Here is a 114895-nt window from a genome sequence, read left to right as displayed (position 1 = left end):
AACTAGAATATGTTACTGCAACATCCCTGTTGTTATCTAAAAATCTGCAGATATCACTTTCACCAAAAATCAAAATATTCTTAATTAAGTAGTTATACTTTTCAATTAATTTGTTCATCTTGTCTCTGGATCCACTCTCAAGAACGCCAGTGAGGTTTACATTAGTAAAAAAAATATAATTATTAGGTGCTTTAAAACCTTTTTTTAATCTTTCTTCAAATCCTTTCATCTCTTTTTCAAATTGTGACTTTACCCAAAGATAATCGTTATCATTATCTGTTTTATTTTTGAATTTGGCTTGTATTATCCAGTAACCACTCCATCTATTAGTATCACTAGGAAATCTACATTCGCCATCAAAAGTTGCTTCTCTACCTCCGTCAGGACCATCACCAAAAATAATAGAACCATTTCCAAATATAGATTTCGTTAATGATTGAATCATATGCTCAAAGTCCCTTGAGTTGAAGCGTATAAATGAGTAGTCTGACATCTTCTTTCCCCCTATTTTTTCATATCCAAAATTCTGCAAAAATCAATCCTTTTAATGATATAGTTCCCCGTGAGGGGGTTAATGGCGAAATAGGACGGTCATGTAACATTCCAACATAAACATCAAGGTGCAATTCAAAAAAAATTAATAACCTTGACTACGCAACTTTTACGTTATCTCTAGCAATAAGAGCCTAACGAGGATAACCTCTTTTATGGTTGCCCTCATTAAGCTCTATAGAAATTAATTGGTTTCATTAAAATATTGACTAATCAAAGTAAATAGTAAAGGTTGTTCTTCAATTTCTCTGCCCGCATAATTTTGAGCAATTAGAAATTTAATATGGTGATCGTCTAAGAAATTGAATAGTGGTTTTTTATCTTCATACTTAATTAGTTCTAGGGGTTCAAGAATAGAATCCCTCTCGTTTTTAATTCTAGAATATGTTGAACCTTCTTTATAACTAAATTTATTAAATAGCTCTAATAAACTTGTATCATTATTTTTCTTGATAACCTCTTTTATTGATTCATAATACTTTTTAGGATTTAAACAATCCTCCATCTCAGTAGAATAATAAAATCCACTTTTCTTCACTGACATTAGTTTCAATTGGCCGTCTCGTTCAGGTTGTATTCTAGCTAGTCTCAACTTACCTTTCACTTCACTGTTTATTTCAAGATCATAAACAACATCATCTGTATCAATTAGACATAGTATTTTGCTATTAACAGCTTTTTTTTCATCTTTTTCTTGAAAAGGAGTATACAAATATTTATATAACTTTATAACATTGCTACATCCACCAACACAAAGTATCTTCAAATTTGCTATAGATGACGATAAATAATGACTTAAGTAAAGTTTATCATCACTGCCCTCACAAATTATCCAATTTGTATTTTCTGATCTCATTGAACTTAAAATTGCTGACGTCAGATCAAAGTAACTCTTCATTTGTACATCCTCAGGTAATGATCCTCTTTTTTCGAAATAATTATTTAGGTCATATGTACTAATGTTAATTTTGCTATCTGATTTCAACTCAATATAATTTAAATTCCCGGTTGTAGTGAACGGTAAGGAACCATACCAATGGCTTGTTAGGATTAACTGAACATTTTCTTGGACAAGACTCTGTAATCTCTCGAACTGTTTAAACGCTTTTGATATATGCAGTGAGCTCTCTGGTTCATCAATAGCTAATATAGTTTTTCTTTTACTACTTCTTGATGTATTTTTTAAAAAGGCTGTGGCAATATCAATTAAAGCTATTCTTTGTTCACCCGAACTTAGCTCATGTATCTCTTTTTTATCCTTTTTCAAAGTTCTTATCGAAAAGTAAGCTTCTAATATTCTATTTCTTACATCCGATGGTCTTAAATTTTTCTTGTACCCCTGTTCTACTTTATATGCATAGCTTTCATCAATTCTACTGATGGTCTCATTGATTTTGTTCATATACTCATCAAGGCTTGAATTTAAGTAGTCAATTAAGCTTATGGTGCGATTACCTTTAGGTATATTCCTCTCATCCAAAATTTTATCAATGTCTTCTAGGATGTCCGTGCTCATTAATGCTTGCATCTCTTTATTCTCAATTTTAATAATCTCACTAGTAATTGACTCTATCGGAATGTAAATATATGTAAAATATCTCCTTATTTCATTGATTATATCAATATCCTTAAAATATAAATTGTGACTCTTTAGTTTTTTGCTAATATCGTCATCAAATGTACTAAAGTATACTTCGCTTTTTCCTTGGTATTCTAACCCCAACAAGAAAAATAAGTAATCATCTGCACCATATCTATGTTTTAATTCATCCCTAATTTGAAAAAATTTTTTAAACTCTTCATTGTTCTTAAGATTGGAATTAGCTTCTTCTGTTACGGTCCAAAAATAATGACTAATTAAATCCAGTTTGTGATATACAGTACTATCTATATTGCCTTGTATATCACTTTTTTTTATTAAAAACACTGGAGCTATATATGTTTCATCAGCTTTTGTTCCCTTAGTTCTGTTCCAATCGGTGCTATTAAAGAAGGTATTTAAGCTCTCAAGTACCGAACTTTTACCTACTGCGTTATTTCCAATAAATAATGAAAAGGGGGTCTCGTAGTCATCACAAATAGGGACAAAGTATAATCCTTGGTATATTTTATAGTGCCTGCAGAGTAATCCAACTATCAAATTAAACACGCCCCTCTGGTAATACCTACTAGTCTCTATATTTCCTCTCTATTCGACATAATACATTATAATCCTCCAAGGCAAACAGATTCTGTTATAAAAAGTAACTCCAATTTGCGTCATTTGTGATACGGTTCTCCGTATCACTCTAACGGCGAAAAATTATATCGTTATACAACAAAACAATCTGACTGCTAACAAAAAACCGCTTATTTCAAGCGGCTCGGTACGATTTGCTTGTTTTGAATCACATCAACCGCTCAACATTATTTAAAGGTTGTATTTTGATGTCGTAGTCAACATTAATCTTCATGTTTCCCCAATATTTCAACCATTGCTTTTCCGTAATTTCTTTAGAAAACGGCTTAAGCGAATGTGTCCCGACTTCTAAGGGGTCCACTTTCAACCGTTGCATTCTTTTTAATAAATCTGATGTCTGTTCCTCCAGATAACCCTCAATCTCTTGAATTACATGTTGCAATTGTTCCTCACTTTGAATCTCCTTTTCTCCTTGGTATTCCTCAATTCTTCCGTTCAATCCCACGTGTAAAGACAAGGATGAATAGTCCCTGGATAGTTTCATGCGAACATCGGATCGAACACGCCCTAAACTGACAGATAACTTTGGAATGGCCAAGACTTTTAGGAAATGATCGTTGCCCAGAAGTTGGAAGATTTCGTCTTCCACATTTTGAATGAACATTACTTCTTTATCCTTTCGGAAGAAGGCTGTCCCTACGTAATTGAAATTGTTTTTATCCGATTGAAAAACCGGCAGGATCGGATCCTCAAGTGGGGAGTATAACTTCTTCATAAATTGATGAATATTGACGATGCTCATTTCACCTTGGTTATGATCCTCGTAATGCTTTAACATCCGATAAAGAAAATAATCTTGGTTCTCTTGCTTCGTCAATTGATTATTTATGTATTCATCGAAATTGCCTCTGACAATCAACAAATAGACACGCATTGAAATATCGGGATCAACAAGTATCGTATTGACCAGTTTTTCAATGTCCCCTTTTTTTGCCAGTTCCTCATTAATTAATACCATTCGCAGCTGCCCCTGCTTTAGTTCCCGATTATAAATTAAATTAAACTCCTTGCCTCCCTGTTTTAAAAGATCGACTTCCTTGGTGAGAAGACGTTTCTTTTCTTGGATGAGCGGCGGTACTAATGTGCTGATTTTAAACTTTCCTTCCGTCCCCTTGTCAACCGACCAGAAAACTACCGGAGCGATCTCTTCGATCATATTGTTCTCGACATATGGAGAAGAACAGCCGGCCATCCACATAAGGCAAGCAATCGCCAATAAACTATAGTGCTTGTAGGGTACCATGCTACATACTCTCCTTTCGTTTCACTGCAGTGAAAAGGATCGTAGGAACAAGTAGATAAAGGAATGCGCCAATCCAGATTTGAATGTTTAGTAACATCTTTTGACCCGGAACGGTTTGCCATAACCAATGATTCATGAAGATGATGCTTATCAAAATAACAAACCAGCTGGACAATAATCCGATCCGGGTCGTTTGTTCGTTCATTTTCCTCATAAAGATTCTTCCGGCTCCATAAAAACACAACAAAAGAATCGAGATATCAAACACATAAGTAAACATATGGAAAGAAATAAGGATATAATCGATTCGTTCTAAACCACCCGTTTGAATATAGCTTCCCATATATACTAACGGAAAATTGATCTTGCTCAAGTAGTGAGAACCGTAAAACAATACCGAGGCAATGAACAAAAATGAATATTCCATGATCGACAGCATGTTTCCAATGACCAGATATTTCATTATTTTTTTATTGGAGCTTAACCATGGAACCATAAAGGCCAAATATACCGGACCGGAAAGTGCCGACCAAATAAACAGCAAACCGCGCCATGATTGTTCTGACCATTCGGTGGGTATGAGAGGATACAAATCGCGGTAATTTGCAATCGGCGGAAAGAAAAAAGGAATAAACATGATTACGATCCAAACCCCGCCAAGAAAGGCGATGACAACAAAACGCAATGTTTTCTCCATTCCATGTGAAGCCACAAATAAGCTGATCAAAAGAATCATTAGGATCAGCCAATTCTTATTCATTGATGGATAAATAAAACTATGGAGCATTTCAACGTACCCCAGTGTGATGATAGAAATTTTTGGCAATAGTATCAGAAACCCAAGTATCGCGAAAATTTGAACCGTCCGTTTCCCGAAGAGCTGTACAAATCCTTGATATCCTTTCGCTGCATAACGGGAAGTAAACCATTTAGAAAGCATCATCAAATTCAGTTGAGACAGCAGCCCCATGACGATAATTCCCCAAACCATATACGAATGAACCAGAAAAGTTGGCATTATTAAAATAAAATAATGCATTTGTGTGCGGTTCACCAATAAAAGGAAGTAGATGCCGCCAAGGGTGGAAGTTCGATTGTACAAGGATAAGCTCTTCACTTCTTCATCTCCTGCCGCCATTTCCGTAGTGGTTTTAGGTAATCTGGACGCGTTCTCATCCATATTAAAGGGCCGCGGATAAAGAGATCTATCCATTCCTTCCCATAAAAAGGGGCAACCGGCGCAAAATAGGGTTGTCCTAATGACGTTAATCCATGGAGATGTGCAAGTATCCCGATCAGCCCGATCACGATTCCCGGCAAGCCAAGAAACGATGCCAGGATAAGAAGGGACACTTGCATCAGCACCATGGATTTTGTCATTTGATAATTGGGAACTAAAAAGAAAGCAATAGCGGATATACCCATCAGAACAATTAATATTTTACTTGCAAAGCCTGCCTCTACAGCCGCTTGTCCAATGACGATACCCCCGATAACTCCTAACGTTTGACTCGTTTTGGTCGGCATTCGCAAACTTGCTTCTTTGATGATTTCCAGCGTTACAATCATGGATAAACCCTCCACAAACGGAGTAAAGGGCAATTTACTTCTCGATTCCAATAATACGAACAGAATCGGAAGCGGAACCATTTGGTAATGAAACGTCGTTAACGCAACATAAAAAGGAATCAACGCCAAAGAAACAATAAAACTTCCGTACCGGATTAAACGTAAAAAACTGGCTACCGTCCAACGAAGGAAGTAGTCTTCCGGCGATTGGAATAAATGAAAAAAAGTAATGGGCGCCAGTAAGGCAAACGGTGAATTGGAGACTAACAGCGTCAGCTTTCCCTCACCTAAAGCATAGGCGCAGGCATCCGGCCGATCCGTTTGTAGAAACTGCGGAAAGACCGTATGATGATGATCTTCCATAAAAGCTGCGAGCTGCGAGGAGTCTAAAAATTGATCGAAATTCACACTCTCAATCTTTTTTCTCGCATAGGAAATAAATTTCGGATTCGTTAATCCGTCTATGTACAGCAACACAACTTTCGTTTTACTCAGTGAACCGACAGTGAAGCTTTCCGACTTTAATGTCGTTATAGGCAAGCGCCTGCGCAACATGGTAATGTTTTTATCGATTTGTTCGCTGAAGCTGTCTTTCGCTCCATAGATAACCGTTTCCGTTTGAGAAGATTCAACTGCCCGACCCAAGGTAGTTTCCAACTGAACACCTAACCATTGATCGTTGACGGAATCGTTTAGAAGAATAAACCCTTGCATTATTTTTTGTTGAGCTTCTTCGATCGATGTCACTTCCGAAACTTTGGCATTGGTTATGCATGAAGAAAGCGAATTGCCGGCACATCGATGAAGCGGCTGAATAATCGCCTCGTTTAAGCGCTCATGATCGATTAACGTTTTTATGTATAAAAGATGGACTGAAGCATGGGTACCCATTCTGAGCTCCACGACTTCGGCGTCATCCATATGATTTAATTTCTGTTTTAATTCATCAAGCCATGTGGGCAATTGATAACTTTTCATTTGTGGGTCGTATTTTTCAACCATAGTCTTCTCCATCATTTAAAGTAATCAAAATCCTTTGGTTTTATCTTGCTCTGTAATCCAAAAAAAATTCATACGACCAGCAATTTTGTATTTCAAACCGCATAACATTCGAGATATGGTTTGAATCAATTAAACAACAACACTATATGTGGCCTAAGGGAGTCTAAGTATGAAAGAAGTTGTCGATGGATCCGGGATCTGAGGTTAGCGAAGGCATCTAGGGTTCCCTCCCCCTGCTGCGGGGAAGAGCTTAGTATCATTGGCAGCCGCGAGCGGAAGCTTGCAGGCGAAGGCGGGGAGCGCCGCTTGCTCGTGATTCGCCGCCTGCGTTGTACGCAGTGCCGGAAGATCCCATCGAGAGATGCTCGAGGTAGTTTGTTTTTTACTCAACTTCAAGATGGATGCGCAGAGTCCCAGCGAATCGTCTTTGGTCCATCGGTATCGCGGCATTTGCGATCATTGTCACAAAACAAAAACCACCAATCGACTGCTCAATGGGAACGAATTAAGATCGGTTGAGGTAAGTATACCAAGTCCAACGGATTCAACAACTCAACCCTGGTACTGGGAAGGAAACGTCCAGAGCAAAGTCGTAAATTATCTAGTATTAAACGGTCACACGATTCGCAGCGTCGCGGATACAGCTTCCCGCACAACTGGCAAAGACATCATCGCTTCTATAGACGATAATGAGTTATGGATAAGCGTGAAGGGATACCCTGAAAAAAGCCATCACGTTCAAGCACGTCACTGGTTCTCTGGAGCACTGTTTGACCTCATTCTTTACCATGGAGAGAATCCAGAGGTACGGCTTGGCATTGCTCTGCCTGACGGTTTCACGACTTATGGGAACTTAGTCCCTCGTATAAAATGGCTAAAAGAATCCATGCCATTTCGAATCTATTGGATAAAAGACTCCGGAGCAGTCCGGGAGGAATAACCATTCAATACAAAGGACCATACCCCTAAAGAAAGGTGATCTTGGATGCCGAATATGAACTGGGCTGTACTTAATTCATTACAACTCGGAAAATACGCTGAATACTTTGCCAAGATGGAGTTTGCATCTTATGGACTTGAGGTATTTTCATCAGAGGTTGACGATCGAGGAATAGACTTCATAGTAAAGGACAAAATGGGACGCTTTTCGGAAATTCAGGTCAAATCGTTAAGAGGATCTGGATATGTTTTTGCACAAAAGAGCAAATTTAATATCAGCAATTCAAACTTGTACATGGCACTTCTAATCTTCAAAGAAGGCACCATGCCTGATTTCTTTTTAATACCTTCCGAAGCTTGGAAGGCACCTAACGAGGTTTTCGTAGACCGAAACTATGACAAACCCGGACAAACAAGTAAGCCTGAATACGGGGTTAACATTTCACAGAAAAATTACGACATCTTGGAGATTTTCAAATTTGAAGAGTCCATTAAAGACTTTCTGCTGGCCCCGCCAGTTTCCGAAAGTTTTTGAGGAGGCCACGCCCCTGACACGTCGAAATAACCCATACGAGGCCACCTGCCGAGCGATCTTGCCCTCAGGTGGCCCATCTCCCATCCTGCCCCTCGGGGGCAACTTTCCGCGCCCAGCAAGCGGTTAATGCGAAAAATTTCGCCTCACTTATGATACGGTTCCCCGCTCTTCACTTACTGGTAAAGCAGCCTGTGCAAAGCCATCATCTTCCGAGAACCAGAAGATGATGTTTTTAATGCTCTTACGGTCGGCTTCGACATGAATCTCCCTTATCAATGCCCGAAGTAGTGCTCGTTTCTCTTCATTTGTCGCTTCACCAAATAGATTCTCAAAGTTTGTCAGGGCTTCTATTATGATTTTTTTATTTATAAACACCGTACTTCTGATTTTTTCTAATTCGCGTTCAATATAAGAAATGGCTTGTTCCGCCTCACTAATATGACCTTCAAGAGTTTCAGCTAAACGGTCGTAACGTTCAGCTTTAATTTTTCCAGAGTAATAATCATCATCCTGCTTTTTTTGTCTGTCCAACAACTTCTTCAATTCAACCCTTTGGACATTTAAATCCTTCTCCAATTGAGCCGTACTATAGATCTCTTCAAGCGTGAGTCGATCTACAATCCCATCAATTATTTCTTCAGAGTCCAACATGGTTCGAATAAATTTGATTACTTGCTCCTCAACAAGCTCTTTGATAACTAAATTTGAACCACATACAGTTTTGCCTTTAGCATGATAGTTCTGACACATATAGTACAAATGATATCCGGAACCGTCTCTTTTCTTTTTTTTGCTCATTACAGTTCCTGCTCCACACGAAGGACAACGTAGTATTCCGGATAAAATAAATTCACCTTTAAAATTACTTTTACTAACTGTTGCCTCACTATTGATTTTATTTACAAGTAGGACCTTTCCCCAAAGGTCCCTGTCAATGATGGCATCATGAGTACCATCTACTTTTGCAGGTTCGGTCTTTCCGCTTCTTCGTTTATTATTCCAATCCCGTTGCTTACCCCAAGTTATATTTCCTATATATTTCTCATTCTCTAAGATAGTTTTTACTGCATTAATACTAAAACTCCCACTTGGTTTTAAAGCTGTTCCTTTTGTCTTTTTGCCCTTAGCGTTTAGGGTTCTAGCTATATACTTATATCCTTTTCCCAATGCTCGAAGTTCGAAGATCTCCCTTACAATTTCAGCTTCTTCTTTATTTACTATAAGCTCACCATTAAATGAATCATATCCTAACATCATACCGCCGTTCCATTTCCCTTCACGTGCGCGCTTGTCCATCCCTTTTTTGACTCTGGATATAATGAGCCGACGCTCATACTCAGCAAATGTACCCAATAGACTTATAAACATTTTCCCCGTTTCCGTTGAACTGTCAATGTCACATGTACTGATAAGTAGTTTTTTGCCTCGTGGGTGGAGCTCTTTTTCAACTAAAGTTAATACATCTAAGTTGTTACGCGATATTCGATCAACTGCGACTGCCAGTACAATATCAAACTTGTCCTCTCTAAGATCCCTTAGTAACTGCTGCATTCGTGGTCTGTTAAAATCCTTTCCAGAATATCCACCATCATCGTAGATGTCGTAAATTTGATACTCCTTTGATTCACAATATCCCTTTAATATTTCCTCTTGTGCAGCTAAAGAGAAACCTTCTCGCTTTTGTTCCTCAGTCGATACTCTTAGATACAACGCAGCTCTATTTTTATTCATTACAATGACCTCCAAATTGAATTCTAATTTTATTGTCCTCTATTACCCTCTATAAACCGCCGGCAGGCTATCAGATGATAACCTGCCGTGGGATTGAACTAGAATGTATTCAGTTTGTGTCCGTCATTTTATGGACAGCATATTTTCTTATTAAATCAGCAAGAACGCAAACCAATTCTTGCTTTTTCATTTCTTCAACTGTAGGTTTAACAATACTATTTTCAAGGCAATCTGTTCCTTTTTTAATCGAGTTCATATTACAATACTCCTTATAAATAAACCGCATCCTTGCGGCGTTATTTCCAATTTTGGTAATCCTATTCTTAACAAGGCACCTTGTAGCATTACTATTTTTAGACCATAGATTTATAATTGGATAACCATCTGTACTCTTTTATGCTAGTCTCAAATTCCCCAAATAGCTGACAATCAGGGTACTGGTCGTAAAGTCCTCTAGAAGAATAGGGTTCCTCTACTATATCAATTAAGGTAACCTCAAAATTCTCTAGTAGTTGATACACAAGATAAAGCTTTCTCGGTTTCCCTTTTGGTGTGGGTTTTGTATGGAGTTGAATTGCATAATACATTAAAATCAGTCCTTTAGATTATTACCACTTCCATGTGGTTATTTTTTTAAAAGTATTTATAGGATGTTTGTGTCAATTAAAGCCTGATTCCCGTCAATGTCATCTAATCTATTGTTAGCTTGTTCAATGTAATCTCTGTTTGTTTCAAATGTAACGAATGAACGATTGGTCAAAGTAGCTGCAACGCACTCGGTTCCACTCCCGCAAAAAGGTACCAAAATCGTGTCCCCTTCGTTTGAGTGTAGCTTAATTAACTTGGTTGTCATTTCAAGCGGCTTCTGACAAGGGAACTTTCCGTGTTTTTTCTCTCTTGGGGGTGTGAGGGACGATTCAAATACGTTTGATATATTTTTACCGCCATTAATGTGTTTTGCATAGTCCAGGTTATATTTATACTTATTCGTTTTATGACCCCAAATAATAAACTCTGTGGCGTAGGTGGGGTTGGTCCCCAAAAAGCTTGGTGGAGGGTTTAGCTTTCTCCAGACGTACTGCATTTTTATCCTGAATCCTATCTCTTTCATTAAATAGCCCGTGAGGAATATACTATGATGAGTCCCATAGACCAATATTGAACCATCTGGTTTAAGTGTTCTATAACACTCAACCAACCATTTTTCAGTAAAGCCATGAAAGTTCTCTATGTTATCCCAAGGTTCATCTATAGCCTTGTACCCATTCTTTAAATTTACCTTTGCCCCTAACCTTCCTATATTATATGGGGGGTCGGAGACGTTAAAATCCACGCTATTGTCAGGCAGCAGTTTCATACCTTGGATACAATCAATTTGATATATACGGTTAGTTTGGAGACTTCCTAGTATTTTTCCCATTGTCAAAATCCTTTCTATTCTTATATAAAGTACCCCCACGCTAAATATGCGCAGGGGATTAGTTGTCTTTAACTGCTAATAGCTCATGGTGTTGTCGATACCTGATAAGCAACTTTGCAACAATTACACTTCTCTAAATGCCTCGAATAACAGTCATCACAGAATACACCCGAAACCTGATTTGGACACTCCTCAATATTATTTTCTTCATAAGAAGAGATAAGCTGATTACAGGAATCGCAAGTGTCTATACTCCCCCAAAAAATCTTGTGGTTAAATACCTGCTTTAACGTTAGATTGCTCCCTGTCTCTGCGACATATATCTTTTGCTCTTTTGGTGTCAAATCAAAAAGGGTAAATGCAAGATGCAGTAAGATAAAATCAACAAATCTCTTGTAATTGGGTGTATATAGGGAATCCCTAATTGATTGATGATGAAGTAAATCTAGGAAGCTATAGGAATCTAGCGTAGTCGTAAATGAGATATTGTAACCTTTGATTGGGCTAAATCTTTTTTTATCAATCTTTCTCTCAACAATTTTGTACTTGTTATTGCCTTTGTTTATTTGTGTTTTACTAAGTTGGAAAGCTTGGTTTGTTTCACAACATTGAAAATCGACTGATTCTATGCATGATGCCGCAACTAGTAAATATGCCACTTGCATTGAGTAAAGGGTAAATCCTGTTATTCTAAGTTTTTTGTTTTCAATTTCTTCAATCTCAATGTCTCCACCATTAAGCAACATGTTGTACCAAAAAACACCAGAAATTCGATTCTTTACTTCGCTAAAGTTCTTCATTTTCATTTCCTCCATTTATAATAATTTCTCATTTGGATTAGCCGCCCTTGGTTGGGCAGCTATCTTCGCTCCTGCGGCTCCCTGTCTTTTTTAACAGATCACTGCTATCCCGTATTTCTCGGTATTGTCCGCTACCCGCAGTCACTTACTTTCGGTTCCTCGCCGACACACTAGAAGGAAGATAGGAGCACGTTACTTAGGCAATACATGCCTAAGCAACTCTTATCGGTGCCCCACACCGTCAAGATTGGAAACCAACCTTGATTTTCGATATTGAGTTATCAATGTGCGAGTCGCAGTTCCAGCTCAAGACAAAAAGAGCGGGAGTTCTGCTCGAATCACAGAACTCCCGCTCTACAAAATAGAGCTATGAATTCTTATGCCCCGATACAGAAGCAACATGCAGTAAGCCATTTGCTTTTAGAATTCCATTAAAGGAATTGGGCAGACTTCGCCCCTAAAAGCAGGTTTATGAATTGAGACATTCAACTCAATTCTGTTCATTATGGCTTTACCACACTTTTGCTTGACCCTCATTGAGGGCTTCTGTATCGCCCGCACACCTGATGTGTGCAAGCATAAGAATTAATAGCTCGCGTGTGTTATTTATGTTGTATGACGTTTCTCGATGGACATTCCTCCTTTTAGCTGGAAAACCACCACATTGGGGTGGATTTCCAATGTAACACGTCGTATAACATCTTGTCTATAGCTTTTTAAAAATATTTTTACAGCTTTTCATTTAGTCCTAAACAAGAGATTTTTCTAAAGGCTTGACTGAAGCAACCGGTTGTCCTAGGATGGTCCCCAATAAGACTTTAGTAAGGGGTGTCAAAAATGGCAGGGATAATAACCTTCATATCGCCATATTTCCTTATAGGCTATGGAATACTAATCTTAGTGGTGACAACGATTTATCAAATTTATGAAAGACAGAAACTACGTTTTATTTTCAACTATCCTGATCATGAACTAACTCGTTTGTACGTAACCAACCATCCAAAACTCATTTACAAACTGCATTTGAAGTATGGGGCACGTCTCACAGAGAGGCACTCTAACTTAATCTCCTTGAAAAATGATTCGGAGTGATTGATGTGGAAAATGGCAATAACTACTCAGCGGATCTTAGACAATACGTCGTAGTCTATACTCATAGAGGTACCAACATCTGTACATTAAGTTCTGCCTCTCCTGCTGATGGTGATCAGTTGGGCTACATTATTGATCATCAACATTTCCATCGATGTTATTACAACCACGTTGAGAGTGCAGTTAGAGCAATCGATTGGTACATTGATAATCTTATGTGTTGAACTAATTTTTTGTAGGTATCGGTAGTTTTTTATTAATTAGCGACCATTTTTTATTTGTTATTGTCTGTTTATCTTTTATTTGCAGATCGATTCTTTAATTGTTCAAGTGTTACTATTCAACAGGAGACATATTTATTATAAGGGAGTATCCTTACAAACCTTCATTATTTGAAACCAATCAGCTCCAATAGATTTATCGCAGCGGATATATCTTTTACTTTGGATACTAATATCAAATACTACCTGTCTAACCGATATAACTTATTTATAGGAGAACTTATGAGGGTGGCACATGAAATGAAAATTGGCTTCTATACGAGAGGTAATAGTATAGAACGAGAAATCCAACTTTCCCATTTAGTCGCTTATGCCGTGATTAGAAAAATCAGTCCTGAAGAAATCGTTTATTACGAAGATGACCCCACTGATTTTCGGTCACTGATTTTTTTAATTCGATATCCCATTATCAAGACACTGGTGCTGATTGATCTAAATCAAAACATAAGACTTAACAATGAAGGTTCTGATTTATTGTCACTGATTAATCAATTGTATAAGATAGAAATTATTGACCTTTCTAAAGTTTGATTTTCCCCTTTATTAATTCCCAAATGGAAACGCCCTAATGTCATAAAGATATCAGGGCGACTATCGTATTGTTAAACCTTATAATCTTGGATTGTTGCTTCTTTGAGGACTATATTTGAATACCTCAATTCAGTAAAACAGTAGTACCAAGCCATTGTAATCGCGTCTGAAACATCAGGTGTTATTCCCTCGGGATTACCTAACTTATCCTTAATGTATTGAAAAACCGATAGCTTATCTCCTTTGTTCAAATTAAATGCAGCTTTTGCCCAATTGGTCCTGTAGGTTGATACGTGTATTGGAGGTTCAAATTGTAATTTGCGATTCCAGCAATAATACTCAATAAAAAACTGCAAGGCAGATAATTTCTTGAAGGTTGCTACATTTCGATTTGATTGCAACTGGATTTGCTCGTAGATTACATGAGTAATTTTCTGCTCAATCACCATTTTATCGAATAATGCCTCTAGCGAAAAAATCCTTGTTAAATATGGTTCCCTTGCATTCAACTTGATTGTCCCATACTGCTTTAGATTAATCTGACTTTTTTTTAACTCCCAGATTGCATAACCAGTTTTGGTGATAGATTGATCTAGACTAAATAATATCATTAATAATTCCTCCTTTAATTATCGCCTCCTCTTATGGTTAGTCCCTTATTACAATGTTGTCTTTTTTATGTATTAGTCGATTTAGTTAGGTTCATACTTACCTATTAGAAATAGATGAACTCATAGTCAGACCCACTGTAGGTATGTGAAATAATTTCATTGCATTTTAGTTCAGTCATTCTGTACTTTTCTTCCTTATCCCGCATTAACTCCTCATTTTTCGCCTTACTTAACAAACCACTTAAATAGCTCCCCCACCGACCGTCTGCATCTCCTATAAGGACACCATTTTCATCCCTTTTGTACTTTCCGAGTTCCTCTTTCAAAACTTCATATTTGCTTTTTGATGCTGAATTTAGTTTGTTCTCCAGGTCCGTAATTTGGTGTTGAAGCCTCTTCTCTCTCTTTTGCTCCATACTGTCTTCCTTTATAATCTTGTCATACTGAAGTCCGTACTCTGACATGTGAAATCTTGCCGTAACAGATTTATAGTTGTATCTTATTCTTTTGTTTAGCTCTGATAAACTTGTAGGCAAATTGTACGCCATCTTCATAAACGTATCCTGAATCCAGTAGTTCCCCCCGCAGGTATATTGCAAAATAGCTTTAAACTGGCTCATTATCTGCTGCTGCCCTATTGAGCTACTTAAAGTGCCTCCACATCGTGTAGCAAGCCAACAGTATTGGCGCAATAATAATGCATCGATTTTTTCCTGAGATGTATGCCTAAATTGGTAAATCTTAAAAGTACGAATACTATTGTTCTCATAATCGATATCATGCCACTTTACTTCATTCTTCTCATTCGATAATTTATTTATCTTATACTCTATACTTCTTAGGTCCCCTATAAACTTGTCTCTACGGGTATTGAAAAAGCTTGGAAACTGTACAGATTCCCAATCTATTTGTTCAAATACCAATGGAATCTGAATGGTTGTCTTTTTTGCTTTAATTACTTTTCTTCCTTGAAGAAAGCGATGTCCATCGCAAAACTCGAATCCAACCTTAGCAAGTTCCCCCCATACAGTTAAACCGTTTCGCTTATCTGTGCGTTTTCTAAAGGAGGATGCATCTTTATACCCTAGATCCCTCGCCAAATCCAGTTTTCTTATATCGAGGTTAAACTTGTCCTCTGTAATTTCAGTTACATCCGAAGTTAAGTTAGAGATAAACCAATACAACATATCCCCCACCCGAAATGCTTCTTTACTCAGGGTGAAGAAATAGGCAAATTTAAAATATTCGTGTGCTAATCGAATTCGCTCATTTACTTGAAACAACATGTTCTTTATCACATCCGTAAAATATATATTCCACCTGATCAAATGGTGAAATCATTATATATTCGTATCTACCAAAGTCAAATTTGAGCGTGCTGATTTCCACGCCTAATATTCAATATTTCATAAAACCGGACCTTGAACCGCGTAAGAAATGCTAGTTACGGCTTCAGGGGACCTCTTGGATTCTGGTCCGCTGCGGTCCCATTCAAGCGTGCCTATTGTCACGTCTATTATTCAATATTTCATAAAACCCAAAGCTTCAGCTGTTTAAACAATGATTATTTGGTCCTTCAATATCATTTGGATCTGGACAGCTGTGGTCCCCCATACAAGCGTGCCTATTGTCACGTCTATTATTCAATACTTCATAAAACCCAAGCTGCAGCTGCTTAAGCGATGATTACTGGGTCCTTCAATAGCATTTGGGTCTGGACAGCTGCGGTCCCCTATACAAGCGTGCCTATTGTCACGTCTATTATTCAATATTTCATAAAACCCAAGCTGCAGCTGCTTAAGCAATTGATTACTGGGTCCTTCAATAGCATTTGGATCTGGACAGCTGCGGTCCCCTATACAAGCGTGCCTATTGTCACGCCTATTATTCAATATTTTATAAAACCCAAGCTTTAGCTGCATAAATAAAGATTTTAAAAAGACCCTTCTTGCATCTAAATGAATATTTCAGCACGGCAGAGCCAGTTTGTTAACCATAAAGAGCCACGCTCACAGAAAAGAGAGCCACCAGATTGGTGGCTCTCCCGCCTTCTATTTATTGAACTTTTGCCACCGTTAGTTTATGGAAACGGCAAAACAACTCACCTTTGGCGAGCTTTTTTTATATATGCATTTCGAGCCTCTGTCTAAAACAAATCTGGTCTTCTTTGTTTAAAGTAATATGGACGATCTTCTATAAAATCAACCGCTTTATAGTCACTTAAAACCTCAGTTGTCCTATCTTCAAATCGTTCATTTTCTTTGCCGTTAAAGCTTTTGCCTGTAGTGATTTTCGTTATCTCGATAGTCCCAAAGGATACACTCATTTCTATTTGATGACTATTTTTTCCGTAACCACTGTATGGTTGATATGTATGACTTATACCATCAAATTCTCCTGCTTTAAGGGCAGCTAAAACCTCTTCTCTTTTCATTTGACCGTTCCCTTCTGCGACCAATTTATCCTATTTCCCTTATTTTAACACCTAAGTATCCAATTCCTCTACAAACTTTTTTCATGATAATAATCCGAATGTTTAACACAAATTAGCCACTACTCTTTAACTAACCTTCCGTAGTTTAGTCCTGTTCTGACTCCTATCATGTGTGACACACAACTGGTCAGATAATTATTATTGCCTGTTCAGTTTTTTGATTATTTTTAATTTAATGCTAGAATTCAGCGTTACTCGACTTATAAAGTGAGGGTTAAACTCGCCAGGTTATGTTGAAAGGAGTTGTTTGAATATGAATGCGGAACTCTTTGATTTATTTAGGGAGCATATGGAACTTCAAGACAAAAGCAGCAAAACGATTAAAAGTTATAGAAGTGCTTTGGTGGATTTTGATAAGTGGTTGTTTGATGTGAAAGAAATTACGGATTTGCGAATTGTCGCTTTTAGAGAAATAAAAAATTACCGCGAATTTCTGATTAACAAATACTCCCCCGCGTCTGTAAATCAAAAGCTTATCGCCATTAAACAGTTTTATAAATTTCTAACTGAACGCAAAATTATCAGTACCGATCCGAGTGAAACAATTAAAATACAAAAAATAAGTGACAATATCAAATCACAATATTTAACCCGTTCTGAAGAACTCGCAATTATGAATCGTGCAAAGTTAATGGGGAAGAGAGAATACTGCATCATCATGATTTTATTGAAACTTGGTCTTAGACCAAGTGAGGTTTCGTCACTGAGACTAAATTGCGTCCATCTTAGTGGGGACCCTACCCTAATCATTAAAAACAGCAAGCGCAGTAAATCGAGGTTTTTACCTATTCCGCCGGATACCGTTCAGGCTATTAAAGATTGGCTAATTATTCGGAATCAATCAACAAAGATCTATCACCAACGAAGTGAATACCTTTTTACTTCGCAAAGAGCGGAAAGAATGGGAGAACGTGCAATTCAGAGGGTTGTGGAGAAAATCGCTTCGAAGGAGAATATAAGGCTCTATTGTACGAGGTTGAGGTCTTCTTTCGCCAACGATTTACTTCAAGAAGCAAAGATCCCAATCAGTATCCTTTCAAATCTGATGGGACACGAAAATATTAGTACAACAGGCAGATATCTGACTGCAAGCGAGCATGACGTTAGGAAATATGTAAATAAGATCAGTGAGTTATAACAAATTAACTGAGAGGGCTGGTGGGAATGTTTTGTACAATCAATAAAATACAGCAGCAAGTAGAAAAACGAGAGATATTTCGCGGTGATTTATTTATGTGTAACCTACCTAACGAAAGCGGCTCTATTCAAGCAAATTATCGCCCCGTCGTAGTGCTGCAGAACAATACGGGAAATCACTTTGCGACAACCACAATAGTTGCTCCGTTATCGAAAAAAGGAAAGAACCTCCCTACCCATGTTAGACTTGAAAAGGGAGTAGGCGGGCTTTTATATTCATCTTACATTCTTTGCGAACAGATACGTACAATAAACCAATGTTGGCTTGATAAGTACGTTGGTACAATCGATGTTAAATCACCGGAGTTTAACGCAATATATACAGCAGTGCTGGTAAGTTTAGGCTTCGTACAGCCTCAGAATACCTTTGTAACGATTTAAGTGAAACATGAAGAGCCACCAAACTTATATTGGTGGCTTTTCACTTTATTCAACTTAACTAAATGTATTTATCAAGCCGGATTGTACCCTCGTTTTCAAAATCACGCATAAGTACCTCAATCCCGCCATCGGCATAACTTTCAATTTCTTTAAGAAGTTCGTCCGCATTAGTTGGCTCGCACTTCATTAGTACAATACCTTTTGCGACCTCGAGGTTATTCTTATCAATGTTTCCCACGTTGCAGATATCGTCAGTCTTACTGCCCTCACTTCTTTTGTCTTCCTTAACTCCTACAAGGCAGGCATAAGTAAATAATTGATGCATATGGTCAATTATCTTCTGATCCTTCATTCTTCTATAAAAATGAATGTATTTAGTGCCAACCTTCCTCATTTCGTTTAATTGGTAAATCTCACTCATACGGTATTCAGCTCCTCCACACGGGCAATTCTGGTCTTATTCCATGTCAGGTCTGATTGGTCCTCTAAATAGTAAGCACGGCTTACATATGGTTCAATCATTCTCCGATACTCCGCACCTAGGTCGGCTCCAGTAACCATAAAAATCACCTGTTTTCCGAAGTTAGGCAAATAACTAACTACACGTTCCCTATGCTCCTCAGAAAACAGACCTACAGGGTTATCAATAATGACTGGTGCAACTGCGTTCGTTGATTTGTTGATGCCGGCAATGTATGAGAGGCTAATAATCTTAGATTGACCTGTACTAGGATTCAACGATCTTCCGCGCTCAATTCTATACAATGACCCGTCTGATTGCTCCAAAAGCAGCTCGTAAGTGTCACTGAGCTTAAGCGACTTATATTTATTTCTTTTGTTTGTCAATTGAAGGAAGATGTGACTTGAATTATTTTCTACCTCTTTGCGTTTCTCTTCAATTAGAGTATCTTGGTATTCAACAAGTGCATTATAAACACTGCGACAATAAACCAGTTTCTTCTCGGCTTCATCTTTTTCTCTACTAACATTGTGCTTGGCTATCTTTTTCTCAAGTTCAGTCAGTTCTGATCTCTTAATATCCCGATTTACTTCGTAGGTGATCTTTTTCTTTTCGACTTCTTTGTTCTTTTCCTCCAGACGAGCAATTTCCTCAGCAAGCCTTTGGACAGCAGCCTCATTATAGTTGCCAACATCTGAACGAAGTTCAATTTCCCGAGCCTCTAGTTCATTAAGTTCTCGGTTAATACGCACCTTATTTTTGCAAAGCTCATCATATGCAACCTTTGCTCTCTCACTATGGTTTGAAAAAATATCTACACCTTGTATTGCTCGTTTCCTCTCCGATTTCCGTTGCCATTCTAAGTCTTTTTCAGCAAGTGTCCCGATTGTTTTTTGGAGATTTCCCCTAAGTAAATCAGTCATTTCTGTTCCACATACGCAGTGGGTCTCCTCTAGTAACTGCTGAATGAAATCTCGACTAGGAAGTATTGAGTTAGGCTCAGTTATAAGGTCGGCAACTGTTGGCTTTAAGTCATTTGCTAAAATGCTTCCTAAAATCAAGGTGCCATTTTCGCGAAATAGCTTTAATTTATCTTCCTCGATTCGGTTTTGATCGAGCTTTAACTGTTTGATCTGCTCTCTTATTTTCTGCCGCTCTTCAATTTTTTGTTTTATTGCTTCGTTTTCTTTAAGCTGTTCCTCCAGCTTAACAATTCTTGCTTGAATATCTTTTAGCTCCTGATCACAAGCAGTGACATCTGTTTCATAGCTTTCAACAGACTCCATCACCATATTTTTCTGTTGTACGAGCTCATTACCCTCGTTTTCTTTACTTAAAATTACATCACGTTCTTTTTCGTATTCCTTGATTAATCGCTTAAAATCATCAATTGCAAATTCTATCTCCTTGATGCCAAGGATACGCAAAATAGCATCCTTATAGTCAGCTCCGGAAGCAATATTATATGTCTCAATCTTCTCACCATCGAAAAAGAAGTATTTAGCGGCATCTTTGTGAATAATGGAGTTTATATAGTCGTAGGTTTCTTGATTATCATCCCACGGCTCTTCACCATTTTTCCAGATTCTCAGTTGGTGATCGAGATTCTGACTCGTCACTTCACCTACAGCCATACCTCTTTTCTTCACAGTGCGAGTTATATTAAGTTCATTCCCTTGGTGCTCTGCAAAAATGGAGACGTAGGCTTCGTACTTTCCTTCTTGGAAGGCATTTTTATTGATTAAATCTGTGAGGTCAGTGCCCTTGCTTGGACCATATAAGCAGAACATTATTCCGTTAAAGAAGCACGTTTTACCAACATCATTTGGTGCATATATTATTGTTACATTTCTTTGTTCATCAATTGATAGGTCAAACTCCACTTCTCCATAGTAAGCCATGAAGTTATGGAACTTAATTTTGTTGATAATCATATGATGTTGCCCCCTCGGCAGTCGCCCTTTGAATCACATCTTTTAAATCACCATTAATCGGACGGCGATCCTTATGGACATGCCTTCGCTCACATTCGATAATCTCTTTAACATATTCATACTTAATTCCGTGTTTCTCTGTAATTTTCTTTAGTAGCTCATCGCTCATATTCAACCCTCCGCCCTTATAATGAGTAAGGATTTAATCCTTGAGTAGTTAAGTAGTCGTCAAGTTTGCTTATTGTTCCTGTCCCGTTGATTGCATCTTCCGCCATTATTCTTATACGGTTATATTCTTTTGAAATAAGGTTTTGGGCAATCTCAATTTCACGTTCGTTGTATGGATTATATGGTGGAATTACTATGAAATCGTACAGATATGCCCTGTTTTTCTTGTACCCTTGTCTTAGTACTCTTCCTCTTCGTTGAACAAACTCACGTGTTGATGTGGAAGAGCTTACGAATATGGCTGTATCACATGCTGGAATATCAACACCTTCATCCAAACATTTGACTGCTAATAAAAACTTTCTAATACCTATCTCAAAATCTTCAATCATTCGGGGTCTTACTTCCGCAGAATCCATTCGCCCAATGTACAGAAAGTGTTCCTTTCCCATCCCATCCAAAAGTTCGCCAAATCTCTCCAGGTGATCAATAGTATCACCGTAAATAAGAGTCCTCTGCTCGCTCCCGATTTCGGACAGTATAGCAGGAAGCTGGGACAGTTTTGCTTCAGCTGTTTTTAGAATTCGAGCCCTTCGCTCTAGCAAACGGTTAATGTTTGAGTTGGTATTTGTTTCGTCATCAACGACGAATCGCAACCTAGCAATTTGATTTGATAGTTCGACATATTGTTCCCACTCAGTATCATTAAGGGATACCGGAACAACATAATATTCGTATTCGACCAGATACTTTTCCCTGATTGCTTCTTTAATAGATACTTCATACCTGTTGTTATTAAAGTACTCAATAATCTGTGCAGAGCCCTCATCGTCAAAATGTCTATCAGGTGTGGCACTCAACCCGATTCTGTACGGAGGCTTTATCCGATTCATAATTGCTTTCGTGTTACCTGCACCTAAATTATGTACTTCGTCGCAAATTAGAGCAAATCGATCATTCGATATAAGTTGTAAGTTCGACAATGTAAATTCAGTTTTTGCTGAATCATACGTGCTGATAAGTACTGTCCTAAATGGAACACGAGCTTCAATTAAGTCACGAAATTCAGTTTTCCAGCCAACCCAGTTCGAGCCACACATAATAATGTAATCATCAGGGAAAAACAATTTTATATCCCTTTGCCATTGTCTAACTAAATCAATTGAAGGGACAAGTACAACAAGAAGATCCCATTTATCTTTGATCATGCTCATACTGAATGTCGCAGCTTTTGTTTTTCCAGTTCCCGTAGCCATTTGATATAAACATACATAATCACTTTCAACAAAGGTGTTGTATGCTGCACTCTGGCATTTTCGTGGTTCAAACTCTATATCATCTGAGAATTTATTATCCTCATACTGAAACTTCGACGGTGCAATTTGAATAAGTTTCTGTTTGAAAGCCTCCGGAAATTCATACGTTTTGATTGAAGCAATAGAACCATCCCATAGCCGTTCGAAGTAATGTTTCCGTTTAAGTGCCCGTGAAGAAACACCAGTATCCCAACTACAATAGACCTCAAAGGATTCAAAATTGCTAACCCAACCACCAATCGATTCATTGTTTGAGCCAAAGAATACAACAAATTCTTCATCACTATCTGTAAAGATACCGATTTTGTCGTGGAAAATTCCTGTATCGTAATCTTCATTTATTTGATTTACATCTGGAATGGAGATTTTTATGTCTAAGCGCCCGCACTTAATCAGCCAACATAGGTTGGAAACATTTATATCATTCCTGTTTTTATAAAAGTCCTCATACAAAAGGTTCAAGTGCTCCTCTAACCAAATGCGCTCATCATAGCCTTCTTTTATTTTTTGAATATCGGAAGGTGACAATTTAGCACTTGTTAAGAGTCTCATCCTGCCTCCATTTTTTATAAACGGTTCCAACCCCATTTTAATCCTCTGATATATAGAAGAGTTAAAAAAGCCTGCCGCTCTATCATAGAACTGCGATCTAGATAGGCAGGGAATATAAAAATCGGTGATAAGGTCATCTTCACCGGTAATATACTGTTCCTTACAATAAACATCACGAAGTGTCAAAATAAAAACCCCCTGCCGCTTATACTCCATAAATTCGACAGAGGATTCTGAACTCCTGCGTATATTCAATTATCCGAACATTGATTTATACTTCTGTAGGACCTTGCTTATTTCTTTTACAGTACGTTCTATCTCTTCTTCCGTAGTCCATTTATTAAACGATACTCTAACAGATGACCTAATTTCAGTGTCTGATAGACCTAACGCTTTTAAGACATACGAGGGTTTTGAAGATGAACATGCTGAACCTGACGATAAAGCAACCTCATTTGAAAGCTCCTTTATTAAAGTCTCATTATTTAAGTTTCTAAACCTGACGTTTAAAATACTTGGAATAACATCATTGCTTGGGCTATTAATATAATGCTCCACATCATCGATTACTAATTGTTCGATAAATTTATTACGCAAATTTGAAAGCAATTCAATATGCGTTTGCAGATCATAAGAAGCCAACTCAGCGGCTTTTCCAAGACCAACGATATTGGCTACTGCCAAGGTGCTACCACGATACCCCATCTCTTGATCCCCACCATGAATCAGAGGAGTAATAAGAGGCTTATTATTATCCTCATCACGCTTAACTATTGTTGCACCAATCCCCTTGGGACCATAAATCTTGTGGGCGGAGAAGGTAAGTGCATCCACATGTAGTTTGGAAAAGTTAATCCCCAGTTTCCCGATAACTTGTGTGGCATCGACGTGGAAGAATACATCTGAGTTGAATTCTTTAACTGCATTACCGATAGCCACTATATCCTGAATTGTACCAACCTCACTATTACCCCAACCGATGCTTACAAGAACGGTTTCCTTACGAATGCTCTCCAGCAGTTCCTTTAAGTTTATCCTTCCATTTGAATCCACTCCAAGAAGCGTAACATCCCAACCGTGCTTTTCCAAATACCGGCAGGGTTCAAGAACAGAACTATGCTCGATGCATGTTGTAATAATGTGGTTACCTTTGTCTCTTCTGGAGTCAGCTACTCCCTTAATAACAAAGTTATTCCCTTCAGATGCACCAGAGGTGAAAATTACTTCATTGACTTTACAAGATAGTAGATTAGCTACTGCTAGTCTAGCTGATTCCACCCCATCTTTGGCTACGTTCGATTGGCTGTAATACTTCCCACTTGGATTGCCATAAAAATCAGTTAAGTAAGGGACCATCGCCTCATACACGGAGCGGTCCATTGGTGTCGTTGCCGCGTTATCTAAGTAAATCATACCGCTTCACCCAACGACGCTAACTGCATGATAAACTTCCCATAATTCCCCGCATATTGATATTCATCCTGCAGCATATCCAAGCCTCTCTCCATATGAGCTTTAAATAGCCGCGGGAAATATTCATCGTCTTCCAATTGGCGATTTGCGTGTTCTGTAACTAACACTTTAAATACACTATCGAAGTCGCCTGTAAGAGTAGCCCTATTTAACTCCAACCCGGAGGTGTCTGTATTCTCTGTCTCATCCACAGCCTCTCCATCATTTAGTGACATCGCCACTGCTAACCTTATCAGGACATTTGGTTGAAGGTGGAGAAGACTTTGCAGTGTCTTTAACGTTTCTTCTGCCTTTTTAGAGGTTCTTAGTCTCATACGTTGGTTTCCTCCTCACTTTTAACCTCAGTAACACCAGAGTCCTCATTATAAGATATATGATACACTTTCGAGACTACATTATTTAAACGATCAATCTCATTACGAGAGAACTCAGAGTCTGTCGCGAGTACAATCGTCTGCAGGTCAGCATTCATTAAAAATCTATTGATAATCGCTTCTCTATGTTTCAAATCAAGTCTTCCCATTAAAGTATCGAGTACCAAAGGCAATTCCCTTCCAGACACACTGAGAAATGATTTAATTATCGCCAAGAGTAATAATTGTCGTTCTCCCGCTGACAATAAATGCGATGGAATAGTGTCACCGTCTTTGCCAATCAGCGTTAAATCAAAGGAATTACTATCTATAATAACAGACCTTATATAGTCTCTCTTTTGTAACATCTTGGTGAAATGGAGTTTAATCTCTTCCCCCAGATGAACAACTTGTTTTTCTAGCGATTGATGCTGATATTCTTCCATCATTGACGAGATTTTATCAGCAAGATTTATTACACTTTCATCTTTCTGGACTTCATTAATCCTCTGCACAACTTTCTCTTTCTCGGTATTAAGTTGAGTTATCTCTGCAAGAAGGATATTGGCACTCTCCTGCACTTCTTTAAGCATAGATTGAGTCTCGATAAGCGAGGAATCGATACCTTGGATTGCGCTCCATGTCTCTTCAAGAGAGTTTTCCTTAACACTGGTTTCCAAGCGTTTTCTAATCGTTTGGATCATTGATGTACATCTGTCGATTTCTTTGAACCATCTAGCATACTCTTCGGAGGAGATGCTCTGCGTCAATTCAAATATATACTGGATTTTACGGAATTCCGCCTCCGATAAATCAAAGATGTAATTAATCTTCTTATCATTTTTAAGTTGGCTAATTAAGAAGTTGAAAAACTGACTGTTAGCTTCAACATGGTCATTGCCAACCTCCTGATTCCACTTTGATAAAATAATATCCCCTTGCTGAATAACTGTCTCATAAGCACGCTCTTTGTCGCGAGCTCGCTTTTCTTCCTCAATTCTTGCCAATGCTTTATTCAATAACGGGTACATCATTTTAAATGGCAACGTTTCTGCTACTGCTGCTTTAATACTCTCATTCGCTCTGGAACGACTTAGCTCCAGTTCTTTTATTTGTTGCTCCAACTCACGTTGTTCGTCTGCAAGCAAGCCACCATGGAGCTTAAATTCCCCAAACAAAAGTTCCCGCTGTGTAGTCATCTCTTCTTTTTGCAGTTCGTACTTGCTAATTTGTGTAATGTACTGGTTATATAGCTCTTGTTTTTCTTCAATGCTCTTATTGATATCAAAAAGTTGTGCTTCATCCTTAGATAAAGTGTTTCTGAACTGATTTTTATTAAAGGCTGTTAGTAGGTCCTTTTTAAGTCTTGTGGCTAAATCAAGACCAAACATGTTGATTGCACCGTCTTTAAGAATCGATGAAAAATCTGCATTACGCAGAATATAATCAATCCGTTCGCCATCAAATAGAAAGAACTCGGTCAGTGAGGGCGGTAAGAACGAACGTATTTTCTCTTGGAATTCAAAGGCATCTTTCTCTTCAAGCTGAGTACCGTTTCTAATGACAACCGTGCTCTCGTACAATTTGCCCTCAAGGTTAATCCACCATGATCTCTCGAGCTTGCACTGGTCTATGCTGCGACCATTCCTCCAGGTAAAGCTAACTGCAACAGAGAACTCACATTCAGGGTTCTCGTTATATGCTTTCCTGTTACATTTTTGTTTTATAATGGACTGATACCTTGGAGACATGTTCTTAAGTCCCCATGAGAACGCACCGTATAAACCTAATTGAATTGCTTCTAAAAATGTTGTTTTACCTGCACCATTATGCCCCATAACAATGACAACCGGCTGTTTATTGGTTGCAGGTTTAATTAAAAAAGTATGCCTTCCTTTAAACGGTCCAAAGTTATTAATCTCTAACTGCGTAATAATCATGCCAACACTTCCTCTTGTATGTCACCTTCAATGTGCAACCATTGTTCTCGTAACATCGATATCAATTCTTTCTCCATGCCGTGGCGATAGGAGTATCCTGCATTTTTCCATTCCAAGAACAAAAGCCTTTGAACGATTTCGAATGGCACATTATACTTTTCGCTAAGTTGATAGAGAAGTTGTAGTTGTTCCTGAGATACAATTTCTCTTTCTTCACCAAACCAAGGAAGATCATATCCATACACTTTTCTAAAAATACTTAACACGCTAAGTTCCCAATCACCAAGAGCGGACCATATTTCTTGAATTTTATACAGCTCGTCCCTTGTGATCAGCTCATACGGATTTCCTTCAGGCGTCTGCAGGTTAAACTGAACAGTCAAAAGCTCTTCCAAAATCTCTTGGCGAGCTTTCATTGTAAAGGGACCAAATCCAAGTTTATCCGGAGCGGTATAATATACTTGCCCGTTCATGCGCTTGCGTTCCCTTTTTTCAGGAACATCACGGATCTTCACTAACATATTTCGGAACTTAAGCAACGGTCGAAGCCAGTCCTCACCATTCTCTATAAAACCATTAAGAGCCTTGTCTTCGGTAACAACCGTGCAGACCCAACAACCAAATCTGCTATTTCCACACGATGCAGTTGATTTATCGACTACTAACGGGCATTCAGCATTCGAGTTATTGTATAACTTCAGGAGCTCATGATTATCCCCACCCCAAGGTGAAGGAACATTCAACAGATATGCCCATACATCTTCAGTTGAAAAATTGCGAATTGGTGCATAAACAAAAGCATTAGGGAGAGTAGAGTGCTTGCTTAATAACTTCCCTCTTACCTTATGTTTATTTATTGTCTGAGCTCTTGTAGCGCTTTCCTCAGATCTAACACCTAGAATCATTATTACTTTTCCGTGTTCAGATACCCGTTCGGTAACAAATCGGTTTGCCGGCTCAATCTTCATACGGTCAGTGCACCATCTAAACTTCTGTCTTGGGCTAGGGTAACCCCGACCGATCATATTTACCCAGAATGTTTGATCAACAAGTGGCTTAACCTTATGTGTGCTTATCGGCAGCCCTTGCTGTTCTGCCTGCCGTTGAATCAAGTCCAAAGAATTATTTATATAATCTATAATAAGCGGTGTCTCCACTAAAGTGTCCGACGATATGATATACACATCTTTACTTAACTTTTCAGTCCGTGCCAACTCTGAAAGGGCGTTGAAAATAAGCTGTACAACAACGGTTGAATCTTTACCTCCACTATATCCAATAACCCACGGGGTATTATCTTGTCTGTATAACTCTCGGATCTCTTGTTGGACTTCCCTTAAATTAAACATCTGAGATGTCTCCTTCTTTGAAGCGCGATTCGAAACGTAGATCGTCCTGATTAAGCTCAATCTTCAATGATATCTTAATATAGTTCGCGGTAAGTCGAACGGCTTCAACATTATTTGAAATTCTACCTGCCCTAGAAATAGCTCGTCCCAGCCATTCTTTATTTGTCTTCGACCAGTCGAGCTGTGATAACTTTCCGAATGCCGTAAATTCCTTATCGGAGGAATCAAAGTAAAGAGACGCTCCGACTTGTCCAATCGCTTCGAGGAAGATACTATATCCCGTGATATAGTCTTTTCTCAGATTCGATGGTGACAATTCTTTACGTTCAACTGCCCTCCATTCTGGAATAGCTTCATATAAGCTTTCCCAAAACTTTAAGCAAACCTGAAGTTCCTCAGTAGTAATTACTTGATTTTTAGATTTTCGAAGTAGGCTCTTAATGGTGCTATATATGCTACTTAGCATAAACAGTTTCGGTGACAGCATCGCTAATGTTGGCGACTCAGAATCAGTAAATTTACGGAGAAACGGGTTCTTATCGACGACCTCTTTAGTTGCCAATGCAAGTGGGTCTCGGAAATCGTAAAGAATTCCAATAGAACGCGTAGAATTCACGGCGTGCTTATTGAGGTCGCTGAACATCTGCTGACTTCGCTGTAAGTTTGTATCCAGGAAAAATACAACGGATATTGTCTCATCCCCGAGCTCTGGTCTTTGACGCAAAGCTTCTTCGATGGCGGCGCGACGATGCTGACCGTCGTTGATCAGGAACTTTGAGTCCATCGAGACAACGAGTTGTCCAATATTGGAGTTCTTCTTTTCATCAAATGGAACAAAGTTAATAGCACCATCAATACTTGCAGTAATTGACGAAAACACATAGTCATTTGGATTATCCACAATGTATTGCGCAATCTTAGGGATTCTTGAACGATTTAATACCCTTTGGGAGCGGAAACTTGGAGGTACTTCCTCCTCATTGAAAATGAAGACCTTCGGAATCAACTTAAGAGGACACATCGCAATATAGTAATGCTTTCCCGCTTGGACTCCCCGTATAGAGGGGAAGTTATAGCTGAAATCGATCATGGAATCTTGCATAACTCCTCCGACTTACGTACGTAATTTGGTATAAAACCATTATAACTTCTGCTGAAACGAAATAAAAGAACCCATTATACAATAAAAAAAGAATCGAAAGCAAGATCGTAGTCGTGCTTCGATTCTTATCTATTAAAGTATAGGGGGCGGCAAATCCTCATTATCGTTTTTTCTAGCTGAGTTGTACATTTTCTTAACAGCAAGTATGGAATCCTTGTCCATAAAGGCTGATGCTAAAAGATAACATATCAAGTGAGCGGCTTTATTTTGGGCTTCCAACTTTGGATCAATTGTTCCACTTGTGCGTACATTTATATCAACCCAAATAGGATTATTCATGCTCCAATTTACTTTATTTACCCTTTGTAACACGTCTTTTAATGGGGCACCGTATTTCTCAGCCATAATCACTCCTTTAAACAGCGCTAGTTGAGCAGCCGGCTTAAATAACAAAGACCACTGAGAATTAGGATCCCTAAATTTTGGTATTAACTTATTATTCTCAAGTGCCTTGTCATAAACTTCAATGTATTGTAAAGCGGCTTCCCAATATTCTTTTACAACACTATACATATCGGAAAGTTCGTCATCTGTAGGTCGTAAATGCGGATTAACCTCGATGTCTTTATGCTCGAGAATCATTTTAACTGTTTCATGAATTGTACTAATCGTCGTAAATTGCAAACTTCTTGCAGACAAAGTATTGTTCTTAAAATTAACTACGCTTTCTATTCTTCCATTATCTGCTCGATACGTAGAACTTAGCGGTTCCCCATCTAGTATGAATCTTCTTGCAAGGATGGACATCGTATTATCTTCGTCTGTCAAAATATTATCTCCACGTCCCGTTGCTTTAGCATACTTGTTGATTTTATTGAAGATTCGACGTGTTTTTTCATTACTTTCGTATGGAATGAAAATAACACTCAATTCATCGTGTGGAACTTCCTTAGAGAATTCACCTTGCACTTCGTGATTTACCACTTTATCTAATGCAAGATACCTATGCTGACCGTCTAGAACTATAAGCGTTGCACCATCAATAGTTAAAAAGCCCATATCCTTTGTAGTGGATTGGTATGCTTTAGGAACTTTTGCAACAAACTGATGTATTCCTTCAAAATCAATCTCTCCTCTATACACCAACACAATCAGAGAGCCAAAAAATCTATCCGACGAGTCTGTAATATAAGGTGCTATTTCTTTAACAATACGCTGTTTGTTCGGCTCCCTTTGAATTCTTTCTTCCGGACCCATACTTGTCCATTCATCAAGCTCCGAAGCTGCTCTTACGCTTTTCACGAGTTCCAATGCGGACATTTTCGTTTGATAGAATGTAGTAGAACCCATTTTTCCTTTTATGCATGGTAATACAACAGCCATCTCATTAGCCCCCTTTGCCATCTTGATTTCTTGTGATATAATTTTTACCTAAAGACAGTTTTTTAAATTGTACCCGCAGGCATTAACGCTAATGGAACGTCTTACTACCTGCAGCTACAATTTGACATCCGCGCTAATGAAACGCTTCCTGCCTGTGGTGGGTCGGTAGTGAGCATTGACGCTAATGGAACGCCTTACTACTCACCGTTGGTTTGGCATCTGCGCTAATGGAACGCTTCCTGCCGTGGTGGGTCGGTAGCGAGCATTGACGCTAATGGAACGCCTTACTACTCGCCGTGGTTTGGCATCTGCGCTAATGGAACGCTTCCTGCCGTGGTGGGTCGGTAGCGAGCATTGACGCTAATGGAACGCCTTACTACTCGCCGCCTCAAGCCTGCTTGTCCTGAATGGTAATGACGCTTATGAAACGTCTGTGCTACCAACATCGAGTTGTCGATCCGACCTGCCCGTCCGATCAAAAACATTCTCGATGTATTCAAAAACATCTGGCTTGTATTTACATTATATGCCTAGTTGCTCTCCGACGCAAGGACAAATAGGCGAAATCTGCAAATTTTTTTTATAATTATTTGGAAGCGTTTTCATTGATTCGCAGGCACCGTCGCAATCGTACGGTGACCTGTTCTATTAATCGTATTTCAAGCCCTCATACACCTTGTTGCAATCAGGGCATTTCGCCGTACATGAGCGATCATAATCCAACCTCTCATTCCCATTGTACCTTTCTGGATATGCCTCCACCTTTTCCACCAACAATAGACCACCGCAATCGCAAAAGAACATTATTCCACCTCCTTCAAGTTCAGCTTCCAAGTCTAGCTGTTCCCGTTTATTACGGTAATCTTCTTCGGTAGCGTACTTCCACTGAGCATCGAGAAGCATTTCCGACCACTTCGTAATGTCAATCTGCGATTCAGAATAAAGTCGCTTTAGCATCGTCTTCAATTGATCCTCGGAATACAACCCATCGTAATAATCCGCATATATTGTTTCAAGTTTCGTCATCATCTCATCTTTCAAAACGAATGACACCTCCAATGGACTATACTCATATTGCTATCTTACCAGATTTATAGTCTGAACAGTCTCCATATCTACTTTGATTTCCACTCTCCGCTTTACCACTACTTGTGATACGGTTCACCCAAAGTTATCTCAGTGTGTTGTTCCTCGGGATTAATCTTTTAGTTCATTTTATTTCTGAACTATAAAATAATAAATAGGACGAATCCGACTTTTACGGTTCGTCCTGTTCGTCATTTCAACATCCTTTAATTAAACATATTTATGATTGGCTCTCGATAAGTTCTCCGTTTTTCCATAGTTCAATTGTATTGAAGTCCGGCTCATCGTCATCAATAAATGAACGATAACTATCCTTTAATCCTATGACCATTTTTGAGTTTCAGGATTCCACGTACCAAAAAATTCGTCCTCATCTAGTAAGGAGTTATAAACAGGCAACAAGAATTCTTTAAGTTTACTCATTAAATAAGAGAATTCTACCTCTGGTAATCTAGTTCTTCTTAAGAAGGCTAGCCATTGCGTTTGTTTCTGCTCATCCACAAATTCGTCTGTAAACAGTTCATGGTCTCTTCTTATATCAGTTAGCCTTTTTTCAAAAGTTTCTTTAATTGCTTCCGATAAAATTCTACCTTCAATTGTTGTCGTCGTTAAGATATTATATATATCAAAAAAGTCCTTCATTCTACTATTTAATACCGATAGCTTAATCATTGCCTCAAATTTCTCGGCTACAACAGACTCTAGGGAATAAACCCTGATATTAGGTGCTGGTAACTCACTTTCAATGAAAACAGGATAGTCAAAATCCTTTGGGTTAGGTACCACAACATCACTAAAACCCATATCCAACTGAACTTGGCTTCTGCTTTTCTCTAAAAACGATGTAATTGTAACTCTAATACCATGATAATCAGCATCTTCAGTAATTGTTTCAGCTTTAATACCTTCAATATCATACTGAATACCGTCTTCTACCTCAATGCTACAAATTTCTTTAAAAATCTCAATCATTCTATTCTCATTATTACTTAGATTCTTAACTAGAAAATCAGCATCTCGTGTTGGTCTGGTCTTGAATCCAGTAACTGAATAGAGGAACAAGCCACCTTTAAGAATAAAGTAATCTCTATAGGGTGATATCGACAATCGATAGAGAAGTCTCTCCTGAGAGTATAACAATTGAATTAATTCGTTTGTCTTATCAGATTCCTTTGCAATTGATAATAATTTTGCTTTAACTGAAGCTGCTATGTTTCTTCCACTCACTAAATTATCACCTCGAGATACTTCTCCATATCCTTGACGTTAAGTTCTTTTCCATATTTCTTCAGTTTAAATAAATTTCTATCTTTTCTATTGAGATAATTCCTTAAAGCTTCCTTCATAATATCTAGACCGTATTTATCTTTATAACGAATTATATCACAAATCGTTTTTTCCATATCATAAATTTGGAAAGACTTACCCTCCACCTGAACTTCCGTAATTCCTAACTCGTATTGTTTCTTCGAAAAATATAAATATTTAATCGGAGGATGCGTTATCGAATTAAGTCTTTTCTTTGACCTCAAGATTGCGACATAATGCTCCCAAGGTGTATACGTTGTAAGCTTGTAGTACGAAAGAGCGGAGAGTAAGCAAATAACTCCTCCTGGAATTAGCACGGAAATAGTAACAAACTCATCAAAATCTCGTGACTCAGTGTTACTTAATTTATACAAACCTTTCTTTATTCTTTCTATAACACCTGCATTTTCAAACTTTTTAATGTAATAAAGACTTATCCCATTATCTAGAAGTTCCTTGGTTTCAGCGAATCCTGAATTATGATTGAATATCTTCATCAACATTTCAGTGGTATCTTTTCTAAGCATATCGCCACCTCCTTGCTTTTAATAATTCTACTGCGCTTTACCAAAAACTATACACTTTACAGTTAAAAATTAGCTTACTCTCTGCACCTTTCTCTATTTTACGATAAAGTATGTGTTTTTTAAATAACCATACTGCAACATGTTGGTTTTCTCATCTTTACCCTCATTTTTTTAATGTTTTACTGCACAATCCTGAAAGGTGCAGAGCATTGTTAAACTTTTTGTTCAACATGTCTTTATTAGAAACACTTAATTCCATCCTGCGCTTTACCACTACTTGTGATACGGTTCACCCCGATTAATCTTAAACGCCCGATACACCTGCTCCAGCACCAGCACCTTCATCATCTGATGCGGATAGGTCATCCGCCCGAAGGACAGCTTCTTGTCCGCCCGGGCCAGTACGGCGCGGGACAGGCCGAGCGAGCCGCCGATGACGAAGGCGACAGAGCCGCCGCCGTAGATGGCCTGCTTGTCCAGGTGGGCGGCGAGCTGCTCGCTTGTCCATGTCTCGCCCTCGATGGCTAGTGCGATCACATTCGCATCGGGCTTAATGGCCGCGAGGATGCGCTCGCCCTCCCGCTCCTTCACCTGCTCGCCCTCGGCGGCGCTCATGTTCTCCGGCGCCTTCTCGTCTGGCACCTCGCGCAGGTCCAGCTTGGCGTAAGCGCCGAGTCGCTTGGTGTATTCGGCTACCGCGTCGATCCAGTATTTCTCCTTCAATTTGCCTACCGTTATCAATTGTATGTGCATCGCTGTACAAGCTCCTTCATCGTTTAGAGGACCGCCACGATCACTCGGCTCGGACAAGCCTCCTCTTTTTGTTAAGGATATTGTAGTCGAATCAGCAGCAAGAAGTCGACCCGCACTCCCCAGACAACAAACAAACCCGGCTCCTCTCCAAATTAGAGATTCAAACCGGGCTGTCTGAGGTATATTGAGGTACACCGTTAGACCATCCTAATGCCAAGGAGGTGAGAACCCATGGCGAAAGATGTTCTGTGCGAAGTGAATTCCTGCAAGTATTGGGGTGCAGGCAACCAATGCAATGCTTCCTCCATCTACGTTGTCAGCCACCGCGGCAAAAAAGCGAGCAACTCGGAAGAAACGGATTGCAAAACGTTCGAACCGAAGGTGTAAAGCAGTACCCACCTGGGCAGCCGAGCCACCGGCTGTCCTTTTTCCTGCTCCCTTCTATGTTAGCCAATAATGATAATTATTATCAGGCGAAGCGGAAAATTTTATCCGACCTGGCCGCCCCGTTCCCACTAAAGGCGAACCGGCCAGCGCCCAGCCTTTCGAGCGCAGCGCGGTTCCCTGTCATAACCGTCTTATACAACCAAAAACTCCGCCGCCGCGTCGCAGAAGTCGCATTTTCTCGGCGGGTCCCAGTCGGCGAACTGCGTCTCCTTCAGGTCGACAATGTCCGGCGCGTCTTCATATTCGTCGACAAAACGTTCCAAAGCATGTTCAATACACGGTTTGCATACACAATACATACGATTTCGCTTCCTATTCTACAGGTAGTATGAGATCTTACGTTATATACAGCATAGCAGAACTTGTCGACTCCTGTGAAGCATTGCTCTTAACGGCGCACCAAAATCCAAGATTCCCCTGAACTAAAGGGGAGCAAGCCAAAGGCCGCAGAACCCTCGCCACCACGCTCATCAAACTCAAGAAGCCCTCACCGCCCTACTTCTTCACATGCGTCCTCGCCGCCCCCGGCCGATGATTCAAAATCAGCACCAGCTGCTCCTGCATATAAGCCGGCTCGTACTGGAACCCGCCCTCGATCCAGTGGAACACAAGTCCCATCAACGCGTTCATCGAATAAGCCTGCATCAGCTCCTGGTTGAGCGGACCCGTCCGGTCGTGCTCCAGATCCTCGTTCGAGATCCGCTTCACCGCCGAGAACATCTTCTCCTTCACCATCGGCAGCACATCGCTGCGGAACAGCACCGTATACTCGTCCCGCCGGCTGTAGATGTGCTCGAAAATTTTCACCGCGGTCGCCGGCATCTCCTCCACCTTGAATAGCTCCACCTGATCATACGGCGCGCGGAATGCGGCAATCAGCTCATCGATCAGCTCGCCCAGCACCTCGTCCAGCAGCGCTTCCTTGTTCTCATAATGCGTATAGAACGTCCCCCGGTTATAATTCGCCGTTTCCACGATTTCCGTTATCGACACCTGGGAGAAGCTTTTGACCGCCATCAGCGACAGCAGCGCCTCCTTCAGCGCCAGCTTGCTCCGCAAGACGCGGCGATCGACCGTCGACTTCCCCATATGCCGCATCCCTCCTTATTTTCCGCAAAAAAGTATTCAACAATCCCCGTTCCATTGTCTATTATCGCAGATTTGAAAGCGGTTTATATATGGTTTGTCCCAAATCCATTATAGTATAATAGCCTCAACAGATGTACTCTATCGTACACCTGTTCAATAACGGTAACCCCTTTCTCCTACGCATCAGTCATTAGCAACAGCGCATACGATCACAAAACCGAGGAGGAACCACAATGAAGCTTCAAAACAAAGTAGCCGTCGTCACAGGCGCGGCATCCGGCATGGGCAAGGAAATCGCGATTCTGTTCGCCGCGGAAGGCGCCAAAGTCGTCGTCTCCGATCTCAACGTCGAAGCAGCAGGCAAGGTCGTAGAAGACATTCAAGCAAAAGGCGGAACGGCTCTCGCCGTTGCGGCCAACGTAGCCAAAGAAGAAGACGTGCAGAACCTGATCGACTCCGCGGTCAAGGAATACGGCACGCTGGATATTCTCATCAATAACGCGGGCATCATGGACAACTTCGTTCCGGCAGGCGACCTGACGGACGAGCTCTGGGAACGAGTATTCGCCGTCAATACGACGGGCCCTATGCGCACCATCCGCAAGTCGCTTCCGATCTTCCTGGAGAAGAAAAGCGGCGTTATCGTCAACATCGCATCCGCAGGCGGCCTGTACGGTTCCCGCGCGGGCGCGGCTTACACGTCCGCTAAGCATGCCGTTGTCGGCCTGACCAAGAACGTCGGCTTCCAATACGCGAACGAAGGCATCCGCTGTAACGCGATCGCTCCGGGTGGCGTGAAGACGAACATCGCGACGTCCCTGACGTCTCCGAATCCATTCGGCGCGGGCCGCGCGATGGCCGGCATGAACCTGAACCCTCGCACCGGCGAGCCGGAAGAAGTCGCGAAGGTCGCGCTTTTCCTCGCTTCCGACGACGCCAGCTTCGTGAACGGCACCGTCATTACGGCTGACGCCGGCTGGACGGCTTACTAAGCCAACTTAGGCAACCAACATGTATCGCACGCCCGAAAAAAATAAGCCGGGACAAAGCGTCACCAGACGCTTTATCCCGGCTTTTCTCATGCCCGCCGCCTTACTCCTCGGCCGAATTCTCCCCTAGCTTCAGCTTCACCGACTTCAGCTCGCCGTCCCGGTAGAAGGTCACTTCGAGCTCGTCGCCGATTTCCTTGGAGCCGTACAAGTATTTGCGAAGCTCCATCGTGCTGCCGACCTTCTTATCGTCGAGCTTCACGATGACATCGTTGAACTGCAGCCCCGCTTCCAGAGCCGGACCGACCGCCTCGAGCACAATGACGCCGGACAGCACTTCATCCGGCAACTGAATGTCCCCTGCGGAGCCTTCCAAGCCCTCCTCTTCCGAAGAAGGCTCATCAGCGGACTCTTCCTCCGAACGTCCCTTCTCGGATTCAGAACCATCTTCTCCCGATTGCTCCTCCTCGAACATCTCTTCCATGTCCTGCTGCTCCCAGTACTGCTCCAGGTCCAGCGTGTACACGCCTAGATAAGGGCGGGGCACGTAGCCCTTCTCGATCAGGCTCTCCACGATCGGCATCGCGTTGTTGATCGGAATCGCATAGCCGATGCTTTCGACGCCGAAGTCGGCGATCTTCATGCTGTTGATGCCGACGACGCGGCCGTCGAGGTCGATCAACGGCCCGCCGCTGTTGCCTTGGTTGATCGCCGCATCGACGCGGATGACCTCCTGCTCCCAATCGATGACGCCGTTCTGGTTCAGCGATACGGGGATCGTCTCCTTAATGACGCTCACGACGCCCATCGTAATGGACTCGCCCATGCCGAGCGGGTTGCCGATCGCCATGACGAATTCCGCCGCCTGAAGCGACGAGGAGTCGCCAACCTCAGCGACCGTCTCGATGCCCTTCGCATCGATCTCGAGCACCGCGAGATCCGTGATTTGATCCGACCCGACGACGCGAGCCTCGCGCACCTCGCCGGTCGTGAGCACCGTTTTCACTTTCTCTGCATTTGCCACGACATGGTAGTTCGTCACGACGAACGCCCTGCCGGCTTTTTTCGATATAATAAAGCCCGATCCGACGCCCGCTTCCCGTAGCACGCCCGAGCCGTCTTCGCCTTCTTCTAACAAATCGCCGCCGATGCCGAGCTCGAAGGTCTGCTCGTTAATGACGCTGACCACTGCCGGCCGCACCTTGGCCGTTGCGTTGATCGTCCTCTCCGACGGATCGGCCGACACCGCCGCGTTCGCCGGCAGATCACCGCCGCCTCCGCTTCCCCCGAACCCGAAGCCGCCCATGAACACCCCGAACAACACGGTTGCCGCGATGGCGCTCGTGAACGAGGACACGAATGCGATCCGCAGACTGGACCATTTGCGATCGCCGCTGAATGAGGACATGCGGCTCCCCTCTTCGCGCTGGCTTCTGCGCACCGTGCGTCTCGACACCTTGGTCGAATAAAAATCGTCATCGAAAATGCTCACTGGAATCGCTCCTCTCCAAGCTGCGGAACTAGGGGAATTTCATAATCTAGGAATGTTTTCGGAAGAAATGACTACAATAATAATAGATTCAAAGCCAAAGGAGCGATTATTGATGAAATCCAAATCCATGCCGTCCCCCGCCTGGGAGCACGTTCAGCTTGCGGCCAAGCTCGCCGATCTGAAGGACGACCACTACCGTACCGTACTTACGCTCAGCGCGATGCTGGAGTTGTTCGTGGAGAAAGGAATCATCAGCCGAGAGGAGCTCGCCGCCAAGGCCGAAGCGCTCGACGAGCAGCTCGACTCTCTTATTTCCGCTTCACTTCATCCCATGGCGTAGGCCGGTCATAGAACGTTTTGCGAAGCGGAAACTCATCCTGCTTATAAAATATTCCGTGGTTCTCCAATATAGAATTGACCGTTAGCAGAGCTAGGTCCATCTGATTGTGGTCGAGGCTGAGATGGGCCAGATACACCCGCTTCGTGCGGTCCGTCATGAGCTCGATCAGCGCTTCGCCCGCCGCCACGTTGGAGAGATGGCCGACGTCGCTTAGGATGCGCCGCTTGATGTTCCACGGGTAACGCCCCATGCGAAGCATCTCCGTGTCGTGATTCGATTCGAGCACCAGCACGTCGGAGTCTATGATCATCCGTTTGACCTTCTCGCTTACATAACCAAGATCGGTTGCGAGACTCAGCTTCTCGCCATGCTCCTCGAAGCAATATCCTACCGGCTCCGCGGCATCATGAGAGATCGGGTACGACTGCACGCGCATTGGACCGAAGTCCAGCGCTTCGCCCGTCTCCATCACGACCCGCTTCTCCGCCTCTATCGTACCGACATGCCGTTCCATCGCGGCCCATGTCGCTTCATTCGCGTAAATTGGCAGCTCGTACTTTCTAGCAAAAGCGCCGAGCCCTTTAATATGATCCGAGTGTTCATGGGTCACGAACAACGCGTCCAGATCATGTCCGGCCACGCCGCGTTCCCTCATCAGCTCTTCTAGTTTTTTTGCGCTTAACCCAGCGTCTACCATTATCGTCTTATCGGCGCCTTGCACGATGGTCGCGTTCCCCGTCGACCCGCTCGCCAACACTGTAAATCGAAGTCCCAAACCGTCCAGTCCTCTCCCGCTTGCCAAGCATTTATTGCTATGTCCATTGTACCTCTGATTCGTCGAAAATACCTCTGTTGTTTTCTGCCTGCCGCACAATTTTTTCGGATGAAATCTATGAAAATACCTCTAGCTTTTTCACTCTTACACGCGTTGAAGCCGCTCTATGAATCGCAGCTTCTATCATGCTCCGTTTCTTGTAAGCTAGCTCGCCCGCTTCTTCCTCTCGCTTGCCAGGCTGCGTTGCTCCCTCTAGAACATTTACTGCCCAAGGGGCAAGCCCGACGGGTCGACGGTCACTTCATCGCCCGCGCCTTCCGTCGTGACTTCGCCGCTTATGGCGTGAACGTAGAATACTTCGCCGTCCTCCAGCGTCACGCGCCAGGATGGGGCGGTCACCTGCTCTTCGGAGTCGAAAATTTGACCGTGATAGCCCAGCTGAATGTCCGTGATCTCCGATCCTTCCTCGATATACGTCTCGATTAAGGAAGCGACGACCTTCGCGGCCGGAATGACCTGCTGCGCCTCGCCCATCTTGATGTCGTCGACGAGGTCCTGCTTGTAGCCCGTCACCTTCAAATCGCTGTAGTACAGCTCCAGCTTCACGTTGAACATCGGCCGGCCTTCCGCCATCCGGTGGAAGACCGCAACGCCATCCCGGCTGCTTTGCAGGTCGAAGCTGTATGATTCGATGTCCGGTATCTGGCCATCCATCGCGCGGATCAGTTCCGTCATCGAGAAAATTAACGCGCTGTCCACCGGCTTCTCCAGCACCTCCGGTTTCTCCAGCTTTCGGCTGTCCGCCTTGAGCAAGTACGACAGATCGCTCAGCTGGGGAGTGCTTCCGGGCAGACTGGCCGATAACGTGATCCGTTTCTGGTTCATCAGCTGCACTTTATCGGCCGGCAGCTCCGCCGTGTTGACGTTCGCGTTCAATTGCTCGCGAAGGTCAACCCAGAGCTGATAGCCGAGCAGCACGTTCAGCATGAGGAACGATATGATCAACACGCTTTTGGCTCTTCCCCAATCCACCCTCCGCACCTCCTCGCTTTATTCAACAATTTCGCCCTGGCATTCGCCCTAACATTATTCGAACGCTTCAAATAATCCGTCGGCGTTAGGCTCCGCCGGGAACACTTCGGCCGATTGCTCGTCCAACGGGTCCGACGAGTCGGATGAATGCTCATCCTCCGCCTGTCCTTCTTCTTCGGCAGTCCCAGCGAATGTACCCGGATCCCCCAGCGTCCAATCCGCGGTCTGCCCGTCAGACTCCGACGTTTCGGCAACCGAACCGACTCCTCCTGCAACCGCCTTGCCATCCGCGTTTCCGCCGTCCGCGGCTGCCGTTCCGATCTCTCCGCCAGTCTGCGCCTCATCATCCGCATTCGCCGGCTGCCCGCTTGCGTCCTCAGTCGCGTCCGGCGCATCCTGCGTCGTCTTCACGGGCTCGTAGCCTGCAGGATAAGCCTCGAGCAGCACTTCTTCCGCTCCGCCCGCGAGCCGGACGACCCAGACGGGTACGAACATCAGGCGTCCCTCCTCCAGCAGGACGGACTTCAGCGCCGGGAACAACGCCGTCACTTCGCCGCGGCGCGGGTAATGCTCCAGCATATCCTCGACCGTCTCGCCGCCTTGCAGCCAGCGCGGCGTGCGCGACTCCGATCTGGCGCCGAGCGTAATAAGCGAACGCGCGTATTCCGTAATAACGCCTTTTTGCAGCGTCAGCTGCATATGTCCGTATTGGAAAGCCGGCGTGTCGACGACCGGATAATGCTCGATGTATTTGCGGAAGGTGACGTACTTTGCCTCTTCCTCCGGCGACGCGCTCATAAGCCGATATGTGCCGTCCCAGCCGCCGTGGTCGTTGATGAAATTGACCGACACGTAGACGTTCTCGCTAAGCGGCGTCTCGTTGCTGGTCGTGGCGGCCGGGTTCGTGTAGTTGATCCACAAGCCTCCCTGCTCGACCTTCAGCCCCCGTTTGCCGTCCGTGAAGATCTGCGAGCCGCTGCGGTCCACGAAAGCCCTCGTCGTGCTGGAGTCGAAGAACAAGCTGCGCTGCATCTGCTCCGGGGTATAGGTCTCGTACGGGAACACCATCTCCGTCGCCATGAACGGCTCCTCCGGAATATAGAGTCCGTCCGCCGTCATCCGGTACTCCGGCAAATGCTCGCCGAAGCCGACGTAATCCTGAACGTCGCGCACGGTAAGGTCGGCGCGCACCGACTCGTAGACGATGTCCTCCTCGCTGCTGAAGAAGAACGTCCGGATCTCCTCCGTGCCTTCCGTCTTCAGAATCCAGATGTTGTCGATCCTCTCGTTCAGAAACAGCAGATCGCCCTCCAGCTTGAGCAGCTTCTGCAGCAGCTCGACCGAAATGCCGTCCGCGAAGCGAAGCTCGATGCCGATATCGGTTTTGCGCACCTCGTCCCAATCCAGAATCGAAGCCGGGCTCCGCTGGAAGCCTTTGAACTCCCGCCCGACGATGCGCTGGTTCAGGATCATCTCGTAGAACTGCGTGCCCGGATAGATAACGGTGTGCTTGTCCCCGCCCTTATGGAGAATGATCTCCTCCGGGAAAATAACGTTCTCCACGCTCGACGCCGTCCCCAGCGTCTCCGGGTTCACGTAATTCTGCTCGCTTCGGATCGCGGCGCCGAGACCTGGCATACTGTAAGCCAGCAAGTAGCTCTGCAGCAGGCTAAGGGCGACCAGAACGATCAGAATTGTCGTTTTCGCTTTCTCCATCATTCCGTCTCGCCTCCTTCCTGCAGCAGCGGGAGCGTGAACGACACGGTCGTGCCTTCATTCAGCTCGGAATGCAGCGAGATCGTGCCGCCGTGCGCTTTCACGATTTCCCGGGCAATCGACAAGCCGAGGCCCGTGCCGCCCATATTGCGCGAACGGGCCTTGTCCACCCGGTAGAACCGGTCGAAGATACGCGTCAAATCCTTCTTTGGAATGCCAATGCCGGTATCCTTGACGCTGATCTCGAGCAGGCTGCCGTCTCCCGTCTTGCGCGCGGCAATCAGGATCGTTCCGCCATCCAGCGTATACTTGATCGCATTGGAAATCAGATTGTCCAGCACTTGGTCGATCTGGTCGCGGTCGAGCCAAGCCTTCTTCAGCCCGCGCTCCACGCGAACCGTCGCCCCGATTGATTTCTGCCGCAATTGGAAAGAAAACCGGTCCGCCACCTCGTCCAGCATCTCATGGATATTCGTTTGGCGCCTTCGCAGAGGCGCCTGATTCGAATCGAGGCGCGACAGATGCAGCAGGTCCGTGACGAGACGGATCATCCGCTCCGTCTCGGTGCTGATGACGCCAACGAACCGCTCCGCCAGCTCGCGTTCTTCGAGTGCGCCGTCGCCCAGCGCTTCGGCGTAGCTCTTGATCGTCGTCAGCGGCGTGCGAAGCTCGTGGGAAACGTTCGCGACGAACTGCCGGCGGGACTGCTCCAGCTTCTCTTGCTCCGTGAAGTCCTGGAGAACGGCAATCGTGCCGGTCATACCTTTGCCCCGGCGATGGATCGGCGTGAACGTCACCCGCAGCAGACTGCCTTCGAGATCGACTCCGGCTCCACTTCCGACCGACTCGGCGGGCTCCCGGTTGATCAGGATCGTCCGGCCGCGGCCGGACTGCAGCTCCGCCATCTTCTCCGTCGACAGGCCCAGCAGCTCCGACAGCCGGACATCCTGGAACGTCTCCACGTCCAGGAGCTCAAGCGCGCGGCGGTTCCAGACGATGATGACGCCCCGTTCGTCGGCGGCCACGACCCCGTCGCTCATATTGGAGAGAACCGAAACCAGCTTCTCGTTCTCCTCCTCGTTCGCCGAGAGCGCTTCCTTCAGCCGGCTGGTCATCTCATTGAACGCCATGCTCAGGCGGCCGATCTCGTCATAGCCGAGCACGGGCGCCTTCAGGTCGAACCGGCCGTTCGCCACCGCCTCCGCCTGCCTCGTGAGGCCTTGAATCGGACTCGTGATCGTATGGGCGAGCAGAATGCCAAGCACGCCGGTCAAGCCAAGAGCGATGAGCGTGCCCGAGATGAAGATCTGATTGACCCGGTTCACCGTCTCGTACAGATCCGTCATGGAGGCGACGACGTAGACGGCGCCCACCACCTTCTCGTTATACGTGACGGGCAGGGCGATCATCTTCTTGCGCGTGTTGTCTTCGTCGATAATCTCTTCTTCATTGTCCGGTATATTCTGAAGCGCGCGGCTGACCGCCAGCGACTTGTTCTTCTGCCCGATGTAGCTCTGATGCACCTGCAGCGAAGTAGCCACGACCGTGCCGTTCGCGTCGAGCACCTGCACCTCCGCGCCGCTGATGCTGAACAGGTTGCGGACGACGAGATTCAGGTCCTCCGTCGTGTTGACGGTCGACTCGTCGCCCGCTTCCTGATTCGGACCAAGACCTAGGCTCGGCGCCGCGAATCGGGCCAGCATCTCCGCCTGCTCCTTCAGATTGTTGGTGAAGCTCGTAATGAGCGAGTTTTTGACCGTGCTGATGAAATAGACGCCGATCAACTGCATCGCTACAAGGATGAGCAGCAAATAGATGATGACGAGCTTAACTTGAATGGTGCGGAAGAAGCTCCGCCCCTTCATCCGTAACCGAAGCCTCCCGATTTCGGATTGCGCATCATGTAGCCGAGACCGCGCCGGGTCATAATATATTCCGGCCGGCTCGGATCATCCTCGATCTTCTCCCGCAGGCGGCGGATCGTCACGTCCACCGTGCGCACGTCGCCGAAATATTCGAAGCCCCATACCGCCTGCAGCAGATGCTCCCGCGTCATCACCTTGCCGCTGTTCCGCGCCATATAATATACGAGCTCGAACTCCCGATGCGTCAGATCAAGCGGCTCCCCGTTCTTGTAGACGACGTACATGTTCGTGTCGATGAACAGATTGAACAATCGGAGCCCTTGCTGCTCCTGCTGCCCGTCCTGCTGCGCTCCGCCCTCCGCGCCATCGGCTTGTCCGCTCTTGTTCTGGCGGCGCAGATGCGCCTTTACCCGTGCGAGCAATTCCCGCGTGCTGAAAGGCTTCGTTACGTAATCGTCCGCGCCCAGCTCGAGACCGAGCACCTTGTCGATCTCCGTATCCTTAGCCGTCAGCATAATGATCGGCATATGCAGCTTCGTCCGCACCTCGCGGCAGACGTCCATGCCATCCTTCACCGGTAGCATAAGGTCCAGCAGAATCAGATCCGGCTGCTCCTCGAACGCCAGCCGCACCGCTTCCCCGCCGTCGAAGGCGCAGATGACCTGATGCCCTTCCTTCTCCAGGTTGAATTTCAATATATCCGCAATCGGCTGCTCGTCGTCGACCACCAGTATTTTGCCGTGCATCGTCCCACCGCCCGTCGTTTGTCCTATGTAATGTCTCTATTCTAACATACAGGGTTGCAACCTTCACAATGAAACTTCCTTCATAAGCGCTGTAACGACGCCCCCTAGACGAAAAAAAAAGCACAACCCGGTATGCAACCAGGCTGCGCTTCTTGGCGTTTATAGGGATAAGAAAATTATAAGTACTTAAGCGGGTTCTGCGGCGTGCCGTTCTTGTGAATTTCGAAATGCAGGTGCGTGCCGGTCGAGTTGCCCGTGTTGCCCATGATGCCGATTTTGTCGCCCTTCTCGACCTTCTCGCCTTCTTCGACGGAGTAGGAATCCAGGTGACCGTACAATGTCTTGTAGCCGTTCTGATGGTTGATGATAATCGTCTTGCCCGTTCCCGTGCGGTAGCCGACGAACTCGACCTTGCCGGAATCGGATGCCAGAATGTTCTTGTTGCCGATGAAGTCAATGCCGGAATGGAGACGTCCCCAACGCTGGCCGTACTTGCTCGTGATGCGGTAGCTCTTGACCGGGATCATGAACTTGCCCGTGCCTTCGCCGAGCACGACCATCGTGCCCTTCTCGACGATTTCCGTAATCGGTTCGACGACGACTTCCTGGCCCACAAGCTCCTCGGTAACCACGTAGCCGTTCTGCTTCTCGATGCGGTATGTCAGCCGCTGCGTGCCCTCGACGCCCTCTTGAATGATCTTCTGCTCGCCGACGCGAACCTTGTCGTTCTTCCGCACTTCGACTGGCGGCGCGATGCTCTCCATCTCGACCAGCGTCTCGACCGTGCGAACGGTCAGCTCCGGCATGAGAACCGTCAAGTCCAGCTCATCGCCGATCGTAATCTTGTCATCCTCGATCCAAGGGTTGTTCTCGTAGATGACCTGAGGAGAGATGTCGAATTTCTGCGCGATGCAGCCGATACAATCCCCGGCCTGTACAATATATTTCGTTGGTTTGGTGCTGCCGTCAATGATCTTCTTGTAAATCTCTTCGCCTTCCGCGATTTCCGTCGGAGCGACGTCGACGCTTGTCACTTGGACTTCCTCGACGAAATCGACTTCCGTCACGACGCGTCCCGGTTCGGTCAGCTCCTCCGCCGCGGCTTCTTCGCCGGAAGATGCTTCAACCTTGCCGTCTTCGGTGTAAGATAATGTCGTAACCGATTTAGCGGTCTTGGCCGCTGCCGCCAGCTCCGGCGCGAACTTGCTCTGCACGCGCTGCAGGATGCTGTCCGCCGTCGCTTGATCCTTCACGATGCCGATGAGCTTGCCGTCGATCTTCACTTCTACGCCGACGGCGTGTGAAGTGAACTTGCTCTCCAGCTTGGCCAGCGTCGACTCGGTCTCGGGCACCGCCTTGAAGCCTTTATCGATCTCGTATGTAATCTCGCCCGTATCCAGGATCATGTTAATATCCGGATTGGACTTCTGCATCTCCGCCGTCTCCGCCGCGATCAAGCCGTCGATCTCGTCCGGCGTTCCAACCGTGCCTACTAACTCGCCGTTCATATATACGTGATAGAATTCGAATGTATTGCGTTCTACGTACTGGGAATATTGTTGATAGCCAATCACGCCGGCAACCGTAACGAGGACCGCCGCTCCGCCGATAAGCTGAGCCGATCTCCTCCGCCATAGCGGTGGAGAAACGATCACGTCTGCCGTTTCTTGCTGCTCTTTCAAGTCTTGCGAGCGCGTACGTCTGAAGTATTGGGTCGTTCGTTCCCAAACCTTCTTCATACGACTCATGTCCCTGAAAACGGTCATGATAGTCTCCTTTTCGCACTCTTACAGAGAGATTTGCGAGTTCCGAACATGAAAAAAGGCGAATTCTCCCGTCGGATCACTCGCCTAATACTTTAACACAGCGTTAATTAATGGGGCAACCTTTGCCATCATAACGTAATATTAATATTTTTTCAGAATCTCCATCATCTGCTCGTATTCCGACTCGTCCAAATGCTGCGCCATGATCTGCTGAACATTCGTTAATTCCTGTTCCGTCAGGCCGTTTTCGACATAGGTGGAAATCTGCTGCAGGGCTTCCTGGGGCAGCTTTGTCATGAGCATTTCGAACAATTTGGCCTTGTCCTCTTCGCTTATTTCATCCTTCGCCGCCTCGATTTCGTCGGTCGTCACCGCCGTCTCCGTGCCGTCGATCCCTTCCGCGGAGCCATGATCATCCACGCCCCCGAGGGCACCGTCCGTACCTTCCGCCGTACCTCCCGCCGTTCCTTCCTCTACGACTCTATCGCCCTCCGGCTCGCCTTCTCCGGCCGCCTCGCTGCCTCCTCCGCCGCCGATGTCCGTAATCGGAGCTTCTTCGCTGATGCCGCCGAACGCTTCCTCCGACGCCGGCTCTTCTGCCAATGAGTCATCGCCGGTCTCGGACGCGAGCTCTTCCTTCTCTTCGACATCGGATACGAGAAGCGGATCGCTTCCCCATAGATTGCCCCAGACGCCCGACATCGCCATCGGCGGCACCTCGATCGGAAGCTGGAATTGTTTTAATAGGGCTTCCACGTAGCTCGTTACGATATAGCCTGTCGTCCAAATCGATAGAAAGCTGATAATGAGCCCCGCGGCCACCAGCTTGCCGATCCATGTCACGCTTTTCCACATGCGCCTTCACTCCTAACTCTTAAAGAAGTTGTTCAAAAAGTCCACTTTTGATCACGAAGCATATCGGGGAGCCTACTCGACGTCGAATATCGAATTCAGCCGGAACTTCCGGTGCTCACGTAGCTTCCACTACGTTCCGCTCCTCATTTCCTAGCTTCATCCGATCTACAGCGTTTTTGGAAAAAACGCAGCATCGGAAGCATTAGCTTAGGTGCTGAAAACTGGACTTTTTGAACTCTTACTTGAATAGCAAGTAAGTCTTCCCTCTCTACGCGCGTCAACGTCTCTATCTACCATTATGGTCAACGAGATAGGCGGTCATTCCGCATAATTGGTTTCGCATGAAAATAATTACATGAATTTCTTGCGGATCGCGCACACTAGTGGACAGCAATTGATTGGAATGGAGAGGATCGCTTATGTCATCCAGCCCTCCTATGCCCGTGGACCAAGCATTAGAGCGTCAGAGGGCGCTTCTGTCCCTGAGCCTGAGCGGCCAGCTTGACCAGGACATCGGCATTCTGAGACAGCTGTTCGAAGACGGCTCCGACATTATCTTCCGCGCGTTCAGGCTGGCCAACGGCGCCGATCTCGCGCTTGTTTATGTGGACGGGATGACGGCCATCCAGGAGGTCGACATGTCAATCATGCGGCCGCTGAAGCAAAGAACGGATGCGGATACGCCAGCGGACTGGTCGTCTCTGCTGATGGAGGTTACCCTGCCGTCATCCTCCAGAATCACCACGATGGAGGATGCCAGCGATGCCATCTCCAGCGGCTCTACGCTGCTGCTGATGCAGGGTGAGGCAAGCGCCGTCGTGTTCAGCATGCCTTATTGGAACTCGCGGTCCATCACCGAGCCCGAAGCCGAGAGCGTCATTCGCGGGCCCCGCGAAGGGTTCGTCGAGACACTGAGGCTTAACACCGTCATGCTGCGCCGCCGCATCCAGTCGCCGGCCTTCAAGCTGAAGGAGCTGAAGATCGGCCGCTATTCGAAGACGACCTGCGCAATCGCCTATATGGACGGCATCGTCGACCCCGGTCTGGTGGCGGAGATGGAGCAGCGGTTGAAGCGGATCGACGTGGACATGCTGATCGACAGCTCTCTTATCGAGGAGTTTATCGAGGACGATCCGTTCACTCCCTTCCCGCAGGTTCAGACGACGGAGAGGCCGGACGTCGTAAGCGCCGCGATCATGGAAGGCCGCGTGGCCGTTCTCGTGAACGGCTCGCCGATCGCCCTCATCGCGCCCACGACGCTATTCATCCTCATGATGTCGCCCGAGGATTATTACCAGCGTTCGTACGTCTCGACGGCTATTCGATGGATTCGCTTGATCTTCGCCTTTATCGCCGTCTTCATGCCATCCATCTACGTTGCCGTGCTCTCTTATCACCAGGAGATGATTCCGTCGACGCTGATGCTGACCATCTCGAAATCGCGGGAGCAAATTCCGTTCCCCGCGCTGGTCGAAGCGCTCCTTATGGAAGCGACCTTCGAGGCGCTTCGGGAGGCCAACGTCCGACTGCCGAAGCAGGTCGGCTCCGCCGTCAGTATCGTTGGAGCGCTCGTTATCGGACAAGCGGCCATCTCGGCCGGCATCGTCTCTTCGCCCATGATCATGGTCGTCGCGATCACCGGCGTCGCCTCGTTCTTGATTCCAAGCTATCCGCTTGGCTTGGCGCTAAGGATTATCCGGTTTCCGATTATGCTCGGCGCGGGCATCCTTGGCCTGTACGGCATCGTGCTCGTCGCCATGATGCTTACGATTCATCTGCTCGCGCTCCGTTCCTTCGGCGTCCCGTATCTTTCGCCTATGGCTCCGCTTATGTGGGATCAGCTCGGGGATACGGTCATCCGGGAACCATTATGGGCACACGACACGAGGCCGCATTGGACGGGGGGCTTACGGAACAAGCTGCGACTAAGAGCGCCAAAATCTAAGCAACACCATGCAAAGGAATGATGGTAGATGTCGGCAAAACTCCGCAGATTATGGGCATTTCCGTGCTGCGCTTGTTTGCTCTTGCTTATGACCGGCTGCTGGGACCGGACGGAGATCAATGATCTTGCCATCGTCACGGCCGCGGGCTTCGATCTGACGGAGGATAACAAAATCAAGCTCTCCGTTCAGATCTACGCGCCGGGCAATCCCGGACAGCAGCAGGGCTCGATGGGCAGCGAACCGCAGATCGGGGGCAGCGAGGCGCTTGTCGAAAGCGCCGTCGGCTTGGACTCCGCCGATGCCGCGGCCCAGCTGCAGGAGCATTTGTCCCGGAACATCTTCTGGGGGCAAGCGGATATTTTCCTGATCGGCGAGAAGCTAGCCAAGCATGGGATCAGCGAACCGTTGGATTTCCTGACGAGGCATCCCCATCCGAGGGAAAGAGCCAATATGTATGTCATCAAAGGCTCGCCGGAGGACATATTGAAATGGCAGCCGAATATCGAGCGCAACAGCGCGGAGGTCATGCGCGAGATGGCCGTGATCCAGACCGGGCTCAACATTACGCTGCTGGAGACGCAGGTCAGCCTGGCAAGCGAAACTCGCACCGCGCTCATGCCGATTATCAAGATGACGAAGAGCGGCAACAAAGCCAGCCCCACTCTTGTCGGAGCGGCTTCCTTCCGGAACCTGAAGCTGTCCCAGGAATACAACGTCAAGAAAACGCGGGGCCTTCTCTGGCTCCGCAACGAGATCAGAGAATCCACCATTACGACCAAAGTGGACGGCAGCGAAGGCTTTGCTTCCTTGAACGTTTTCAATACCGCTTCCACCCTGATCCCAAGCATCGGGAACGGCAAGTGGAAAATTAAAGTTAAGCTCCTGGCGACCGGCAATCTGACGCAAAACTCGACGACGGCGAACCTCTCCTTGCCAGTGGAAGTCAAGAAGCTGGAGGAGGCGTTCAAGAAAGTGCTTCAGGAGCGCATCGAGGGCTCCGTAAGGCTTGCCAAGAAATCACGGACGGACGTTCTCGGGTTCGCGGAGCAGTTTCACCGGCACTATCCAAAGGAATGGCGCGCGAGCAAGAAGAACTGGGAGGAGCAGTTCACCCAAATCGAAGTAGACTACGATATCACGCTGCGCATCCGCAGAATCGGCATGACCGGACGAAACCAGTTCCTGATCGAGGAAGAGGAATCGTAAGGCAGGATCTTCTAAACATGGGAGGTGATTCGCTTTGCTGTATGCGTTAGTTGCGATTATGGCTGCTCTCACGGTATATCTCGACCGCAGAAATTTGCGGCATAAACGGGTTGCCGTCGTTTGTGCCGTTCTATATGCGGCGGCTCTCGGCATTGCTTTCGCCTCTATTGCGAACCGTGATCTGCCGGGACCTACCCAATTTTTTATATGGCTGCTGGACCCCGTTGCGAAAGCTTTTTTCCAAATTGAGGCAGGAAATTGACCATGTAATAACAAGGAGGCGACTTCATGCTTGAACGCGGCAAAATATCGTCTTCCATGCTGGCCTGCATGATGTACCTGACTATATTGGCTACGTCCATGGTCGGAGCGGCCTCCATGAACTATCGTTTAGCCGGGCCCAATATGTGGCTGACGCCTTATATTGGTTCATTCAGCGCACTTCTTCTCATTATCATTTTAGTCGGGCTCCATCGTTCGTTCCCGGGCCAATCGTTAATCGAATACAGCCCCTTGCTGCTCGGCAAGTGGATGGGCAAAGCGGTCGGCCTTCTTTTTCTGACGATATCCGCTCTCCAAATCTCCCATCAAGCCCGGCAGTTCGGCGAGCTGGTGAATCAATATTTTTTCAAGGAAACGCCTCTTGCCGTGGTCATCGGCTCCCTGTTCTTCGTCTCCGTGTTCGCCGTTCGGTTCGGCGTTGAAGTAATCGGCAGAGTCGCCGTTCTGTACATGCCTCTGATCGTAACGATCGTGCTGACCTTCTCTCTGCCCTTCTTTAAGGATATGGAGGTCGGCCGGCTGCTGCCGTTCATGGAGAACGGAGTCATGCCCGTCATAAGGGGCTCCGTTTACGTCCAGCTGTGGATGCCTATGTACGCCTACATCACGTTTTTCCTTCCCTTTGTCCGTGACAAGCAGCGCGTTTCCAAAATGCTGTTGATCTCGCTGTCGGCCATATCGGTGACGCTGTCGGGCATGCTGGCTCTGACGGTCGTAGTGCTCGATAACGCGACGCCGCTTTACGGCTTTCCGTTTATGGTTTTGGCGCGTTATTTGACGTTTTTCGAATTTTTGGAGCAATTCGACTCCGTCGTCATGTTTTTCTGGGTCGTTGACGTTTTCGTGCGAACGATCGTCACGTTTTATGGCCTAACGATCGGCGTCGCCCAGTGGATGTCGCTTCCCAGCTACAAAGCGATCAGCGTCCCGCTCGCGGTGCTCGTCGTGGCGCTCAGCTTCTGGGGCCTGCCCCGCGTCGTGGACTTCACGGCCAGCGGCACCCATATGACATTCGTCTATATCGCCGCTTACTTCATAATCCCACTCTTGCTGTTCTTGGCCGCCGTTGCGCGGGGCAAGTGGAAGCCTGCGGGCGCTTCAGGCTCCTCTTCCGGCTCCACAGAGGGTTCGGAGTCCTCGGCCCAGACTAAGGACGCAGAAGGCTCTCCGGGCGCGACAGACTCTTCAGACGCCGAAGCCCCCTCTCCACAGCCAAATTGAGAAAACCTCTATCGATTGATAGGTGATAAAAAAAGGCTGCCCCGTCGTCGAATGGACGTTGGGCAGCCTTTGCTTATGGATGTACTATTCGTAGATCGGGCGAACAGGATTCGTCTGCTCGCGGTTGCGGCCGACCGAGAAGATCGCGATCGGAATGCCGGTCAGCTCGGATACGCGGTTCACGTAGTTCAGCGTATTCTGCGGCAGATCCTCGAGCTTCTTCGCGCCCGAGATGTCCTCGGACCAGCCTGGCATTTCCTCGTATACCGCTTCGCACTCGGACAGCATCTTGAGGCTAGCCGGGTAGTGGTGGATAATCTCGCCGCGGTACTTGTAGCCCGTGCAGATCTTCACCGAATCGAGGCCGGTGAGCACGTCCAGCGAGTTGAGGGACAGGCCCGTAATGCCGCTTACGCGGCGCGCATGGCGGACGACGACCGTATCGAACCAGCCGACGCGGCGCGGACGGCCTGTTACCGTGCCGTACTCATGGCCTTTGTCGCGGATCAATTGGCCGATCTCATTGTCCTGCTCCGTCGGGAACGGACCGTCGCCTACGCGTGTCGTGTACGCTTTGGCAACGCCGATGACTTGCTGGATTTTGGACGGGCCTACGCCCGAGCCGATACATACGCCGCCAGCGGAAGGGTTGGAGGACGTAACGAACGGATACGTGCCTTGGTCAATATCCAGCATGACGCCTTGGGCGCCCTCGAACAGCACTTTCCTGCCTTCGTCAATCGCGTCGTTCAGCACGACGGACGTGTCCGTCACATAAGGACGAAGCACTTCGGCATATCCGAGGTAATCCCGGACGATCTGATCCGCGTCCAGCGGCTCGCCGCCGTAAACTTGCTGAATCAGATTGTTTTTCTCGATCATGATCGCGCGGACGCGCGCCTCGAACTCTTCGGCATCCATCAGGTCGCTGATGCGAATGCCGTTGCGCGCAGCCTTGTCCATATAGCAAGGACCGATGCCTTTGCGCGTCGTTCCGATTTTGTTGTCACCCTTGCGGTCTTCCTCAAGTCCGTCCAGCACCAGATGATACGGCATGATGACATGCGCGCGGTCGCTGATCTTCAGGTTGTCCGTCGAGAAGCCGTTGTCGTGAATATAGTTAATTTCGTCGATCAGCGCTTGCGGGTTGATAACCATGCCGTTGCCGATGACGCAAGTTTTGTTATGGTTAAAGATGCCCGATGGAATCATCGTCAGCTTATATTTCTTATTATCGATGAGAATGGTGTGTCCCGCGTTGTTTCCTCCTTGGTAACGGGCAACAACGTCAGCTCCCTCTGCCAGGAAGTCGGTGATTTTGCCTTTTCCTTCGTCTCCCCACTGCGTACCCACTACAACAACCGTAGACATAAACATACCCCCGTGCCCGATGATCATTCATTCATGAGCATCGAAAATTACCGTCTCTTGCGCTTGTTCACGTTCTTTAACGCGTCGCATGCCGGAAGACAGCATTATTAGTGTAGCAGTCTCCCAATCGGAAGTCAAACGAAAAACGAACAATTGCAAGGTGCCCCATGCAATTGTTCGGATATTTTCAAGATGCCTGTGAAGGATCCATATGAGTGCGATCTAAACTTACGAATTTATTATATTGCTTGAGGAAGACCAGCTCGACCGTGCCGACCGGCCCGTTCCGCTGCTTAGCGATAATGATCTCGATAATGTTCTTCTTCTCCGATTCCTTATCGTAGTAATCGTCCCGGTATAGGAACGCTACGATGTCGGCATCCTGCTCGATCGATCCGGATTCCCGAAGGTCGGACATCATCGGACGCTTGTCCTGCCGCTGCTCGACGCCGCGGGATAGCTGGGACAGCGCGATGACGGGAACCTCGAGCTCCCTCGCGATCATCTTCAGCGTACGGGAGATCTCCGATACTTCCTGCTGCCGGTTCTCGCCGGCTTTGCCCCGGCCTGAGATCAGCTGTAAGTAATCGATCAGAATCATGCCGAGTCCGCGTTCTTTCTTAAGACGGCGGCACTTGGCGCGGATATCCGCGACGGTGACGCCCGGCGTATCGTCGATATAGATTTCGGCCTCCGACAAGGCGCCGATCGCCATCGTCAGCTTCTCCCAATCGTCGCCTTCGAGCGTACCGGTCCTCATTCGCTGTGCGTCTACGTTCGCCTCGGCGCAAATGATACGCTGCACGAGCTGCGCCGCGGACATCTCGAGCGAGAAGATCGCGACGGTTTCCTTGGCCCGTACGCCTACGTTCTGGGCAACGTTCAGCGCGAAGGCGGTCTTGCCGACGGATGGACGGGCAGCGACGATGATCAAGTCGCTTCGCTGGAAGCCGGCTGTCATCCGGTCCAGATCGACGAAGCCCGAAGGGATGCCCGTAGAGCCGCCCTTGTTCGAGTAGAGGAATTCGACCTTCTCGAATACCTCCATCAGAACGTCCCGAATCGAGACGAAGCCGCTGCTGGAGCGGCGGTTGGAGATTTCGAGAATTTTTTTCTCCGCGTCGCTAAGAAGAATGCCGACGTCCTCGGAGTTAGCATACCCATCCGTTACGATATTAGTAGCCGTTCGGATAAGGCGTCGCAGCATCGATTTTTCTTCGACGATCTGCGCGTAGTAGTCCACGTTGGCCGCCGTCGGTACCGCGTTGGCGAGCTTCGCCAGATAGCTGACCCCGCCGGTCTCCTCGAGCAAGCCTTGGTCTTGCAGATGCGCCGTAAGGGTAACGAGGTCGACCGGCTGATTGGCCTCGGCCAGCTCGATCATGGCCTCGTAGATACGTTGATGTCCGCTGCTGTAGAAATCTTCGCTTCGAACCCGCTCCATCGCCGTGATTAAAGCTTCCGGCTGGAGAAGGATCGCTCCAATGACCGCCTGCTCCGCTTCCATGTTCTGGGGCGGAACCCGGTCGAACATCAATTCCGTACTGGTACTCATCGTGCGCCTCCTTTTAAGTCTCGCATTCTTGCTTGGCATCGGTTAGAGCTGCTGTCAACGCCGCAGTTGCTGCGAGAAGGGTATATTCCTACGATCGCTGTTGCAACTCCATTCTTATGAACTTAGCCGCTTAGCGGTAAGAATGGAGATTGCAAAGGCGAGCACTTCGTTTCTCCGGAACATACCCTTCTCTTCGCTTCTACGCTCGTCTTTCTTACTCCTCCGAAGTTTGGACGCTCATTTTGGCTTTGACTTCGGGGTGGAGCTTGACGCTTACTTGGGTAACGCCGAGCGTGCGGATCGGGTCTTCGAGCTCGATTTTGCGTTTGTCGATCTTGATGCCTTGAGCGGCCAGAGCTTCGGCGATTTGCTTGCTCGTGATGGCGCCGAAGAGACGGCCGCCTTCGCCGGCTTTGGCTTTGATGACGACGGTCAGCTCCTCGAGTCGTTTGCCGAGCGCTTGCGCGTCTTCCTTCTCTTTGATCTTGCGTTTCTCTTCGGAGGCAGTCTGAACCTCCAGCGTCTTCAGGTTGCCTTCGGACGCCGGCTTGGCGAGTCCTTTGGGCAGCAGGAAGTTGCGCACGTAGCCTTCCGACAGATCCTTGACCTGGCCTTTCTTTCCTTGACCCTTTACGTCTTGCAAGAAGATGACTTTCATTCGAATAACCCCTCTTCCGATTCGATTTGTTCAAGCACGGCCGTTAGCTTGGCCTTGACTTCCTCTACCGTTCCTTCGAACTGCGCCGCGGCGTTCGTGAGATGGCCGCCGCCGCCGAGACGTTCCATGACGACCTGAACGTTCATGCCGCCGAGCGACCTCGCACTGACGCCGACCAGACCGTCCGGCCTCTCCGCGATGACGAAGGAAGCGAGAATGTCGTTCATATTGAGCAACGTATCCGCCGATTGTGCGATGAGCAGCTGAGGATACTTCTTGCCGCTCTCCGCCATGGCGATCGCCACGTGGTTGTGGTACACCTGCGCGTGTTTGATAATTTCCGCCTTGCTTACGTACTCGTCCAGATCCTCCTGGAGCATGCGCAGAATGAGCATCGTGTCCGCGCCGTTCCTCCGGAGGAACGATGCCGCTTCGAACGTTCTTGCTCCCGTCCGGAGCGAGAAGCTTTTCGTGTCGACCGTAATGCCGGCGAGCAGCGACGTCGCTTCCCTGACATCGAGGCTGATCCGTTCATGGATATATTGCAGAAGCTCCGTCACCAGCTCGCAAGTCGAGGAAGCATACGGCTCCAGATAGACCAGAATCGCGTTCGAGATAAACTCCTCTCCTCTGCGATGGTGGTCGATCACGACGATGCGCTCCGTCTGGGACAGCAGCTTCGGCTCCTTCAGCATGGACGCTTTGTGCGTATCGACGACGATAGCCAGCGTCTGCGGCGTCATGAGCGCCATCGCCTGCTCCGGATGGACGAACCGCTTCGACAGCTTCTCGTCCTCGCGAATCAGCTCCATCATCTTCTCGATCGACGGATTGACGCCTTCGAGCACGATGTACGCTTCCTTGCCGAACAGCTGGGCGGCCTTGAGCACGCCGATCGCCGCGCCTACGGCATCCATATCGGGCAGCTTGTGGCCCATGATCATAACGTTGTGGCTCTCGCGGATCAAGTCGCGCAGCGCGTGCGCCACGACGCGCGCTCTGACGCGCGTCCGCTTCTCCACCGCGTTCGACTTGCCCCCGTAGAACGACTGCCTGCCGCCGACTTTGACGGCCGCCTGGTCGCCGCCTCGGCCGAGAGCGATATCCAAGCTGGTATGCGCCCATTGGCCGATTTCGATGATATGTTCGGCGCCGGCGGCAAAGCCGATGCTGAGCGTCACCGGAATTTTCTGCTCGCCCGTCATCTCGCGCACCTCATCCAGAATGACGAAGCGCGATTGCTCGAGCTGACGGAGCGTCTTATGGTCCGTAATCAGCAGGAACCGGTCCGACGTGAGACGCTTCAAATAAATTTTGTACTTCTGCGCCCATTCCGTAATTTCCGTCGTCACCTTGGACAGCAAGGTGCCGCGTTGATGGTCGTCGAGCCCCTGGGTAACCTCCTCGAGGTTATCGATCATGACGACGCCGAGCGACAGCTTCTCGTCCTCGTATTTACGCCCGAGCTGCCAGAACTCGGTAATGTTCTTCACGTACAAGATGCGTTCCTTCGGCCGGAATATAAGCTGATACATATGATGGCCTACCGCCGCTTCGACGGTTCCTTCGCGGTCCTTGGCATGCTGCAGCGTCGGGAACAGCTCCGTGAGCGGCGTGCCGATCACGGATTCGCGTTCCATCAGCTCGGCAATATAAGGATTATGCCACTCGACGACTCGTTCTTCATTATAGAGAATAATACCGAACGGCAGCTCGCTGATGACGTCGTTGCCGCCTTTCTTCACGCGGTAAGACAGCGAACCCAGATACGTCTTCAGATCCTTGCGGAATGCCCTCTCCGCGAAGAACGTATAAGCGGCGACGCCAAGCGTCAGCGCAAGCGCTACAATGCCGGCCCACCATTCGAACCAGGCGAGCGCGGCCGACAGGATCAGCATGGCGGCAAGGGCGGCCATGTGGTGCATTCCGTGCCATCTCGTAACTAGAAACTTAGGCATTTCCCATTCGCTCCCGTGCTATTTTGATTTGGTAAACGATTTCCGTATCGGAAAGGCGGTATCCAAGACGCCGATCAGGCTCAGCGGCTGGATCAGAAGCACAGGTATGGCGATGAGAACCGGAACCGCCTTGTTCCATCCCCGCTCGTGCGCGATGAAGAAGAAGAAGCCTATCGCCTGTATCGCGAACACATAGCTGAGAAGCGGCACCAAATTCATAACCGCTACGGCAAGGAACGAATCGTCCCCCGCTTTGAGCACCAAATCAATGACGTAAGCGATCAAATAATAAATGACGAGAACGCGCGGCAGCCGCCAATCCTTCGCCTGGGGGAACGCCGGCACGTCGATGCCGCTCTTCAGCGCGACCCTGCGGGCCACATAGTGGGACAGCACCGCGTACACGAACGACATGATGATGAACGTCAACGGGATCATATGGATGACCGTCTGGATGAGCAATTCCGTATGCTCGTCGCTCCAGCCTGCGGCCGTCATATATTCGGTCCCGAGCGATTCGAACGTCGATCGTATCGTGCGGCTCATCTCGTCGAGCAGCGACAGATCGAGAATCATCTCGAACAGCAGAAGCTCCAGCATAAGCTGCGCCAGCAGAATAAGCGTGACGATCCGTATAACCTTCGCCGCCGGCGCTCCCTTCCGGTACAGATGCCCCATCGCGATCGAAGGCACCAGGAAGAACAAGCCGATAATCAGTACGCCTGGTCCCGCGATCAGTCCCGCCAGTATCCATACGGGCACCAGGTGAAGCAGGAACGCTCCCCGGGACAGCGTCGTATACAGCGCCACATAAGGAACCATCATGAACAGCAACGCGGGAAAATTCAACACGGGCACGGCCAGCAGCAATAGCATAAGAAGCGCCGCCCCGCTCCATAACAAGGGTCTTCGCCCAGTCTTCAATCCGTTCACCTCTTACAACTCAGTCGACTATAAGACATTCATCCCCCATTATAGCACAAAAGCGGATTCTCGCACGCGGGTGCCGGCGTCCAATTGGAGGCAGGCTTGCTGATCCCTGCCACATAAGGGAAGGGACTCCCCCTCGCCCGAACCGGCTAGATTCGTTGGGACAGTCCCTTCTGACAATAATCGATAATTTCGCTTCGGCGAACAATGCCTATAAAATGATTGCGGTCATCCACCACCGGCACAAAGTTTTGCGCTTTGGCCAGGGAGATCAAATCGTCCATATTCGCGTCGATGTTCACGGCAATATTGTTGATGCGCAGCGGCACTTCGCTGAGCCTAACCTTGTTCGCGTTCTCGAAGGTAAGGTCCGCCCGGTTCTTCATGAACCACAGCAAGTCCCCCTCCGTCACCGTTCCGACATAGCCGCCTTCTCCGTTAATGATAGGGACGGCGGAATAACGGTGGTACTCCATTCTTTCGAGCGCCTGTCTGAGAGTGGCGTCATGCGGCAAGCAGACGACCTCTTGCTTAGGCAATAAGAAAAAGGCGATATTCATCGTATTCGATCACTCCGTTTCGTTCGCCGAAGACCCGCTAGCGAGCGATTCTACCTCTTTCTCCTTCAATTCCTCATACTTCGGCGGCAGGATCAAGCTCGCTTCGGTCGTATCGGCATTCAGCCAGTTCTTGATCATCGTCTGAACCCTGGCCAAATCTTCTTCATCGGCGAAGTAGTACCAGGCTCCGCCCTGTACCAAGCGGCCGCCTCGGCCAAGCAGCGTATGGCTGTACATCAAGCGGTTATCCGCTTGAAGCAGCTCCTGGGCCATGTCGATCAGGCTGCTAGGGTAGATATCCGTGTTGAAATTGTCGCCCATGATGTCGATCAATTCCGGAATCTTGCCCCACTGCCCCATTTTCTTCGCCTTCTCTATCATAGCATGAAGGAACTGCTGATGTCGCTCCGTCCGGCTCATGTCGCCGCCCGCATCCTCCCGGTAGCGCACGAAATTAAGAGCGTCCGTACCATTGTACAGCTCTTGCCCGCCTTTAATTACAAAATGTTCATGGCCCGGATCGTCGTTGACCATATCTTCTTCGATCGGCAGAGAAATGCCGCCCATCTCGTCAATCGCTTCGCGGAAGCCTTCGAAGTTAATGGAAGCGTAATGATCGACCGGCGCGTCCAGAAGCTTCTCCACCGTATCCATCGTCATGCCTGCTCCTCCGAATACATAGGAGTGATTGATCTTATCCTTGTATTCCTCGCCGACGATCTCGACGTACAAATCTCTCGGAATCGAGACGAGCAGCATGTTGCCATCGCTTGGCCGCACGACCGTGTAGATCATCGTGTCGGAGCGCCCCGTTTCGTTGCCCCGCTGGTCGACGCCGAGCAGCAGCACGGAGAACGGGTCCTCCTTCTTGTCGCTCACCGGCACCGGCGTGGGCTGCGTCTGCCGGTCCACCGGTTTGTACGTATCGATGAGCCTCTCCTCGACTCCTCCTTGAAAGAGCCAATCGAAGCCCGCCATGGCGAGCACGCTGCGGTTCATATAGGCGGCCGTCAACAGGACGATCGCGACCGCGCCGAATATATAAGCTTTCCTCACTTTTTTCATCGACTTTATTCTCTCCAATCCGCAATCTTTCGTCTCTTCTTGTTACCACTACCCATTCTAGACGAAGCGAAACGTCCGCGGGTTACAAACCCGTTACAAATGATGGATGGAATATTTGGAAACGGCATCCTGGCGCTCGGAAGGTCTATCGCTCGTCCTTGGCGAATACAATCATGGCAAGAAGATGTCCATGAGAGGATGTGCAGTTATGCACCCGGTACAAGTGAATCCCGATCCCTCCTCCACGGGATTGGACCCCAAGGTGGCAGGCTTGCTCTGCTATTTGCTTGGTTTTATTACGGGCATTCTGTTCTTAGTGCTCGAGAAGCGGAGCCGCTTCGTGAAGTTTCACGCGCTGCAGTCGACGATCATCTTCGCCGTACTTGTCGTCGTCAACCTCATCCTTACCGCCATTCCGTTCATCGGGTGGCTGTTTACGATGATTCTGGCCCCGCTTACCTTCATCCTCTGGATCGTGCTCATGCTGCTCGCGCTGCAGGGACGCATGTACAAGCTGCCGGTTATCGGCGACTGGGTCGAGAAGCAGGGCAACCGTTTCTAGACGGCCCGTCGGACTGGAACACAGGAACACGACAAAGGGACAGTGATCGCTCACTGTCCCTTTGTCGTATGCTAACTTATAAGCCCCTGCCCTCTTGTCTCTCCTGTCTCTCCCGCTTCAAATCCTCCTTCAGATCGTCGCGCACGCTGCCCTTCCATAGCGACACCCCGGACCGATAAGCGGCGCGACCGTTCAGGTGGCCGCCGACGGGGCCCGTCAGGAACACGAACACGATGCCGAGCAGCAGCTTGATGCTGAAATGATCCTCGAAGATCCAGAAATACAAGAACGCTCCGTTCAGAATGAACAGCACGCCGAGAGTGGCGCTTTTGGTCGCGGCGTGGGAACGCAGATAGACGTCCGGCAGCCGGATGAGGCCTATTACGCTGATGACGCTAATAAGCGCCCCGATTAATACAACGATGCCTATGACGCTCTCAAGGATGCTCCCGATCGTCTCCGGATTCAAGGACAACCCCCCTTTCGATATAGCGGGCGAATGCCGTCGTTCCGATGAACGCGAGAATGCCAATGAGCAGAATAATATCGAAATAAGCCGTCGTCCGCAACAGCATCCCGATCACCGCGATCGTCGCGAGCAGCAGGATGCCGATCGTATCCAGCGCCGCGATCCGGTCGGGAATGGACGGCCCTGCAAGAAGCCGGAACATACTGCCTAGAATGGCCAGCGACAGCAAGACAAGAGAAGCAAGCAGCAATCCGTTCATCATGCCCGCGTCACCTCCATAATCGCTCGCTCGAACGTGTTCCGGATAGACTCCGCCAGTTCTTCCGCGTCCTCGATGTCCATCGCGTGAATATATAAGGTCTCCCCGTCGTGGGCAACGTCAAGCGTCAGCGTTCCCGGCGTGAGACAGATCAGACAAGAGAGCAGCGTGATTTCCGTGTTGGACCGGAGCCTCGTCTTCATCTCCACGATGCCGGGCCGGATGGCCAGACGCGGACGGATGATTTGGACCAGCACGGCGTAGCTCGAGAGGAACAATTCCCGGTTGAACAGAACGAACAGCTTCATGACAGCCCAGGCGCGTCTTATATAGGTGATCATACCGTCTACTCCTCCTTTAACACCGCGTCGATATAGATCGACGGCTGAGCCAGCGTATTTCCCGCTTCCCGGGCGAATTCATAGATCCACTCCGCCCCCACGCCCATTAGGACGACGAGAACGAACAAGCCCGCCGCAGGCAGCAGTCGCCAAGGATCAGACGCGCGCTTCGGCTCCTTCTCCACAGCCGGCTCCGGCTTCTCTTCTCCCCAGAACGCCGCCATGAACAGGCGAAGCAGCGAATACAGGGCGACGAAGCTGGAGGCGAGCGATAGAGCCGCGAGCGTATACTGCCCGTCCTCGAAGCCGCCTCTTATGATCATGAGCTTGCCCGCGAAGCCGCTAAACGGCGGAATGCCTGCGATCGCGAGCGCCGTCGCGAAGAACATCCAGCCGAGGGACGGATGCCTCTTGATCAGCCCGCCCATCTCGGATAATTGCTTGGTGCCCGCGGCGGAAATGATCATGCCTCCCAGCAGGAAGAGCAATCCCTTGGCGACCATATCGTGCAGCAGATAGAGCACCGCTCCATCCAAGGAATCGTCGGTCGCCGCAGCCAGTCCGAACGCGATAAACCCGACGCCGATCAGCACGTTGTAGTTCAGAATGCGCGGAATGTCCCGGTAGGCCAGCGCGCCGAACGCGCCCAGCGCCATCGTCGCGCCGGCCATGACGCCGATCCACGTATGAGTCACGCCGTGGTCGTGATAGAAGATGAGCGTGAACGTGCGCATCAGCGCGTACAGCCCGACCTTCGTGAGCAGCGCCGCGAAGACCGCCGCGATGGCCGTAGGAGGCGCGCCGTAGGAGCCAGGCAGCCAGAAGAACAGGAACAGACCTGCCTTGAGGGCGAAGACGATCATGAACAAGATGGCGATGACGTTCAGCACGCCTCCTTGCCCCGCCGCTTCGACTCTCTGCGCCAAGTCGGCCATATTCAGCGCGCCCGTCACGCCGTACAGGTAGGCGACCGCCGCTACGAAGAGCGCCGACGACAGGATGTTGATCAGCATATATTTGATAGACTCCCGCAGCTGCACCTTCGTGCCTCCCAGCACGATCAGCGCGTAAGAGGAGATCAGCATCACTTCGAAGCAGACGAACAGGTTGAAAATATCGCCGGTCAAGAACGATCCGCTCACGCCAACCAAGAGGAACTGCAGCAGCGGATAATAGTAATGACGCTCCCGCTCCTCCCCGATACTGCGGAACGAGAACAGCAGGATGAACAGGCCGATGACCGCGGTCGTCAGCACGAGCAGCGCGGCGAGCATGTCGGCCACGAATACGATGCCGTAAGGCGGCACCCATCCGCTCATGTACAGCGTTTGGATGCCCTCCCTCTTCACTTGGGCGAGCAAGATGGCCGCAACGCCAATATTTAGAATGCCGCTTAGGGTGCTGATTACGCGCTGAAGGCGGACATGACGAGCCAAGAACACCAACAGAACCGCCGTGCACAATGGAATAAGAAGCGGCAGGACCAGCAGGTTATTCATGAGCGTCCTCCCCCTTCAGCTGCTCCATATCGTCGGTGCCGAGCTTCTGATACGCCTTGTACGCCAGCACGAAGAAGAACGACGTCACGCCGAAACTAATGACGATGGACGTCAGAATAAGCGCCTGCGGCAGCGGATCGACGTAAGCGTCCGCCTTCTCCCCGAGCAGCGGGGCCGCTCCGGTCTTCAGGCGGGACATCGTCAGCAGCAGCAGATGGACCCCATGCGTCAGGAACGAGGTGCCGAGAATGATGCGCAGCAAGCTTTTGGACAGGATGAGGTAGACGCCTACCGTGAACAACACGCCGATCGCCAAGGACATGTACAGTTCCATGCTACTGATCCCTCCCGATCGTCAATAGAATCGTCATCGTCACGCCGATGACCGTCAAATATACGCCGAGGTCGAACAAGGTCGCCGTCGCCAGCTCCAGCTCCCCGATGAGCGGGATATCGAAGTAATCGAACGCGTGGCTAAGGAACGGCTCCCCGAACAGGAAGGAGCCGATGCCCGTCAGCAGCGCGACGAGGATGCCGAGCGCCGTCAGCTTGCGGAAGTCGACCGGCACGATGCGCCTGACTTGGTCCATGCCGAACGCCATGGCCATCAGCAGCAGCGCCGACGAAGCCATCAGCGCCCCGATGAACCCGCCGCCCGGATGATGATGCCCCATGTAGAACAGGTACAGCGAGAAGCACATAATGATCGGAATCGCCAGCTTCGATACCGTCCTTAAGATGACGTCATTGCTTCGTGGCGCATACACGTCGTGGAACAGCTCCGCGCTCCTCGCGGGAAGCTTCGCTTCTTCGTCGTCCCCCTTCAGCTTAATGCGGATCAGCGCATAGATGCCGAGGGACGCGATGCCGAGCACGACGATCTCCAGCATTGTGTCGAACCCGCGGAAGTCGACAAGGATGACGTTGACGACGTTTTTGCCGCCGGCGAGGGTATAACTATTTTCCAGGAAATAATGCGAGATCGATTCGAACGACGGGCTGCCGCTGGCGCTGAGCGCCACAACCGTCATAACGGCCCCCACTCCTACCGCAATAAGCAAATTCCATAGCTTGAGCGGCAGCTTCACGACTTCCTTCTTCAGCTTCGGCAGATGGTAGAAGCAGAGGAGGAACAGCGCGACCGAGACGGTCTCGACGATCATCTGCGTAAGGGCCAGATCCGGCGCCCGGAAGATAACGAAGAACAGCGAGACCATATACCCCGCCACGCCGGTCAGAATAATCGCCATCAGACGCGAAGTCGCGAACGGAACGGCAATCGTGGACAAGATGAGCGCGAAAATGATGACCGCTTCATAGAAGGACATCTCCGCGTAGCCGGTGGTGTCGATTAGCAGCGCTCCTTCGCCATACAAGGTCGCGCCGAGCGCCGCGATCAGGAAGACGAATATATAGATGAGATATTGACGGAGCGATCCCGTCATATAGAGCTTGGTCAGCGCGCCGGACAAGCGGTCCAGCCCCTTCAGACCGCTGTCATAGCTGCGGTTCAGCGATACTCGCTCGAACAGCGGCGCGTTAAGCGCGGCCGTCTTGCCGTGCAGCCGGAAGAGCAAGATGCCGACTGCCGCTACGCCCATCGTCATGAATAGCTCCGGCGTGAAGCCGTGCCATAGATGGATCGAAACCATGAATTGCTGGCCAGGCGTAAGCAGGCTCGGATGCACCGCCGCCATGGCGGGTTCGATCAAGGTGTAGGACAGCAGGTTCGGGAACAGCCCGAACACGATGGCCAGAGAGGCCAGCGCGACGGGCGGCAGAAGCATGCCGAGCGGCGCCTCATGAGGCTGCTTCTTCAGCTTCTCCGGCTGCCTCTTGCCCGCGAACGTCCGGAAGACGAACAGCATGCTATAGACGAACGTGAAGACGCTCGCGACCCATGCGACAAGCGGAATGAGTGCGCCCCATACGGCTTCACCGAGCAAATCCGAATCGCGGATATTGAGCACCGACGTGAAGAACATTTCTTTGCTGAGGAAGCCGTTGAACGGCGGGAGCCCTGCCATCGAGAACGTCCCGATCATCGTGACGGTGAACGTAATCGGCATGACGGACATGAGACCTCCCAGCTTGCGGATATCCCTCGTTCCCGTCTCGTGATCGACGATGCCGGCCGCCATGAACAGCGCCCCCTTGAAGATCGCATGATTCACGAGATGGAAGATCGCCGCCATCGTCGCTTTGCTGTAGAACGCCGCCTGATCCGTCCCCGCATAGAACGAGGCGGCCGAGCCGAGACCAAGCAAGCTCATGATCAGTCCGAGCTGACTGATCGTCGAGAAAGCAAGCATCGCTTTCAGATCGATCTGTTTCATTGCGCGGAAGGAAGCGTAAATGAGAGTAAATAGACCGAAACCGGTGACGAGCCACATCCAAAGCTCCCCTATGGAGAATACGGGGCTCATTCGCGCGACCAGATAGATGCCGGCCTTCACCATCGTGGCAGAGTGCAGGTATGCGCTGACCGGCGTCGGGGCTTCCATGGCATCCGGCAGCCAGATGTGGAACGGAAATTGCGCCGACTTGGTGAAAGCCCCAAGTAGCACGAGCAGCATCGCAGGCAGGAACATCTCTTCGTTCATGATCGTAGGAGCTAATTCGATCAGCTCGCGAATGCTGAACGTGTCCGTCATCGCGTACAGCATGAGGAAGCCCGCGAACATCGCAAGGCCGCCGAACACGGTAATGACCATCGACTTCATCGCGCCGTATCTGGACTTCTCCCGCTCCTGCCAGAAGGCGATCAGCAGGAAGGACGAGATGCTCGTCAGCTCCCAGAAGCCGTACAGCACCATCAGGTTGTCGGATAGCACGAGTCCCAGCATCGCGCCCATGAACAGCATCAGGTAGACGTAGAAATGACCTAGCTTCTCCTTGTCGCGATCCAGATAAAAGGTGGAGTATAGAATAACGAGCGTGCCGATCGCCGTAATAAGCAACGCGAACAGCAGACCGAGTCCGTCGGCGTACACATCGAAGTTGACGCCAAGCGACGGCATCCAGGGCAACGAGGCGCTCACCGCCTCTTCCGCCGGAATAAGGCTTATCAGATAAGCGAACAATACCGCAGGAGCCGGAAGCACCAGCCAACCCGTATGGATACGGGGCAGCACCTTGCGGAAGATCGGAACCATAACCGCGAACAGAAAAGGAATCATAATGGCAACATGAAGAAAATTCAATGAACGGCCTCCTTCTAACGCACTTGCATACTTTCACAATCCTAACCAGTATTGCCGTTTTGCAGGCGAATAAAGCTTCGAGCGGCGGGAAAACCCGAAAAAACGCAAAAAGAGCCCGCTGTTGGCAGGCTCCTCCGAAGTCAAGCTTATAAAATTGGCGTTTGAAATCGTAATTATTATAGCCTGCATGCCAGGCGGTGTCAAAACAAAAATCCGTGATCCGGAATGAAAGAGCGTCTACAAGGGGATTACTCATAGCAAAAGGAGTGATTCCCTTGTTGAAAACAAAAGCCGCCATTTGCGCCTTTCTATGCCTCTCCCTCATCGCGGGCGGAGCCCTGCTTCATCATAGGCTGAAGGTGGAACGTTTCCCTTACGATATGCGGCCTCCCCTGCCCGGAGGCGGCTATCGGATCTACAATGATTTCGACAGCAGCGAGAACGGCTTCACGTTCATTCCCTACCAGCCCAGGGAATATGTCCGAATCATCAATACCGCAAGCGAAGATGCGCCCGAATAACCTTTGACAAATAGCAGGCAGTCTCCTATCATGTAACACAGCATGAATATTGCCAACATTATGCACTTTTCTATCATCCCTATCGGGAGGTGATTCTATGAAAAAACAATTCCTGGTCATCGGACTGGGCCGTTTCGGCTCCAGTATCACGAAGACGCTTATCCAGAACGGACACGAGGTACTGGCCGTCGACAAAAACGAGCAGAACGTGCAGGACATGGCTTCCATCGCGACGCACGCACTGCAGGCGGATTGCACCGACGAAGGGGTGCTCCGCGAGCTGGGCGTCAGCAACTTCACGCATGGCATCGTCGCGATCGGCGACGACCTGCAAGCCAGCATTCTGACGACAGTCCTGCTCAAGGAGCTGAATGTGCCGAAGGTCACGGCCAAAGCCCGCAACGAAATGCACGGCAAGGTGCTCAGCAAGGTTGGCGCGGATCACGTCGTGTACCCGGAGCGAGACATGGGTATCCGACTGGGCAATCAGCTCAGCTCCGATACATTGATCGATTACATCGAGCTGTCGCCGGACTATAATCTGGCCGAAATTCTCGCGCCGCCCGCCATGAACGGAAAGTCGCTGAAGGAGCTGCATATCCGGGCCAAATACGGTTGTACGATTATGGCCATCAAGAAGGGCCATCATATAAACGTGTCTCCGAAAGCGGATGACGCGATCCATACCGGCGATATCCTGCTCATCATTGGAAGCAACGAAGACATACGTCAGCTGGAGAACGATTATGAACGCGTTTAAGATCAACCACCGGAGCGATCTCTCCTACATCGAGCGAATCGTGAATCGGCTCAAGCATAACATTAGCCCTCCGCAGCTTATTACGATGGTGTTCCTGATTTTGATTGCAATCGGCGCCATTCTGCTAAGCATGCCCTTCTCCTCCAGTACGGGGGAATCCGTAGGATTGCTGAACGCCGTGTTTACCGCCGTATCGGCGGTATGCGTGAACGGTCTTGTCGTTCTGGATACCGGCTCGGCATTCTCCGTATTCGGTCAAGTCGTCATTATGATTCTTATCCAAATCGGGGGCATCGGGTTCATGACGTTGGGCGTCATGATCGCGATCGTTCTCGGCAAGAAGATCGGTCTCAAGCAACGGCTCATTATTCAGCAGGCGACGCAGTCCACATCGGCCCAAGGCCTTGTTCGTCTGTCCTTGTATATGGTGCTTATCGTGTTCCTGTTCGAGTCGATAGCCACGCTCGTCCTCACCCTTAGGTGGGAATCGGAGATGGGACTCGGGAAAGCCGCTTATTACGCGTTGTTTCATTCCATCTCCGCCTTTAACAACGCGGGCTTCGCGCTCTGGCCGGACGGCCTCAGCCGGTATGTCGGCGATCCCATCGTGAACTTCACGATTCTGATCCTGTTCATCGTCGGCGGTCTTGGTTATATCGTCGTCATTGACATTGTCCGCAAGCGCTCCTGGAAGAAGCTGTCGCTGCATTCGAAGATCGTTATTCTGGCCACTTCGATCCTGTTCGTCATCGGCTTCCTGCTTCTCTTCTTCCTCGAGAGTTGGAATACGGAGACCTATGGTCATCTCACGCTCTGGGAGAGGATTCAAGCTTCCATGTTCCAGAGCATGACGCCGCGAAGCGCGGGCTTTAACACAATTGATATCGGCAGCATGCTCGCCGTATCCCAGTTCATTCTTATCATCTTGATGTTCATCGGCGCGGCCTCGGGCGGTACGGGGGGCGGCATTAAGACGAATACGGTCGTCGTGCTTATTCTGGCAACGATCAATACCTTCCGGGGAGGCGGACAGATTCATGCCTTCAACCGTCGCATCTCGGAGGATGCGGTCATGCGGGCTCTCGCCGTCGTCGTCAGCTCCCTTTTCTTCGTTTTGCTTGTGACGATCCTGCTGACCATCACGGAAAACATGATGACGGATCACTTCCTCGAAATTTTGTTCGAAGCGACGTCCGCTTTCAGCACGACCGGCCTCTCCATGGGACTTACGGCAGACCTGTCCACGGCCGGCAAAATCATCGTGACGATTACGATGTTTCTTGGCAGATTGGGTCCTCTCACACTCGCTTACGCGCTGGCCCAGAAACGAACCAAATCCAAAATCGGCTACCCGGAGGATCATATCCTCATCGGTTAATCCTGAGCCTTGCGACTTGCCCATGGCAGCCGCGAGGCTTATTTTGCGTTTCATTCGTGGAACCGATCTAACGTCCCGCTTCAACCTTGCCTCAACCTCCCGTTTGCTAATTTTGGCCCGCCGTCACGCTTTGTTTGTTGTCAGAATATTTTGTATAATTAAAGAATAAGCGTTCCCATCCTATCTATCCGACAAGGAGGAATGGTTATGACGATGGAATCCCAATACCGCAGGCAGGCATTAGACACCTGGAAGCGAGAGCGAGAGCAGACGTTCGAGCAGGTACAACCCTCCGAGCTTACGCCTTTCCCCCGGCATATGGGGACACAGACGAACCTTACCCGCTTCAGTGCGCTGGGCCTGCTGCTGTTTCGAAGAAGAAGAACGCCTTGAAACAAAAAAAGCTCATGGAACGCGGCCAGCCGGCTGCGTCTCATGAGCTTTAGTTTGTTTGTTATTAATGACCGCTTGTAGCCTTCAAGCCAACCCGATCGATCAGCTTGCGGCTCTCTTCGTTAAGTCCGATAATCGTAACGGTTTTATTCAGCGACTCGTACTTGGAGACCATCTTGGCGATGGCCGTTACGGCCGAATGATCCCACACATGCGAAGCGGAGAAATCAATCAAGATGTGATCGGGATCCTGCTGCGGATCGAATAAATCGCCGAAATGGCTCATCGTGCCGAAGAACATCTGCCCTCGAATCAAATAGTGCTTCGCTCCGGCTTCCGTGACCTTCGTCTCCGCTTTAAGCCTCGCCATCCTCCAACCGAAGATAAGCGCGCTCATAATAACGCCGACGATAACGCCTCGCGCAAGATCATGCGTGTACACGACGACCGCTACCGTCGTCACCATGACGATCGTGTCGGATACTGGGATCCTCTTCACGTCGAGAATGGATCGCCAATCGAACGTCCCGATCGATACCATGATCATAACCCCTACGAGAGCCGCCATCGGTATCACCTTCACGACATCTCCTAGCACCATAATCAAGAATAGCAGGAATACCCCCGCTACCATCGTGGACAAGCGGCCGCGGCCGCCCGATTTCACGTTGATAACCGATTGGCCGATCATCGCGCAGCCCGCCATGCCGCCGAAGAAGCCTGTTACCGTGTTGGCGATGCCTTGTCCGCGAACCTCCTTATTTTTGTCGCTTTTCGTATTCGTTGCTTCGTCCAGAATGGTTGCCGTCATTAACGATTCCAGCAAGCCGACGATCGCCATGGTCAGCGACACCGGGAAGATGATCGCCAGCGTATCCCAATTGAACAGCACGTCCGGTATATGGAAGATCGGCAAGGCGCGTTCGATATTCCCCATATCCCCTACCGTGTTCACCTGAATGCCCCCGAATAACGTCACGCAAGTCATCACGATAATCGCGACCAGCGCGGAAGGCACGGCCTTCGTAATACGGGGCAAGCCGTAAATAATGACTAGAGTAGCCGCGACAAGCGCGTACATGACCCAAGTCGCCCCTTCGAACTGAACGAGCTGCGTCATGAAGATCAGAATGGCCAGCGCGTTAACGAAGCCTATGACGACGGAATGCGGCACGAACGTAATAAATCGTCCCAGCTTCAATATGCCGATGACAATCTGAATAAGTCCCGTTAGGATCGTAGCGGCGTACAAATACTCCAGCCCGTGATCGGCCACCAGCGTCACCATCAGTACAGCCATGGCGCCAGTCGCAGCCGAGATCATCCCCGGCCTCCCGCCCACCAGCGCAATGATGACCGCAATGCAGAACGAAGCATGCAGACCGACCATCGGGTCAACGCCCGCAATAATCGAGAAGGCAATCGCCTCCGGGATGAGCGCCAGCGCCACCGTAATGCCCGCAAGCACGTCCCCGCGAACATTAAAGAACCACGTGTTTTTCAGTTTTGTAAGCAAAATAAAAATCCTCGCTTTCTCCATTTGTGTATAAGTGACCTTCCACTCTCAGAAAGGTCGGGGCCGATGTCCAATGTCCCTAATTATACACATGGGATAGAACGGTTTCTCGCCAAAAAAGAACCATGAAAACGCATTCTTATTTTATTTTCTTTCGTATTCTCTATTTTTCTTGGAAATGGGGCAGAACATGCAGCGAGATGTGGATAACACTGACTATCCCCTTGTGGATATGTTATAGTGAGGAAAAAATGCTGTCTGTATAGGAGTTGTGGATATGTCACCCAAGGTTACGGAGCGGTATCGGGAGGAGAAACGAGCGGCTATTCTGGCCGGCGCCTTGGAATGCTTCATCGAGAAGGGCTTTCAAGCCACGACGATCGACGATATCGTACGCCATCTGGGCATTAGCAAAGGCGCTCTGTACGGCTATTTCCCCAGCAAAGAGGACATGTACCTCCAGATGGCCCATAAACGCATGGACGATATGGTCGGGTCGTTAACATCGCGCTTCAAAGAGCTTCCGCTTGCGGCGGACCGCCTTCATTATCTATTCGGCCGCTTCCAATCGCAGCCCTTGTCCGAGCTGCGCAAATGGATGGCGTTCCATATGGAGTTTATGCTGTACGCTTCCCGTCGCCCGGAGCTGATCGAGATGCATCAGCAATATATCAGCAAAGCAATACAGCTGATCGACACGCTGATTCAAGCAGGCGTTAAGAACGGCGAGTTCAGGGCCGATCTCGATACCGAATCGGCTTCTTATTTATTCTGGTCCGTTCGAGACGGGCTTGCTTTGCATTTCCTCCTCGGAGGAACGGAAGAGCGGTATAAGCAGCATGTGGCCGACATGGAAGCTATGGTGCTCCGCTACCTGCTAAAAACTCCAGCTGCGGAAATATAGATGCCCGGGGGATATTATACCCGGGCATCTGCTCCTGCATTTTGCTATTCGGCCTTCTATTTCTGTTCATTTACGATTTCGTATCGAACGACGTCCATATTCCTCCACCTGATGCTGTCCCAATATTTCATTTCCAGCCTCTTCATTACCGCTATGGACGGCGCATTATCGCGTTTGGCCAGCGCGATTAGAGTCGGTAAACCTAACTCCCCAAAACCATGCGATAGCGCGGCTGTCGAAGCCTCCGTGCAGTACCCGTTCCCCCATGCCTCCCGAGTGAAGGCGTACAGTACCTCCGTCTTCTCCCATTCGTCCATTCGGTTCAGTCCGCAATGACCAAGAAACCGGCCCGTAAGCTTATGATATACCGCCCAAGCACCATAGCCGTATCGCTCCCAGTGCGCTGCAAAATATCGGATCAGCTTCTCCGTTTCTTCACGAGTGTAGGATGTCCCTTTAGGCAGCCACTTCCCCACCTCCGGGTCCTCTAGCATGGCACTGTGCGCCTCCAGATCGCGCCCCACGTCCGGAATATAAAGCTTCAGTCGCTCCGTCTCTCCCCATAGCATGACGTTAGGACGCTCCTTCCTCGGCCCAACGCTTATTCCACAGCTCAAGCAGCCTCTGCTCCTTCTCCGCCGCGAGCCCTGCTTTGCGCTCCGTCCTCTCCTGCCGTTCGTTATCCCATCGAAGCGTATCCTTTATCGTTTCCTCCAACGGACGGTATGCGAGTCCCGCATTTATCGCTTTGCTCACATCGATGCTCATAAGCGAATGCAGATTTTCCGATTCCGGAATCCATAGCGGCATTTCGATCCATGCCCCGACTTCATGCTCCTTAAGGAAATCATCCGTAACCCACGTGAATGACGCATCGTCGGCCACGGTACGAGCGCAAGCCTGCAGGAATCGGCCCATGGTGAGCGGCTCCGATGGTCCCGTTGCCGTGAAGATCCCCTTGCAACGCTCCTCAATCTTGCATACGATCCACTCTGACAAATCTCGGACATCGATGAATTGTACAGGCGCTTGCGGATTGCCTGGAGCAAGCACCTCGCCACCCCGCGCGACGCGGCTAGGCCAATAGGTCAGCCGATCCGAATGATCCCCTGGACCGGCAATTAATCCGCAGCGAACGATCAGCGCTTCGCCATCCATCTGCTCCATTACCAGCTCTTCGCAGCGCGCTTTCATCGGTCCGTAGGCCGTCTGGACGTCTTCCATGCTCTCATCCTCGAGCTTCTTTACGGGATGATTCTCGCTAATGACACCAGGCACTTTCTCATCATAAACATCAATCGTGGAAATGAACGTATAATGCCTCACCTTCGTGCTAAGCGCCTCCAACGACTGTTTGACGACCCTGGGCACATAACCGGACGTATCGATCACGGCGTCCCATTCTCTCCCCAATAGAGCATCCAGCCCACCGTCACGATCTCCCGCTAACTGCTCCAGCTGAGGGAACAGCTCCGGACGATTGCCACGGTTAAATAAGGTGACCTCATGTCCTCTTCGCAAGGCCGTCTCCACAATCGTCTTCCCGAGGAAGCGCGTGCCGCCCAGCATTAACAGCTTCAAATCGATCCCTCCATCGCCCTTGACATATATACTTGCGAAGCACCCGGTTTAAAGCCAAGCTTGCTAAGCTCCTCCATGAGGAACGCTTCGGTGCCCCTAACCATGATCGTCCGTCTGCACCCGTCCATCTCCGGCTGAAGCACGCGCGCTAACAAGGAACGCAGCAGCAAGCTGTTGTCCTTCGATTCGGATTCGCTTATAAGCCGGCATTGGCCCACGGATATCCCTGCTAATCGTCCATTCCTATCGAATATCCGCCTATATAATGCATATGCGCATTCCCGATCTTTTTGGTCATAGGCGAACATGACTTCTCCGTCCCAGCGATAATTGGCCCATTGGAGCTGCCAAGGCATCACATTCTCATAATCCCGCAGCTCGTGAGGGGCGGCATGCCTGTATGTATAAGGAGAGTGGGTTGCGACGGCTTCGAGGAGAGCAGGCAGCGATGCTTCGTACGTCATGTGAGTCATCTCGTCTGCTATTTCGTATCCCTTGCTCAGGTACAACCGGATTGCCCGCTCATTAGCTCTAATGGCTTCCAGCGTAGCGAGCTCCACGCCTTCTTCGCGATAGATCGTCAGCGCCTGATCGATCATCCATTTGCCGATTCCCATTCCCCGGTATTCCGGCGAGATACCGGTTCCACCGTTCCATGACACGTTGCGGCCTTGAATGACTCGAATGCCGTTTAATACGATACCGACAGGGATCCCGTTCATGTAAGCAATAAAGGATAATTTCGGTGACAACCCCTCTTGCAGCATTCTGATGTGAAACCGCTCCAGCGTCATCGACAAGTCGACGTAATAGCCGGTAAATCCCTCATTCCATACCTGCACGGCCTCATCCAACGTACATTCGTTTAACCGTTTTAGGGTATACGCCAACCGTCATCTCTCCCTTTCACTTACAAAATAGAATGATCAGTCGGTTTTATTGTATGATGTTTCCTTCCTCTTCACAAGCGGAATTTCACCCCATATCTTTCCGTCTGACCAATGCTTACAATTGCGCAAAAAAAAGAGCCTCCATTCGGAGACTCTTCTCTCTCTGTCCATCCTTCGACTATTCAGTCGTGTATGGCAGAAGCGCGATTTGACGGGAACGTTTAATCGCGATTGTCAGCAAGCGTTGGTATTTCGCGCTTGTGCCAGTCACGCGGCGTGGCAAGATCTTGCCGCGCTCGCTAATAAACTTCTTGAGCAAATCCGTGTCTTTATAGTCAATGTGAGTAATTTTGTTTACAGTGAAGAAACAAACTTTACGGCGCTTGTTGCGACCGCCTTTACGTCCGCTGAACTTACGCTCTGGACGCTCGCCGCCGTCGTTCTCTCTTGGTTTGAAAGCCATGGTGTACATCCTCCTTCTCGTCGAAAATTAAAATGGTAAATCATCCTCGGAGATGTCAATCGGGCGTCCGTCATCCTTGAACGGATCATTGTCGTTCCGTGATTGATTCGAACGATTGCCGCCATACCCGCCGCCGCTGTTGTTGCCTCCACCGTATGAAGAGTTGCCTCCTCCTCCGCTGTAGCCACCGCCGCCGCTATTGCCGCCTCCACCGAATCCGCCGCCATTATCCTCACGCTGTCCTCCGCCTTCGCGGCTCGACTCCAGGAACCGGACATTGTCTGCAATAACTTCCGTTACATACACACGCTTGCCCTCGTTGTTCTCGTAGTTCCGCACTTGAATGCGACCTTCAACCGCCGTTAAGCGGCCTTTGCGCAAGTAGTTGGCACACGTCTCCGCCAGCTGACGCCATGTGACGACCGGGATAAAATCCGCTTCGCGCTCGCGGCCTTCGCCGCCGCTGAATGGACGATCCACGGCTAACGTGAATTGCGTAACCGCAACCCCTGCAGGCGTATAACGAAGCTCCGGGTCTCTCGTCAATCTGCCAATCAATATTACACGGTTCAACATGTCATGACCTCCCCATTGAACAAATCTTGCGTTGACTAAGCTACGTCTCTGACGATCAACGAACGAATAACTTCGTCGGAAATCTTCATGATACGGTCAAGTTCATTCACAACTTCAGTCGTTGCGTTGAAATGTACCAGTACGAAGTACCCATCACGAAGCTTGTTGATCTCATACGCAAGACGGCGTTTACCGATTACGTCTGTTTTCGTAACCTCGCCACCGTTGGAGATGATGCCATTGAACTTTTCAACCAGAGCTTGAACGTTTTCTTGCTCTACGTCTGGACGAATGATGTACATCACTTCATATTTGCGCATTGTGTTTCACCTCCTTTTGGACTAACGGCCCCGCAAGCGGAGCAAGGAACGAGCCCTAGGCTCGCATCTCTATACTATATCAAATCTTGCCCACCATGACAAGTGCCCGCATCCAATCCGATATCTGTCATTCATGCGGAAGCCTTGCGGCGCCTATACTAAACCGTGGACGACGCTGCTCGAACGCGGCTTGTCCGAAATTCGACTGGAGGTGCTTGGCAGTGGGCGAATGGACGGTATTTAACCAAGGCGACAGAGCTCCTAACGACGGAACTTATATCGAGACCGGCGTGAACGATTACCACATGGGCATTGAAGATCCGAAGAAGGTTAGGCTTCATAAAGGCGAACGTTTCCCGCAGAATACGAACCACGAACGCAAGTGGATCCGCATGCCGAAACGTTAATTTAAAAATTCGTTGAATAACAAGCTCGAATTCTGGTCAATCTATATCTCGACGGTGGAAGAGAGGTGTGGTTCCATTGGACCTATTGGTGCAAGGATCTCAGAGTATTTCATCCACTTCACGTTAAAGCGAGGGGTTGTGCCGCAGAGCACTTTAGGTAACACCGCGTTTTGAAGCGCGAGAGCATTAACTATCGGTTAATCTCGGATGTTTCATTAAGTTGTTGTGCGAGGATACACGATACCAGATCAAACACCGTCAAGGAAGAGGGCTCGCGAGAGCCCTCTTCTCTTTTGCCCGGAATTGCCCGCATTTTTAAGGGGCCTCAACTTTTTTTATCAGATGTGAATAAGAACTCTGCATTCCGGCCATTCTATAAGTGACGGTGGAAGAGAGGTGTGGTTCCATTGGACCTATTGGTGCAAGGATCTCAGAGTATTTCATCCACTTCACGATAAAGCGAGGCGTTGTGCTAAAGAGCACTTTAGGTAACACCGCGTTTGAAGCGCGAGAGCATTAACTGTCGGTTAATCTCGGATGTTTCATCAAGTTGTTGTGCGAGGATACACGTTACCATTTCAAACACCGTCAAGGAAGAGGGCTCGCAAGAGCCCTCTTCTCTTATGTTTTGGGGCGTTATCCTTCCTTATAGGCGACACTGGCTTCCGTGACTCAATATTCGACTTCCAACGGCTTATTGGTGCCTTCAAGGGCTTGAGTCAGCCATCGCTGACTCCATCGATACCATTCTCGAACCCATACGAATCAGGTTACAGGATCGATCAAATATAGCCCACATGTCCCCCAGCTTAACAGCCACCATCCCCTATCTAGACCAGTTTCCCTTGTCGTACTCGGGCGATGTAATGGCGTGCAATAGTTATGGCTCCCCGATTACCATCCCTTTTGCCGTTCGAATAATTTCTTCAATCAATTAAATTGCAACAAAAAAAGCGACCTCGTCTGAGATCGCTGTTCGTTATTGTTTAGTGGCGGAGAGGGTGGGATTCGAACCCACGCACGCTTTGACACGCCTAGCTGATTTCGAGTCACGCTATGACCCGTAAATTGGCGTGAAGGTCCCGTTAATACAACGTTTGCTTACGTCCACATACCGTACTGATTCGATGGCTTCTACGCCTATTGAATTAGTTCCTACCTATTATATAGCGATTTACGGCTGAAGTAAACTTCTCAACATCAAACCCTTTATCCCTAAATATTTTCGTCAATTTATTTTCGTTGGGATAGATAAGTTCGGCATAGGCAATCGAAAATTTCTCCAATACACCAATAAAATCTCCGATAAAATCATCACCCAGTGTAATCTTCCCCTGGCTTATACTAAAAGCATACGTACTGGATATTTTATCTATATATGCTGTAGAACTTCCGTCACTATGAACAAACCTATTTCGAATTGTCATCATATCAAATATATATTTCCAATTAGGAATCTTATCTAACTCAGTGAATCCGTTTTCGATTAAAAATCTCTTCGCTACCTGAATCGTGCTTAGTTTTCTCGACCTCCTACCCATTTTCCGTTTATATTTATCAAACTGATTTTCGTTATTGTATGAATCACACGGAGAGGTAATAACGTTCTCTATAAACGCACATAGCGAGGTCAACAGTGATACTCTCATGATGTTACTAAATGATTTATATTTACGAACCTCACCGTAATAAGATAGTTCCTTCATCGTAAGTTTAAATAACTCACCTTTATTATCCGGGCGGCTATCGTCCAGTAACGTTATTTCACGCTTTAAGCTTTCATTTATGTAATTGTTGTAGTCTCGAAAATAGTTCAAGTTAGCAAGTACTGGGTACGATGTTGTCGCTAGTAAAATCTTAAGTTTCCGATTAATTTCTTCACTAGTTTTCTCCATAACGTCACTCCTATCCTTATACTTATATGTAATATATTTTATGCAACTCCTCCATTAACTTCAAATCATTTCCTGAAGTTTATTTTTCTGCGCGTAAATTGTGAGTGCCTGATGCGGCCGCCTGACGATACCCCCTTGGGGGTCTCCGCTCGCCATCGGATCCGGTCCGGTCACGATCGGCGTTATACATCCGTATGCATATCGATACCTAGCTGATTGCTAATCATAACGGTATGATAAACGCCCGGAATCGTAATCCTGGCGCGGCTTCTGACGGACCGGTACGCCATCGACCGTTTATGCAGCGAATATGCACCGTTTTTATGCACGATTTACGCATAAATATACGAATTGACCCCGTGAGTTACGGAGCGTCGTCCGGTACGAGGCGCCAGCCGCTGAAAAGTTTCGGAGGGCCCGTACGTCTGAAGCTCGCTGCACGAAAACCCCCGAAAATTCTCCGAAATGTGTAGTTTTGGGACGTGAATTCTACGCCAGTATACGGCTCGAACGTAGCATAAACTCTAGGGTTTCCGCGTCATACGAGGTTTTTCGTATATTGGATACACGCATCCGACGCATCCGACTCCTAACCGTCTCATCGATCGCTTTACGTAACGCTTTATCGAAGTCTGACCGTTGTCTCCAGCGGTACAATTGGCGCCTACTTATCGAAAGCTCTTGCGCTATTTCCTCCTGGTTCCTATGCGGTAATGACGCAAGCAATCGTATCGCATCGTAGTGTTTATCGGTTAACGGATCTATACGACGGCCCATTACGCACACCTCCTTGTCCACGTTTTTGTACGTACTCACACACGATTAAGGCCCCGCTGGATGGCGGAGCCCCTTCGTTATTACGCTGATTCTAATGCGGATACGCGCGACTCTAGACTCGACAACCGCGATTCAATACCGCCTAACGCCTGCGCCAGCGTCTCTCCGTCCGTTGTACTGTACAAACGGGCCCAGGTTGATACCGTTACACGTCCGCCCGAGCTCGCTGGCTGCAGTTGAATATCGCCGGATGCCGTCGTTAACTGCAGGTTATTTGTGCCCGAAATACGCATCGTATTCGATAGGCTCGATATCTGCCCCCGGACAAAACCGCCTTGTACAACGTTTATAACCGGCGAGCCCGCGTAGTCTGCGTTAAATTGGATGTAGTCGGAGTCGCTTTTGAAAACGGTAAAGGCTTTATCATCTGCGCTCATTTGGGCTCGCGGAAACACGCCGGGTGAATCTGTCATGATCTGTGCGCCTGTTAGAAAAGCGCCTAGCGGCTTACTATAATAGCGTAGCCTTACGTTTTCGTTGATCGGTACTGGATGGAGAAAATGTACGCCATCCTTCCGCATAATTGCCGCTGTAATATTTCCGCCTACTTCCGCGCCGCTAAAATGATTGAACGCATTGTATACGATCTGATCGACCGGTTTCCCGGCACGCAACAACGGGTCCAAAAACGTTGCCGTCTCTGATGCGTAGTAACCTCCGGTATGCGGCGTGCTGCTATCCGGCCCGACCGTAAACGTCTTGATCTCGAAGTTATCCGTAGGATTCATCGTATAAACTACGACGCCGTCATCGCCGTACTCGGCCGCCAATACCGCCACGTCGCGTGTATGCTCCGGTAAAGATTCGTACGTTATTTCATGGTTCGCTTTAAAATCCGCGCAACATTTACGCACAATATCACGAAGTGATTCGGCGGTCTTCTTCGGCTCGGATTCAAATAGTTTATAAACGTTGAGCATAACGTCAACCGAACCCGATCCGAAAATCAAGAAAGGTCCAATTTGCCGCAGTTTGTTAAAGTGCTGCCTAGTACGGAATAACTCACCGTCTACGCTAATGGTTACCGCTGTATCCGCGGCGATAAACAATTCATCGTTATTCTGAATGCAAATGCACATACTCATTATTCGGTTCCTCCTAAGTTAAGGCCCCGCCAGTTAGACGGAGCCTATGCGTTATCATACGCTTCTCGTATATTGTTTTCTCGCCATCTCCGCGGCCATGTCAGTAGCAGACCGGCCCATCGACCGTACGTCAATCTCGTCCTCGAATACGGAATCGTGCAATTCCATACCTACGAGCTTCTCTATATGGACTCCACCGCGGTTACCGCCAGCTTCGAACATGCTCCGGATTTGTGCCGGAGTCATAACGACCTCACCCGCGCGGAGAATGGCGCCGATTTCATCCGGAAGAAGCATATTACCGGCTTTAAAATTGCCGGATCCGACGATACCGCCCGTATGGAACAGCGGCGCCCCGTCGACGAACCATTTACCGGAGCCGTCGTCGTAGTTAGCGCCGATCGATGCGCCGAGTCGTTGATTTTCCGCAGATAGCCGCGATCTACCCGCCGCATCCGCCGTATGCCACGCTTTCGCATTCGCTGCCATTTGCGCCGCTACGGACGCCGTATTACCGGATCCGACGCCGGACATAATCGACTCATACTGCGATTTGAAGCGCTCGAGCTCAGTTAATATCGAAGCATTCGTCGACGTGAACGCCTTGAAGCGTTCGTTCTCCGTTTGCTGATAAATCGTAATAAAATCGCCGTTATAGCCTTCGATCTGCGTTTTCAAATCGGCGTACCACGATTCGATATCGGCCTGCTGGCGGTCGAGTGCGGATAGCTTCTCGTCGCGTTCGTCTTCGAGCGCCTGGCGTTGGTCGTCGAGATTCATCTGACGTAGCTTTTCCTGCAGCTCCGCGAGATGACGGCGGCCTTGTTCCGATGTGGCGCCGCTGTACTTGGCGATTTCCGCAGCCAGTCCGGCCCGTTCCCGCTGGCGTTCGCCGTCGTCGAGCAGCTTTGTCTGCATATCATAGAGGTCGCGGATGGCTTTACGGCGCTCGTCGATGGCGTCGAGCTCCGCCTTCTTCTGCTTATCGATCGCTTTAATCGTGGCGTCGGCGGTCTCCTTCGCCTGCTTCTGCGCGTCGGCCGCGGCTTCTTCTGTTTTGCGCATTAGGTCGAGTCGCAGCTGATATAGCTCCGTTTCCGCGCGCTTATAATACTCCGAATCCTTTTCATAGCGGCTCCGTACTCGCGTCCAGGCTTCGAGCCTCATCTGCGCGATCGCTTCTTCCGATTCTCCGGCCAGCGTCATCTTCCGAGTTTCCTGCTCGATCCAATCGGCGGAATGGTCGAAACGTTCACGCGCGGATTCGGCCGCCTGGTTCTCGCGATCGGCCGCGATTTGGTCCGCGATACGCTGGCGCCGGCTCTCCGCATCGATCCATATATCATCGTACTTCTCGTATTTTTCGGCCAACTCCGCGAGGCGTTTTTCTTCCTCTTCCTCCGATAATTTACCGAGAAGTCGGCGGATTTCAAGTTGTTGCAACGCGCCGCGGTACGCTTCCTGCGCAATTTGTTCGGCCGTCTGCTTAGTTTGCGACGATACCGAGGACGAACCCGATTTGCCGGCCGTTGCGCTAGTGTCGTCCGTTTTCGTCCGGAATGCGTCTATACCCACGGTCAAATCGTCGAGCAGCTTATTAGCGTGGTTGATATCGAATCGCGTCTGATTGATTTCGTCGTTAATGACCGTCTTCGCACGTTCCGCGGCCGCCTTCGCTCCCGCGCCGATGAACCCCGCGAACCCTTCGTTTAGGAATGGCGCCGCGGCCGTCGACTTACCTTCGATCTCCGCAAGTTTCGTCATAGCAGCCGAAGCCAACCGTACGCGCTCCTCCGCTTCCGTCTTCGCCGTTTCGATAATCTTCTTCGCTGCCGCTACCGCCGCATTTACGCGATCCTTCTCACCGCGAATATAACCGTCAAGCGCGTCTTTGTTAGCGATGTGCCAACGGTTTTCCTTGTCGAGCTGCGCGTTTAGGGCCGGATATTCCTGCTTAAGCTGCTTCACGATCGAGGCCAGGCGCGATTTCTGCTCCTCGGATAGGCTTTCGAGTTCGTTCAGCTTTGCGTATTCGGACGACAATGCCTCGAGCGTCGCAACGTTATCGGCGGCCGCTATGTTCGACTCCATTTGTTGACGGGTTAAGTCCGCCAGTGCGCCGAGCGATTTATCAACCGTTGCCCCCATCGATCGGAATGCGAACTCGGCCGCCTCGATGTTATCGTAGCCCATCCCTTTGATCTCTTTGTCGATTGCTTGAATAGCGTCTCCGATATCGAGAAGTCGGGCCGCTGTTTCCGGACTTCCGATGCCTTGTTCGCCGAGTCTCTCGAGCGCTGTTCCTTGTTCGATAAGCTCGTTACGACGTTCGAGGACTTCGTTCAGCGCTTCCATCTGCGTCGTCATCTGCTTATATTGCTGCGCGTTAAGGATTCCGTCCGTCTTCTCGAGCGCGTCATTTAGCGCGTCTTGATTCGCGGCGAACTCGCGAGCTTCTGCGCTTGCACTATTAGCCGCGGCCGTATACGCTGAAACACCCGTAACGACCCCGCCGAGAATCGTAATTGCCCATCCGATCGGACCGAGCGCCGCATTAAGTCCGCGGACTGCTACGGATAATACGCCGATTGCTGTCGCAAGTGCGAGCGTAGCAGTAACCGTTGCCGTAACCGTTGAGACGACTTCCTTATTCTCGGTCGCCCATCCGGTAAATTGCTTAATGAGCGGCGTAATTGTCTCCGTTATCTTCTGAACGGTCGGTAAATATGCCTCGCCGAGCTCGACGCGCGCCGCCGCTAACGTTTGGTTGAAATCCGTTTGCGCGCCGGTGTACCCTGCGAGGGCGGTCTCGGCATTTCCGGAGAACATCGCTGCTTCCGATATGATACCGTTATAGGCCGCTTGGACCTTCTGTGCCTCCGTTAGCTTAGCCGCGCTTGTGCCGATCGACTTCGCATACCTATCATAGAATACCGATAAGTTGGTGGTGATGCCGGCCGCGTCTGTCAATTCGGAATTACCCATTTTTATACCGCGGGCTACCTGGACGATAGCTTCGCCCCAACTCAAATGAGCTTCGCGACCATATGCGGCTGCGTCCGCCGTTGCTTCGGTTAGTTTTATGGACTCTTCGAGCCCGAGGCCCGCCGCTAGTGTCGTTTTCAGCGTATCGGCCGCTTCTCGAACGCTCAGGAATCCGCGCGCTGCCAGGTCTTCGGCCGCCTGCGTAACAGCATCAACGTCATGACCTAGCGCCTTCGCCACTTCCGTAACGCCTTGCAGCGACATCGCGAGCGTATTCGCCTCGTCGGCAAGCGACTTAACAACGCGAACGAGTCCGACTAATGCTGCGGAGGCGCCGACGGCAGTTAAGGCCGACTCCAATACGTCAAAGCTACGTGCTGTCTTATCGACTTCGATACTCACTTCGCGTAAGTCACGTTTTGCACGGGCCATACCCGACCGGAAGTTATCCGTTTTTAATTCCAAACGGGCCTTGATAGAGCCGATCTCAGTCACCATTAGACCACCGCCTTTACAACCGCTTCGGTCATAAACTTACGTAGTACCGGACCTACTTCCGGTATAACCCCAGAAATCTCTAGCTTCTCGAGCATACAGCCAACTCCGAACGTTACGGCCTCGCGCTTCTCTTCGTCGCTTCCTTCCGCTTCCATAATCCGTTCAATATTCGTCACGTCTCGAGCCAGGTATTCCGCTAGGTATCCGCTGAACCCCGCAGCCCGTAGCGCTGTCTCTATCGTCTTTTCCATCCCGTTTCCTCCCATAGTAAAAAAAGAAGCCAACGGAATTAAATCCGCTGGCCTCGCGTTATGATTACCGTTATTTAGGTGGCAGTCCGTTAGTTACCGTTCCCCGCCGCTACCAATTCGAGCACACGGGTTTTATATTGCAAGTACGTCGCTGCGTCATCGGCTGAGTGCGTACTTAGTGCTTTACCGAATAGCCGTTGTAACCCGTCCATGTTGATCCTGAGACCGGAAATATCCGCGGGAGTACCCAGCTTTTCGCCGATATAGCAAATATACTCGTCGCCGGTTACCGAGCAGCCGTCATCAGTGAGTGATATTTTCAATTCCGTCTGATTAATAGCCGGTCGTGTATTCCAAAGTTCAAACCACCAAGTAACCGATGAGTGCGCCTTTACCGTTATTGATGTGACGCCTGCCGGTACAATAACCTCGTTGTCGCTTCCGAAGTATGGGAACATAGATGTATGTCCATCATTAACGTACTCAATTCTAATTGGCCCCGCGCTTGTTTTTACCTTAATGTAATTAAAACCAGTGATATCGACAGTTCCGTCGCCCTTACCGCTAATCACTTCCATATTGATTGTCATTATTATTTCCTCCCTACTTGGAATGTAACGTATAGGCCTTAAAAGGTATTCCGTTTGGTTCAATTAGAATCTGATTAAACGGACCGGTTCTCTCCCAGAAGATCTCTCCGCCGGACATCGAGTACTCAAATTCCAATGGGTTAATATCAGTTCCGAGGTAAAAGGTAATCTCGGGACCGCCATAAACACCCTTACTATATATCGCAAAACCCTCACATTCCTGCGGCAAATAAACTTTTACAGTCGTATTACCTTTGAACGGATGACGTACGATCATATCCCTCTATACCTCCATATACCTGCCGAGCTTCAATTCGCGCTCAAGTTCGTCAATTTTACGTGAGAGTTCCGGAAGTCGACCGTAGCCGACCATAGTTCCGGGACGCTCTTTTCCGTATCCCTTTACGCTAGGGCCGCCGTATTTTGCGTATTCTTCGAGATATTGCCGTTTGAGTATCGCCCATTCGGTCGCTTTATTCATCGGATGCACCCGCCAGGTCACGTTTAAGCGATGCATATTGTACGCGATCCTCGATGCGGCCGGACTTGACTGCTTTGAGCCGCGCTGCTTCTACGGCTTCCTTCGTCACCTTTTCGGGCTTCGGCGGCTCGGCAGGCTTGTCCGGGACTTCGCGGTGAACACGCTTAGCATTCGTATACAAAACGAGATGTTCCGTTCTGCCGGTTGCCGCCGCCACCTTCGCCATGCGGTCGACTTCCTCCGCGGTGATTGCTTCTCCGGCCGATACTTTACGGCCAATTTCGCCGATCGTTGTTACGATATCGCGTTTATCCATTACGCTGCACCTCCGTTTTTAGTCCGATCAACGCCGGCCGGCAGTTTACGGTACTTGCCAATGTCCATCAGATCTTCGTTATTTACTTGCGGTAAGGAGGCCATCGATTGAATTACCTTGTGTACGGAGATTCCGTCTCCTGGTCGACGGTCTTGATACTCCAGCTGCTGTACTTCGTAATGTGCTGCGTGATATCTCTCGTCCAATTCGTACATGTCGAGAACGGCGTTGTAATACGCATCCCTTGCCGCGCGCATACGGTCGACGATTGGCTGCAGTTCTTTCGTACGGACCTCCGTCATATACGGCCCGTTCCAGTTAATAACGAGGTCGCGAATGGTAATACGTTCTGCGGCGCCGGCTTCGCGTGCGTAGTCCTGCACTTTCGTATATTCGAGCGCGGCTACCTCGGCCTCTTTCTGCGCTTCTACAATCATGCTACGGGTGATTGCTTTTTCAACGCTCATATCAGCACCGGACTGAAACTCGCGTTGCATCAACGCCTCATATTCCGCTTGTAGTCCGCTTACCTTCGCTTGCGCTCGCGTCAGCAGCTCCGCATAACGGCCGATAACCGCCTTAAACTTCGTACCCTGTTCGTCGTATCTCTGCTTTAGCTCCCATTTAACCATCCATCGTATCTCCTTTATCGTTTATAATCGTGCGGACAACGTTCGCCGCGTCTTAAACTCTGGCCGGTTCAATTACGAACACGTCAACCGCGCATCTACGGTCTATATGGTCCACACCTTCGGCGTATGTAACTACGTCTCCGGTGTTTAGTTTTCGGAACCCTTCCATAAGAATAGCGGTTTGGTGTACGAAAATATCGCTACTCCCATCGTGGCTTTCGATAAATCCGACGCCTTTGTTAAACCACTTAACCGTTCCTTTTTTGTTTTCCATGTTTCTCGTTCCCCCGTTTATTTGTTTTTGTTCGAACTAAGCTCGGAGCCATGAGCCGGATATGACGGTCCGAAGCGCTGTCTCCGTAGTGGAGCACGCCTGCTATGTCGCCGGTCATCGAATCGACGATGGTCACACGTTTTAGATACGGCTTACCCGGTTCTTCTTCGATCGCGGAAACGAATAGCATTGCGATTACCTCCTACGTTTCATTACGTGGCCCTCATAATACCGGCATTGTGCTGGCTCGTCCCGATAATACTTGCATCGCGGATCCTTCTCGGTTGCCAGCGCCATCATTAGCGCGCATGTTCGATCCGGTCGGATAAAGTCGCAGTAATTCCGTGCTTGCTCGGCGTGCCCGTTATTCATCGTCCGCACTTTTCGGCGTTAACTCGTCCACTTCGGCGCAGTAGACAGCGAAAGCCTCTTTATCCGTAGAGCTAACCCATACTTCTGGTGAACCAAAACGGTCCGAGTGTTTTCCGGCCTCCATAATACCGCTCCAAATTGCGTCCAATGACGTATCCTCTTCGGTTACAGGCCATTGGCCCTTTACGTATTCGTATCCGGCCGGTGCGTATATTCTAACGACATGGTGCGGTACTTCCTTGATTGTCTCGATAGTATGATTGACGCACATCCTGCCCCCTCTATTTGCTACGAACATTCTCGACATCCTTTCATAAATTAATGCTTAGACGCGTTAAAGTAATTGGTCAAAAAATAAAGACGCTGCTATAGCGCCAATTTTTCGGACTCTTTTGCACGGGCGATCGCTTCCATAATATCCTGGCCGGCGCCAAATGTTTGCGCAATCCGAATACGCAAGTTGTCTGACACGACGCGATGACCGTTCTCCACGGCTGCAATCGTCGAAGTCGATACCTTCAGCAATGCGGCTAGTTCCGGCTGCGTCATCTCTTTGTACACGCGGATGGCTCTTACCGTCTCTCCGTTCATATCCCTTTCCCCCTTTGAATGTGTGAATGTTTACAAGAATGGCAAATTAAATAGGCCGAGAACACCCGTTCCCTTCCCACCTATTAGGCTAGATGTCCGAGGTATCTCCGGCATTCCGTAAACTCCGGCGTTAGCGGCCGGTCCTTCACGTAGTAGACGACCACGGGTCCCGCTAGTTCCGCCGCATCCTTCTCCGTCCGCCAGCGTTTATGTTTGTTCGGTGAATAGTGACGGTCGGAATCCATGTTTATTTCCGTCGGCTTTCGGCGGCCGCGTTCCTGCCGTATTCTTCGCGCGTCGATAGACTTGTCCGGTTCCGCGCTGACCGTTTCCCCGCGCGTGGTGATTTCGAATAGCTCCACCGGCGAGTAAAACGGATATTCGTGTTTCTGCCGGTCACGGTAACGTTTCAGTTGCGGGCTCTCATGGCGCTTTAGCCGTTTCCGGACCGCGTCCTTACGTCCTCTACACCGCTCGCCACATACCTTCGCGAGTCCGTTACGCGAATCGTCGATAAACTCGCAGCGGCATACTTCGCATAGTTTGATGCGGTCGACTGCCCGTTCCGGTAATGGCTCAGCGAAGCACCAACGTTGATAAGCGTCGTCTAAATGCCGGCGCGCGCCTTCGCCAATCGGCGGATAATCCTCGTCCTCATCCGCTTCGATTTGTGCTTTTGTACGGAGCGAGAGTCCTCTAACGTGATCTTCCGCCAGTATGTAATCAGCCATCCGCTCGAGCCATCTCCGCTGCGATAACGTCGGCATAACCAGCGGACCCGGCGATTCATTGAACCGGAAGACGCCGCTATATGCGCGGTGCTTCGAATACGCGGCCGCCTGGCGCTTCGTAAAATAGCCGTATGCCTCCTCCGTGCCGAGCGCAGCGATTGCAACGGAGCTGCGAACCGGTGCGGGGTGTACGGCGTGACGGCGGTAATCGGACCGTTTAGTATTCTGGTATAAGTCGCGTGCGTGAATCATGTTATTGCCTCCTGTTCTAAATGTTTTACCAACTTCCGGGCGAGCCTTTGTCTCACCCTCGATGCTTGTTTCCGATCCCTTACCTCAATTGTTTTTGCGATTTCATCTAGTGTTGCATCGGGACACGTTCGAAGGAATTGAAGTAGTTCGTACTCTTGATGACTTAGGTCCGGATCCTCGAAAATATCTTCAATTGTCATTCTTAATAATGCCTCTTGCTCCGCACTAGGTACTTCTCGGCATCTTTCCGCTAATTTGAGCACATTCTCCACGTCTAGCGATCGAGCCGTATGATTAATGCGCCTCTTCTTTCTTTTCGCCATTCGGACCATATCTCGACCTGCATTCGCTATTGCACCACGTAAGTAGTCGAAAAAGGTACCGTCCATGCCGTCATACCTTAACGCCGCTTTAACAACGATAAATCGAAACTGACTTTCGAAATCGTCCTCGTAAACTCTATAATTTCGGCTTGTCTTCGCCCAACGTGCGGCTTCCCTTCTAACGAATGCGTCCGTTTGGTACGATAATTCCTCGAATCCGTACCGATAAGGATCGGGCTCCCCTCGTTCTTCCCTCTCTATACAAGTACCTCTGTAATTAGCCCAGGCCCGGTCTACTGCGCGACGACGGCGGTCTATATATTCCTGTTTTGCGACATGGAGGAGCACTTCTTCCCCTACCCTTTGAAATACGGACACGTGAGCAGCCCCTTAGAAAATTTATTTTGGAAAATTGTAATTTGCCTGCCACAAACACATTAAAAACGACGTTAATACTACGTCATCCCCTTTGGGGCCTACGTATACCCTCCGCCCCCTTATCCGGTACATACTCCGACATATCATTACGAAGTCTATCGCTATCTCCGAATATGAACATCTGATAACCTGGTTGAAGCCGATTATCCTCGATCCGCAACAACTTGTGACCGCGGTACATCAACCAACCGGCCATTCGCATTGAATGAACGATTCTCATTCCGTCATCTTCCTTTCAGATGGTGTAAAGCAGACCCGGTTATCTCCGGGCGACCTCGCAACCTCTTTACGCATTTGTTGATTGTTCATCGTTCATCGTCTCCCTTATCGTTGGAATATTTATGTCGTGCGGGTAACCCGCTTCAGACCCTCACTTATATAACCGCAGCTGATCGCCGTTTTGCACACTTCGGCGGGGATAAATTTTGCGGCATCACTTATATAACCACCGCTCGCAGCCATCTCGCACATCCCCGGATAATTTGCGCCTCACTTATATAGTCGTAGTCCGGTTCACTTTCGCACACTTTCCGGAAAAATACCTCCTAACTAGGTAAGGACATCCTTTTAGAAAGTCGGCACTGTGATTTTCGGTAATTTGTGTCTAATTTGTGAACTCTCTTTTACTCCGAAACCAAGAGCACATACGTTCGTATAATTGGGTATAGAAACAACGAAGACGCCCGGTATACGATGCCACTCGCGCCGGACGTCCCTTAAACCCCGATGACCACACGCGCCAAGAACGAATGACGGTTCCGGCCGCCATTGCCGATTCGTCCAGTAGCCAAGCTACCCGCGTAATCATCCGCAATATGTGAACCGGTTGCCCATGGTTGCCGCCATGAGTCCGGTAACACGCGATCGGCCGGGATAGTTGCAGCTACCCCGACGGTAATGCACGAACGTAGTTGCAGCTACGTCCGGTAAAGCTTGTCCGCATAGCGATCCTCTAACCGGTTGCCGCCGGCAAGGTACGGACTTCCAGCCGAAAAGGCCGGACGGTAACGCTGACCTGGCTGGGCATGCGGAATAGGCACGCAACAACTGTTGGCGCAATTATGGCGGCTATCCGCTAGGGACAAACGTCCCTTTCACCGCGAAGCCAGCGCGGATCATCAGGCGGAAAACTCCGATCACTTCTTCGCTACCTCCAACTCAACGTGGACATCAGCGTACATAAGAACTTGCGTCACAAACTGCCAGGCGGTCATGGCCGTCAAGTCTGCGTATACTTCGTCGATAACGGCGTCGCCGTGGGTAACGTCCGAAGCTAACTGAACGGTCTCGTGCTGCAAGACGTACAACGTTTCCTTTCCGTCTACCTTCCGGACGGGCGCAACGAAAAGCTCACCACGGCGGCTAACGTACATAGCGTGGTAACCGTCGACAAGGCGGCCGTGTTCAATTACGTACTCTACGCCGGACCCATCGCCGGTGTCGTCGTAAGGACCGTGAATAAGTGCTATGCGCTTCATAATGACGCACCCCTCTCCGCTTCAACGCGCGAACGGAACGCGTCGCGATACGCGATCAACCGCACGAACCGGTTCGATGGCGGGCGCTGCGTCGTGCGGCCAGTCAATACATCATACCGGCGCTGACTATAGGAGTTAGCTTTCCGCGTATAGAATAAAACTCGATCGGCCAATGTTTTCATACGACCCTCCGCCTCCTTCCGTTCTTACGAAGATCGAATCCGATTTCGGCTAAATGTGTGCAACGTACCGGAACGTATCCGTAAGCTGGATCGGCGCCTGCCGGCAATAGCTTCTGCATCGACGCCGGACTGACGAATGCGGATTGACGCGTTTTGCGGAGTCCGACGGCCGCAAGCGTAAGTTCGTAGAAACCGTTGACTTCATTACTCCGGGAGTAACTGACCGGTAGCGGGTCGATCGTTTCATCGTTCTTAAATTCGCCGGTTTGCATGTTGAATTGGCGTATGTTGAACGTTCTCTTAGGCATTATCGCGCACCTCCGAGCCACGCACCGAAAGCAGCACGCAAGAATTCACCGAAGATTGCGCCGAGGATCCGAGCGACCAAGCGGCCACGCGGCGTGCGGGAAACGGAACGATTAGGCGTATTGGACGAAGCGAGAACGAGCATCATCGGTGCTCACCTCCTTTTTAGCGGGCATCCCCGTTAATGAAACGAGTTGATCGGCGTTAACGCGGACGGTTCCGAGTACTTTACCGCTGCCGATACCGGTTACGGCGCGGAAGAACGGCGGCTGTACGATAAAGCAAGTCCAACGATCGGAGTCGAGGATAGTGACGCGAAATAGCTGCAATTCGGGAACGAGTACGTAGCGGAGACGAGTTGTGCGGGCGGTAACGTTTGGCATAAGATGAAACCTCCTAATAAATATAATTGTAAGAAATGCGACGTTTTGATAAACTAAACGTATTACCCTGTAAGTCGACATTTCGATATGTCAACATGTTGTGCATGAGTACATATTACACCCTTGTTTTCAGCATGTCAACATGTTGTGCATATTTTTTTGGAGGAGTTTTTATGGTCGTACGATGTAGACTTGGAGATATCATGAAACAACGTGGATTAACAAATAAAGATGTCGTCGAATTAACCGGTGTTAGCCGCAATACGATTACCTCACTCGCAGCCAACGCGACAAAGCGGATTGATTACGATACTATCGAAGGTCTCTGTAAAGGACTCGGCATCACGCCTGGTGAATTAATCGAATTTGCGCCGGATAATCAGTAGATGGAGGAATCATAATGCCTTTTTCGGATTTGATTACGAGGGGAACCAGCCTTCATGGCCTTCCAGTAGATGACCCCGAAGTACAAAAGTGGATTACGGATTGCTCTAGTTCAATTAGGGGGCGATTTGAGGAAAAAAGGCAGGGAAAACCAATTGAGTTAGTTACCTTCAGAAAAGCATCGTTCCATGAAGGTAAACTTAGTGTTTTGAAAGCACTTCAAGATAAGGCAATTCAGAAATCAATTAAAGCCTCACTGATTACAGTTAACCAAGAAGTCAAACAAATACAATCAGTTCATACCGAATTGATAAACCAAGTACATCTAGCGATTGAATACTCAGACCTAACCGAAGAAGAGAAAGCAGCCGCCATGGATTTAGTCGAACAAGTAAAGGAAGAGGTTCAAAAACCGACTACCAACTGGGAAAAGGTCACTAATCTACTTCGCCGCAGTTTTGATTATGGCCTGAAAATTGCACCGGACATAGTTAAATTAGCTGATGCTTACTTTCGCTCCAGGGGCGGTAAATAGGACGGAATTATCACGATAATACATATTTACGAAAGTGCAGCCGCCATTTGCGCGGCTTTTTTCGTAGTCAACTACAAGGACGGGTGGTAAAATAAGCCTATAATAACCGGAGGTGGTAACGTTGGTTGGTCTCTTACGTTTTATCGGCTGGGCTTCGATCGTGGCCGGCATCGCGTGCGGAATATTTTATGGATTACGGCAGGATCCGTTATACGATTATCTGAATGTAGAAGAAGGATTCCGGGTTACGGTTGCGTTATACTGGTGGTTAAGCGGAGCTGTCGCAGGCATTGTATTCCTGGCGCTTGCTTATATTCTCGAATACCTCGAGGAGATCCGCGCGCATATGTTTTCGCAGCAGTCAGCACCGTCGTCGTTATCGAGAGCGGCCGCGGCTTCACATCCGGAAACGGGCAAATCGAAGGCAACGCTTGACAGTGTTAAAGACTACAAGTTCAAACATATGGATTAACGGAGGTCGGCCATGCTTGCAAATATAGGTGACCATGTGCTTCTGCACAACGGCCGGACATGTACGGTTCTGGCGGAACTAATGACGGATAAACGATCGACAAGGTATCGGGTAATTTTTGACGGGGGCGAATTAGGCGAGGTTGAGGACTTTAATATCGTCAGATTCCTGTCCGGTCCGACGCGAGAGATAACGGGAAATGACTCCGGATTCGACCCGTTCATTCTCGATGACTCATTCGATGCGGCCCGAAGGATTAAGTATGAATTTGAAAAACAGTAGAACGAGTAATGCCGCCATGAGCGCGTTTGATTGGCGGTCTTTTTATTCGTAAAATCACCGTGAAATTAGCGCCTCGGCCGTCTGCCCTACCGTTACCATTCGGATAGAGTTAGAACGGCTCTGTGGCTAATTTACGCGGGTTATTTCAAGCGTAGGAGGAACGCAAGTGCAACCGGTAAAACAAATGATTCAGAATTACGGCCTCGACGTGGACGACTTCGAAACGAGCCCGTTCGAGGCAATCGAGATGCTGCATAACCGTAGCGCTATCCAAGCGAGACTTACCGAGCTCAACGATGACGACCGGGAGACGCTACGCCAGCATGACGAAACCCTTTACCGGAACGCTACGAGAATGTATCAGCATATCGCGCACGTATACGATTTCGACCGCAGTACGAAGCCGCTTACCGAGTGGTGGTGGCATCTCGATAAGGTGGCCGTGAACTACGAAAAAAAGCCCGCCAGTACCACGGAATAACTCCGTAATACTGACGGGCTTTTGCATAGCTTTCGTTCCTATATCACAAGATTATTTTATTCACAACTTCCAATCGCACATAATTAGCGGTATACTTAAAGTAAACGTTTCTGTTGACAATTATGTATCATGATTTTCGACCGAAGCACCGAAGGTTTTATTTGTACACTACGAAGATGGCCCGATTATCTTGGCGGATGGCGGGCTATTTTCTATTTTTACTTAGACGATACAACAATGATTGCAACTACAAGCGATATCATGGAAATAACGAACATTCCGAAATTAAGCATCAACGCAATCGCTTCGTTTGTTTTCAATAGTACGACCTTTCTCTTCGGTGCATCGGTCTGACTATATTATACCATCTGATGTACTCAGTTGTCCCGCCTGTCTTGCTTCCGTTTTTTCCGAAGGTCTATCGCTTGATAATCCTTCCTAACGGACTAAAACGCTTGTGTTGCTCCGCGATCGACTCCGCACTAAGCTGCACATACTTCCTTGTCGTTTTGATGTCCGCGTGCCCCAACATCTTCTGCAAATGAAATACGCTCATTCCTGCTTCGGCCGCCATCGTGCCGAAATTGTGTCTCAGGACATGCGGCGACACATTACGCCCCAGCTTCGCCTTCTCCGCGTACTTATCGAACGCCTTCTGAATCGTCTTCTCGCTCAATTGCTCGCCATAATTCGTTGTGAAAACGTAAGTAGTATCGAAGTGCTGTCCGGTCTCCGTAATAAGCTGTTTCAATAAGCGAGCTGTCTCCGTCGATAATGGTAATACTCGACTCTTCCGATTCTTATTCTTAACGGCCGGCAACGTAATAAGTTTTTGCTTAAAGTCGACCTCCGTCTTCTCTAGCGCGCAGATTTCGTTGATCCGAAGCCCGGTATCGAGGATTAGCACCATAATAACGTAATCTCTCCATTGAGCCCACATACGTTGATTAGGCGCGCTCATAAACCGCCTCAACTCGTCCTCGGTCAACGGTTCAACCGTATCCTCATCCTGGCGCATCAGAGACACGTTTAGAGCCGGATTACGGTCGATAACCTCTTCCGCATACAGAACGGAGAACACCGTCTTTAGAACGCGAATACGGACGTTTACGGACGCCGGCGAAAGCCCCTTCCGCTCCTTATCGTAATCTGCCTTAAACGGATGCCCCTCGTAATACGTCTTCTCCTCCGAACACCACAATACGTAATCACGTAGCATGGCGGCCGTCACCTTGCCGATACCGATCTCGCCGTATCTCTCCGTTACCCAATCGATAAAATACTGCATATTGTCCTCATATCCGCGAATCGTCCGCGGCTTGAGATTCTTAGCGCGCTTAACCTTCATAACGAAGGTTACTGCCTCCTGCAACGTAAACGTATTTAGTCCGACGTCAGCGATCGGCGTCCGCTCATTTACCGTTCTACGGCCTACCCGTTTATTAACGTTCTCCATAACGAAAAAATCCCCCTACGCATTATTGACGTAGAAGGATCGAATCAGTTAGGTCTAACGGAATCAGTTAGCACACTAACGTATGTATTTACGGGTTGCTTCCGGCCCACATTTCGTACTGAAACCGCGTAATGACGGGCGATTTCGGGAAGTGGCGGAGAGGGTGGGATTCGAACCCACGCACGCTTTGACACGCCTAGCTGATTTCGAGTCAGCCCCCTTGGGCCTCTTGGGTACCTCTCCAGTAAGTAATAATATATCAGATAACTCGTTCCAATGCAAGCCTGTCCGGTGATGTTTTTTTCATCTTTTTATAGGGACTATTCCGCCGTTTGCTCTCCCTCTTCGCTTGCTTTGGAGCGCAGCACCTTTTTCATGTTTTTCTCGAACTTCACCCTTGGAATGAGGACGCTGTGTTTACAGCCCACGCACTTGATGCGGATATCCATCCCCATCCGGATAATCTCCATCTCGTTCGTCCCGCATGGATGCTGCTTCTTCATCATCACGATATCCCCGAGCTCGAACTGCTTCCGCTCCATCCTCTATCCCTCCTTCATGCTCCTCTGATACGTCACCATACGCGGATATGGAATTTCGATTCCGTTACGATCGAAGGCCTCTTTCATCTCTTTATTGATCGCACGAGCGACCACGGGATGCGTATTCGGCCTGCATTCCGCAATAACGCGAATGGTCACGCCCGATGCGTTCATAAGCTGCACGCCCAACACCTGCGGCTCCTTCACCAGATCGTCGTGCTTCAGCTCCTTCATCGTATCGGTAATAATCTGCATCGCTTGATCCACGTTGGATTCATACGCAACCGATACGTCGACAACCGCAAGCGAGTTGTTTACGGAAAAGTTGGTAACCTCATTAATCATCCCATTCGGCACAATATGCACTTCGCCGGTCCAGCTTAATATTTTCGTCGTGCGCAGTCCTATAACCTCTACCGTTCCTTTGAACTGCCCGGTTTGAATGACATCCCCTACCGCGAATTGATCCTCCAGGATAATGAAGAAGCCCGTTATTACATCCTTGACCAAACTTTGGGCGCCGAAACCGATGGCCAAGCCTACAACCCCTGCCCCTGCAAGGAGCGGTCCAAGATTAATTCCAATCTCCGATAATACGAGCATAATCGCTATAAAATAAACGATATAGGCGGTTACGTTACGAAGCAGCTTGCCTACCGTTGTCATTCTTCTAGCTTGACTCGCCGTATACTTGCTCGCGCGCTCGAGCATGATTCGATCTATCGATTTATGTAAGATCCATAAGGCGACCCGACTGGCCACCAATATAATGGTCATCCGAAGTACGGCTATGCCGAATGCTCCCCACATTTCTTTATTCTTTACTGCTGCAATTGAACTGTCTAACCAATCCATCATGGCGCAATCAACCCCATTCCTAGCTTATTCCTAGCTGTACTTCATCGTAGCCTTGATTGCTTGGCTTAAAGATCCCCCTTATCTCTACCGATTCTTGTACAATCACCTCTTTCACCGTATGCAAGTCTTCCTCCGGAAAATGTATAGACAAGGCACAACCCGCCGTTATTTCCTTTGGCGTCGGACATATATCGATCTCGATCTCCGCGTATTCGAGCAGCATTTCCGCGCGCAGCGCTTGCTGCGTCGAATCAAATGCAATGAGCAGCATTGCCTTTCGCCCCTTTCATCCAACTTTCCTGCGCAACCAAGTATAAAATGGTTGTCCCATCCATATACTAGTATCATATAAGCGTTAATGGGAGGGATTCTATGAAACTGCCATTTATGAAAGAAGCTCCATTCAAGGTGCCCTACACCACCTCGGGCATCGTAGGAATGCTTGTGAACCGTCTCTCCGGCTTTCTGATGGAGGTTCCAATGAATCGTCCCATTGTCGTCGTCTGCATCGGAACGGACCGTTCCACCGGTGATGCATTAGGCCCTCTAATTGGAACGGCCCTTCAGAAATACCGCAGCCCCCACTTTCATCTTTACGGGACTTTGGAAGAACCCGTGCACGCCATGAATTTGGAAGATACGCTGCTAGAAATTAAGCGCAGGTACGCCAACCCTTTCATCATCGGAATCGATGCTTGTTTGGGTCAAGTGTCCAGCGTCGGCTGCATTCAGATTGGGGAGGGTCCCGTCCGTCCAGGAGCCGGCGTGAACAAGGAGCTTCCTCCAGTCGGAGATATTCATGTGACGGGCATCGTGAACGTTGGCGGCTTTATGGAGTATTTTGTGCTCCAGAACACTAGACTTCATTTAGTGATGAGAATGTCCGATGTAATCGCGACAAGCCTCTATACCGCCATCGCCAACTACGCGCATATCACGACTACCGCTCGAGATCAGGCAGCCGCATCCGATTAGAACGTTATTTGGCGATTTCGATCGCTTTACGTTCTTCCGGCGTTAAAGGATAAGAAGACTGTCCTTTCTCAATCGGCTTCGCGTACACGTAGGTGTTATCCCGGCTATGCAATCCCGAGAATACAGCTCCGTCCTTCTCGTCGTTCATAATGGCTAGAGAGAAGCTGAGATCGCTGCCGCCATCCGAAAAGGCATTGTATCGAATAATACCAAGCTTCGACTTCATGTGCGGCAATGCGCTCTGTACCGTCTGCAATTGATGCTGCAGCGTTTCAATTCGATTACGCTGTGCCTCTATCTGTCCCTTCATTTCCACAACGACATCTTCGATATTGGTTATGCCCGTGTTCCCCATAACGGCAACGTATTGCTTCCTAAGCTTCTTTAATCGTGATCCTAGAACCGATAACCAAATGATTAACAGAAGTACAACTAATGCGACTGCGACTATTGCGAAAAATACGGGTTCCAAGTACCACTCGTCCATTCCATTCCCATCCCCTATATGCGATATTGCTCTCTGATCTCCTTTATGGCTAGGACAAACGCATCTACTTCATCAGCAGTGGTTGATGCTCCCACGCTAGCTCGAACGGCCCCTGTTGATGAAGTGCCTGCTGCGGCATGCGCCAGCGGCGTACAATGAAAGCCGGCCCTGACGGCGATCTGATAATGCTGATCCAGAATAAATGACAGCTCTGACGGGTCTATTCCGTCAATATGAAGCGCGACAATACCTGTCCTGGCTTCCCCGCGCGGCGGCCCCAACAGATGCACGCCTTGGACCTCACATAGGCCCTCCATTAGGCGCTGGGTAAGCCCCCATTCGTGCTCATAGATGTTGTCTACCCCTTGCATTGCAACGTGTTTTACGCCCTCCAGCAAGCCCGCTAAGCCCGGCGTGTTCTGAGTCCCTGCTTCGTACCGATCAGGACGGACAAGCGGCTGATGCGGCGCCTCCGACTGGCTCCCTGTGCCTCCATGCAGCAAGGGCTCCAGCTCCATATCCGGAGCAATGTACAAACCTCCAGTTCCTTGCGGACCCAGCAGTCCTTTATGTCCTGGGAATGCCAGCATATGAATCCCCATCCCCTGTACGTCTACAGGGATGATACCGGCACTCTGCGCGGCATCCACGAGCAGCTTTACACCATGCTTCTTGGCTAGCGCTCCAATCTCGGCAACCGGGAGGATTGTCCCAAGCAAGTTCGAGCTATGGTTGACGATAATTAGCGTGGTATTCGACTGAATGGCGTTTTCTACGTTTTCCACCTTTATTTTGCCCGCTGCGTCTGACTCAATGTAGGAAACTTCTAGCTGCATCTGATGTTCCAGATAATACAATGGCCGGCGTACTGAATTATGCTCTACCGACGTTGCAATAACATGATCACCCGGTTTGACCCATCCTTTGATCGCCATATTGAGTGACATCGTCGTATTCGACGTGAAGGCAATATCATTCGGATTGCGTATATTGAACAATTTGGCTATATGCTTTCTTGTATCGAACAATATACGGCTTGCCCGGACGGCCATGGCATGGCTGCCCCTCCCTGGATTAGCGGCATCATGAAGCATCGCTTTCATAACGGCTTCCGTCACTGCTGGGGGCTTCGGCCAAGACGTGGCTGCATGATCCAAATAGATATACGGCTTGCTCACTTCTGTCATCTAATACACCTCTCCTACCCCGAAATCAACAATGGCATATCTTAGTTTAATCCTTCAACCGAAAGATTACAACTTCGATATGCCATGTCCAATTGGTCTATTATTAACTATAATTGCCTTGAATCAAGCCATTAACTGAAGCAAATCGAGCAGTCTTTCCAAGTCCTGTTTATTATAGTATTGGAGCTCAATTTTCCCTTTATCCTTCTGCTGCTTAATCTTCACCGTTGTCTTGAATCGTTCACGGAGAGTTTCCTCCAACGATTCAATATACGGATCCCTTTTCTTTTGCTTTTGAGTCTTCTGTTCGGGCACCTGTCTAGAGTCCAGCTTCTGAATCGCGTCCTCTAACTCGCGTACGCTCCACTCGGCGCTCACCGTCTGCTCCGCAAGCTCCATTTGAAGCTTCTGTTCCTTCACGCCCGCAAGAGCGCGAGCATGTCCCATGGAAATTGTTCCACGTGAAACATAATCCTTAATCTCTGCCGGCAGCGAAAGTAGACGAACGAAGTTAGCAATATGCGACCGTGACTTCCCCACTTTGAGGCTTAGCTCTTCTTGAGTCAAACTAAACTTATCCATCAAGGCCTGATAAGCAACGGCGACTTCCAATGCGTTCAAATCTTCACGCTGCAGATTTTCGATCAACGCGATTTCCATGACCTGCTGGTCCGTAAACGTCCGAACAACGGCCGGAATCGTTGTATTCCCGCAATATTGCGATGCGCGGAATCGGCGTTCGCCGGCAATAATCTCATAGCCTTTCAATACCGTACGAACGATAATCGGCTGGATTACGCCATGTTGTTTGATCGATTCCGCCAGTTCCTTAATGGAATCCTCGTCGAACGATTTACGCGGTTGATATGGGTTGGGACGTAGCTGAGTTAACGGTACTTCAATAACTTTATCGTCGTCACTCACAGACAATGAAGGGATTAATGCATCAAGGCCTCTACCTAGCCGCTTGCTCATACGTAATCACTTCCTTCGCAAGTTCAGTATAAACTTCCGCACCTTTTGACCTCGGATCGTATGTGATAATAGCTTGTCCATGGGACGGTGCTTCGCTCAGTCGCACATTGCGTGGGATAATGGTTTGGTACACCTTTTGTTGGAAATACTTCTTCACTTCTTCGATTACTTGTATGCCAAGGTTCGTCCTAGCGTCGAGCATCGTCAGCAGGACCCCCTCAATTTGCAGAGTTGTATTTAGATGTTTTTGTACGAGCCGCACCGTATTCAAGAGCTGGCTCAATCCCTCTAGGGCATAATATTCGCATTGAATTGGGATAAGCACGGAATCCGCAGCTGTCAACGAATTTATCGTTAATATGCCAAGCGAAGGCGGACAATCAATTAAAATGTAGTCAAATTGATTTTTAACCATATGAAGCGACTTTTTGAGTCTCAGCTCTCTCGAAATTGTCGGCACAAGTTCGATCTCCGCACCGGCCAATTGTATCGTGGCCGGAATGACCTTCAAACCAGGCACGCTTGACTCCACCATCGCCTCATTCGGATGAATATCATTAATCAATACATCATATATACAATTCGAAACATCCGCTTTGTTTATGCCCAAACCGCTAGTCGTGTTACCTTGAGGATCTATATCGACGAGCAGTACTTTTTTTCCTAACGAAGCGAGACAAGCCGCAAGATTGACAGACGTTGTCGTTTTCCCGACACCGCCTTTCTGGTTTGCAATTGCAATAATTTTCGACACTTTTCTCCGTCACCTCATGAGTGAAACTTTTGTACAAATGGCATCGCCGCCTTCAGTGAAGGCGGCACCTAAAGTTCAATAATTTGAAAGGAATAATGGCTAACGCTTTGGTATTTGAATCACGATTTCGTAATGATCCTCATGATCTTTCTCATTGGTCTTGATCTGCAAGCCGGATCCCGAGACCATCTCAATCGACTGCCTGATTGTGTTCAAGGCAAGACGGACATCCTTTGTAAAGGAAATTCGCTTAGCCTTTTTGGCCTTTGCCGACTCTTTCAGGAAGGCTATCCGTACTTCCGTTTGCTTCACGTTCAGGTCCTTCGTAATGATCTCTTCCAGAACCTTCAGTTGAAGCTCTTCTGAATCAAGCGACAGCAGAGCTCTTGCATGTCGTTCCGTAATCTTACGTTCCATGAGTGCCAGCTTTATGGATTCAGGAAGTGCGAGGAGTCGCAGCTTATTCGCGATCGTCGATTGACTTTTACCTAGTCGCTGCGCCAGACTTTCTTGTGTAAGCTGATGCAACTCGATTAGCTTCTGATAAGCAATCGCTTCTTCGATAGCCGTCAAATTTTCACGCTGCAAGTTTTCGATAAGGGCTATGGAAGCTGTTTGAGAATCATTAAACTCGCGCACGATGGCTGGAATGGTTTCATAACCAAGCTTCGTGACGGCACGCCAACGTCTCTCCCCTGCAATGATCTCATATCGATTATTGCGGACGCGAACAACGATCGGTTGGATCACACCATGAGTCTTAATGGTCTGACACAATTCTTCAATACGTTCATCGTCAAATATGGTACGAGGCTGGAATGGACTCGTATCAATATCGCGAATAGGTATTTGCCGTACTTCTTCTTGTCCCGAACGCTGCTCAGTCAAACCGAACAAACGAGAAAATGATTCTTTCATATCGATGACTACCACCCGATCATGTGATAAATCCTAAGCTTTCTCATGCTGCTTAGGTCTCTTTCGAAAGGAAAGACCCGCTCATCATTGAGAGGAAATTTCGTTATATCTTTCAATTCGACTTCATTCGTTGGAAATCCTGCTTGACAGACCTTTTGAATCCGCCAAATACCCGATATTGTCACAATTTTAATAAAACAAAGCAGAAAAACGAATGTTGAAAATGTTTCACGTGGAACATGCTGCGATGCTTAGCTTATACCTCGTTTAGGCAAGCGGCTGCTTCAATGGAGTGCCGGCCTTCCTTGGATACTTGCGCGGTGTTGCCTCAACCTTCTCCACCAACACGATATGCCTGTCCGATAGTTCGTGAGGCAAACGGAATTGAAACTGCGATTTCAAGCTGCCCTTCAATTCTCGGAAGCTGACCTTCGCTTCCTGCACCTCTTCATCAGATTGCGCGCCTTTCATGGCCGCGAATGTGCCGCCCTTCTTCACGAAAGGCAAGCAAAACTCGTTTAATACGTTCAGCCTTGCGACTGCGCGGGCCGTTACCAGATCGAAGGAATCCCGATATTGCGGCAGCCTCGACACATCTTCGGCTCGTCCATGCACGCAATCTACGCCAGTAAGTCCAAGCCCCTCCACCAGTGCTTTCAAGAAACCAATCCGTTTGTTCAGCGAATCTACGATCACTACATTCAGATGCGGATAACAGATCTTAAGCGGAATACTCGGAAAGCCCGCTCCCGAACCAATATCGGCTAGCGTCTGGATTTGGGCTAAATCAACGAAAAAAGACAGGGACACCGAGTCGTAAAAATGTTTTTCATAGACGGCTTCGCGTTCGGTTATGCCGGTCAAATTCATTCGTTCGTTCCAGTCCACCAGCATCGTATAATAGGCTTCGAATTGTTCAAGCTGCCGGGGAGAAAGAGTAATCCCTTTCTCCTCCAGCGCTGCGGTAAACCATGTCGTCGTCGTATCCATCCTTACCCTCTTGCCGCCTTCACGCGGTTATAATGCTCCAGGTATACGAGCAGAATCGAAATGTCGGCTGGCGTAACGCCGGCGATACGCGACGCTTGCCCGATCGACAGCGGCCGGATTACGCTCAGCTTCTGTTTCGCTTCCGACGCTAATCCGTTCACTTCCTCGTAAATAATATCATCCGGAATGAGCTTCTTCTCCATTTTGTTCAACCGTTCGACCTGAAGAAGCTGCTTTTCGATATAACCCGCATATTTAATTTGAATTTCGACTTGCTCCTTCATCTCATCCGTCAATTCGAACGGACTTGGTGACACCGTCTCCAAATGCTCGTACGTAACCTCCGGTCTTCTGAGGAGGGACAGAATATCGCCGCCTTGCGTCAGCGGCGCCGATCCAGCGGATTCGAGCATCGCGGCTACGTCATCCGGTTTGATCTTCGTCGATTGCAGGCGCTCGACCTCCATCTCGACCAATTCTTTCTTACGCAAGAAGGCCTTATAGCGTTCCTCCGTAATGAGACCTATTTCATAACCGACAGGGGTAAGTCTAAGGTCCGCATTGTCATGTCGAAGCAACAGTCGATATTCGGCACGAGATGTCAGAAGACGGTAAGGATCGTTTGTCCCCTTCGTCACTAGATCATCGATCATAACGCCGATATAGCCCTGGGAACGGCCAATAATGACCGGCTCCTTGCCCTGCACTTTGCGCGCTGCATTAATGCCGGCCATGATGCCTTGGCCAGCAGCTTCCTCATATCCCGACGTTCCGTTTATTTGTCCAGCTGTGAATAAGCTGTCCACCTTCTTCGTCTCGAGCGAAGGCCAAAGCTGAGTGGGGATAACTGCATCGTATTCAATCGCATAACCGTTACGCATCATCTCAACTTTTTCCAATCCTGGGATTGAACGTAAAATATCAAGCTGGACATCCTCCGGCATGCTTGTGGATAACCCTTGGACGTAGTATTCGGACGTATGCTTGCCTTCGGGCTCCAGGAAAATCTGATGCTTCGGCTTATCCGCAAACCGTACGATTTTATCTTCAATTGATGGACAATAACGCGGTCCCGTACCTTCGATCGCGCCGGAGAACATAGGAGCGCGGTGAAGATTGTCGTTAATAATCTGATGTGTTTTCTCCGACGTATAGGTCAGCCAGCAAGGCAGCTGTTCGTTGCTCGAGGATTCCGTTTCGTAGGAGAAGAACTTCGGTTTCTCGTCGCCTGGCTGAATCTCCGTTTTGGAGAAATCAATCGTATCCTTATGCACGCGCGGAGGCGTGCCGGTCTTGAAGCGGATCAGCTCCAGACCGTGCTCCTTGAGGCTTGCGGACAAACGGACGGAAGGCTGCTGGTTGTTCGGGCCGCTCTCGTACATCAGCTCGCCCATAATGATTTTGCCGCGCAGATACGTTCCAGTCGTTACGACAACAGCCTTGGCCCGGTATTCCGCGCCCGTCTTTGTAACGATGCCAACGCATTTGCCATCCTCTACGATCAGCTCCTCCGCCATCCCTTGGCGAAGCGTCAGATGAGGGGTCTCCTCGATCGTCTTCTTCATCAAATGCTGATAAGAGAACTTGTCGGCCTGCGCGCGCAGCGCGTGAACCGCAGGACCCTTGCCCGTATTCAGCATCCTCATTTGAATAAACGTTTTATCGATATTGCGGCCCATCTCGCCGCCAAGCGCGTCGATCTCGCGTACAACGTGGCCCTTCGCCGGCCCGCCGATCGACGGGTTGCAAGGCATGAATGCCACCATATCCAGGTTAATCGTCAGAAGCAGCGTCTCGCAGCCCATACGCGCCGACGCTAGCGCCGCTTCACAGCCGGCATGCCCCGCCCCGATGACGATTACATCAAATTCGCCTGCTACATAACCCATATGTTATCCCTACTTTCCAAGACAGAACTGTGAAAATATTTGATCAATCAACGAATCGCCCGCTTCGTCTCCCAGAATCTCGCCTAAGGATTCCCAAGCTTGGCGCGCATCAATCTGAATGACGTCAATTGGAATGCCGACATGCGTCGCCTCTATCGCATCCGCCAGCGATTGCTTCGCCCGCTTCAGCAGCGAAATATGTCTTACGTTGCTGACGTAAGTCAGATCATTCGACTCCAACTGACCCTCGAAAAACATCTCGCTTATTGTCGATTCCAGCGCGTCGAGTCCACTCTCCTGCAGCACCGACATTTTCACAATGGACTCGGCCGGCACATACTTCTCTACCTCAGACAGCTCGAGCCGTCCCGGCAGATCCATCTTATTAATAATGACGATCACGGACCGGCCTTCCAGCTGCGCCAGCAGCTGCCGATCGTCCTCGCCAAGGGGCTCGTTATAATTCAGCACGAACAGGATCAAATCCGCATCCTGCAGCGCATCCCGCGAACGTTCAACGCCGATTCGTTCCACAACGTCGCTCGTCTCCCGAATCCCGGCTGTATCGAGCAGACGCAGCGGAATGCCGTTCAGCGTGACGAATTGTTCGATCACGTCGCGCGTCGTCCCCGGAATATCCGTAACGATCGCTTTGTTCTCTTGCGTCAGCACGTTCATCAAGGACGATTTGCCGACGTTCGGCCGTCCCACGATGGCGGTCATGATGCCTTCACGCAGGATTTTGCCTTCGCTGGCGGTCTTGAGCAGCTTATCGATCTCCCCAATGGCAGACTGACACTGCTCCCGGATATAAGCGCTCGTCATCTCCTCGACGTCATGCTCCGGGTAATCGATGTTGACTTCGATATGGGCAAGAAGCTCAATAACCGTCTGGCGAAGCGCCTTGATCTTCTTCGACAGCGTTCCTTCCGCCTGCTTCCTCGCCACGGAGAACGCGCGGTCCGACTTCGAGCGGATCAGATCGATGACCGCCTCCGCTTGCATCAGATCGATCCGTCCGTTCAGGAACGCCCGCTTCGTGAATTCGCCGGGCTCCGCTGTCCGGATCCCCTCCTGCTGGAGCACGACATCCAGCACCTTCTTGACGGCGATAACGCCGCCATGCGCGTTAATCTCGACCACATCCTCCGCCGTGAAGGAACGCGGTCCCCTCATCAGCGTGACGAGTACTTCCTCCACCCTCTCGCCGGAGGCAGGATCTATGATATGTCCGTAATGCACCGTATGCGTATCGGCGTCTTTTAGACTTATTTTCGATTGAAATATCGCATCCGTCCCGCTTATTGCCTGCGGTCCGCTTATCCGAATAATCGCGATGCCGCCTTCGCCCACTGCCGTGGAGATGGCCGCGATCGTATCATGCACCATGCCGATCACACCTCTCAAGCCAATCCTTTAAAATGGAAAAACAGCAATGACCCGATTAGAAGCCATTGCTGCGATTATAAGGTATAGATGGATTCCGCTCGCTTATCTCAGCGCAATGACGACCCGCCGATTCGGCTCGTCGCCCTTGCTGAAGGTTTTCACCTTCGGGTGATTCTGAAGCTGCGAGTGGATAACCTTGCGTTCGTGCGAAGACATCGGCTCGAGAACCACTTCTTTTCTCGTGCGGATGACGCGTCCCGCCAGACGGTCGGAGAGCTCCTCCAACGTCTTCCGGCGACGCTCGCGAAAATCCTCTGCATCAAGGACGATACGAAGATGACTGCTGGAATAACGATTGGCCACAATATTCACCAAGTACTGCAAAGCGTCTAACGTTCCGCCGCGCCGGCCGATCAGCATGCCGAGGTCCCCGCCGCCCGATACGGACAGCAATGTGCCTTCTCTCGTCTGCTTGCGCTCGATTGTGACGGTCAAACCCATTGTTCGCGCCACTTCACGCAGGAACTGCTCCGCTTCTTCGAGCGCATCCGGTATGAGCGTCAGCTCGACCTTCGCCTCTTTGACGCCGAACAATCCGAACAGCCCCTTGGAGGGCTGCTCCAGAACAACGACTTCCACGCGATCTTCCGTTACTTGCCATTCAGCCAATCCATTCCGCACCGCATCGTCTATCGTCTTGCCCGATGCAACGATTTTCTTCATTTCGCAAGGACCTCCTTCTTACCCTTGTCTGATGAACGTACGTACAGGAAATAGTTTTGAACGATCGTATACGTGTTACTGAATACCCAATACAGTGGCAGCGCCGCCGGGAAGGATAGGGACATGACGAAAATCAGAACCGGGAAGATCGTCATGATCATGCCCATGCCAGGCATTGTTTGCGTTTGCTGTTTCTGCATCATCTTCGATTGGACGAAAGTCGTCAGCGCGGCAAGCACCGGAAGGAAGTACCAAGGGCTTGGCTCACCGAGAACAAAACCAAAAATCTCTTCCGTCCGAATGTCTTTGTTCCAATAGATCGCGTTGTAAAGCGCGATGAAGACCGGCATCTGTACGATAAGCGGCAAGCAGCCGGCCATCGGGTTAACCTGATGCGTCTGGAACAGCTTCATCGTCTCTTCCTGCTGCTTCTGCGGGTTATCCTTATATTTCTTCTTGATCTCCGCCATCTGAGGCTGCAGGGCCTGCATCGCCTTGGAGCTGCGGTATTGCTTGATCGTCAGAGGCAGAATCAGCGTCCGGACGACGATCGTTAGCAGCAGGATCGCAAGGACGTAAGAGCCGCCGAGCCAGCTGGCGAACGTATCAAGCGTAATGGCGAAGTAATAAACAACGTTCTTCTCCCAGAAGTTTCCCTTCAATAGATCGGGAGTATCCATGGTATGGTCGGCAGGAGCACAGCCGGCCAATAAGCCAAGCGCCATCACCAAGCCGATCACGAGCAGCCATTTTCGTTTTGAATTCCGAAACAACATCTAATCTCCTCTCTAAAGAGCCGTTAGCCTAGTTCTATTCCAAGTTAGACTATACCATAATTTAGTCCACAAATAAACAAGCCCCGCTCATCCTTCCGCCTCATCTTTCTTTGAGCAAACCGGCCTTCTTGAGCACATGACCCACGCTCTTCTCCAGCTCTTTGTACGACATCGCCGTCGCCGGCTTCCTTACAATTAAGATGAAGTCCGTATGCGGCAGGATGCGGCCCTCCAGATGGCGCACGATTTCCTTCACCAGCCGCCTCATTCGATTGCGAACGACGGCATTCCCGATTTTCTTGCTGGCGGATACGCCCAGGCGGAAGGGCTCCGCGGCCTTCTGCTTCGACCAATATACGACAAACTGTCCGTTTGCGAACGACTTGCCGTTTCTATAGATCCGACCGAAATCCTCTCGATTTCGAAGACGCAATGCTCTGCGCATAGTTGCCCGACACCGTCCCCTTCCTCATCTTCTCAGTATCCCCAGAAATTCATCTATCTAAATGAAAGCAAAAAAAAAGACCACCGGACGTGGTCTTCAGCTTACGCGCTCAGTACTTTTCTGCCTTTTTGACGACGAGCCGCCAAAACTTTACGGCCGTTCTTCGTGCTCATCCGCTTGCGGAAGCCATGAACTTTGGCGCGTTTGCTTACATTTGGTTTAAATGTAGGTCTCATTTATGTTGCACCTCCTATATTCCATGTAGAAGCGTACTCGGCCAGGGGCCGTTTCACCGCAAAAATCACTTTTATTATTAAACCACGCCGGCGGGCAAAAGTCAACGTGCGGCCACGTTCACGGCTGTTGGCAAATGCTGCCCCGTCGCTTCTGTCGAAAGCCCTTATACGTTGTGGATAAATGTATAAGGATATACATTCGGCGGGAAATTAATAACATGTGGATAAAAAAGATCATCATTTTTCGAACTTTGTCGAAATCTCAACAAGATATAAACAATATCTAGTGTTGTAGATAACTTTTATACACAAGTTATTGACGATGTGGATAATCAGCTCAAACTCGTTGAAATATAAGGCGCCATTTGCTATGATGGATATGTTTTCGTTGTGGACGGAGGATCGATAGGTTCAATCTTATTAACAGCCTGTGGATAACATTGTGAACAAGTTTATCCACTATTTATAACTGTTCGGAAGGCAATTCTTCATAATGTGGATGATTTCGTGCCCGGCGAGATCATTTCGACATATTTCTGCGTACCTGCGCGTTTCGCGCGATAGATGATAAGGAGTGACAGTCTGTGGACAGCCATACTTACGATTTATGGCAACAAGTATTGTCAATCATCCAAACCAAGCTCAGCAAACCAAGTTACGACACCTGGTTCAAGGAAACGAAGGCTTCTTTTGTAGATGATTCCGTGCTTGAAATTACCGCGCCAACTACTTTTGCCGCTGAATGGCTGGAGGGCCGCTATACGAAGCTCATCCGAACGACTCTATACGAGTTTTTGGGGAGGCAGGTGGACGTGAAGTTCTCGATCGGGGAGCCGAAGGCTGCCGAGCAGAGCGTCGTTCAGCAGCCGAAGCCGCCCAAATCGCCAGTGGTTGTCGAGGAAACGCACACTCATATGCTTAATCCGAAGTACACGTTCGATACGTTCGTTGTCGGCGCGAACAACCGGTTTGCTCATGCAGCGTCCCTTGCGGTCGCCGAAGCGCCGGCGAAAGTGTACAACCCACTCTTCCTATACGGAGGCGTCGGTCTCGGGAAGACGCACTTAATGCATGCGATTGGGCATTATATTATGGATCATAACCCGAATACTCGGGTTCTTTATATCTCATCCGAGAAATTCACGAACGAGTTCATCAACGCGATCCGGGATAACCAGGGCGAGAGCTTCCGGACCAAATACCGCAATATCGACGTTCTGCTGATTGACGATATCCAGTTCCTGGCCGGAAAAGAGCAGACGCAGGAGGAGTTTTTCCATACCTTCAACGCGCTGCACGAGGAACGGAAGCATATCGTCATCTCCAGCGACCGTCCGCCGAAGGAGATTCCGACGCTCGAGGATCGGCTGCGTTCCCGCTTCGAATGGGGCCTCATCACTGATATTCAGCCTCCGGACCTGGAGACGAGAATCGCGATTCTTCGCAAGAAGGCCAAAGCGGAAAATCTCGATATCCCGAACGAAGCGATGAACTATATCGCCAATCAGATCAATACGAATATCCGCGAGCTCGAGGGCGCTCTCATCCGCGTGGTGGCCTATTCGTCGCTCATCAATGCCGACATCACGTCGCATCTGGCCGCGGAAGCGCTCAAGGATATTATCCCGTCGGGACGGCCGAGAATGATCACGATCGGGGATATTCAAGCGAAGGTAGGCGAGTTCTACGGGCTTCGCATGGAGGAATTCAAGGCTCGCAAACGTACCAAGGCCGTAGCTTATCCGCGCCAAATCGCGATGTACTTGTCCCGCGAGCTAACGGACTACTCCTTGCCGAAAATCGGCGAAGCGTTCGGGGGCCGGGACCATACGACCGTCATTCACGCCCACGAGAAAATATCGCAGCAGCTGAAAGCCGATCAGGAGCTCTACAAAATCATTCAAAATCTGACGGAAAAAATCAAAAACCAAATGTGAACAACCAAGCAAGCCTATGCACACGCTATGCACATGTGGATAGGCTTGCTTTATCCCTGTTTGGCGGGGTTATCCACATATTCAGGGCCCCTACTACTACGTCTACTAATAATTTATTAAAAAATATCTTCAAAAATACGCCGAAACGGGTGACGAGATGAAACTGACGATTTCCAAAAACGAGCTGAACGAAGCTATTCAACACGTCGCGAAAGCAGCCTCTTCCAGGCCGGCTATTCCGATTCTTGGAGGCATCAAAATCGACGTTAACCACCAATACGTAACGCTTACCGCCAGCGATACAGATATATCTATTCAAAGCTTTATCACCGTAGAACAGAAAGATCTAATTATCGCTACGGTTGATAAACCGGGCAGCGTCGTCCTGCCATCGAAGTTTTTTGCGGAGATCGTGAAGAAGCTTCCTTCCGACCAAGTGGTCATTGAAGTCGGAGCGAACTTCCAAACAACGATCCGTTCCGGTTCTACGGAAATTCAGATGGTTGGCCTGGATCCGGAGGAATTCCCGATTCTTCCTTCCATCGAGCAGAACGAAGTGCTGCAGGTCCCAGGCGATTTGATCAAATCGATGATCAAACAGACGATCATGGCTGCTTCCACCAGCGAACAAACACCGATTCTGACCGGCGTTTTGTGGAATCTTCATGACGGAGAATTCAAATTCGTGGCGACCGACCGCCACCGTCTGGCCAGCCGCCGGACAACCGTGGAAGCGGACAGCTCCTTCAACTTCAGCAATGTCGTCATTTCCGCAAGGACGCTTGGAGAATTGTCCCGATTGATTCCGGACCAGAACACCTTGGTAGATATCGTTGTAGCCGATAACCAAGTGCTGTTCAAAGTCGACAATATTCTGTTCTACACACGCATATTGGACGGAACTTATCCCGATACGTCGAAAATCATTCCGCAAGTATTCGAAACCGAACTGGTTCTCGACACGAAAAACGTCATGGACGCGATCGACCGCGCCTACCTGATGTCCCGTGAAGAGAAAACCAACATCGTTCGACTTGCGACATTAGACGACGGCATGATCGAAATTTCGTCCAGCTCCACGGAACTAGGACGCGTAACGGAGCAGCTCGAGGCAGTCAGCATGAAAGGCGAGCCTCTTCGCATTGCGTTCAACTCCAAATATATGCTCGACGTGCTCAAAGTCATCGACAGCGAACAGCTGTTCTTCGGCTTTACCGGGGCCATGAGACCGATCATCATTCGCCCGGTGGATCACGATTACAGCCTGTATGTCATTCTGCCTTACCGTACAACGGGCTAAGGCTATTGAAGCCGTTCCCGAAGAGAGGAAGTTGAAACCATGAAAGAAGTCGCCATTCGCACGGAATATATCGAGCTCGGCAAGTTTCTGAAGCTTGCGGACTGCATATCCACAGGTGGACAAGCGAAATTTTTCCTGCAGGAAACGGTTATCCACATCAATGGCGATGTGGATAACCGCCGCGGAAGGAAGCTGTACGTGGGAGACCGCGTCGAAGTAGAGGGATTTGGCTCGTTTGTTGTCGCGGCCGAGAAGTGAAGCTCGAACAGGGCGGGAGGGCTTGAAGCTTGTTCTTAAATCGCATTGAATTGCACAATTACCGCAATTATGGAGAGCTCTCGCTGGCTACGCCGAACAAGGTGAACGTCTTCCTCGGGCCAAACGCGCAGGGGAAGACGAATTTGCTCGAGGCGATCTTTGTGCTGGCATTGTCGAAGTCGCATCGGACCTCCAAGGATAAAGAGCTGATCGGCTGGCAGGGTGATTCTGCCCGGATCTCGGGAGAAGTGAACAAGAGATACGGCACGGTCACGCTGGATCTGCTCTTCTCCTCGCAAGGCAAAAAAGCGAAGATCAACGGTCTCGAGCAGCGCAAGCTGAGCGACTTTATCGGCTCGGTGAATGTCGTGATGTTCGCTCCCGAGGATCTGGAAATCGTCAAAGGCTCGCCGGGCGTACGAAGAAGATTTCTCGATATGGAGATCGGACAAGTACAGCCCGGCTATTTGCATACCTTGACGCAATACGCCAAAGTTCTGCAGCAGCGGAACAATTATTTGAAAACCGCGTCGCCGGGACATACCAACAACGCCATGCTGGAGGTCTGGAATATGCAGCTGGCAGAGTTCGGTGTTAAAATCATGAAAAAAAGGAAACACTTTATACATAAATTACAAGCGTTCGCGGAGCAAATTCACGCCGGCATCACGAACGGCTCCGAGCAGCTGACGATTGAATACCGGCCCTCGTTCGATACGGACGCGCTGCAAGATGAATCTGTTTTATTTGATCAATTTATGATAAAGTTAACACAGGTGAGAGATCAGGAGATTCGGAGAGGGGTTACTCTGGCAGGGCCCCATCGCGATGATCTGGCGTTCTTCATTAACGGCAAGGAAGCCCAAGTGTTCGGATCGCAAGGACAGCAGCGCACGACGGCGCTGTCGCTCAAGCTCGCGGAGATTGAGCTCATTCGCGAGGAGATCGGCGAATATCCCTTGCTGCTGCTTGACGATGTTCTATCCGAGCTGGACCAGAACCGGCAGACGCAGCTAATAGAAACCTTTCAAAGCAAAGTGCAAACGTTTATTACGACGACCGGCCTGGAGAGCGTCAACATGAGCAAGCTCCAAGACGCCGGCATCTATTATGTGCGGGAAGGCAAAGTGACGGTCTAATCGGGCGAAGGGAGTTGTGAGACGGATGTATATTCACTTGGGCGGAGAGAAGATTATCCGCGCGGCCGAGCTGGTGGCGATCTTCGATATTTCCATCGAGCAATCCTCCAAGCTGTCCAAGCAATTCGTCGCGGGTGCGCGGGTGCGCAAGGACGTCGAGACGATCGGCGAGGAAGAACCGAAATCCATAGTCGTCACGCAGAAGAAAATTTATTATTCGCCTATTTCTTCCTCCACGCTTAAGAAGCGAGCCCATCATTTCGCGGCGAATGGATAACGATCAGGAAGAGCAGTCGAGAGGAGCAGTGAACTTGCATGACTTTGGAACAGCATACGTATGACGAGAGTCAGATACAGGTCCTGGAGGGGCTCGAGGCGGTACGCAAACGCCCCGGCATGTATATCGGATCCACCAGCGGCAAAGGTCTGCACCATCTGGTATGGGAAGTCGTCGATAATAGTATTGACGAAGCTCTCGCCGGTTATTGCAACAAGATTGACGTCATCGTTCACGAGAATAATAGCATCACAGTCATTGATAACGGCCGTGGCATACCGGTCGGGATGAACGCGAAGCTGCAGAAATCGACGCTGGAAGTCGTCATGACCGTCCTGCACGCAGGCGGCAAGTTCGGCGGCGAAGGCTATAAGGTTTCCGGAGGCCTGCACGGCGTAGGCGTATCCGTCGTGAACGCGTTGTCCGAGTATGTCATCGTGGAGGTTCAGCGCGAAGGCCATGTCTATCAGCAGGAATACCGCAGAGGCGCGCCTCAATACGATATCAAGGTCGTCGGCGATTCCGACAAGACGGGAACGAAGGTAACGTTCCTGCCGGATCCCGAGATCTTCACGGATACGACCGTATATGATTACGAGACGCTGCAATCGCGTATCCGCGAATTGGCGTTTTTGAATAAAGGAATCGAGATTACGCTCACGGACGAACGCACGGGCGTGTCCAACTCGTTCAAATACGACGGCGGCATTAACGAATTCGTTACGTTCCTGAACCGGAACCGCGAAGTGCTGCACGAAACGCCGATTTACGTAGAAGGCTCGAAGGATCATATCCAGGTTGAAGTGTCGCTTCAGTACAACGACAGCTATACCGAGAATATCTATTCCTTCGCCAACAACATCAATACCCACGAGGGCGGAACGCATGAATCGGGCTTCAAGAGCGCGCTCACGCGAATCATTAACGATTATGCGCGCAAGACGAATCTGATCAAGGACAACGACTCCAACTTCTCGGGAGACGACGTCCGCGAAGGCCTGACGGCTATCATCTCGGTGAAGATTCCGGAGCCTCAGTTCGAAGGGCAGACGAAGACGAAGCTGGGCAACAGCGAGGTTCGCGGTATCGTCGAATCGTTCTTCGCCGAGAAATTCCAGGAGTTTCTCGATGAGAACCCGAGCGTATCGCGCAAAATTGTAGAGAAAGGCATGCAAGCGGCACGGGCGCGGGAAGCTGCCCGCAAGGCTCGCGAGCTGACGCGCCGCAAGAGCGCTCTGGAAGTAGGCTCTCTCCCTGGCAAGCTGGCCGACTGCTCCTCCAAGGACGCGTCGATCAGCGAGCTGTACATCGTCGAAGGCGACTCCGCGGGCGGTTCCGCGAAGCAGGGCCGCGATCGTCATTTCCAAGCGATTCTGCCGCTGCGGGGTAAGATTCTGAACGTTGAGAAGGCTCGTCTGGACCGCATTCTCGGCAATGCCGAGATCCGCGCGATCATCACGGCGCTGGGAACGGGTATTAGCGACGACTTCGATATTTCGAAGGCGCGCTATCACAAGATTATTATTATGACGGATGCCGACGTCGACGGCGCGCATATCCGCACCTTGCTGCTGACGTTCTTCTACCGCTACATGCGCGAGATTATCGAAGCGGGCTTCGTCTACATCGCGCAGCCGCCGCTCTTCAAGATCGAACGCAACAAAGTGGTGCGCTACGCGCTGACCGAGAAGGAGCGAGACCAAGTCATTGCGGAATTCGGAGAAGGCGCCAAAGTAAACATCCAACGTTACAAAGGCCTTGGAGAGATGGACGCGACCCAGCTGTGGGAGACGACCATGGATCCGGAGAGCCGCTCGATGCTTCAAGTATCGATCCAGGACGCGATCGAAGCCGATACAATCTTCGATACGCTAATGGGAGATAACGTAGAGCCTCGTCGGGAGTTTATCCAGAAATACGCGAAATATGCGAATCTCGATATATAAAATGCAAGCGAGAGCAGCCTAACCGGTTTGTGAAGTGACCCCTTAAAGTTAGACAAATATTTTTATGCAACCTGTTGGGCATGAGCTCGGTACTGTACCGGGCTCATGCCTTTTAATTTTGACTTGATGCGTTTGTAATTGTAGTAATCGATGTATC

At 48.9% G+C, this 114895-nt stretch carries 123 protein-coding genes and 1 tRNA gene (1 of these 124 cut by a window edge); 29 read left to right on the top strand and 95 right to left on the bottom strand.

The window, feature by feature from the left end:
- The 5 genes from NQZ67_RS16105 to NQZ67_RS16085 all read right to left on the bottom strand — a co-directional run.
- A protein-coding gene (locus NQZ67_RS16105; RefSeq protein ID WP_257447802.1) for an NACHT domain-containing protein crosses the window boundary here: on the bottom strand, positions 1 to 493 show its 5' end (the start). 3545 nt of this gene lie to the left of the window's left edge; only the first 493 of its 4038 coding nucleotides appear in the window; the start codon lies at positions 491 to 493; its stop codon lies off the left edge, out of view.
- Positions 494 to 736: 243 nt separating this feature from the next.
- Complete coding sequence (locus NQZ67_RS16100; RefSeq protein WP_257447801.1) at positions 737 to 2692, bottom strand: AAA family ATPase; 1956 nt, start codon at positions 2690 to 2692, stop codon at positions 737 to 739.
- Between the two features lie 247 nt (positions 2693 to 2939).
- A complete protein-coding gene (locus NQZ67_RS16095) occupies positions 2940 to 4034 on the bottom strand; it encodes a Ger(x)C family spore germination protein (RefSeq protein ID WP_257447800.1) in 1095 nt (364 codons plus the stop codon).
- Position 4035: 1 nt separating this feature from the next.
- On the bottom strand, positions 4036 to 5151 hold the full coding sequence (locus NQZ67_RS16090; RefSeq protein WP_257447799.1) for a GerAB/ArcD/ProY family transporter: 1116 nt from the start codon (positions 5149 to 5151) through the stop codon (positions 4036 to 4038).
- Entirely contained in the window at positions 5148 to 6605 is a 1458-nt protein-coding gene (locus NQZ67_RS16085) for a spore germination protein (RefSeq protein ID WP_257447796.1), read from the bottom strand. Before NQZ67_RS16085 ends, NQZ67_RS16090 begins: the two co-directional genes overlap by 4 nt.
- Before the next feature lie 120 nt (positions 6606 to 6725).
- On the opposite strand from NQZ67_RS16085, the gene NQZ67_RS30660 reads away from it, so the two are divergent.
- Positions 6726 to 7124, top strand: coding sequence for a DUF6431 domain-containing protein (locus NQZ67_RS30660; RefSeq protein WP_371825314.1), 399 nt, complete (start codon positions 6726 to 6728; stop codon positions 7122 to 7124).
- Positions 7125 to 7590: 466 nt separating this feature from the next.
- The gene (locus NQZ67_RS16080; RefSeq protein WP_257447793.1) at positions 7591 to 8079 is read left to right on the top strand and encodes a DUF4365 domain-containing protein; all 489 of its coding nucleotides are present in this window, start codon (positions 7591 to 7593) and stop codon (positions 8077 to 8079) included.
- Positions 8080 to 8226: 147 nt separating this feature from the next.
- Here NQZ67_RS16080 and NQZ67_RS16075 read toward each other — a convergent pair whose 3' ends face one another.
- The 4 genes from NQZ67_RS16075 to NQZ67_RS16060 all read right to left on the bottom strand — a co-directional run bounded on the left by NQZ67_RS16075 (position 8227) and on the right by NQZ67_RS16060 (position 12030).
- Positions 8227 to 9810 carry a recombinase family protein gene (locus NQZ67_RS16075; protein WP_257447791.1) on the bottom strand — a complete coding sequence of 528 codons (1584 nt, stop codon included), beginning with the start codon at positions 9808 to 9810 and terminating at the stop codon, positions 8227 to 8229.
- A gap of 109 nt (positions 9811 to 9919) precedes the next feature.
- Positions 9920 to 10066, bottom strand: a complete 147-nt coding sequence (locus NQZ67_RS16070) for a hypothetical protein (RefSeq protein ID WP_257447789.1) — start codon at positions 10064 to 10066, stop codon at positions 9920 to 9922.
- A 387-nt stretch (positions 10067 to 10453) separates the two neighbouring features.
- A complete protein-coding gene (locus NQZ67_RS16065; protein WP_257447787.1) occupies positions 10454 to 11230 on the bottom strand; it encodes a DNA-methyltransferase in 777 nt (258 codons plus the stop codon).
- Positions 11231 to 11313: 83 nt separating this feature from the next.
- Entirely contained in the window at positions 11314 to 12030 is a 717-nt protein-coding gene (locus tag NQZ67_RS16060; protein WP_257447785.1) for a hypothetical protein, read from the bottom strand.
- Between the two features lie 1601 nt (positions 12031 to 13631).
- Between NQZ67_RS16060 and NQZ67_RS16055 the strand changes: the two genes are divergently transcribed.
- On the top strand, positions 13632 to 13934 hold the full coding sequence (locus NQZ67_RS16055) for a hypothetical protein (protein WP_257447784.1): 303 nt from the start codon (positions 13632 to 13634) through the stop codon (positions 13932 to 13934).
- Between the two features lie 71 nt (positions 13935 to 14005).
- Here the strand turns inward: NQZ67_RS16055 and NQZ67_RS16050 are convergent, their stop codons facing one another.
- The 3 genes from NQZ67_RS16050 to NQZ67_RS16040 form a co-directional block, all read right to left on the bottom strand.
- Complete coding sequence (locus NQZ67_RS16050; protein ID WP_257447783.1) at positions 14006 to 14545, bottom strand: RuvC family protein; 540 nt, start codon at positions 14543 to 14545, stop codon at positions 14006 to 14008.
- A 104-nt stretch (positions 14546 to 14649) separates the two neighbouring features.
- A complete protein-coding gene (locus NQZ67_RS16045) occupies positions 14650 to 15831 on the bottom strand; it encodes a hypothetical protein (protein ID WP_257447782.1) in 1182 nt (393 codons plus the stop codon).
- An 860-nt stretch (positions 15832 to 16691) separates the two neighbouring features.
- The gene (locus tag NQZ67_RS16040; protein WP_257447781.1) at positions 16692 to 16979 is read right to left on the bottom strand and encodes a hypothetical protein; all 288 of its coding nucleotides are present in this window, start codon (positions 16977 to 16979) and stop codon (positions 16692 to 16694) included.
- A gap of 313 nt (positions 16980 to 17292) precedes the next feature.
- On the opposite strand from NQZ67_RS16040, the gene NQZ67_RS16035 reads away from it, so the two are divergent.
- A complete protein-coding gene (locus tag NQZ67_RS16035; protein ID WP_257447780.1) occupies positions 17293 to 18177 on the top strand; it encodes a tyrosine-type recombinase/integrase in 885 nt (294 codons plus the stop codon).
- A gap of 26 nt (positions 18178 to 18203) precedes the next feature.
- Entirely contained in the window at positions 18204 to 18617 is a 414-nt protein-coding gene (locus tag NQZ67_RS30655) for a type II toxin-antitoxin system PemK/MazF family toxin (protein WP_371825313.1), read from the top strand.
- A 58-nt stretch (positions 18618 to 18675) separates the two neighbouring features.
- On the opposite strand, the gene NQZ67_RS16030 is transcribed toward NQZ67_RS30655, so the two are convergent.
- The 14 genes from NQZ67_RS16030 to rlmH all read right to left on the bottom strand — a co-directional run bounded on the left by NQZ67_RS16030 (position 18676) and on the right by rlmH (position 34321).
- Entirely contained in the window at positions 18676 to 19038 is a 363-nt protein-coding gene (locus NQZ67_RS16030) for a hypothetical protein (RefSeq protein WP_257447778.1), read from the bottom strand.
- A complete protein-coding gene (locus tag NQZ67_RS16025) occupies positions 19035 to 21011 on the bottom strand; it encodes an AAA family ATPase (RefSeq protein WP_257447776.1) in 1977 nt (658 codons plus the stop codon). Before NQZ67_RS16025 ends, NQZ67_RS16030 begins: the two co-directional genes overlap by 4 nt.
- A complete protein-coding gene (locus tag NQZ67_RS16020; protein WP_257447774.1) occupies positions 20992 to 21180 on the bottom strand; it encodes a hypothetical protein in 189 nt (62 codons plus the stop codon). Before NQZ67_RS16020 ends, NQZ67_RS16025 begins: the two co-directional genes overlap by 20 nt.
- 16 nt (positions 21181 to 21196) lie before the next feature.
- Positions 21197 to 23233, bottom strand: a complete 2037-nt coding sequence (locus NQZ67_RS16015; RefSeq protein WP_257447771.1) for a DEAD/DEAH box helicase family protein — start codon at positions 23231 to 23233, stop codon at positions 21197 to 21199.
- Positions 23234 to 23302: 69 nt separating this feature from the next.
- Positions 23303 to 24460, bottom strand: a complete 1158-nt coding sequence (locus NQZ67_RS16010; protein WP_257447769.1) for a cysteine desulfurase family protein — start codon at positions 24458 to 24460, stop codon at positions 23303 to 23305.
- On the bottom strand, positions 24457 to 24834 hold the full coding sequence (dndE, locus tag NQZ67_RS16005; RefSeq protein WP_257447766.1) for a DNA sulfur modification protein DndE: 378 nt from the start codon (positions 24832 to 24834) through the stop codon (positions 24457 to 24459). Before dndE ends, NQZ67_RS16010 begins: the two co-directional genes overlap by 4 nt.
- On the bottom strand, positions 24831 to 26813 hold the full coding sequence (gene dndD, locus NQZ67_RS16000; RefSeq protein WP_257447764.1) for a DNA sulfur modification protein DndD: 1983 nt from the start codon (positions 26811 to 26813) through the stop codon (positions 24831 to 24833). Before dndD ends, dndE begins: the two co-directional genes overlap by 4 nt.
- Positions 26810 to 28162, bottom strand: a complete 1353-nt coding sequence (gene dndC, locus NQZ67_RS15995; RefSeq protein WP_257447762.1) for a DNA phosphorothioation system sulfurtransferase DndC — start codon at positions 28160 to 28162, stop codon at positions 26810 to 26812. Before dndC ends, dndD begins: the two co-directional genes overlap by 4 nt.
- Complete coding sequence (gene dndB / locus NQZ67_RS15990) at positions 28155 to 29252, bottom strand: DNA sulfur modification protein DndB (RefSeq protein ID WP_306812909.1); 1098 nt, start codon at positions 29250 to 29252, stop codon at positions 28155 to 28157. The genes dndC and dndB overlap by 8 nt, the downstream gene beginning before the upstream one ends.
- A gap of 144 nt (positions 29253 to 29396) precedes the next feature.
- Positions 29397 to 30647: a DNA sulfur modification protein DndB gene (locus tag NQZ67_RS15985; protein ID WP_257447760.1), complete on the bottom strand. Its 1251-nt coding sequence runs from the start codon at positions 30645 to 30647 to the stop codon at positions 29397 to 29399.
- Positions 30648 to 31295: 648 nt separating this feature from the next.
- On the bottom strand, positions 31296 to 31688 hold the full coding sequence (locus NQZ67_RS15980) for a hypothetical protein (protein ID WP_257447758.1): 393 nt from the start codon (positions 31686 to 31688) through the stop codon (positions 31296 to 31298).
- A gap of 366 nt (positions 31689 to 32054) precedes the next feature.
- Positions 32055 to 32960, bottom strand: coding sequence for a nucleotidyl transferase AbiEii/AbiGii toxin family protein (locus NQZ67_RS15975; protein WP_257447756.1), 906 nt, complete (start codon positions 32958 to 32960; stop codon positions 32055 to 32057).
- Complete coding sequence (locus NQZ67_RS15970; RefSeq protein WP_257447754.1) at positions 32960 to 33568, bottom strand: type IV toxin-antitoxin system AbiEi family antitoxin domain-containing protein; 609 nt, start codon at positions 33566 to 33568, stop codon at positions 32960 to 32962. The genes NQZ67_RS15975 and NQZ67_RS15970 overlap by 1 nt, the downstream gene beginning before the upstream one ends.
- 273 nt (positions 33569 to 33841) lie before the next feature.
- On the bottom strand, positions 33842 to 34321 hold the full coding sequence (rlmH, locus tag NQZ67_RS15965) for a 23S rRNA (pseudouridine(1915)-N(3))-methyltransferase RlmH (protein ID WP_257447751.1): 480 nt from the start codon (positions 34319 to 34321) through the stop codon (positions 33842 to 33844).
- A 231-nt stretch (positions 34322 to 34552) separates the two neighbouring features.
- Between rlmH and NQZ67_RS15960 the strand changes: the two genes are divergently transcribed.
- Positions 34553 to 34708 carry a DUF1540 domain-containing protein gene (locus NQZ67_RS15960; protein WP_257447748.1) on the top strand — a complete coding sequence of 52 codons (156 nt, stop codon included), beginning with the start codon at positions 34553 to 34555 and terminating at the stop codon, positions 34706 to 34708.
- A 191-nt stretch (positions 34709 to 34899) separates the two neighbouring features.
- Here NQZ67_RS15960 and NQZ67_RS15955 read toward each other — a convergent pair whose 3' ends face one another.
- Both NQZ67_RS15955 and NQZ67_RS15950 read right to left on the bottom strand, forming a co-directional pair.
- A complete protein-coding gene (locus NQZ67_RS15955) occupies positions 34900 to 35067 on the bottom strand; it encodes a CxxH/CxxC protein (protein WP_257447727.1) in 168 nt (55 codons plus the stop codon).
- A 196-nt stretch (positions 35068 to 35263) separates the two neighbouring features.
- Positions 35264 to 35857, bottom strand: a complete 594-nt coding sequence (locus tag NQZ67_RS15950) for a TetR/AcrR family transcriptional regulator (protein WP_257447725.1) — start codon at positions 35855 to 35857, stop codon at positions 35264 to 35266.
- A gap of 233 nt (positions 35858 to 36090) precedes the next feature.
- Here NQZ67_RS15950 and NQZ67_RS15945 point away from each other — a divergent pair, with 233 nt between their 5' ends.
- A complete protein-coding gene (locus NQZ67_RS15945) occupies positions 36091 to 36849 on the top strand; it encodes an SDR family oxidoreductase (protein ID WP_257447723.1) in 759 nt (252 codons plus the stop codon).
- A gap of 100 nt (positions 36850 to 36949) precedes the next feature.
- On the opposite strand, the gene NQZ67_RS15940 is transcribed toward NQZ67_RS15945, so the two are convergent.
- Positions 36950 to 38338, bottom strand: coding sequence for a S1C family serine protease (locus NQZ67_RS15940; protein ID WP_257447721.1), 1389 nt, complete (start codon positions 38336 to 38338; stop codon positions 36950 to 36952).
- Positions 38339 to 38450: 112 nt separating this feature from the next.
- Between NQZ67_RS15940 and NQZ67_RS15935 the strand changes: the two genes are divergently transcribed.
- Positions 38451 to 38678, top strand: coding sequence for a hypothetical protein (locus tag NQZ67_RS15935; RefSeq protein ID WP_257447718.1), 228 nt, complete (start codon positions 38451 to 38453; stop codon positions 38676 to 38678).
- On the opposite strand, the gene NQZ67_RS15930 is transcribed toward NQZ67_RS15935, so the two are convergent.
- The 7 genes from NQZ67_RS15930 to NQZ67_RS15900 form a co-directional block, all read right to left on the bottom strand.
- Entirely contained in the window at positions 38647 to 39453 is an 807-nt protein-coding gene (locus tag NQZ67_RS15930) for an MBL fold metallo-hydrolase (RefSeq protein WP_257447716.1), read from the bottom strand. The two genes, NQZ67_RS15935 and NQZ67_RS15930, sit on opposite strands and share 32 nt — an antisense overlap.
- Positions 39454 to 39714: 261 nt before the next feature.
- Entirely contained in the window at positions 39715 to 40485 is a 771-nt protein-coding gene (yycI, locus tag NQZ67_RS15925; RefSeq protein WP_257447712.1) for a two-component system regulatory protein YycI, read from the bottom strand.
- Positions 40486 to 40539: 54 nt separating this feature from the next.
- On the bottom strand, positions 40540 to 42204 hold the full coding sequence (locus NQZ67_RS15920; protein ID WP_257447709.1) for a two-component system activity regulator YycH: 1665 nt from the start codon (positions 42202 to 42204) through the stop codon (positions 40540 to 40542).
- Complete coding sequence (gene walK, locus NQZ67_RS15915; RefSeq protein ID WP_257447706.1) at positions 42201 to 44066, bottom strand: cell wall metabolism sensor histidine kinase WalK; 1866 nt, start codon at positions 44064 to 44066, stop codon at positions 42201 to 42203. Before walK ends, NQZ67_RS15920 begins: the two co-directional genes overlap by 4 nt.
- On the bottom strand, positions 44063 to 44812 hold the full coding sequence (yycF, locus tag NQZ67_RS15910; protein ID WP_257447704.1) for a response regulator YycF: 750 nt from the start codon (positions 44810 to 44812) through the stop codon (positions 44063 to 44065). Before yycF ends, walK begins: the two co-directional genes overlap by 4 nt.
- 176 nt (positions 44813 to 44988) lie before the next feature.
- A complete protein-coding gene (locus NQZ67_RS15905; protein ID WP_257447702.1) occupies positions 44989 to 46578 on the bottom strand; it encodes a M23 family metallopeptidase in 1590 nt (529 codons plus the stop codon).
- Positions 46579 to 46719: 141 nt separating this feature from the next.
- Complete coding sequence (locus NQZ67_RS15900) at positions 46720 to 47433, bottom strand: hypothetical protein (RefSeq protein ID WP_257447699.1); 714 nt, start codon at positions 47431 to 47433, stop codon at positions 46720 to 46722.
- Between the two features lie 419 nt (positions 47434 to 47852).
- On the opposite strand from NQZ67_RS15900, the gene NQZ67_RS15895 reads away from it, so the two are divergent.
- The 3 genes from NQZ67_RS15895 to NQZ67_RS15885 all read left to right on the top strand — a co-directional run bounded on the left by NQZ67_RS15895 (position 47853) and on the right by NQZ67_RS15885 (position 52088).
- A complete protein-coding gene (locus NQZ67_RS15895; RefSeq protein WP_257447695.1) occupies positions 47853 to 49400 on the top strand; it encodes a spore germination protein in 1548 nt (515 codons plus the stop codon).
- Between the two features lie 6 nt (positions 49401 to 49406).
- Complete coding sequence (locus tag NQZ67_RS15890; RefSeq protein ID WP_257447692.1) at positions 49407 to 50585, top strand: Ger(x)C family spore germination protein; 1179 nt, start codon at positions 49407 to 49409, stop codon at positions 50583 to 50585.
- 288 nt (positions 50586 to 50873) lie between these two features.
- Complete coding sequence (locus tag NQZ67_RS15885; RefSeq protein ID WP_257447689.1) at positions 50874 to 52088, top strand: GerAB/ArcD/ProY family transporter; 1215 nt, start codon at positions 50874 to 50876, stop codon at positions 52086 to 52088.
- A gap of 84 nt (positions 52089 to 52172) precedes the next feature.
- Here the strand turns inward: NQZ67_RS15885 and NQZ67_RS15880 are convergent, their stop codons facing one another.
- From NQZ67_RS15880 to NQZ67_RS15850, 7 genes are all read right to left on the bottom strand, one after another.
- Complete coding sequence (locus NQZ67_RS15880; RefSeq protein ID WP_257447685.1) at positions 52173 to 53459, bottom strand: adenylosuccinate synthase; 1287 nt, start codon at positions 53457 to 53459, stop codon at positions 52173 to 52175.
- 187 nt (positions 53460 to 53646) lie between these two features.
- The gene (gene dnaB / locus NQZ67_RS15875) at positions 53647 to 55014 is read right to left on the bottom strand and encodes a replicative DNA helicase (protein WP_257447682.1); all 1368 of its coding nucleotides are present in this window, start codon (positions 55012 to 55014) and stop codon (positions 53647 to 53649) included.
- A 214-nt stretch (positions 55015 to 55228) separates the two neighbouring features.
- The gene (gene rplI, locus NQZ67_RS15870) at positions 55229 to 55672 is read right to left on the bottom strand and encodes a 50S ribosomal protein L9 (RefSeq protein ID WP_257447678.1); all 444 of its coding nucleotides are present in this window, start codon (positions 55670 to 55672) and stop codon (positions 55229 to 55231) included.
- Positions 55669 to 57630, bottom strand: a complete 1962-nt coding sequence (locus NQZ67_RS15865) for a DHH family phosphoesterase (RefSeq protein WP_257447675.1) — start codon at positions 57628 to 57630, stop codon at positions 55669 to 55671. Before NQZ67_RS15865 ends, rplI begins: the two co-directional genes overlap by 4 nt.
- 18 nt (positions 57631 to 57648) lie before the next feature.
- Positions 57649 to 58506 carry a DUF2232 domain-containing protein gene (locus tag NQZ67_RS15860; protein ID WP_257447671.1) on the bottom strand — a complete coding sequence of 286 codons (858 nt, stop codon included), beginning with the start codon at positions 58504 to 58506 and terminating at the stop codon, positions 57649 to 57651.
- A 203-nt stretch (positions 58507 to 58709) separates the two neighbouring features.
- Complete coding sequence (locus NQZ67_RS15855) at positions 58710 to 59120, bottom strand: CBS domain-containing protein (protein ID WP_257447669.1); 411 nt, start codon at positions 59118 to 59120, stop codon at positions 58710 to 58712.
- Between the two features lie 9 nt (positions 59121 to 59129).
- Positions 59130 to 60185, bottom strand: a complete 1056-nt coding sequence (locus NQZ67_RS15850) for an LCP family protein (protein ID WP_257447667.1) — start codon at positions 60183 to 60185, stop codon at positions 59130 to 59132.
- Positions 60186 to 60393: 208 nt separating this feature from the next.
- Between NQZ67_RS15850 and NQZ67_RS15845 the strand changes: the two genes are divergently transcribed.
- Positions 60394 to 60747: a DUF4870 domain-containing protein gene (locus NQZ67_RS15845; protein ID WP_257447664.1), complete on the top strand. Its 354-nt coding sequence runs from the start codon at positions 60394 to 60396 to the stop codon at positions 60745 to 60747.
- 76 nt (positions 60748 to 60823) lie between these two features.
- Here NQZ67_RS15845 and mnhG read toward each other — a convergent pair whose 3' ends face one another.
- Genes mnhG through NQZ67_RS15815 form a run of 6 tightly spaced genes read right to left on the bottom strand, consistent with a single transcriptional unit; the run spans position 60824 to position 66518 of the window.
- Complete coding sequence (mnhG, locus tag NQZ67_RS15840; RefSeq protein WP_257447662.1) at positions 60824 to 61216, bottom strand: monovalent cation/H(+) antiporter subunit G; 393 nt, start codon at positions 61214 to 61216, stop codon at positions 60824 to 60826.
- Positions 61185 to 61478: a Na(+)/H(+) antiporter subunit F1 gene (locus NQZ67_RS15835; protein WP_257447659.1), complete on the bottom strand. Its 294-nt coding sequence runs from the start codon at positions 61476 to 61478 to the stop codon at positions 61185 to 61187. Before NQZ67_RS15835 ends, mnhG begins: the two co-directional genes overlap by 32 nt.
- Entirely contained in the window at positions 61475 to 61816 is a 342-nt protein-coding gene (locus tag NQZ67_RS15830) for a Na+/H+ antiporter subunit E (protein WP_306812905.1), read from the bottom strand. The genes NQZ67_RS15835 and NQZ67_RS15830 overlap by 4 nt, the downstream gene beginning before the upstream one ends.
- A 5-nt stretch (positions 61817 to 61821) precedes the next feature.
- Positions 61822 to 63315 carry a Na+/H+ antiporter subunit D gene (locus NQZ67_RS15825; RefSeq protein WP_257447657.1) on the bottom strand — a complete coding sequence of 498 codons (1494 nt, stop codon included), beginning with the start codon at positions 63313 to 63315 and terminating at the stop codon, positions 61822 to 61824.
- Positions 63308 to 63649 carry a Na(+)/H(+) antiporter subunit C gene (locus NQZ67_RS15820; RefSeq protein ID WP_257447655.1) on the bottom strand — a complete coding sequence of 114 codons (342 nt, stop codon included), beginning with the start codon at positions 63647 to 63649 and terminating at the stop codon, positions 63308 to 63310. Before NQZ67_RS15820 ends, NQZ67_RS15825 begins: the two co-directional genes overlap by 8 nt.
- Position 63650: 1 nt before the next feature.
- Positions 63651 to 66518, bottom strand: coding sequence for a Na+/H+ antiporter subunit A (locus NQZ67_RS15815; protein WP_257447652.1), 2868 nt, complete (start codon positions 66516 to 66518; stop codon positions 63651 to 63653).
- 275 nt (positions 66519 to 66793) lie between these two features.
- Between NQZ67_RS15815 and NQZ67_RS15810 the strand changes: the two genes are divergently transcribed.
- The 4 genes from NQZ67_RS15810 to NQZ67_RS15795 all read left to right on the top strand — a co-directional run bounded on the left by NQZ67_RS15810 (position 66794) and on the right by NQZ67_RS15795 (position 69570).
- On the top strand, positions 66794 to 67039 hold the full coding sequence (locus tag NQZ67_RS15810; protein ID WP_257447649.1) for a hypothetical protein: 246 nt from the start codon (positions 66794 to 66796) through the stop codon (positions 67037 to 67039).
- Positions 67040 to 67136: 97 nt separating this feature from the next.
- Positions 67137 to 67799: a potassium channel family protein gene (locus NQZ67_RS15805; protein WP_257447646.1), complete on the top strand. Its 663-nt coding sequence runs from the start codon at positions 67137 to 67139 to the stop codon at positions 67797 to 67799.
- Positions 67786 to 69177 carry a TrkH family potassium uptake protein gene (locus NQZ67_RS15800; RefSeq protein ID WP_257447644.1) on the top strand — a complete coding sequence of 464 codons (1392 nt, stop codon included), beginning with the start codon at positions 67786 to 67788 and terminating at the stop codon, positions 69175 to 69177. Before NQZ67_RS15805 ends, NQZ67_RS15800 begins: the two co-directional genes overlap by 14 nt.
- A gap of 207 nt (positions 69178 to 69384) precedes the next feature.
- Positions 69385 to 69570: a hypothetical protein gene (locus NQZ67_RS15795; RefSeq protein WP_257447640.1), complete on the top strand. Its 186-nt coding sequence runs from the start codon at positions 69385 to 69387 to the stop codon at positions 69568 to 69570.
- A 64-nt stretch (positions 69571 to 69634) separates the two neighbouring features.
- Here NQZ67_RS15795 and NQZ67_RS15790 read toward each other — a convergent pair whose 3' ends face one another.
- The gene (locus tag NQZ67_RS15790; RefSeq protein WP_257447637.1) at positions 69635 to 71086 is read right to left on the bottom strand and encodes a SulP family inorganic anion transporter; all 1452 of its coding nucleotides are present in this window, start codon (positions 71084 to 71086) and stop codon (positions 69635 to 69637) included.
- Between the two features lie 277 nt (positions 71087 to 71363).
- On the opposite strand from NQZ67_RS15790, the gene NQZ67_RS15785 reads away from it, so the two are divergent.
- The gene (locus NQZ67_RS15785) at positions 71364 to 71990 is read left to right on the top strand and encodes a TetR/AcrR family transcriptional regulator (RefSeq protein ID WP_257447632.1); all 627 of its coding nucleotides are present in this window, start codon (positions 71364 to 71366) and stop codon (positions 71988 to 71990) included.
- A gap of 56 nt (positions 71991 to 72046) precedes the next feature.
- Here the strand turns inward: NQZ67_RS15785 and NQZ67_RS15780 are convergent, their stop codons facing one another.
- The 6 genes from NQZ67_RS15780 to rpsF all read right to left on the bottom strand — a co-directional run bounded on the left by NQZ67_RS15780 (position 72047) and on the right by rpsF (position 75820).
- Positions 72047 to 72559: a GNAT family N-acetyltransferase gene (locus NQZ67_RS15780; protein ID WP_257447629.1), complete on the bottom strand. Its 513-nt coding sequence runs from the start codon at positions 72557 to 72559 to the stop codon at positions 72047 to 72049.
- A gap of 4 nt (positions 72560 to 72563) precedes the next feature.
- A complete protein-coding gene (locus NQZ67_RS15775) occupies positions 72564 to 73571 on the bottom strand; it encodes an NAD-dependent epimerase/dehydratase family protein (RefSeq protein WP_257447626.1) in 1008 nt (335 codons plus the stop codon).
- Positions 73568 to 74461 (bottom strand): GNAT family N-acetyltransferase, encoded by an 894-nt coding sequence (locus NQZ67_RS15770; protein ID WP_257447623.1) that lies wholly within the window; start codon positions 74459 to 74461, stop codon positions 73568 to 73570. The genes NQZ67_RS15775 and NQZ67_RS15770 overlap by 4 nt, the downstream gene beginning before the upstream one ends.
- A gap of 178 nt (positions 74462 to 74639) precedes the next feature.
- Positions 74640 to 74924, bottom strand: coding sequence for a 30S ribosomal protein S18 (gene rpsR / locus NQZ67_RS15765; protein WP_257447620.1), 285 nt, complete (start codon positions 74922 to 74924; stop codon positions 74640 to 74642).
- A 27-nt stretch (positions 74925 to 74951) separates the two neighbouring features.
- Complete coding sequence (gene ssb / locus NQZ67_RS15760; RefSeq protein ID WP_257447617.1) at positions 74952 to 75500, bottom strand: single-stranded DNA-binding protein; 549 nt, start codon at positions 75498 to 75500, stop codon at positions 74952 to 74954.
- 35 nt (positions 75501 to 75535) lie between these two features.
- Positions 75536 to 75820 (bottom strand): 30S ribosomal protein S6, encoded by a 285-nt coding sequence (rpsF, locus tag NQZ67_RS15755; protein ID WP_257447615.1) that lies wholly within the window; start codon positions 75818 to 75820, stop codon positions 75536 to 75538.
- Positions 75821 to 76041: 221 nt separating this feature from the next.
- On the opposite strand from rpsF, the gene NQZ67_RS15750 reads away from it, so the two are divergent.
- Positions 76042 to 76227, top strand: coding sequence for a YjzC family protein (locus NQZ67_RS15750; RefSeq protein WP_257447613.1), 186 nt, complete (start codon positions 76042 to 76044; stop codon positions 76225 to 76227).
- A gap of 1148 nt (positions 76228 to 77375) precedes the next feature.
- Here the strand turns inward: NQZ67_RS15750 and NQZ67_RS15745 are convergent.
- The 20 genes from NQZ67_RS15745 to NQZ67_RS15660 all read right to left on the bottom strand — a co-directional run bounded on the left by NQZ67_RS15745 (position 77376) and on the right by NQZ67_RS15660 (position 91127).
- Complete coding sequence (locus NQZ67_RS15745; protein WP_257447611.1) at positions 77376 to 78122, bottom strand: hypothetical protein; 747 nt, start codon at positions 78120 to 78122, stop codon at positions 77376 to 77378.
- A gap of 489 nt (positions 78123 to 78611) precedes the next feature.
- Positions 78612 to 78899 (bottom strand): phBC6A51 family helix-turn-helix protein, encoded by a 288-nt coding sequence (locus NQZ67_RS30650; RefSeq protein WP_371825312.1) that lies wholly within the window; start codon positions 78897 to 78899, stop codon positions 78612 to 78614.
- 80 nt (positions 78900 to 78979) lie between these two features.
- Positions 78980 to 80044, bottom strand: a complete 1065-nt coding sequence (locus NQZ67_RS15740; RefSeq protein ID WP_257447609.1) for a hypothetical protein — start codon at positions 80042 to 80044, stop codon at positions 78980 to 78982.
- Positions 80045 to 80098: 54 nt separating this feature from the next.
- Positions 80099 to 83527: a hypothetical protein gene (locus NQZ67_RS15735; protein WP_257447606.1), complete on the bottom strand. Its 3429-nt coding sequence runs from the start codon at positions 83525 to 83527 to the stop codon at positions 80099 to 80101.
- Positions 83527 to 83778 carry a hypothetical protein gene (locus NQZ67_RS15730; RefSeq protein ID WP_257447604.1) on the bottom strand — a complete coding sequence of 84 codons (252 nt, stop codon included), beginning with the start codon at positions 83776 to 83778 and terminating at the stop codon, positions 83527 to 83529. Before NQZ67_RS15730 ends, NQZ67_RS15735 begins: the two co-directional genes overlap by 1 nt.
- An 89-nt stretch (positions 83779 to 83867) precedes the next feature.
- Positions 83868 to 84368, bottom strand: coding sequence for a hypothetical protein (locus NQZ67_RS15725; RefSeq protein ID WP_257447602.1), 501 nt, complete (start codon positions 84366 to 84368; stop codon positions 83868 to 83870).
- Positions 84369 to 84651: 283 nt separating this feature from the next.
- Positions 84652 to 84849: a hypothetical protein gene (locus NQZ67_RS15720; protein ID WP_257447601.1), complete on the bottom strand. Its 198-nt coding sequence runs from the start codon at positions 84847 to 84849 to the stop codon at positions 84652 to 84654.
- Positions 84842 to 85165, bottom strand: a complete 324-nt coding sequence (locus tag NQZ67_RS15715; RefSeq protein WP_257447599.1) for a hypothetical protein — start codon at positions 85163 to 85165, stop codon at positions 84842 to 84844. The genes NQZ67_RS15720 and NQZ67_RS15715 overlap by 8 nt, the downstream gene beginning before the upstream one ends.
- On the bottom strand, positions 85165 to 85797 hold the full coding sequence (locus tag NQZ67_RS15710) for a hypothetical protein (RefSeq protein ID WP_257447597.1): 633 nt from the start codon (positions 85795 to 85797) through the stop codon (positions 85165 to 85167). The genes NQZ67_RS15715 and NQZ67_RS15710 overlap by 1 nt, the downstream gene beginning before the upstream one ends.
- A gap of 52 nt (positions 85798 to 85849) precedes the next feature.
- Positions 85850 to 86071, bottom strand: a complete 222-nt coding sequence (locus tag NQZ67_RS15705; RefSeq protein ID WP_257447593.1) for a cold shock domain-containing protein — start codon at positions 86069 to 86071, stop codon at positions 85850 to 85852.
- On the bottom strand, positions 86046 to 86261 hold the full coding sequence (locus NQZ67_RS15700; protein ID WP_257447591.1) for a hypothetical protein: 216 nt from the start codon (positions 86259 to 86261) through the stop codon (positions 86046 to 86048). Before NQZ67_RS15700 ends, NQZ67_RS15705 begins: the two co-directional genes overlap by 26 nt.
- A gap of 174 nt (positions 86262 to 86435) precedes the next feature.
- Positions 86436 to 86591 (bottom strand): hypothetical protein, encoded by a 156-nt coding sequence (locus tag NQZ67_RS15695; RefSeq protein WP_257447589.1) that lies wholly within the window; start codon positions 86589 to 86591, stop codon positions 86436 to 86438.
- Between the two features lie 218 nt (positions 86592 to 86809).
- A complete protein-coding gene (locus tag NQZ67_RS15690; RefSeq protein ID WP_257447587.1) occupies positions 86810 to 87034 on the bottom strand; it encodes a helix-turn-helix transcriptional regulator in 225 nt (74 codons plus the stop codon).
- 83 nt (positions 87035 to 87117) lie between these two features.
- Entirely contained in the window at positions 87118 to 88017 is a 900-nt protein-coding gene (locus NQZ67_RS15685) for a hypothetical protein (protein WP_257447585.1), read from the bottom strand.
- Positions 88014 to 88718 carry a hypothetical protein gene (locus NQZ67_RS15680; protein WP_257447583.1) on the bottom strand — a complete coding sequence of 235 codons (705 nt, stop codon included), beginning with the start codon at positions 88716 to 88718 and terminating at the stop codon, positions 88014 to 88016. Before NQZ67_RS15680 ends, NQZ67_RS15685 begins: the two co-directional genes overlap by 4 nt.
- 82 nt (positions 88719 to 88800) lie before the next feature.
- Positions 88801 to 88980 carry a hypothetical protein gene (locus tag NQZ67_RS30645; protein ID WP_371825315.1) on the bottom strand — a complete coding sequence of 60 codons (180 nt, stop codon included), beginning with the start codon at positions 88978 to 88980 and terminating at the stop codon, positions 88801 to 88803.
- A gap of 934 nt (positions 88981 to 89914) precedes the next feature.
- Complete coding sequence (locus NQZ67_RS15675; protein WP_257447580.1) at positions 89915 to 90256, bottom strand: hypothetical protein; 342 nt, start codon at positions 90254 to 90256, stop codon at positions 89915 to 89917.
- Positions 90253 to 90438 (bottom strand): hypothetical protein, encoded by a 186-nt coding sequence (locus tag NQZ67_RS15670; protein ID WP_257447577.1) that lies wholly within the window; start codon positions 90436 to 90438, stop codon positions 90253 to 90255. Before NQZ67_RS15670 ends, NQZ67_RS15675 begins: the two co-directional genes overlap by 4 nt.
- Positions 90435 to 90746, bottom strand: coding sequence for a hypothetical protein (locus tag NQZ67_RS15665; RefSeq protein ID WP_257447575.1), 312 nt, complete (start codon positions 90744 to 90746; stop codon positions 90435 to 90437). Before NQZ67_RS15665 ends, NQZ67_RS15670 begins: the two co-directional genes overlap by 4 nt.
- Before the next feature lie 111 nt (positions 90747 to 90857).
- Positions 90858 to 91127, bottom strand: a complete 270-nt coding sequence (locus NQZ67_RS15660; protein WP_257447572.1) for a hypothetical protein — start codon at positions 91125 to 91127, stop codon at positions 90858 to 90860.
- Positions 91128 to 91261: 134 nt separating this feature from the next.
- Here NQZ67_RS15660 and NQZ67_RS15655 point away from each other — a divergent pair, with 134 nt between their 5' ends.
- The 4 genes from NQZ67_RS15655 to NQZ67_RS15640 all read left to right on the top strand — a co-directional run bounded on the left by NQZ67_RS15655 (position 91262) and on the right by NQZ67_RS15640 (position 93281).
- A complete protein-coding gene (locus tag NQZ67_RS15655) occupies positions 91262 to 91513 on the top strand; it encodes a helix-turn-helix domain-containing protein (RefSeq protein WP_306812919.1) in 252 nt (83 codons plus the stop codon).
- Between the two features lie 14 nt (positions 91514 to 91527).
- Positions 91528 to 92046 (top strand): hypothetical protein, encoded by a 519-nt coding sequence (locus tag NQZ67_RS15650; RefSeq protein WP_257447566.1) that lies wholly within the window; start codon positions 91528 to 91530, stop codon positions 92044 to 92046.
- Positions 92047 to 92167: 121 nt separating this feature from the next.
- On the top strand, positions 92168 to 92518 hold the full coding sequence (locus NQZ67_RS15645) for a hypothetical protein (protein WP_257447563.1): 351 nt from the start codon (positions 92168 to 92170) through the stop codon (positions 92516 to 92518).
- 448 nt (positions 92519 to 92966) lie between these two features.
- The gene (locus NQZ67_RS15640) at positions 92967 to 93281 is read left to right on the top strand and encodes a hypothetical protein (RefSeq protein ID WP_257447561.1); all 315 of its coding nucleotides are present in this window, start codon (positions 92967 to 92969) and stop codon (positions 93279 to 93281) included.
- A gap of 218 nt (positions 93282 to 93499) precedes the next feature.
- Here NQZ67_RS15640 and NQZ67_RS30640 read toward each other — a convergent pair whose 3' ends face one another.
- The 6 genes from NQZ67_RS30640 to NQZ67_RS15615 form a co-directional block, all read right to left on the bottom strand.
- On the bottom strand, positions 93500 to 93601 hold the full coding sequence (locus NQZ67_RS30640) for a putative holin-like toxin (protein WP_371825311.1): 102 nt from the start codon (positions 93599 to 93601) through the stop codon (positions 93500 to 93502).
- A 98-nt stretch (positions 93602 to 93699) separates the two neighbouring features.
- Positions 93700 to 94737 (bottom strand): tyrosine-type recombinase/integrase, encoded by a 1038-nt coding sequence (locus NQZ67_RS15635; RefSeq protein ID WP_257447559.1) that lies wholly within the window; start codon positions 94735 to 94737, stop codon positions 93700 to 93702.
- A 152-nt stretch (positions 94738 to 94889) separates the two neighbouring features.
- Positions 94890 to 94980, bottom strand: a tRNA-Ser gene (locus NQZ67_RS15630).
- A gap of 77 nt (positions 94981 to 95057) precedes the next feature.
- The gene (locus tag NQZ67_RS15625) at positions 95058 to 95279 is read right to left on the bottom strand and encodes a DUF951 domain-containing protein (protein ID WP_257447556.1); all 222 of its coding nucleotides are present in this window, start codon (positions 95277 to 95279) and stop codon (positions 95058 to 95060) included.
- A gap of 3 nt (positions 95280 to 95282) precedes the next feature.
- Positions 95283 to 96137 (bottom strand): mechanosensitive ion channel family protein, encoded by an 855-nt coding sequence (locus tag NQZ67_RS15620; protein ID WP_257447552.1) that lies wholly within the window; start codon positions 96135 to 96137, stop codon positions 95283 to 95285.
- A 19-nt stretch (positions 96138 to 96156) separates the two neighbouring features.
- The gene (locus tag NQZ67_RS15615) at positions 96157 to 96408 is read right to left on the bottom strand and encodes a putative Se/S carrier protein (protein WP_257447549.1); all 252 of its coding nucleotides are present in this window, start codon (positions 96406 to 96408) and stop codon (positions 96157 to 96159) included.
- A 101-nt stretch (positions 96409 to 96509) separates the two neighbouring features.
- Between NQZ67_RS15615 and yyaC the strand changes: the two genes are divergently transcribed.
- Positions 96510 to 97112 (top strand): spore protease YyaC, encoded by a 603-nt coding sequence (yyaC, locus tag NQZ67_RS15610; protein WP_257447546.1) that lies wholly within the window; start codon positions 96510 to 96512, stop codon positions 97110 to 97112.
- A 4-nt stretch (positions 97113 to 97116) separates the two neighbouring features.
- Here the strand turns inward: yyaC and NQZ67_RS15605 are convergent, their stop codons facing one another.
- From NQZ67_RS15605 to rpmH, 12 genes are all read right to left on the bottom strand, one after another.
- Positions 97117 to 97599: a DUF4446 family protein gene (locus NQZ67_RS15605; protein ID WP_257447543.1), complete on the bottom strand. Its 483-nt coding sequence runs from the start codon at positions 97597 to 97599 to the stop codon at positions 97117 to 97119.
- A gap of 14 nt (positions 97600 to 97613) precedes the next feature.
- On the bottom strand, positions 97614 to 98786 hold the full coding sequence (locus NQZ67_RS15600) for an aminotransferase class V-fold PLP-dependent enzyme (protein ID WP_257447540.1): 1173 nt from the start codon (positions 98784 to 98786) through the stop codon (positions 97614 to 97616).
- 123 nt (positions 98787 to 98909) lie between these two features.
- On the bottom strand, positions 98910 to 99761 hold the full coding sequence (locus tag NQZ67_RS15595) for a ParB/RepB/Spo0J family partition protein (protein WP_257447537.1): 852 nt from the start codon (positions 99759 to 99761) through the stop codon (positions 98910 to 98912).
- A complete protein-coding gene (locus tag NQZ67_RS15590; protein WP_257447534.1) occupies positions 99742 to 100515 on the bottom strand; it encodes a ParA family protein in 774 nt (257 codons plus the stop codon). The genes NQZ67_RS15595 and NQZ67_RS15590 overlap by 20 nt, the downstream gene beginning before the upstream one ends.
- Positions 100516 to 100614: 99 nt before the next feature.
- The gene (gene noc / locus NQZ67_RS15585; RefSeq protein WP_257447532.1) at positions 100615 to 101433 is read right to left on the bottom strand and encodes a nucleoid occlusion protein; all 819 of its coding nucleotides are present in this window, start codon (positions 101431 to 101433) and stop codon (positions 100615 to 100617) included.
- A gap of 267 nt (positions 101434 to 101700) precedes the next feature.
- On the bottom strand, positions 101701 to 102423 hold the full coding sequence (gene rsmG / locus NQZ67_RS15580) for a 16S rRNA (guanine(527)-N(7))-methyltransferase RsmG (RefSeq protein ID WP_257447529.1): 723 nt from the start codon (positions 102421 to 102423) through the stop codon (positions 101701 to 101703).
- A gap of 2 nt (positions 102424 to 102425) precedes the next feature.
- Complete coding sequence (gene mnmG / locus NQZ67_RS15575; protein ID WP_257447526.1) at positions 102426 to 104312, bottom strand: tRNA uridine-5-carboxymethylaminomethyl(34) synthesis enzyme MnmG; 1887 nt, start codon at positions 104310 to 104312, stop codon at positions 102426 to 102428.
- 9 nt (positions 104313 to 104321) lie between these two features.
- Positions 104322 to 105701 (bottom strand): tRNA uridine-5-carboxymethylaminomethyl(34) synthesis GTPase MnmE, encoded by a 1380-nt coding sequence (mnmE, locus tag NQZ67_RS15570; protein WP_257447523.1) that lies wholly within the window; start codon positions 105699 to 105701, stop codon positions 104322 to 104324.
- A gap of 102 nt (positions 105702 to 105803) precedes the next feature.
- Complete coding sequence (gene jag / locus NQZ67_RS15565) at positions 105804 to 106424, bottom strand: RNA-binding cell elongation regulator Jag/EloR (protein WP_257447520.1); 621 nt, start codon at positions 106422 to 106424, stop codon at positions 105804 to 105806.
- On the bottom strand, positions 106421 to 107200 hold the full coding sequence (locus NQZ67_RS15560) for a YidC/Oxa1 family membrane protein insertase (protein ID WP_257447517.1): 780 nt from the start codon (positions 107198 to 107200) through the stop codon (positions 106421 to 106423). The genes jag and NQZ67_RS15560 overlap by 4 nt, the downstream gene beginning before the upstream one ends.
- Before the next feature lie 100 nt (positions 107201 to 107300).
- Positions 107301 to 107645 (bottom strand): ribonuclease P protein component, encoded by a 345-nt coding sequence (rnpA, locus tag NQZ67_RS15555; RefSeq protein ID WP_257447514.1) that lies wholly within the window; start codon positions 107643 to 107645, stop codon positions 107301 to 107303.
- Between the two features lie 101 nt (positions 107646 to 107746).
- Positions 107747 to 107881 (bottom strand): 50S ribosomal protein L34, encoded by a 135-nt coding sequence (gene rpmH / locus NQZ67_RS15550; protein WP_087572533.1) that lies wholly within the window; start codon positions 107879 to 107881, stop codon positions 107747 to 107749.
- Positions 107882 to 108465: 584 nt separating this feature from the next.
- On the opposite strand from rpmH, the gene dnaA reads away from it, so the two are divergent.
- The 6 genes from dnaA to gyrB all read left to right on the top strand — a co-directional run bounded on the left by dnaA (position 108466) and on the right by gyrB (position 114738).
- Complete coding sequence (gene dnaA / locus NQZ67_RS15545) at positions 108466 to 109818, top strand: chromosomal replication initiator protein DnaA (protein WP_257447503.1); 1353 nt, start codon at positions 108466 to 108468, stop codon at positions 109816 to 109818.
- Positions 109819 to 109975: 157 nt separating this feature from the next.
- On the top strand, positions 109976 to 111118 hold the full coding sequence (dnaN, locus tag NQZ67_RS15540; protein WP_257447499.1) for a DNA polymerase III subunit beta: 1143 nt from the start codon (positions 109976 to 109978) through the stop codon (positions 111116 to 111118).
- 39 nt (positions 111119 to 111157) lie between these two features.
- On the top strand, positions 111158 to 111376 hold the full coding sequence (gene yaaA, locus NQZ67_RS15535) for a S4 domain-containing protein YaaA (RefSeq protein WP_257447495.1): 219 nt from the start codon (positions 111158 to 111160) through the stop codon (positions 111374 to 111376).
- Positions 111377 to 111405: 29 nt separating this feature from the next.
- Positions 111406 to 112515, top strand: a complete 1110-nt coding sequence (gene recF, locus NQZ67_RS15530) for a DNA replication/repair protein RecF (protein ID WP_257447492.1) — start codon at positions 111406 to 111408, stop codon at positions 112513 to 112515.
- Positions 112516 to 112540: 25 nt separating this feature from the next.
- Complete coding sequence (gene remB / locus NQZ67_RS15525; protein ID WP_257447489.1) at positions 112541 to 112792, top strand: extracellular matrix regulator RemB; 252 nt, start codon at positions 112541 to 112543, stop codon at positions 112790 to 112792.
- A 38-nt stretch (positions 112793 to 112830) separates the two neighbouring features.
- A complete protein-coding gene (gene gyrB, locus NQZ67_RS15520; protein ID WP_257447486.1) occupies positions 112831 to 114738 on the top strand; it encodes a DNA topoisomerase (ATP-hydrolyzing) subunit B in 1908 nt (635 codons plus the stop codon).
- 62 nt (positions 114739 to 114800) lie between these two features.
- On the opposite strand, the gene NQZ67_RS15515 is transcribed toward gyrB, so the two are convergent.
- A partial coding sequence (locus NQZ67_RS15515) for an IS3 family transposase (RefSeq protein WP_257447974.1) occupies positions 114801 to 114895 on the bottom strand: 95 nt, incomplete at its 5' end.

This window comes from Paenibacillus soyae, assembly GCF_024623455.1.
In the GTDB taxonomy this organism is placed as follows: domain Bacteria; phylum Bacillota; class Bacilli; order Paenibacillales; family Paenibacillaceae; genus Pristimantibacillus; species Pristimantibacillus soyae.
The sequence above is the reverse complement of the archived record's forward strand: the minus strand, read 5'-3'. Positions and strand labels throughout refer to the sequence as shown.

Bases quoted from the DNA above. Each gene is read 5' to 3' on its own strand.
- NQZ67_RS16095 (WP_257447800.1), bottom strand. From the start codon at position 4,034: ATGGTACCCTACAAGCACTATAGTTTATTGGCGATTGCTTGCCTTATG.
- NQZ67_RS16085 (WP_257447796.1), bottom strand. From the start codon at position 6,605: ATGGTTGAAAAATACGACCCACAAATGAAAAGTTATCAATTGCCCACA.
- NQZ67_RS16080 (WP_257447793.1), top strand. From the start codon at position 7,591: ATGCCGAATATGAACTGGGCTGTACTTAATTCATTACAACTCGGAAAA.
- NQZ67_RS16075 (WP_257447791.1), bottom strand. From the start codon at position 9,810: ATGAATAAAAATAGAGCTGCGTTGTATCTAAGAGTATCGACTGAGGAA.
- NQZ67_RS16070 (WP_257447789.1), bottom strand. From the start codon at position 10,066: ATGAACTCGATTAAAAAAGGAACAGATTGCCTTGAAAATAGTATTGTT.
- NQZ67_RS16065 (WP_257447787.1), bottom strand. From the start codon at position 11,230: ATGGGAAAAATACTAGGAAGTCTCCAAACTAACCGTATATATCAAATT.
- NQZ67_RS16060 (WP_257447785.1), bottom strand. From the start codon at position 12,030: ATGAAGAACTTTAGCGAAGTAAAGAATCGAATTTCTGGTGTTTTTTGG.
- NQZ67_RS16050 (WP_257447783.1), bottom strand. From the start codon at position 14,545: ATGATATTATTTAGTCTAGATCAATCTATCACCAAAACTGGTTATGCA.
- NQZ67_RS16045 (WP_257447782.1), bottom strand. From the start codon at position 15,831: ATGTTGTTTCAAGTAAATGAGCGAATTCGATTAGCACACGAATATTTT.
- NQZ67_RS16040 (WP_257447781.1), bottom strand. From the start codon at position 16,979: ATGAAAAGAGAAGAGGTTTTAGCTGCCCTTAAAGCAGGAGAATTTGAT.
- NQZ67_RS16035 (WP_257447780.1), top strand. From the start codon at position 17,293: ATGAATGCGGAACTCTTTGATTTATTTAGGGAGCATATGGAACTTCAA.
- NQZ67_RS30655 (WP_371825313.1), top strand. From the start codon at position 18,204: ATGTTTTGTACAATCAATAAAATACAGCAGCAAGTAGAAAAACGAGAG.
- NQZ67_RS16030 (WP_257447778.1), bottom strand. From the start codon at position 19,038: ATGAGTGAGATTTACCAATTAAACGAAATGAGGAAGGTTGGCACTAAA.
- NQZ67_RS16025 (WP_257447776.1), bottom strand. From the start codon at position 21,011: ATGATTATCAACAAAATTAAGTTCCATAACTTCATGGCTTACTATGGA.
- NQZ67_RS16020 (WP_257447774.1), bottom strand. From the start codon at position 21,180: ATGAGCGATGAGCTACTAAAGAAAATTACAGAGAAACACGGAATTAAG.
- NQZ67_RS16010 (WP_257447769.1), bottom strand. From the start codon at position 24,460: ATGATTTACTTAGATAACGCGGCAACGACACCAATGGACCGCTCCGTG.
- dndE (WP_257447766.1), bottom strand. From the start codon at position 24,834: ATGAGACTAAGAACCTCTAAAAAGGCAGAAGAAACGTTAAAGACACTG.
- dndD (WP_257447764.1), bottom strand. From the start codon at position 26,813: ATGATTATTACGCAGTTAGAGATTAATAACTTTGGACCGTTTAAAGGA.
- dndC (WP_257447762.1), bottom strand. From the start codon at position 28,162: ATGTTTAATTTAAGGGAAGTCCAACAAGAGATCCGAGAGTTATACAGA.
- dndB (WP_306812909.1), bottom strand. From the start codon at position 29,252: ATGATCGATTTCAGCTATAACTTCCCCTCTATACGGGGAGTCCAAGCG.
- NQZ67_RS15985 (WP_257447760.1), bottom strand. From the start codon at position 30,647: ATGGCTGTTGTATTACCATGCATAAAAGGAAAAATGGGTTCTACTACA.
- NQZ67_RS15970 (WP_257447754.1), bottom strand. From the start codon at position 33,568: ATGCTTAGAAAAGATACCACTGAAATGTTGATGAAGATATTCAATCAT.
- rlmH (WP_257447751.1), bottom strand. From the start codon at position 34,321: ATGCACATACAATTGATAACGGTAGGCAAATTGAAGGAGAAATACTGG.
- NQZ67_RS15960 (WP_257447748.1), top strand. From the start codon at position 34,553: ATGGCGAAAGATGTTCTGTGCGAAGTGAATTCCTGCAAGTATTGGGGT.
- NQZ67_RS15955 (WP_257447727.1), bottom strand. From the start codon at position 35,067: ATGTATTGTGTATGCAAACCGTGTATTGAACATGCTTTGGAACGTTTT.
- NQZ67_RS15950 (WP_257447725.1), bottom strand. From the start codon at position 35,857: ATGGGGAAGTCGACGGTCGATCGCCGCGTCTTGCGGAGCAAGCTGGCG.
- NQZ67_RS15945 (WP_257447723.1), top strand. From the start codon at position 36,091: ATGAAGCTTCAAAACAAAGTAGCCGTCGTCACAGGCGCGGCATCCGGC.
- NQZ67_RS15935 (WP_257447718.1), top strand. From the start codon at position 38,451: ATGAAATCCAAATCCATGCCGTCCCCCGCCTGGGAGCACGTTCAGCTT.
- NQZ67_RS15920 (WP_257447709.1), bottom strand. From the start codon at position 42,204: ATGATGGAGAAAGCGAAAACGACAATTCTGATCGTTCTGGTCGCCCTT.
- walK (WP_257447706.1), bottom strand. From the start codon at position 44,066: ATGAAGGGGCGGAGCTTCTTCCGCACCATTCAAGTTAAGCTCGTCATC.
- yycF (WP_257447704.1), bottom strand. From the start codon at position 44,812: ATGCACGGCAAAATACTGGTGGTCGACGACGAGCAGCCGATTGCGGAT.
- NQZ67_RS15905 (WP_257447702.1), bottom strand. From the start codon at position 46,578: ATGACCGTTTTCAGGGACATGAGTCGTATGAAGAAGGTTTGGGAACGA.
- NQZ67_RS15900 (WP_257447699.1), bottom strand. From the start codon at position 47,433: ATGTGGAAAAGCGTGACATGGATCGGCAAGCTGGTGGCCGCGGGGCTC.
- NQZ67_RS15895 (WP_257447695.1), top strand. From the start codon at position 47,853: ATGTCATCCAGCCCTCCTATGCCCGTGGACCAAGCATTAGAGCGTCAG.
- NQZ67_RS15890 (WP_257447692.1), top strand. From the start codon at position 49,407: ATGTCGGCAAAACTCCGCAGATTATGGGCATTTCCGTGCTGCGCTTGT.
- NQZ67_RS15885 (WP_257447689.1), top strand. From the start codon at position 50,874: ATGCTTGAACGCGGCAAAATATCGTCTTCCATGCTGGCCTGCATGATG.
- NQZ67_RS15880 (WP_257447685.1), bottom strand. From the start codon at position 53,459: ATGTCTACGGTTGTTGTAGTGGGTACGCAGTGGGGAGACGAAGGAAAA.
- dnaB (WP_257447682.1), bottom strand. From the start codon at position 55,014: ATGAGTACCAGTACGGAATTGATGTTCGACCGGGTTCCGCCCCAGAAC.
- rplI (WP_257447678.1), bottom strand. From the start codon at position 55,672: ATGAAAGTCATCTTCTTGCAAGACGTAAAGGGTCAAGGAAAGAAAGGC.
- NQZ67_RS15865 (WP_257447675.1), bottom strand. From the start codon at position 57,630: ATGCCTAAGTTTCTAGTTACGAGATGGCACGGAATGCACCACATGGCC.
- NQZ67_RS15860 (WP_257447671.1), bottom strand. From the start codon at position 58,506: ATGCTATTGCTGCTGGCCGTGCCCGTGTTGAATTTTCCCGCGTTGCTG.
- NQZ67_RS15855 (WP_257447669.1), bottom strand. From the start codon at position 59,120: ATGAATATCGCCTTTTTCTTATTGCCTAAGCAAGAGGTCGTCTGCTTG.
- NQZ67_RS15850 (WP_257447667.1), bottom strand. From the start codon at position 60,185: ATGAAAAAAGTGAGGAAAGCTTATATATTCGGCGCGGTCGCGATCGTC.
- NQZ67_RS15845 (WP_257447664.1), top strand. From the start codon at position 60,394: ATGCACCCGGTACAAGTGAATCCCGATCCCTCCTCCACGGGATTGGAC.
- NQZ67_RS15835 (WP_257447659.1), bottom strand. From the start codon at position 61,478: ATGATGAACGGATTGCTGCTTGCTTCTCTTGTCTTGCTGTCGCTGGCC.
- NQZ67_RS15830 (WP_306812905.1), bottom strand. From the start codon at position 61,816: ATGATCACCTATATAAGACGCGCCTGGGCTGTCATGAAGCTGTTCGTT.
- NQZ67_RS15825 (WP_257447657.1), bottom strand. From the start codon at position 63,315: ATGAATAACCTGCTGGTCCTGCCGCTTCTTATTCCATTGTGCACGGCG.
- NQZ67_RS15820 (WP_257447655.1), bottom strand. From the start codon at position 63,649: ATGGAACTGTACATGTCCTTGGCGATCGGCGTGTTGTTCACGGTAGGC.
- NQZ67_RS15805 (WP_257447646.1), top strand. From the start codon at position 67,137: ATGAAAAAACAATTCCTGGTCATCGGACTGGGCCGTTTCGGCTCCAGT.
- NQZ67_RS15800 (WP_257447644.1), top strand. From the start codon at position 67,786: ATGAACGCGTTTAAGATCAACCACCGGAGCGATCTCTCCTACATCGAG.
- NQZ67_RS15795 (WP_257447640.1), top strand. From the start codon at position 69,385: ATGACGATGGAATCCCAATACCGCAGGCAGGCATTAGACACCTGGAAG.
- NQZ67_RS15785 (WP_257447632.1), top strand. From the start codon at position 71,364: ATGTCACCCAAGGTTACGGAGCGGTATCGGGAGGAGAAACGAGCGGCT.
- NQZ67_RS15780 (WP_257447629.1), bottom strand. From the start codon at position 72,559: ATGCTATGGGGAGAGACGGAGCGACTGAAGCTTTATATTCCGGACGTG.
- rpsR (WP_257447620.1), bottom strand. From the start codon at position 74,924: ATGGCTTTCAAACCAAGAGAGAACGACGGCGGCGAGCGTCCAGAGCGT.
- ssb (WP_257447617.1), bottom strand. From the start codon at position 75,500: ATGTTGAACCGTGTAATATTGATTGGCAGATTGACGAGAGACCCGGAG.
- rpsF (WP_257447615.1), bottom strand. From the start codon at position 75,820: ATGCGCAAATATGAAGTGATGTACATCATTCGTCCAGACGTAGAGCAA.
- NQZ67_RS15745 (WP_257447611.1), bottom strand. From the start codon at position 78,122: ATGGAGAAAACTAGTGAAGAAATTAATCGGAAACTTAAGATTTTACTA.
- NQZ67_RS30650 (WP_371825312.1), bottom strand. From the start codon at position 78,899: ATGGGCCGTCGTATAGATCCGTTAACCGATAAACACTACGATGCGATA.
- NQZ67_RS15740 (WP_257447609.1), bottom strand. From the start codon at position 80,044: ATGAGTATGTGCATTTGCATTCAGAATAACGATGAATTGTTTATCGCC.
- NQZ67_RS15735 (WP_257447606.1), bottom strand. From the start codon at position 83,527: ATGGTGACTGAGATCGGCTCTATCAAGGCCCGTTTGGAATTAAAAACG.
- NQZ67_RS15730 (WP_257447604.1), bottom strand. From the start codon at position 83,778: ATGGAAAAGACGATAGAGACAGCGCTACGGGCTGCGGGGTTCAGCGGA.
- NQZ67_RS15725 (WP_257447602.1), bottom strand. From the start codon at position 84,368: ATGACAATCAATATGGAAGTGATTAGCGGTAAGGGCGACGGAACTGTC.
- NQZ67_RS15720 (WP_257447601.1), bottom strand. From the start codon at position 84,849: ATGAATAAAGCGACCGAATGGGCGATACTCAAACGGCAATATCTCGAA.
- NQZ67_RS15715 (WP_257447599.1), bottom strand. From the start codon at position 85,165: ATGGATAAACGCGATATCGTAACAACGATCGGCGAAATTGGCCGTAAA.
- NQZ67_RS15710 (WP_257447597.1), bottom strand. From the start codon at position 85,797: ATGGTTAAATGGGAGCTAAAGCAGAGATACGACGAACAGGGTACGAAG.
- NQZ67_RS15705 (WP_257447593.1), bottom strand. From the start codon at position 86,071: ATGGAAAACAAAAAAGGAACGGTTAAGTGGTTTAACAAAGGCGTCGGA.
- NQZ67_RS15700 (WP_257447591.1), bottom strand. From the start codon at position 86,261: ATGCTATTCGTTTCCGCGATCGAAGAAGAACCGGGTAAGCCGTATCTA.
- NQZ67_RS15690 (WP_257447587.1), bottom strand. From the start codon at position 87,034: ATGAACGGAGAGACGGTAAGAGCCATCCGCGTGTACAAAGAGATGACG.
- NQZ67_RS15685 (WP_257447585.1), bottom strand. From the start codon at position 88,017: ATGATTCACGCACGCGACTTATACCAGAATACTAAACGGTCCGATTAC.
- NQZ67_RS30645 (WP_371825315.1), bottom strand. From the start codon at position 88,980: ATGCGAATGGCCGGTTGGTTGATGTACCGCGGTCACAAGTTGTTGCGG.
- NQZ67_RS15675 (WP_257447580.1), bottom strand. From the start codon at position 90,256: ATGAAGCGCATAGCACTTATTCACGGTCCTTACGACGACACCGGCGAT.
- NQZ67_RS15670 (WP_257447577.1), bottom strand. From the start codon at position 90,438: ATGAAAACATTGGCCGATCGAGTTTTATTCTATACGCGGAAAGCTAAC.
- NQZ67_RS15665 (WP_257447575.1), bottom strand. From the start codon at position 90,746: ATGCCTAAGAGAACGTTCAACATACGCCAATTCAACATGCAAACCGGC.
- NQZ67_RS15660 (WP_257447572.1), bottom strand. From the start codon at position 91,127: ATGCCAAACGTTACCGCCCGCACAACTCGTCTCCGCTACGTACTCGTT.
- NQZ67_RS15655 (WP_306812919.1), top strand. From the start codon at position 91,262: ATGTCAACATGTTGTGCATATTTTTTTGGAGGAGTTTTTATGGTCGTA.
- NQZ67_RS15650 (WP_257447566.1), top strand. From the start codon at position 91,528: ATGCCTTTTTCGGATTTGATTACGAGGGGAACCAGCCTTCATGGCCTT.
- NQZ67_RS15635 (WP_257447559.1), bottom strand. From the start codon at position 94,737: ATGGAGAACGTTAATAAACGGGTAGGCCGTAGAACGGTAAATGAGCGG.
- NQZ67_RS15625 (WP_257447556.1), bottom strand. From the start codon at position 95,279: ATGGAGCGGAAGCAGTTCGAGCTCGGGGATATCGTGATGATGAAGAAG.
- NQZ67_RS15620 (WP_257447552.1), bottom strand. From the start codon at position 96,137: ATGATGGATTGGTTAGACAGTTCAATTGCAGCAGTAAAGAATAAAGAA.
- NQZ67_RS15615 (WP_257447549.1), bottom strand. From the start codon at position 96,408: ATGCTGCTCATTGCATTTGATTCGACGCAGCAAGCGCTGCGCGCGGAA.
- yyaC (WP_257447546.1), top strand. From the start codon at position 96,510: ATGAAACTGCCATTTATGAAAGAAGCTCCATTCAAGGTGCCCTACACC.
- NQZ67_RS15605 (WP_257447543.1), bottom strand. From the start codon at position 97,599: ATGGACGAGTGGTACTTGGAACCCGTATTTTTCGCAATAGTCGCAGTC.
- NQZ67_RS15600 (WP_257447540.1), bottom strand. From the start codon at position 98,786: ATGACAGAAGTGAGCAAGCCGTATATCTATTTGGATCATGCAGCCACG.
- NQZ67_RS15595 (WP_257447537.1), bottom strand. From the start codon at position 99,761: ATGAGCAAGCGGCTAGGTAGAGGCCTTGATGCATTAATCCCTTCATTG.
- noc (WP_257447532.1), bottom strand. From the start codon at position 101,433: ATGAAAGAATCATTTTCTCGTTTGTTCGGTTTGACTGAGCAGCGTTCG.
- rsmG (WP_257447529.1), bottom strand. From the start codon at position 102,423: ATGGATACGACGACGACATGGTTTACCGCAGCGCTGGAGGAGAAAGGG.
- mnmG (WP_257447526.1), bottom strand. From the start codon at position 104,312: ATGGGTTATGTAGCAGGCGAATTTGATGTAATCGTCATCGGGGCGGGG.
- mnmE (WP_257447523.1), bottom strand. From the start codon at position 105,701: ATGGTGCATGATACGATCGCGGCCATCTCCACGGCAGTGGGCGAAGGC.
- jag (WP_257447520.1), bottom strand. From the start codon at position 106,424: ATGAAGAAAATCGTTGCATCGGGCAAGACGATAGACGATGCGGTGCGG.
- NQZ67_RS15560 (WP_257447517.1), bottom strand. From the start codon at position 107,200: ATGTTGTTTCGGAATTCAAAACGAAAATGGCTGCTCGTGATCGGCTTG.
- rnpA (WP_257447514.1), bottom strand. From the start codon at position 107,645: ATGCGCAGAGCATTGCGTCTTCGAAATCGAGAGGATTTCGGTCGGATC.
- rpmH (WP_087572533.1), bottom strand. From the start codon at position 107,881: ATGAGACCTACATTTAAACCAAATGTAAGCAAACGCGCCAAAGTTCAT.
- dnaN (WP_257447499.1), top strand. From the start codon at position 109,976: ATGAAACTGACGATTTCCAAAAACGAGCTGAACGAAGCTATTCAACAC.
- yaaA (WP_257447495.1), top strand. From the start codon at position 111,158: ATGAAAGAAGTCGCCATTCGCACGGAATATATCGAGCTCGGCAAGTTT.
- remB (WP_257447489.1), top strand. From the start codon at position 112,541: ATGTATATTCACTTGGGCGGAGAGAAGATTATCCGCGCGGCCGAGCTG.
- gyrB (WP_257447486.1), top strand. From the start codon at position 112,831: ATGACTTTGGAACAGCATACGTATGACGAGAGTCAGATACAGGTCCTG.